This window comes from Actinokineospora enzanensis DSM 44649 (assembly GCF_000374445.1).
GTDB lineage: Bacteria > Actinomycetota > Actinomycetes > Mycobacteriales > Pseudonocardiaceae > Actinokineospora > Actinokineospora enzanensis.
In genome coordinates this window covers 1-115,343 of sequence record NZ_KB894409.1, presented here as the reverse complement: position 1 = coordinate 115,343, position 115,343 = coordinate 1, and the positions used below count along the sequence as shown (strand labels likewise).

Annotated in this window: 103 protein-coding genes (1 of these 103 running past the window's edge); 64 read left to right on the top strand and 39 right to left on the bottom strand. The window is 71.0% G+C overall.

Going from position 1 to position 115,343, the window contains the following annotated elements; all coding sequences use genetic code 11:
* The 6 genes from C503_RS0111465 to C503_RS0111440 form a co-directional block, all read left to right on the top strand.
* On the top strand, window positions 1–482 hold the end of the coding sequence (locus tag C503_RS0111465; protein ID WP_018682347.1) for a phosphomannomutase/phosphoglucomutase. The gene continues 904 nt to the left of window position 1, outside the view; only the last 482 of its 1,386 coding nucleotides appear in the window; its start codon lies off the left edge, out of view; its stop codon occupies window positions 480–482.
* Between the two features lie 52 nt (window positions 483–534).
* Entirely contained in the window at window positions 535–732 is a 198-nt protein-coding gene (locus tag C503_RS0111460; protein WP_018682346.1) for a Trm112 family protein, read from the top strand.
* Window positions 729–1,823, top strand: coding sequence for a hypothetical protein (locus tag C503_RS0111455; protein WP_018682345.1), 1,095 nt, complete (start codon window positions 729–731; stop codon window positions 1,821–1,823). Before C503_RS0111460 ends, C503_RS0111455 begins: the two co-directional genes overlap by 4 nt.
* Window positions 1,824–2,000: 177 nt before the next feature.
* Window positions 2,001–3,224, top strand: coding sequence for a mannose-6-phosphate isomerase, class I (manA, locus tag C503_RS0111450; RefSeq protein ID WP_026316179.1), 1,224 nt, complete (start codon window positions 2,001–2,003; stop codon window positions 3,222–3,224).
* A gap of 68 nt (window positions 3,225–3,292) precedes the next feature.
* Entirely contained in the window at window positions 3,293–4,216 is a 924-nt protein-coding gene (locus C503_RS0111445; RefSeq protein ID WP_018682343.1) for a cation diffusion facilitator family transporter, read from the top strand.
* A 54-nt stretch (window positions 4,217–4,270) separates the two neighbouring features.
* On the top strand, window positions 4,271–4,561 hold the full coding sequence (locus C503_RS0111440; RefSeq protein WP_156893144.1) for a hypothetical protein: 291 nt from the start codon (window positions 4,271–4,273) through the stop codon (window positions 4,559–4,561).
* A 1-nt stretch (window position 4,562) separates the two neighbouring features.
* Here the strand turns inward: C503_RS0111440 and C503_RS0111435 are convergent, their stop codons facing one another.
* The 3 genes from C503_RS0111435 to C503_RS0111425 form a co-directional block, all read right to left on the bottom strand.
* Window positions 4,563–5,816, bottom strand: coding sequence for a glutamate mutase L (locus C503_RS0111435; protein WP_018682341.1), 1,254 nt, complete (start codon window positions 5,814–5,816; stop codon window positions 4,563–4,565).
* 9 nt (window positions 5,817–5,825) lie between these two features.
* Window positions 5,826–7,370, bottom strand: a complete 1,545-nt coding sequence (locus tag C503_RS0111430) for an amino acid permease (RefSeq protein ID WP_018682340.1) — start codon at window positions 7,368–7,370, stop codon at window positions 5,826–5,828.
* 233 nt (window positions 7,371–7,603) lie between these two features.
* Window positions 7,604–9,952 (bottom strand): alpha/beta hydrolase family protein, encoded by a 2,349-nt coding sequence (locus C503_RS0111425; RefSeq protein WP_018682339.1) that lies wholly within the window; start codon window positions 9,950–9,952, stop codon window positions 7,604–7,606.
* A 109-nt stretch (window positions 9,953–10,061) separates the two neighbouring features.
* Between C503_RS0111425 and ahcY the strand changes: the two genes are divergently transcribed.
* Together ahcY and C503_RS0111415 are read left to right on the top strand one after the other, a co-directional pair.
* The gene (ahcY, locus tag C503_RS0111420) at window positions 10,062–11,552 is read left to right on the top strand and encodes an adenosylhomocysteinase (RefSeq protein ID WP_018682338.1); all 1,491 of its coding nucleotides are present in this window, start codon (window positions 10,062–10,064) and stop codon (window positions 11,550–11,552) included.
* 236 nt (window positions 11,553–11,788) lie between these two features.
* On the top strand, window positions 11,789–12,421 hold the full coding sequence (locus tag C503_RS0111415) for a dTMP kinase (RefSeq protein ID WP_018682337.1): 633 nt from the start codon (window positions 11,789–11,791) through the stop codon (window positions 12,419–12,421).
* 49 nt (window positions 12,422–12,470) lie between these two features.
* Here C503_RS0111415 and C503_RS0111410 read toward each other — a convergent pair whose 3' ends face one another.
* Window positions 12,471–12,953, bottom strand: a complete 483-nt coding sequence (locus C503_RS0111410; protein ID WP_018682336.1) for a VOC family protein — start codon at window positions 12,951–12,953, stop codon at window positions 12,471–12,473.
* Between the two features lie 97 nt (window positions 12,954–13,050).
* On the opposite strand from C503_RS0111410, the gene mtrA reads away from it, so the two are divergent.
* The 6 genes from mtrA to secA all read left to right on the top strand — a co-directional run bounded on the left by mtrA (window position 13,051) and on the right by secA (window position 22,469).
* Window positions 13,051–13,728 carry an MtrAB system response regulator MtrA gene (gene mtrA, locus C503_RS0111405; RefSeq protein WP_026316177.1) on the top strand — a complete coding sequence of 226 codons (678 nt, stop codon included), beginning with the start codon at window positions 13,051–13,053 and terminating at the stop codon, window positions 13,726–13,728.
* A 79-nt stretch (window positions 13,729–13,807) separates the two neighbouring features.
* The gene (mtrB, locus tag C503_RS0111400; protein ID WP_084477030.1) at window positions 13,808–15,433 is read left to right on the top strand and encodes an MtrAB system histidine kinase MtrB; all 1,626 of its coding nucleotides are present in this window, start codon (window positions 13,808–13,810) and stop codon (window positions 15,431–15,433) included.
* Window positions 15,430–17,148 carry an LpqB family beta-propeller domain-containing protein gene (locus C503_RS0111395; protein ID WP_018682333.1) on the top strand — a complete coding sequence of 573 codons (1,719 nt, stop codon included), beginning with the start codon at window positions 15,430–15,432 and terminating at the stop codon, window positions 17,146–17,148. Before mtrB ends, C503_RS0111395 begins: the two co-directional genes overlap by 4 nt.
* Before the next feature lie 70 nt (window positions 17,149–17,218).
* Entirely contained in the window at window positions 17,219–17,965 is a 747-nt protein-coding gene (locus tag C503_RS38995; protein WP_018682332.1) for a ComF family protein, read from the top strand.
* A 525-nt stretch (window positions 17,966–18,490) separates the two neighbouring features.
* Window positions 18,491–19,243 carry a ribosome hibernation-promoting factor, HPF/YfiA family gene (hpf, locus tag C503_RS0111385; RefSeq protein ID WP_018682331.1) on the top strand — a complete coding sequence of 251 codons (753 nt, stop codon included), beginning with the start codon at window positions 18,491–18,493 and terminating at the stop codon, window positions 19,241–19,243.
* A gap of 340 nt (window positions 19,244–19,583) precedes the next feature.
* Complete coding sequence (gene secA / locus C503_RS0111380; RefSeq protein WP_018682330.1) at window positions 19,584–22,469, top strand: preprotein translocase subunit SecA; 2,886 nt, start codon at window positions 19,584–19,586, stop codon at window positions 22,467–22,469.
* Between the two features lie 91 nt (window positions 22,470–22,560).
* Here the strand turns inward: secA and C503_RS0111375 are convergent, their stop codons facing one another.
* Window positions 22,561–22,992 (bottom strand): Rv3235 family protein, encoded by a 432-nt coding sequence (locus C503_RS0111375; protein WP_018682329.1) that lies wholly within the window; start codon window positions 22,990–22,992, stop codon window positions 22,561–22,563.
* A 111-nt stretch (window positions 22,993–23,103) separates the two neighbouring features.
* Here C503_RS0111375 and C503_RS0111370 point away from each other — a divergent pair, with 111 nt between their 5' ends.
* Window positions 23,104–23,481 carry an HAD family hydrolase gene (locus tag C503_RS0111370; protein ID WP_018682328.1) on the top strand — a complete coding sequence of 126 codons (378 nt, stop codon included), beginning with the start codon at window positions 23,104–23,106 and terminating at the stop codon, window positions 23,479–23,481.
* Here the strand turns inward: C503_RS0111370 and C503_RS0111365 are convergent, their stop codons facing one another.
* Window positions 23,482–24,264 (bottom strand): TrmH family RNA methyltransferase, encoded by a 783-nt coding sequence (locus tag C503_RS0111365; RefSeq protein WP_018682327.1) that lies wholly within the window; start codon window positions 24,262–24,264, stop codon window positions 23,482–23,484.
* 57 nt (window positions 24,265–24,321) lie between these two features.
* Between C503_RS0111365 and C503_RS0111360 the strand changes: the two genes are divergently transcribed.
* The 3 genes from C503_RS0111360 to pruA all read left to right on the top strand — a co-directional run bounded on the left by C503_RS0111360 (window position 24,322) and on the right by pruA (window position 28,014).
* The gene (locus tag C503_RS0111360) at window positions 24,322–25,737 is read left to right on the top strand and encodes a WS/DGAT/MGAT family O-acyltransferase (protein ID WP_018682326.1); all 1,416 of its coding nucleotides are present in this window, start codon (window positions 24,322–24,324) and stop codon (window positions 25,735–25,737) included.
* A 4-nt stretch (window positions 25,738–25,741) separates the two neighbouring features.
* On the top strand, window positions 25,742–26,245 hold the full coding sequence (locus tag C503_RS0111355; RefSeq protein WP_026316174.1) for a DUF6912 family protein: 504 nt from the start codon (window positions 25,742–25,744) through the stop codon (window positions 26,243–26,245).
* A 140-nt stretch (window positions 26,246–26,385) separates the two neighbouring features.
* Window positions 26,386–28,014 (top strand): L-glutamate gamma-semialdehyde dehydrogenase, encoded by a 1,629-nt coding sequence (gene pruA, locus C503_RS0111350; protein ID WP_018682324.1) that lies wholly within the window; start codon window positions 26,386–26,388, stop codon window positions 28,012–28,014.
* 103 nt (window positions 28,015–28,117) lie between these two features.
* Here pruA and C503_RS38990 read toward each other — a convergent pair whose 3' ends face one another.
* The 3 genes from C503_RS38990 to C503_RS0111335 all read right to left on the bottom strand — a co-directional run bounded on the left by C503_RS38990 (window position 28,118) and on the right by C503_RS0111335 (window position 30,467).
* Complete coding sequence (locus C503_RS38990; protein WP_018682323.1) at window positions 28,118–28,951, bottom strand: SCO4651 family lipoprotein; 834 nt, start codon at window positions 28,949–28,951, stop codon at window positions 28,118–28,120.
* 122 nt (window positions 28,952–29,073) lie between these two features.
* Window positions 29,074–29,694 (bottom strand): alpha/beta hydrolase family protein, encoded by a 621-nt coding sequence (locus C503_RS0111340; protein ID WP_018682322.1) that lies wholly within the window; start codon window positions 29,692–29,694, stop codon window positions 29,074–29,076.
* A gap of 2 nt (window positions 29,695–29,696) precedes the next feature.
* Window positions 29,697–30,467: an SOS response-associated peptidase gene (locus tag C503_RS0111335; RefSeq protein WP_018682321.1), complete on the bottom strand. Its 771-nt coding sequence runs from the start codon at window positions 30,465–30,467 to the stop codon at window positions 29,697–29,699.
* Window positions 30,468–30,580: 113 nt separating this feature from the next.
* Here C503_RS0111335 and aroA point away from each other — a divergent pair, with 113 nt between their 5' ends.
* The 7 genes from aroA (at window position 30,581) to C503_RS0111295 (ending at window position 37,195) form a co-directional block, all read left to right on the top strand.
* Window positions 30,581–31,849: a 3-phosphoshikimate 1-carboxyvinyltransferase gene (gene aroA / locus C503_RS0111330; RefSeq protein ID WP_018682320.1), complete on the top strand. Its 1,269-nt coding sequence runs from the start codon at window positions 30,581–30,583 to the stop codon at window positions 31,847–31,849.
* 1 nt (window position 31,850) lies between these two features.
* Window positions 31,851–32,858 (top strand): ribosome small subunit-dependent GTPase A, encoded by a 1,008-nt coding sequence (gene rsgA / locus C503_RS0111325; protein WP_018682319.1) that lies wholly within the window; start codon window positions 31,851–31,853, stop codon window positions 32,856–32,858.
* Window positions 32,851–33,702, top strand: a complete 852-nt coding sequence (locus C503_RS0111320) for a PhzF family phenazine biosynthesis protein (protein WP_018682318.1) — start codon at window positions 32,851–32,853, stop codon at window positions 33,700–33,702. The genes rsgA and C503_RS0111320 overlap by 8 nt, the downstream gene beginning before the upstream one ends.
* Window positions 33,703–33,840: 138 nt before the next feature.
* The gene (locus C503_RS38985) at window positions 33,841–34,362 is read left to right on the top strand and encodes a YbaB/EbfC family nucleoid-associated protein (protein WP_018682317.1); all 522 of its coding nucleotides are present in this window, start codon (window positions 33,841–33,843) and stop codon (window positions 34,360–34,362) included.
* Entirely contained in the window at window positions 34,363–34,692 is a 330-nt protein-coding gene (locus tag C503_RS0111310; RefSeq protein ID WP_018682316.1) for a hypothetical protein, read from the top strand. It abuts the gene before it with no gap.
* The gene (locus C503_RS43210; RefSeq protein WP_051114797.1) at window positions 34,689–35,981 is read left to right on the top strand and encodes a hypothetical protein; all 1,293 of its coding nucleotides are present in this window, start codon (window positions 34,689–34,691) and stop codon (window positions 35,979–35,981) included. The genes C503_RS0111310 and C503_RS43210 overlap by 4 nt, the downstream gene beginning before the upstream one ends.
* Entirely contained in the window at window positions 35,972–37,195 is a 1,224-nt protein-coding gene (locus C503_RS0111295) for a hypothetical protein (RefSeq protein ID WP_018682315.1), read from the top strand. Before C503_RS43210 ends, C503_RS0111295 begins: the two co-directional genes overlap by 10 nt.
* Window positions 37,196–37,244: 49 nt before the next feature.
* On the opposite strand, the gene C503_RS0111290 is transcribed toward C503_RS0111295, so the two are convergent.
* The 4 genes from C503_RS0111290 to C503_RS0111275 are packed head-to-tail and all read right to left on the bottom strand — an operon-like array spanning window position 37,245 to window position 40,681.
* Window positions 37,245–38,180, bottom strand: coding sequence for an ABC transporter substrate-binding protein (locus C503_RS0111290; protein ID WP_018682314.1), 936 nt, complete (start codon window positions 38,178–38,180; stop codon window positions 37,245–37,247).
* A gap of 34 nt (window positions 38,181–38,214) precedes the next feature.
* The gene (locus tag C503_RS0111285) at window positions 38,215–38,916 is read right to left on the bottom strand and encodes an ABC transporter permease (protein ID WP_018682313.1); all 702 of its coding nucleotides are present in this window, start codon (window positions 38,914–38,916) and stop codon (window positions 38,215–38,217) included.
* Window positions 38,913–39,554 carry an ABC transporter permease gene (locus C503_RS0111280; RefSeq protein ID WP_018682312.1) on the bottom strand — a complete coding sequence of 214 codons (642 nt, stop codon included), beginning with the start codon at window positions 39,552–39,554 and terminating at the stop codon, window positions 38,913–38,915. The genes C503_RS0111285 and C503_RS0111280 overlap by 4 nt, the downstream gene beginning before the upstream one ends.
* Window positions 39,551–40,681: an ABC transporter ATP-binding protein gene (locus tag C503_RS0111275; RefSeq protein WP_018682311.1), complete on the bottom strand. Its 1,131-nt coding sequence runs from the start codon at window positions 40,679–40,681 to the stop codon at window positions 39,551–39,553. The genes C503_RS0111280 and C503_RS0111275 overlap by 4 nt, the downstream gene beginning before the upstream one ends.
* A 170-nt stretch (window positions 40,682–40,851) precedes the next feature.
* On the opposite strand from C503_RS0111275, the gene C503_RS0111270 reads away from it, so the two are divergent.
* Both C503_RS0111270 and C503_RS0111265 read left to right on the top strand, forming a co-directional pair.
* Complete coding sequence (locus C503_RS0111270) at window positions 40,852–42,351, top strand: bis-aminopropyl spermidine synthase family protein (protein ID WP_018682310.1); 1,500 nt, start codon at window positions 40,852–40,854, stop codon at window positions 42,349–42,351.
* A gap of 54 nt (window positions 42,352–42,405) precedes the next feature.
* Window positions 42,406–43,155, top strand: a complete 750-nt coding sequence (locus C503_RS0111265; RefSeq protein ID WP_026316171.1) for a class I SAM-dependent methyltransferase — start codon at window positions 42,406–42,408, stop codon at window positions 43,153–43,155.
* On the opposite strand, the gene C503_RS0111260 is transcribed toward C503_RS0111265, so the two are convergent.
* Both C503_RS0111260 and C503_RS0111255 read right to left on the bottom strand, forming a co-directional pair.
* Entirely contained in the window at window positions 43,123–45,681 is a 2,559-nt protein-coding gene (locus tag C503_RS0111260) for a sensor domain-containing protein (protein WP_018682308.1), read from the bottom strand. The two genes, C503_RS0111265 and C503_RS0111260, sit on opposite strands and share 33 nt — an antisense overlap.
* 66 nt (window positions 45,682–45,747) lie before the next feature.
* Window positions 45,748–46,941 (bottom strand): NAD(P)-dependent malic enzyme, encoded by a 1,194-nt coding sequence (locus C503_RS0111255; protein ID WP_018682307.1) that lies wholly within the window; start codon window positions 46,939–46,941, stop codon window positions 45,748–45,750.
* Between the two features lie 451 nt (window positions 46,942–47,392).
* Between C503_RS0111255 and C503_RS0111250 the strand changes: the two genes are divergently transcribed.
* On the top strand, window positions 47,393–47,995 hold the full coding sequence (locus C503_RS0111250; RefSeq protein WP_018682306.1) for a dTDP-4-dehydrorhamnose 3,5-epimerase family protein: 603 nt from the start codon (window positions 47,393–47,395) through the stop codon (window positions 47,993–47,995).
* Here the strand turns inward: C503_RS0111250 and C503_RS0111245 are convergent, their stop codons facing one another.
* Window positions 47,996–48,307 (bottom strand): S26 family signal peptidase, encoded by a 312-nt coding sequence (locus tag C503_RS0111245; protein ID WP_018682305.1) that lies wholly within the window; start codon window positions 48,305–48,307, stop codon window positions 47,996–47,998.
* 83 nt (window positions 48,308–48,390) lie between these two features.
* Between C503_RS0111245 and sodN the strand changes: the two genes are divergently transcribed.
* Window positions 48,391–48,798: a superoxide dismutase, Ni gene (sodN, locus tag C503_RS0111240; protein ID WP_018682304.1), complete on the top strand. Its 408-nt coding sequence runs from the start codon at window positions 48,391–48,393 to the stop codon at window positions 48,796–48,798.
* A gap of 46 nt (window positions 48,799–48,844) precedes the next feature.
* Here sodN and C503_RS0111235 read toward each other — a convergent pair whose 3' ends face one another.
* Window positions 48,845–49,285 carry a GNAT family N-acetyltransferase gene (locus C503_RS0111235; protein ID WP_018682303.1) on the bottom strand — a complete coding sequence of 147 codons (441 nt, stop codon included), beginning with the start codon at window positions 49,283–49,285 and terminating at the stop codon, window positions 48,845–48,847.
* Between the two features lie 143 nt (window positions 49,286–49,428).
* On the opposite strand from C503_RS0111235, the gene C503_RS0111230 reads away from it, so the two are divergent.
* The 6 genes from C503_RS0111230 to C503_RS0111205 all read left to right on the top strand — a co-directional run bounded on the left by C503_RS0111230 (window position 49,429) and on the right by C503_RS0111205 (window position 54,134).
* The gene (locus tag C503_RS0111230) at window positions 49,429–49,731 is read left to right on the top strand and encodes a putative quinol monooxygenase (RefSeq protein ID WP_018682302.1); all 303 of its coding nucleotides are present in this window, start codon (window positions 49,429–49,431) and stop codon (window positions 49,729–49,731) included.
* On the top strand, window positions 49,731–50,939 hold the full coding sequence (locus C503_RS0111225; protein ID WP_018682301.1) for a helix-turn-helix domain-containing protein: 1,209 nt from the start codon (window positions 49,731–49,733) through the stop codon (window positions 50,937–50,939). The genes C503_RS0111230 and C503_RS0111225 overlap by 1 nt, the downstream gene beginning before the upstream one ends.
* 368 nt (window positions 50,940–51,307) lie before the next feature.
* Entirely contained in the window at window positions 51,308–51,841 is a 534-nt protein-coding gene (locus tag C503_RS0111220) for an RNA polymerase sigma factor (RefSeq protein WP_018682300.1), read from the top strand.
* The gene (locus C503_RS0111215) at window positions 51,838–53,076 is read left to right on the top strand and encodes a hypothetical protein (RefSeq protein ID WP_018682299.1); all 1,239 of its coding nucleotides are present in this window, start codon (window positions 51,838–51,840) and stop codon (window positions 53,074–53,076) included. Before C503_RS0111220 ends, C503_RS0111215 begins: the two co-directional genes overlap by 4 nt.
* A 9-nt stretch (window positions 53,077–53,085) precedes the next feature.
* Window positions 53,086–53,643, top strand: coding sequence for a histidine phosphatase family protein (locus tag C503_RS0111210; protein WP_018682298.1), 558 nt, complete (start codon window positions 53,086–53,088; stop codon window positions 53,641–53,643).
* 11 nt (window positions 53,644–53,654) lie between these two features.
* Window positions 53,655–54,134: a GNAT family N-acetyltransferase gene (locus C503_RS0111205; protein ID WP_026316168.1), complete on the top strand. Its 480-nt coding sequence runs from the start codon at window positions 53,655–53,657 to the stop codon at window positions 54,132–54,134.
* On the opposite strand, the gene C503_RS0111200 is transcribed toward C503_RS0111205, so the two are convergent.
* Window positions 54,115–54,594 (bottom strand): GNAT family N-acetyltransferase, encoded by a 480-nt coding sequence (locus C503_RS0111200; RefSeq protein ID WP_018682296.1) that lies wholly within the window; start codon window positions 54,592–54,594, stop codon window positions 54,115–54,117. The two genes, C503_RS0111205 and C503_RS0111200, sit on opposite strands and share 20 nt — an antisense overlap.
* The gene (locus C503_RS0111195) at window positions 54,591–54,998 is read right to left on the bottom strand and encodes a hypothetical protein (RefSeq protein WP_018682295.1); all 408 of its coding nucleotides are present in this window, start codon (window positions 54,996–54,998) and stop codon (window positions 54,591–54,593) included. The genes C503_RS0111200 and C503_RS0111195 overlap by 4 nt, the downstream gene beginning before the upstream one ends.
* 306 nt (window positions 54,999–55,304) lie before the next feature.
* Between C503_RS0111195 and C503_RS0111190 the strand changes: the two genes are divergently transcribed.
* The gene (locus C503_RS0111190; protein ID WP_018682294.1) at window positions 55,305–56,249 is read left to right on the top strand and encodes a diacylglycerol/lipid kinase family protein; all 945 of its coding nucleotides are present in this window, start codon (window positions 55,305–55,307) and stop codon (window positions 56,247–56,249) included.
* Between the two features lie 410 nt (window positions 56,250–56,659).
* Window positions 56,660–56,914 carry a WhiB family transcriptional regulator gene (locus C503_RS0111185; RefSeq protein ID WP_018682293.1) on the top strand — a complete coding sequence of 85 codons (255 nt, stop codon included), beginning with the start codon at window positions 56,660–56,662 and terminating at the stop codon, window positions 56,912–56,914.
* Window positions 56,915–57,084: 170 nt separating this feature from the next.
* On the opposite strand, the gene C503_RS0111180 is transcribed toward C503_RS0111185, so the two are convergent.
* The gene (locus tag C503_RS0111180) at window positions 57,085–58,599 is read right to left on the bottom strand and encodes a sensor histidine kinase (RefSeq protein WP_018682292.1); all 1,515 of its coding nucleotides are present in this window, start codon (window positions 58,597–58,599) and stop codon (window positions 57,085–57,087) included.
* 141 nt (window positions 58,600–58,740) lie between these two features.
* Here C503_RS0111180 and C503_RS48845 point away from each other — a divergent pair, with 141 nt between their 5' ends.
* A complete protein-coding gene (locus tag C503_RS48845) occupies window positions 58,741–58,815 on the top strand; it encodes a 50S ribosomal protein bL37 (RefSeq protein ID WP_096498094.1) in 75 nt (24 codons plus the stop codon).
* 86 nt (window positions 58,816–58,901) lie between these two features.
* Here the strand turns inward: C503_RS48845 and rsrA are convergent, their stop codons facing one another.
* Both rsrA and C503_RS0111170 read right to left on the bottom strand, forming a co-directional pair.
* Entirely contained in the window at window positions 58,902–59,261 is a 360-nt protein-coding gene (rsrA, locus tag C503_RS0111175) for a mycothiol system anti-sigma-R factor (RefSeq protein ID WP_018682291.1), read from the bottom strand.
* The gene (locus C503_RS0111170; RefSeq protein ID WP_018682290.1) at window positions 59,258–59,866 is read right to left on the bottom strand and encodes a sigma-70 family RNA polymerase sigma factor; all 609 of its coding nucleotides are present in this window, start codon (window positions 59,864–59,866) and stop codon (window positions 59,258–59,260) included. The genes rsrA and C503_RS0111170 overlap by 4 nt, the downstream gene beginning before the upstream one ends.
* Before the next feature lie 163 nt (window positions 59,867–60,029).
* Here C503_RS0111170 and ybaK point away from each other — a divergent pair, with 163 nt between their 5' ends.
* Window positions 60,030–60,506, top strand: a complete 477-nt coding sequence (gene ybaK / locus C503_RS0111165; RefSeq protein ID WP_018682289.1) for a Cys-tRNA(Pro) deacylase — start codon at window positions 60,030–60,032, stop codon at window positions 60,504–60,506.
* A gap of 190 nt (window positions 60,507–60,696) precedes the next feature.
* On the opposite strand, the gene C503_RS0111160 is transcribed toward ybaK, so the two are convergent.
* Window positions 60,697–61,479: an IclR family transcriptional regulator gene (locus C503_RS0111160; protein ID WP_018682288.1), complete on the bottom strand. Its 783-nt coding sequence runs from the start codon at window positions 61,477–61,479 to the stop codon at window positions 60,697–60,699.
* A gap of 146 nt (window positions 61,480–61,625) precedes the next feature.
* On the opposite strand from C503_RS0111160, the gene C503_RS0111155 reads away from it, so the two are divergent.
* The 9 genes from C503_RS0111155 to hutI all read left to right on the top strand — a co-directional run bounded on the left by C503_RS0111155 (window position 61,626) and on the right by hutI (window position 71,881).
* Window positions 61,626–62,147 (top strand): SigE family RNA polymerase sigma factor, encoded by a 522-nt coding sequence (locus C503_RS0111155; protein WP_018682287.1) that lies wholly within the window; start codon window positions 61,626–61,628, stop codon window positions 62,145–62,147.
* Window positions 62,144–63,220 carry a hypothetical protein gene (locus tag C503_RS0111150; RefSeq protein ID WP_018682286.1) on the top strand — a complete coding sequence of 359 codons (1,077 nt, stop codon included), beginning with the start codon at window positions 62,144–62,146 and terminating at the stop codon, window positions 63,218–63,220. The genes C503_RS0111155 and C503_RS0111150 overlap by 4 nt, the downstream gene beginning before the upstream one ends.
* A 57-nt stretch (window positions 63,221–63,277) precedes the next feature.
* Entirely contained in the window at window positions 63,278–63,787 is a 510-nt protein-coding gene (locus C503_RS0111145; protein ID WP_018682285.1) for a SigE family RNA polymerase sigma factor, read from the top strand.
* On the top strand, window positions 63,784–64,911 hold the full coding sequence (locus C503_RS0111140) for a hypothetical protein (protein ID WP_018682284.1): 1,128 nt from the start codon (window positions 63,784–63,786) through the stop codon (window positions 64,909–64,911). Before C503_RS0111145 ends, C503_RS0111140 begins: the two co-directional genes overlap by 4 nt.
* 132 nt (window positions 64,912–65,043) lie before the next feature.
* Window positions 65,044–66,570: a histidine ammonia-lyase gene (gene hutH / locus C503_RS0111135; RefSeq protein ID WP_018682283.1), complete on the top strand. Its 1,527-nt coding sequence runs from the start codon at window positions 65,044–65,046 to the stop codon at window positions 66,568–66,570.
* Window positions 66,567–68,222, top strand: a complete 1,656-nt coding sequence (gene hutU / locus C503_RS0111130) for a urocanate hydratase (RefSeq protein WP_018682282.1) — start codon at window positions 66,567–66,569, stop codon at window positions 68,220–68,222. Before hutH ends, hutU begins: the two co-directional genes overlap by 4 nt.
* 25 nt (window positions 68,223–68,247) lie before the next feature.
* The gene (locus tag C503_RS0111125; protein WP_018682281.1) at window positions 68,248–69,438 is read left to right on the top strand and encodes an allantoate amidohydrolase; all 1,191 of its coding nucleotides are present in this window, start codon (window positions 68,248–68,250) and stop codon (window positions 69,436–69,438) included.
* A complete protein-coding gene (locus C503_RS0111120; RefSeq protein WP_018682280.1) occupies window positions 69,435–70,733 on the top strand; it encodes a formimidoylglutamate deiminase in 1,299 nt (432 codons plus the stop codon). The genes C503_RS0111125 and C503_RS0111120 overlap by 4 nt, the downstream gene beginning before the upstream one ends.
* Entirely contained in the window at window positions 70,730–71,881 is a 1,152-nt protein-coding gene (gene hutI / locus C503_RS0111115; RefSeq protein ID WP_018682279.1) for an imidazolonepropionase, read from the top strand. Before C503_RS0111120 ends, hutI begins: the two co-directional genes overlap by 4 nt.
* 4 nt (window positions 71,882–71,885) lie before the next feature.
* Here hutI and C503_RS43205 read toward each other — a convergent pair whose 3' ends face one another.
* Window positions 71,886–74,525 (bottom strand): NACHT domain-containing protein, encoded by a 2,640-nt coding sequence (locus tag C503_RS43205; RefSeq protein ID WP_018682278.1) that lies wholly within the window; start codon window positions 74,523–74,525, stop codon window positions 71,886–71,888.
* 73 nt (window positions 74,526–74,598) lie between these two features.
* Here C503_RS43205 and C503_RS0111105 point away from each other — a divergent pair, with 73 nt between their 5' ends.
* From C503_RS0111105 to C503_RS0111080, 6 genes are all read left to right on the top strand, one after another.
* Complete coding sequence (locus C503_RS0111105) at window positions 74,599–75,591, top strand: aldo/keto reductase (protein ID WP_018682277.1); 993 nt, start codon at window positions 74,599–74,601, stop codon at window positions 75,589–75,591.
* Window positions 75,592–75,816: 225 nt separating this feature from the next.
* Window positions 75,817–76,125: a hypothetical protein gene (locus C503_RS0111100; RefSeq protein ID WP_018682276.1), complete on the top strand. Its 309-nt coding sequence runs from the start codon at window positions 75,817–75,819 to the stop codon at window positions 76,123–76,125.
* 74 nt (window positions 76,126–76,199) lie between these two features.
* On the top strand, window positions 76,200–77,813 hold the full coding sequence (locus tag C503_RS0111095; RefSeq protein WP_018682275.1) for a SulP family inorganic anion transporter: 1,614 nt from the start codon (window positions 76,200–76,202) through the stop codon (window positions 77,811–77,813).
* Window positions 77,810–77,962 carry a hypothetical protein gene (locus tag C503_RS45840; RefSeq protein ID WP_156893142.1) on the top strand — a complete coding sequence of 51 codons (153 nt, stop codon included), beginning with the start codon at window positions 77,810–77,812 and terminating at the stop codon, window positions 77,960–77,962. The genes C503_RS0111095 and C503_RS45840 overlap by 4 nt, the downstream gene beginning before the upstream one ends.
* A 14-nt stretch (window positions 77,963–77,976) precedes the next feature.
* Window positions 77,977–79,176 carry a proton-conducting transporter transmembrane domain-containing protein gene (locus C503_RS0111085; protein ID WP_018682273.1) on the top strand — a complete coding sequence of 400 codons (1,200 nt, stop codon included), beginning with the start codon at window positions 77,977–77,979 and terminating at the stop codon, window positions 79,174–79,176.
* Window positions 79,173–80,327: a hypothetical protein gene (locus C503_RS0111080; RefSeq protein ID WP_018682272.1), complete on the top strand. Its 1,155-nt coding sequence runs from the start codon at window positions 79,173–79,175 to the stop codon at window positions 80,325–80,327. The genes C503_RS0111085 and C503_RS0111080 overlap by 4 nt, the downstream gene beginning before the upstream one ends.
* Here the strand turns inward: C503_RS0111080 and C503_RS0111075 are convergent.
* The 10 genes from C503_RS0111075 to C503_RS44475 all read right to left on the bottom strand — a co-directional run bounded on the left by C503_RS0111075 (window position 80,324) and on the right by C503_RS44475 (window position 96,706).
* Window positions 80,324–80,503, bottom strand: coding sequence for a DUF6104 family protein (locus C503_RS0111075; protein WP_018682271.1), 180 nt, complete (start codon window positions 80,501–80,503; stop codon window positions 80,324–80,326). The genes C503_RS0111080 and C503_RS0111075 overlap by 4 nt on opposite strands.
* Window positions 80,504–80,569: 66 nt before the next feature.
* Window positions 80,570–84,313, bottom strand: a complete 3,744-nt coding sequence (locus tag C503_RS0111070; protein WP_051114800.1) for a multifunctional oxoglutarate decarboxylase/oxoglutarate dehydrogenase thiamine pyrophosphate-binding subunit/dihydrolipoyllysine-residue succinyltransferase subunit — start codon at window positions 84,311–84,313, stop codon at window positions 80,570–80,572.
* 650 nt (window positions 84,314–84,963) lie between these two features.
* Window positions 84,964–88,749, bottom strand: coding sequence for an ABC transporter ATP-binding protein (locus tag C503_RS0111065; RefSeq protein WP_018682269.1), 3,786 nt, complete (start codon window positions 88,747–88,749; stop codon window positions 84,964–84,966).
* 114 nt (window positions 88,750–88,863) lie between these two features.
* Window positions 88,864–89,778: an ABC-2 transporter permease gene (locus C503_RS0111060; RefSeq protein WP_018682268.1), complete on the bottom strand. Its 915-nt coding sequence runs from the start codon at window positions 89,776–89,778 to the stop codon at window positions 88,864–88,866.
* Entirely contained in the window at window positions 89,778–91,235 is a 1,458-nt protein-coding gene (locus tag C503_RS48840; RefSeq protein ID WP_026316166.1) for an ABC transporter ATP-binding protein, read from the bottom strand. The genes C503_RS0111060 and C503_RS48840 overlap by 1 nt, the downstream gene beginning before the upstream one ends.
* A 129-nt stretch (window positions 91,236–91,364) precedes the next feature.
* A complete protein-coding gene (locus C503_RS0111050) occupies window positions 91,365–91,745 on the bottom strand; it encodes a hypothetical protein (protein WP_211222379.1) in 381 nt (126 codons plus the stop codon).
* A 5-nt stretch (window positions 91,746–91,750) separates the two neighbouring features.
* Window positions 91,751–91,954: a hypothetical protein gene (locus C503_RS38970; protein WP_156893141.1), complete on the bottom strand. Its 204-nt coding sequence runs from the start codon at window positions 91,952–91,954 to the stop codon at window positions 91,751–91,753.
* Window positions 91,955–92,540: 586 nt separating this feature from the next.
* Window positions 92,541–93,656: an alanine dehydrogenase gene (gene ald / locus C503_RS0111040; protein ID WP_018682264.1), complete on the bottom strand. Its 1,116-nt coding sequence runs from the start codon at window positions 93,654–93,656 to the stop codon at window positions 92,541–92,543.
* 196 nt (window positions 93,657–93,852) lie between these two features.
* Entirely contained in the window at window positions 93,853–95,418 is a 1,566-nt protein-coding gene (locus C503_RS0111035; protein WP_026316165.1) for a PucR family transcriptional regulator, read from the bottom strand.
* 403 nt (window positions 95,419–95,821) lie between these two features.
* The gene (locus C503_RS44475) at window positions 95,822–96,706 is read right to left on the bottom strand and encodes an SGNH/GDSL hydrolase family protein (RefSeq protein ID WP_084477008.1); all 885 of its coding nucleotides are present in this window, start codon (window positions 96,704–96,706) and stop codon (window positions 95,822–95,824) included.
* Between the two features lie 166 nt (window positions 96,707–96,872).
* Between C503_RS44475 and C503_RS0111030 the strand changes: the two genes are divergently transcribed.
* Both C503_RS0111030 and metX read left to right on the top strand, forming a co-directional pair.
* Window positions 96,873–98,177, top strand: a complete 1,305-nt coding sequence (locus C503_RS0111030; RefSeq protein ID WP_018682262.1) for a bifunctional o-acetylhomoserine/o-acetylserine sulfhydrylase — start codon at window positions 96,873–96,875, stop codon at window positions 98,175–98,177.
* Window positions 98,174–99,256, top strand: a complete 1,083-nt coding sequence (gene metX / locus C503_RS0111025; protein ID WP_018682261.1) for a homoserine O-acetyltransferase MetX — start codon at window positions 98,174–98,176, stop codon at window positions 99,254–99,256. Before C503_RS0111030 ends, metX begins: the two co-directional genes overlap by 4 nt.
* Before the next feature lie 45 nt (window positions 99,257–99,301).
* Here the strand turns inward: metX and C503_RS0111020 are convergent, their stop codons facing one another.
* The 4 genes from C503_RS0111020 to C503_RS0111005 all read right to left on the bottom strand — a co-directional run bounded on the left by C503_RS0111020 (window position 99,302) and on the right by C503_RS0111005 (window position 103,553).
* Complete coding sequence (locus tag C503_RS0111020) at window positions 99,302–99,844, bottom strand: hypothetical protein (protein WP_018682260.1); 543 nt, start codon at window positions 99,842–99,844, stop codon at window positions 99,302–99,304.
* Between the two features lie 15 nt (window positions 99,845–99,859).
* On the bottom strand, window positions 99,860–101,956 hold the full coding sequence (locus tag C503_RS38965) for a GGDEF domain-containing protein (RefSeq protein WP_018682259.1): 2,097 nt from the start codon (window positions 101,954–101,956) through the stop codon (window positions 99,860–99,862).
* A 7-nt stretch (window positions 101,957–101,963) separates the two neighbouring features.
* On the bottom strand, window positions 101,964–102,791 hold the full coding sequence (locus tag C503_RS0111010; protein ID WP_018682258.1) for an SAM-dependent methyltransferase: 828 nt from the start codon (window positions 102,789–102,791) through the stop codon (window positions 101,964–101,966).
* 168 nt (window positions 102,792–102,959) lie between these two features.
* Window positions 102,960–103,553, bottom strand: a complete 594-nt coding sequence (locus C503_RS0111005) for an SACE_7040 family transcriptional regulator (protein WP_018682257.1) — start codon at window positions 103,551–103,553, stop codon at window positions 102,960–102,962.
* A gap of 146 nt (window positions 103,554–103,699) precedes the next feature.
* Between C503_RS0111005 and C503_RS0111000 the strand changes: the two genes are divergently transcribed.
* The 5 genes from C503_RS0111000 to C503_RS0110980 all read left to right on the top strand — a co-directional run bounded on the left by C503_RS0111000 (window position 103,700) and on the right by C503_RS0110980 (window position 110,180).
* Window positions 103,700–104,488, top strand: coding sequence for an SGNH/GDSL hydrolase family protein (locus C503_RS0111000; RefSeq protein WP_018682256.1), 789 nt, complete (start codon window positions 103,700–103,702; stop codon window positions 104,486–104,488).
* Between the two features lie 209 nt (window positions 104,489–104,697).
* A complete protein-coding gene (locus tag C503_RS0110995) occupies window positions 104,698–106,311 on the top strand; it encodes a carboxyl transferase domain-containing protein (RefSeq protein ID WP_018682255.1) in 1,614 nt (537 codons plus the stop codon).
* Between the two features lie 2 nt (window positions 106,312–106,313).
* A complete protein-coding gene (locus tag C503_RS0110990; RefSeq protein ID WP_026316162.1) occupies window positions 106,314–108,293 on the top strand; it encodes an ATP-binding protein in 1,980 nt (659 codons plus the stop codon).
* A gap of 1 nt (window position 108,294) precedes the next feature.
* Entirely contained in the window at window positions 108,295–109,449 is a 1,155-nt protein-coding gene (locus tag C503_RS0110985) for an acyl-CoA dehydrogenase family protein (RefSeq protein WP_018682253.1), read from the top strand.
* A 116-nt stretch (window positions 109,450–109,565) separates the two neighbouring features.
* A complete protein-coding gene (locus tag C503_RS0110980) occupies window positions 109,566–110,180 on the top strand; it encodes a class I SAM-dependent DNA methyltransferase (RefSeq protein WP_033400502.1) in 615 nt (204 codons plus the stop codon).
* Window positions 110,181–110,280: 100 nt separating this feature from the next.
* Here the strand turns inward: C503_RS0110980 and shbA are convergent, their stop codons facing one another.
* Window positions 110,281–110,940, bottom strand: a complete 660-nt coding sequence (gene shbA, locus C503_RS0110975; RefSeq protein ID WP_018682251.1) for an RNA polymerase sigma factor ShbA — start codon at window positions 110,938–110,940, stop codon at window positions 110,281–110,283.
* Between the two features lie 677 nt (window positions 110,941–111,617).
* Here shbA and C503_RS0110970 point away from each other — a divergent pair.
* The 3 genes from C503_RS0110970 to C503_RS0110960 all read left to right on the top strand — a co-directional run bounded on the left by C503_RS0110970 (window position 111,618) and on the right by C503_RS0110960 (window position 115,185).
* On the top strand, window positions 111,618–112,583 hold the full coding sequence (locus C503_RS0110970; protein WP_018682250.1) for a D-2-hydroxyacid dehydrogenase: 966 nt from the start codon (window positions 111,618–111,620) through the stop codon (window positions 112,581–112,583).
* Window positions 112,584–112,681: 98 nt separating this feature from the next.
* Window positions 112,682–113,977 carry an acyl-CoA dehydrogenase family protein gene (locus tag C503_RS0110965; RefSeq protein ID WP_026316160.1) on the top strand — a complete coding sequence of 432 codons (1,296 nt, stop codon included), beginning with the start codon at window positions 112,682–112,684 and terminating at the stop codon, window positions 113,975–113,977.
* A gap of 11 nt (window positions 113,978–113,988) precedes the next feature.
* Complete coding sequence (locus tag C503_RS0110960; RefSeq protein ID WP_018682248.1) at window positions 113,989–115,185, top strand: acyl-CoA dehydrogenase family protein; 1,197 nt, start codon at window positions 113,989–113,991, stop codon at window positions 115,183–115,185.
* Window positions 115,186–115,343: the final 158 nt, after the last annotated feature.

Below are 115,343 nucleotides of genomic sequence, written 5' to 3'. Positions count from 1 at the left end.
TCGCCGAGCACGGCGGCAACCCGGTGCGCACCAGGGTGGGGCACTCGTTCATCAAGCAGGAGATGGCCCGCACCGGCGCGATCTTCGGCGGCGAGCACTCCGCGCACTACTACTTCCGCGACTTCTGGCGGGCCGACACCGGCATGCTCGCCGCCCTGCACGTGCTGGCCGCGCTGGGCGGACAGGCCGGGCCGCTGTCCGAGCTGACCCGCGAGTACAACCGCTACGCCGCCTCCGGGGAGATCAACTCCACGGTGGCCGACCAGGCCGGGCGGCTGGCCGCGATCAAGGCCGAGTTCAGCGCGCAGCCCGGGGTGACCCTGGACGAGCTGGACGGGCTGACCGTGCAGCTGCCCGACGGCGGCTGGTTCAACCTGCGCGCCTCCAACACCGAGCCGCTGCTGCGGCTCAACGTGGAGGCGGCCGACGACGCCGCCGTGGCCGCGATCCGCGACCGAGTGCTGGCGATCGTGCGCGCCTGAACTGCGATTACCCACCCAATCCTGGGACACTGGACCACGAGGAGGACCGACCATGGCAGTGACACTCGACCGGCAGCTGTTGGACATCCTCGCGTGCCCGTCGGACGACCACGCCCCGCTGGTCACCGGCACCCCGGACGACCCGGCCGCGGACGCGCTGACCTGCACCGAGTGCGGCAGGCAGTTCCCCGTCACGGACGGCATCCCGGTGTTGCTGCTGGACGAGGCCGTCGAACCGGACCGACCGTGACCAGCGCGGCCGACGACAGCCTGCTGGACGACCTCACCCGGCTGGGCGAGGCCGACCAGGAGGGGCTGCTGCGCGCCGCGGCCATGGCGGGCGCGCAGGTCCGCGCCACCGCCGAGGCCGCTCGGGAAGCGGGCCTCGACCGGCTGGCCGGGCACCGGCCGCGGGCCATCGTGCTGATCACCCGGCCCGGCCTCGGCCCGGCGGTGTCCCGGCTGCTGGCCGAGCTGCTGCTGCCCTCGTGCGGGGTGCCGCTGGTGGTCACCGACCAGGTGCCGCCGTGGGTCGGCGCGCTGGACGTGGTCATCGGGCACACCGACGACCCGGGCGACCCGGCGCTCGCCGAGGGCGTGGACCGGGCGGGCAGGCGCGGCGCGGGCGTGGTGCTCACCGCGCCCGCCGAGGGACCGGTCGCGGCGGCGGCCGCGGGCGGCGGCGTGCTGATCACGCCGCGGCTGGCGGTGCGGCCCGGCTTCGGCTTCCCCAAGGCGTACACCGCGGGCCTGCTCGCGCTGGACGCCCTTGGCCTGCTCCGGCTGGACGTCGACCTGCTGGCCGACGAGCTGGACCGGGAGGCCGAGCGCAGCCACCCGCAGCACGAGTCGTTCGTCAACCCGGCCAAGACACTGGCGCTGCGGCTGGCCGAGCACGCGCCGCTGCTGTGGGGCCTGGACCACGTGGCCACCGCGGTCGGCAGGCACGCCGTGCAGGTACTCGGCACGCACACCGACCTGGTCTGCGATGTCGCAGGCTACCTGCAGGCGGGCAGCAGGCTGGCACTGCACCGCTCGGCCGTGCGGGCCACCGCGGGCCGCGACATCTTCGCCGACCCGGACGACGTGGACGGCTCCGTCGGCGCGCCGCCCCGGGTCCTGCTGCTGGCCGTGCGCGCCCGACCGGGCGACCCTGTGCGCAGGCAGGCCACCGAGACGCTGCCGGGCGCGGACGTGCTCGCCCCGGCCGAGGAGATCACCGCGGACGAACCGACCTGCGCCGCCGTGCTCGCGCTCCGCTTCGAGCTGGCCGCGCTGTACCTCGGGTTGGCGGCGGGCACCACCGGCGGGTCCGGGCGGTACGCGCCCGCCACGGCGTGAGGCGGCGCCGGACCAGGACGTGAGCGAAGGCGGCACCGGGCGGGTGCGCGAACGGGCGAGCGGGCCCGCACGCGCGTGGTCCGCACCGGGCGAGAGGACGAGCCGACCCGGGACGGGGGCGGCGACGACGTGCCGGGCGCGGCGGGCGCGGGCACGCACGAGGGAGTGAGTAGTCAGGTGGAGCTGCTGCGCAATGCGGTGCGCCCGTATGCGTGGGGGTCGCGTACGACCATCGCGGAGCTGCTCGGCAGACCGGTGCCCACCCCGCACCCGGAGGCGGAGCTGTGGATGGGCGCGCACCCCGGCGACCCCTCGCACGTGGTCGACAGCGCGGGCACGTCCTACTCGCTGCTGGCCAGGATCGAGGCCGACCCGACGGGCCAGCTGGGCGCCGCGACCGCCGCGCGCTGGGGCAACCGGCTGCCGTTCCTGCTCAAGGTGCTGGCGGTGGAGGAGCCGCTGAGCATCCAGGCCCACCCGTCGGCGGCCCAGGCCGCGTCCGGGTACGCGGTCGAGGAGGCGGCGGGCATCCACCGGGACGCGGCCAACCGCAACTACCCCGACCCGACGGCCAAGCCGGAACTGGTCTGCGCGCTCACCGAGTTCCACGCGCTGGCGGGCTTCCGCGACCCGCACCGCACGATCGAACTGCTGGAGTCGCTGCGCACGCCCGGCCTGTCCCCGCACATCGACCTGCTGGTCGGCCAGCCCAACCCGGACGGCCTGCGCGCGCTGTTCACCACATGGATCACGCTGCCGCAGCCAGCCCTGGACCGGTTGCTGCCGGACCTGCTGGACGCCTGCGTCGCACACGTGAAGGCCCGCGGCGCGTTCACCCGTGAGTGCCGCACGGTGCTGGAACTCGGTGAGAGCTACCCGGGCGACGCGGGCGTACTGGCCGCGCTGCTGCTCAACCGGCTCGTGCTCCAGCCCGGCGAGGCCATCTACCTGCCCGCGGGCAACCTGCACGCGTACCTGCACGGCACCGGCGTGGAGATCCTGGCCAACTCGGACAACATCCTGCGCGGCGGCCTCACCCCCAAGCACGTGGACGTGCCGGAACTGCTGCGCGTGCTGGACTTCGGCTGCGGCGACATGCCGGTCTCGACCGGCGACCAGACCGGCAGGCTGCGCACGTACCGCACGGAGGCACCGGAGTTCGAACTGTCCCGGATCGAGTGGGCGGACGGCGAGTCCGACGAGGTACCCCTACCGAGGGCCCGCCCGCTGATCCTGGTGTGCACCGAAGGCTCGGTCACCGTCGACGGCGTGCCGTTGCGCCGCGGCCAGTCGGTGTGGGTCCCGGCGAGCGACCCGGACCTGTCCGTCCACGCGGACGGCCGGGCACAGGTGTTCGTGGCAACCGTGGGTGCCGAGGCGCCCGCGCACGACACGCTCTAGGCTCCGTCCCGACCAGCAGGTTCGATCCGCAGTCCGTTCCGACTCCGTCCGACTCCAGGGAGACGCCAGTGTCCGCAGGGGGCAGCACCCGGGCCATCCTCGCCGCGTTGGCCGCCAACGCCGGGATCGCGGCCGCCAAGTTCGTCGGCTTCCTGATCACCGGATCGTCCTCGATGCTGGCCGAGTCGGTGCACTCGCTGGCGGACACCTCCAACCAGGGCCTGCTCCTGCTCGGCCAGAAGACCTCCCAGCGCCGCGCCACCTCCGACCACCCGTTCGGCTACGGGCGGGACCGGTACTTCTACTCGTTCGTGGTCGCGCTGATGCTGTTCACGCTGGGTTCGGTCTTCGCGCTCTACGAGGGTATCCACAAGGTCGGCCACCCGGAACCGCTGGAGTCCCCGTGGATCGCCATCGGCATCCTGATCGTGGCGGTCGGGCTGGAGGGGTACTCGTTCTTCACGGCCATCCAGGAGTCCCGCAAGATCAAGGGGGATGTGTCGTGGTGGGGGTTCATCCGCCAGTCACGCTCGCCCGAGCTGCCGGTGGTGCTGCTTGAGGACGCGGGTGCGTTGCTCGGACTGGTCCTGGCGTTGCTGGGGGTGAGCCTGACGGTGGCCACCGGTGACCCGGTGTGGGACGGGGTCGGCACGCTGTGCATCGGGGTGCTGCTGGGGGTCATCGCGATCATCCTGATCATCGAGATGAAGTCGCTGTTGATCGGTGAGGGGGCCACGCCCGCGGAGCTGGCCAAGATCGAGGATGAGCTGGCCACCGGGAAGGTGGAGCGGATCATCCACCTGCGGACGCAGTACCTGGGGCCGGAGGAGCTGTTGGTCGCGGCCAAGATCGCGCTCCGGGCTGGGTTGCCGATGGAGGACGTCGCCCAGGCGATCGATGACGCGGAGGCCCGGGTGCGCGCGGCGGTACCGGCGGCGCGGCTGATCTATCTGGAGCCGGACCTTTACCGCGAGTCGGTTCGCACCAACTGACCTGTCGGCAGAGCGGTGAAGGGCTACCGCCGCGTTCCTGCGATCGTCGGGGCCATGTCGGTCGGCCTGGGCGTCGTGCTCGGTGTGCTGGGGGCGCAGGTCAGTCAGCGGCTGGTGCGGCAACGGGGCGGCACCTGTGACGGCATGTTGCCGATGCCCACCTCGGCCTACCTCCTCGCCTGGGCGGCTGTCGCCCTATGCCTGCTGGGCGGTTTCCTGGTGCTGAGGGCGAAGCGAACCCCCGCGCTCACGATCCTGCTGATCATCGCGCTGGCGTTCACCGCGTTCGTCGTCTACAGCGTCTACTCCGATGCCCCCACCCACCGCTTTCTCTGCTCCGGCTGAACTACAGCCGCCGCAGGAGGTTGTCGGCGGCGGCATGGTGACCGGCGTCGGCGAGTAGGCCCGCCGGGGCCAGGACGTAGTCGCGGTCGACGGTCACTGTGGCTGTGCGGAGGATGGGGCGCAGGATCGGGTCGGCGCGGAGGGTGGACTCCACTTCGGTCAGTGCGTCGGCGGTGGCGTGGCGGAAGAACCCGCCGGACAGGATCAGCAGTCCGGCCCCGCGCGGGCCCAGGTTGCCGTCGATGTGGCGCAGGTGGCGGCGGATGGCGAGCACGGTCGCCAGGGTGGCCAGTTCGCGGTCCACGGCGGCCTCTTCCGGTGTCCCCGGTACGAAGTCCACGGACATGCCTCGCGCCGGGCCCATCAACCGATCATCCGTGATCAGCCGTTCGGTCAACGCCTCCGTCACGATTCCCGGTGCCGACCAACGCATGCCGATGTCGCCCTCGACCGTCCGCCGATCCGCGGGCAGACCCACCGCGGACACCCCGGGTTCCGCATCGGATACGGCCGAGTAGACGTCCGTAGTGGCCCCGCCGACATCGACCACCAGCACCGCGCCACTATCCGCGTGTGCAAGCCGGGACACTCCCGCGAGTACCGCGTCAGGGGTCACAGTCCGCACCAGGGAACGGAAACGCGGGCTTCGCGACAGCCCCTTCCCGCCGATCACATGCCGCAGGAACACATCCCGGATCGCCGCCCGCGCGGGCCCGGGATTCAACTCGCCCACATCCGGCAGCACATTGGCGGTCGGTACGACTGTGCACCCGGCCAACAAGCCGACAGCCGCCTCCTGCACCGCGACATTCCCCGCCAGCACGATCGGCACTCGCACCCGGTTCGTAGCCAGCTTGCGGGCGTTGTGCAGCAACACCCGCTCGTCTCCGCCATCGGTGCCGCCGACCAGCAGCACGACATCCGGCCGCGACTCCCGCAGCGCCCGCACGTTGCTCAGCGGTCCCGCCGAAACGTGCACGACCTTCGCTCCCGCCGACAGTGCGACCCGGTAGCCCGCCTCCGCGCTGACCAGCCGTTCCTGGCCCACGACAGCCAACCGCAGACCACCGCCCGCCGACGAGCACACCAGGACCTCGGCGCCTGCGACACCCAGCGCCGAGGCCACGGCGGTCACACCGTCGAGTACCTCCGGCGGCGTGGTGGCGTGCTGGGCCGTGCCCGACAGCTCACCGGCCGCCGAGATCAGCGCGCCCTTCGTCCACGTCGATCCGACATCCACACACAGGAAAGGCACACGCGGATGCTAAACGGATTCGGTTTCCCGCTCGCGCTTGCCGACCAACGAATGCCCGCGGCTGTAGGCGAAGTACACGACCACGCCCACCACCATCCACACGATGAACCGCAGCCAGGTCAGCACGGTCAGGTTCAGCATCAGCCAGACGCAGGCGATGATCGCCAGGATCGGGATCAGCGGCACCCAGCGCACCCGGAACGCGCGTTTCAGGTCCGGCCGCGTCCGCCGCAGCACGATCACGCCCGCGGACACCAGCACGAACGCGAACAGCGTGCCGACGTTGACCATCTCCTCCAGCTTGCCCGCCTCGAAGAAGGTGGCCGCGATGCCGACCAGGACGGCGACCGCGAGGGTGCCGCGGACCGGGGTGCCGCGGCTGCCGGTGTTGGCCAGGCCGCGCGGGAGCAGGCCGTCGCGGGACATCGCGTAGACGATCCGGACCTGGCCCAGCATCAGCACCATCACCACGGTGGTCAGGCCCGCCAGCGCGCCGATGGAGATGATCTGGGCCGCCCAGTCGACGCCGTTCAGCGAGAACGCGGTGGCCAGGGTCTTGTGGTCCTCGGTGCCGTCGGCCTTCACCGAGGTGGCCAGCTGCTGGTAGCTGACCATGCCGACGAGCACCAGCGACACCGCCACGTACAGCACGGTCACGATGGACAGCGAGCCGAAGATGCCGCGCGGCACCGAGCGCTGCGGGTCGCGGGTCTCCTCCGCGGTGGTGGCCACGATGTCGAAGCCGATGAACGCGAAGAACACCAGCGAGGCGCCCGCGAGCAGGCCGAACGCGCCGAACGAGCTGCCCTGGCCGCCCGCGATCAGGGAGAACAGCGACTGCTCCACGCCGGTGTGGCCCGCGCCGCCCGGCTGCGACGGCGGGACGAACGGGGTGTAGTTCGCGGCCTTCACGTAGAACAGCCCGAAGATGATCACGAACAGCACGATCGCGACCTTGATGCCGGTGATCACCATGCTCACCCGGGAGGACAGCTTGGTGCCCACCACCAGCAACGAGGCCAGGATGACCACCAGCAGCAGCGCGCCCCAGTCCATGCTGACGCCCGCGACGTCCACGATGGTCACGGTGCGCGCGCCCGGGTCGAAGTCGAACAGGTAGCCGAGCACCGTGTTCAGGTACACCGACCAGCCTTTGGACACCGCGGCCGAGCCGACGGCCATCTCCAGGATCAGGTCCCAGCCGATGATCCAGGCCACGAACTCGCCGAACGAGGCGTACGAGAAGGTGTAGGCGCTGCCCGCGACCGGCACCGTGGAGGCGAACTCCGCGTAGCACAGACCCGCCAGACCGCAGGCGACCGCGGCGATCACGAACGCCACCGACACCGAGGGTCCGGCCAGGTCACCGGCGGTGCGCGCGGTGAGCGTGAAGATGCCCGCGCCGATCACCACGGCCACACCGAAGACGACCAGGTCCCAGGTGGACAGGTTGCGCCGGAGCTTGGTGTCCGGATCGTCGGTGTCGGCGATCGACTGCTCCACGGACTTGGTCCGTAACAGTCCGCCGCGCCGCGCCTGGTCGGTACCGGTCACGGGAGCCTCCTCGTAACTTCGTGGGTGTGAATCGGCCACGAGAGGCTAACGCTCCTGGTGGACTTTCGCCGTGTCGACGCCGTTTTGTGGGTCCTTTGGCGGTTCACATCCCACTGTCCGAACCTGGGAACCACACCCCGCCGAGCCACTCGCACAAGCTCGCGCTCGAAGGCGGGTTCCGGGGGTTCGCCCCGCCTAGTTGATCTTCGTGGTCCGACTGTGCAATGATCTTGTCAGCCCCGCTGACCGCGTGGTGGCGGCCAGGACAGTGTGGACTTCGGGTCCTCCGGGTCCAGTCCGGCCGCCAGTGCGATCGCCCGGTCCCATTCCGGGTCGGCGAGGTAGTCGCTGTGCCCCAGCACGCCCGCCGACCAGCGTCTGCCGGGGAACGGGCCGCGCATGGGGTCGGGCAGCCAATGGTCGCCGCCCAGCACCAGGCCGCCGGTCGGCGTTGGTGTCGCCGCTGGCAACGGGCCGACCGTGCCGTCCGGGCGGAAACCGGTGCCCAGCAGCTGGCCATCGCACACCTGACGCCCCCAGGTCGTGACCGCGCCGCCCAGTGGGTCGGTGCCCCGGCACAGCGAACGCCACCGGGTGCCCAGTCGTCCGGCCAGTTCGGCGAGTGACGCGTGCGGTACCGCGGCCGGGAACGCTCTCGGATAGGCCCATTGCAGCTGCGAGCCGAACGTGACGAGCCCTACCCGTTGTCGTTCCGGTTCGTTGAGCGACTCCATCAGCCGTGCCGCGGTGACCGCCACCAGCAGGCTGCCCTGGCTGTGCCCGGCCAGCACGACCCGCACGTTCGGGTCCTTCAGGTGCTCCACCGCGCGCGCCGCCAGTTCCGGTGCCACCTTCAGCGCGTAGCTCGGCGGCACGGTCGGGTGCGCCTCGCGCGGCCAGAACGACGCCAGGTCGGCGATCACGCCCAACCGCTTGCCCGCCTTGGGTTCCTGTGCCGCCGTGTAGACCGCGCGCAGCAGGGCGCCCGCCATGACGCCGAGGGTCAGGATTCCCAACGTGGACAACGGGTCCATCCACTGCGGCGGCTCGATCCCGGCGACCCGCATGGACACCGCCACCCCGGTGCCCGCCGTCAGCACCCCGGCCAGCGCCAGGATCACCCGGTGCCCGTTGCGCCGTTGCCATCCGGCCATCCGCCAGTGCCGCAACGCCGTGATCTGTTCGGCGAGCCTGCCCGCGTGCAGCAGGCCCACCTCGGGATAACCGGCCGGTGCCAGCAGCATCCGGGCCGCCGCGATCGTGCCCAGCGGTATCGCGAGTGCCACCCCGATCGCCGCCGCAGCGCCCCACAGCAGTGTGACCTGTTCGTACCCGTGCGGTAGCGCGGTGTTCGCGGAGCCGATCAGCTTGCGCAGCGAGATCGCCAGCCCGGCGCCGAACCCGCCGCCCAGCAGCGCGGCGATCGCCAGCACCGGCGCGGCCATCCAGCCGCCCGCCCACGGTCGCAGGCACTTCGGCTGGTCGACCCAGGTGCGGCGGGCGATCAGCGCGGCCGGGACCAGCAGCAGCCCCAGCAGCACCACCACCCCGATCAACGTCGCCGCGATCGCCTCCACGGTCGGCCCGGTGCCGATCAGGTCGACCGGCAGCGGGTCGGCGACCGCGCCGGAGGTCAACGCCAGGCCCCCGCCCAGAAACAGCAGCATCGTGCGTGGCACTCGGCCCAGCGCGGCCCGCAGCCCGCGCCCGCCCGCCGTCGGCTCGGCGCCGCGCGGGTCGTCCAGCAGCAGCACGCACAGCAGGCAGACCCCGGCCAGCACCATCGCCAGGAACCACAACCACCAGGTCAGCGGCTGTTTCGGCGGTGCGAACGGGCCGCCGAGGGGCAGCAGCGCGACGGTGGCCAGGGCCATCGTGAGGTGCAGCGCGCGCAACGCGGGCGTGTCCGGGTCGGAGACCAGGTTCCGGCCGGGCAGCCGCACCTTCAGGTTCGGCTGCGCGTCCGGCGGGTTCGGCGCGGCGGGCGTCTCCCAGGCGATGCACGAGATCCGGTACAGCACGTAGATCGCGAACAGCACCGGCAGCACGCCGACGACCTGCCGGAACGGCCAGGTGGCGCGCAGCCAGTCGGGCACCCAGGCGAGGCAGGCGGTGCCCGGGGCCAGGCACTGCGCGGCCACCAGGTCCATGCTCACCACGGCCGCCTGCGTCACCAGCAGCGCGGTCAGCAGCAGCGCCGCCAACCGCAGCAGTGACCGGTTCACCACGGCCAGCAGCCGCGCGGGCCGGTGGCCGCTCGGCGCTGGTGGCAGCATCCAGTGCGCCATGTTGGTCAGCGAGAACGGGAACAGCAGCGCCCACGTGGCCTTCGCCACCCCGCCCGAGGTCATCGCGCCCCACACGTAGCCCTCGACCACGCGCGGCACCGACCGCCCCTCGGCCCGCAGCACCGGGCCGGGCGCGGGCCGCAGCAGCCGGTCGGCCGGGCGCACGATTCGCCCGATACCGTCGCCCGCGACATCCACCGCCGCGACCGAGCCGACCAGGCTCTCCGCGGAGGTGCCCATGATGCCGTGCACGCGCAGTTCGACCACCCGGGTTTCCGAGCCGGTAAGCAACATGTCCCTCCCCGGTCACGCTCCGACGCCGGAACACTCCTTTCGGGCGCCCCGGGACACCGGCCACGCCGGTAGTGTTCAGCAGGAACCAGAAGTCTGGAGGATCTTTTCGATGACCGCAGAAGACACGCGGAGCGCTACCGGGGCGAGCTTCGCGCAGACCCGCAACGGTGTCGACTTCGCCGTGGCGGATCTGTCCCTGGCCGAGTTCGGGCGCAAAGAGATCCGCCTGGCCGAGCACGAGATGCCCGGCCTGATGGCGTTGCGCCGGGAGTACGCCGAGGTCTACCCGCTCAAGGGGGCGCGGATCTCCGGCTCGCTGCACATGACGGTGCAGACCGCCGTGCTGATCGAGACCCTGGTGGCCCTGGGGGCCGAGGTCCGCTGGTGCTCGTGCAACATCTTCTCCACCCAGGACCACGCGGCCGCCGCGGTCGTGGTCGGCCCGCACGGCACCGAGGAGGAGCCCAAGGGCGTCCCGGTGTTCGCCTGGAAGGGCGAGACGCTGCCGGAGTACTGGTGGGCCACCGAGCGCATGCTGTCCTGGCCGGACGGCGCCGGGCCCAACATGATCCTGGACGACGGCGGCGACGCGACGCTGCTGGTGCACAAGGGTGTCCAGTACGAGAAGTCCGGGATCATCCCGGCCACCACGGAGGACGACTCCGAGGAGTGGGCCGTGGTGCTGGAGACCCTGCGCACCACCATCGCCGCCGACGCGGGCCGGTGGACCAGGGTGGCCGAGGCCATCCGCGGCGTCACCGAGGAGACCACCACCGGCGTGCTGCGGCTCTACCAGCTCGCCGCGGCCGGTGAGCTGCTCTTCCCGGCGATCAACGTCAACGACTCGGTGACCAAGTCGAAGTTCGACAACCGCTACGGCATCCGGCACTCGCTGGTCGACGGCATCAACCGGGGCACCGACGTGCTCATCGGCGGCAAGGTCGCGGTCGTCTGCGGCTACGGCGACGTCGGCAAGGGCTCGGCGGAGAGCCTGCGCGCCCAGGGCGGCCGGGTCATCGTCACCGAGATCGACCCGATCTGCGCGCTGCAGGCGGCCATGGACGGCTTCGAGGTGCGCACCCTGGAGGAGGCCGTCGAGCGCGCCGACATCGTGATCACCACGACCGGCAACAAGGACGTGGTCACCGCCGAGCACATGGCGCGGATGAAGCACCAGACCATCCTGGGCAACGTCGGCCACTTCGACAACGAGCTGGACATGGCGGGCCTGGCCCGCACCCCCGGCATCCGGCGGATCAACATCAAGCCGCAGGTCGACGAGTGGGTGTTCCCGGACGGCCACTCGATCATCGTGCTGTCCGAGGGCCGCCTGCTGAACCTGGGCAACGCCACCGGCCACCCGAGCTTCGTGATGTCCAACAGCTTCTCCAACCAGGTCATCGCCCAGGTGGAGCTGTTCACCAAGCGCGAGGAGTACGACAAGGAGGTGTACCGGCTGCCCAAGAAGCTGGACGAGAAGGTCGCCCGCATCCACCTGGAGGCGCTCGGCGGCTCGCTCACCAAGCTCAGCAAGGAGCAGGCCGAGTACATCGACGTCGACGTCGAGGGCCCGTTCAAGCCGGAGCACTACCGCTACTGATCGGTAGGGATTTCTCCCCGGGCCCCGGCACGCAACCAGCGTGCCGGGGCCCGCGTCTTTGTCCCCGAAAGGTGTAACAAACCGACCCGGTCGAGCGATCTTGTGTAGTTCTGGCCTGCGCAGGGGGCATGCCAGAACCGGTGGAGCCGCCCCGGGGGGTGGAGAGGCACCGTGGGCGGCGTGGTCCGGAGGGGAGCCGGGTCGCGCCGCCCACGGGTGTCTTATGTTGTGGCCTTGTGGGACGACTGATCGTCATCGAGGGCCTGGACGGCGCGGGCAAGCGCACCCTGGCCGACAAGCTCACCGCCGCCTTCGCCGAACACGGGGCCCGGGTCGGTACCCGGGCGTTCCCCCGGTACGGCGAGTCCGTCACGGCGGACCTGGTCCACGACGGCCTGCACGGCCGTCTGGGCGGGCTGGGCGAGTCGGTCTACGGGATGGCCGTGCTGTACGCGCTGGACCGTCAAGGCGCGGATCTCCGGGCTGATCTCGCGGCCTACGACGTGCTGCTGCTGGACCGGTACGTGGCCTCCAACGCGGCTTACGGCGCGGCCCGGCTGCATGAGTCCGCTGACGGCGAGTTTGTTCGTTGGGTCAAGTCCATCGAGATCGACCGGTTCGAGCTTCCTGTTCCTCACGCCCAACTGTTGTTGCGAGTCTCGGCGACGTTGGCGGCCGAGCGGTCTGCCCATCGTGAGCACGTGGACGCCCGCGCTCGGGACAGGTGGGAGTCCGACACGGAGCTACAGATCCGCGTCGGCGACGTCTACGACGGTCTGGCCGCTGCCAACTGGCTGTCCCCTTGGCACGTCGTCGACGGCAGCACCGCCGTTGACGTTTCCTCGCTATCGGCAGCACTCCTGGCCTGAGATGACTTCCGACAATGCTCGCTCGGATTCCTCTGGGGTTGTCGCACCACTAGAGGGCGCCGACGAGCTCCGTGCCCCAGTGGGCGATCTCGGCGTCGATGTCCAGGGGGCGGGGCGCGCCCGACTCCTCCATCTCGCGGGTGACCCGGTCGCGGGGGACGAACCAGGACACCTCGAACTCCACCCCGTCCGGGTCCTTCGCGTACAGCGACTTCGACACCCCGTGGTCCGAGGCCCCCACCAGCGCTCCCGCCTCCGTCAGCACCCGCTTGAACTCGGCCAGTTCCGGCAGCGTGTGCACCGACCAGGCCAGGTGGTACAGCCCCACCCCGCCCTCCGGCTGGCCGGGGGCGTGTCCGCCGACCTGGAAGAGGCCGAGGTCGTGGTCGTTGTCGGAGTCGGCGGCGCGCAGGAAGGCGGCGCCGGGCATACGGGTGACCGGGCGGAAGCCGAGGACGTCGCGGTAGAACGTGATGCTGCGGTCGACGTCGCGGACGTACAGGACGGCGTGGTTGAGCCTGCGGATGCCCATGGCAGCTCCCTCGGATTCGTTCAAGGTTCAACGTACTCGATGGGGGGACGGGGCGGCCGGTGGTCGCACACACTGTGAACAGTGCGACTATGTGGCCATGAAGGCACGAGTGCTGGTTGTGGACGACGACCCGGCTCTCGCCGAGATGCTCACTATCGTGCTGCGCGGCGAGGGTTTCGACACGGCCGTGGTGGCCGATGGCTCCCGGGCGTTGCCCGCGCTGCGTGAGCTGAAACCCGACCTCGTGCTGCTCGACCTCATGCTGCCCGGCATGAACGGCATCGACGTGTGCAAGGCGATCCGCGGCGAGTCCGGGGTGCCGATCGTCATGCTCACCGCCAAGAGCGACACCGTGGACATCGTGCTCGGGCTGGAGTCCGGCGCGGACGACTACGTGGTCAAGCCGTTCAAGCCCAAGGAACTGGTGGCCAGGGTGCGGGCCCGGCTGCGGCGCACCGAGTCCGAGCCTGCCGAGATGCTCACCATCGGCGACCTGACCATCGACGTGCCCGGCCACGAGGTGATCCGCGAGGGCAAGTCCATCCAGCTCACCCCGCTGGAGTTCGACCTGCTGGTCGCGCTGGCCCGCAAGCCGCGTCAGGTGTTCACCCGCGAGGTGCTGCTGGAGCAGGTCTGGGGCTACCGGCACGCGGCCGACACCCGGCTGGTCAACGTGCACGTGCAGCGGCTGCGGTCCAAGGTGGAGCGCGACCCGGAGCACCCCGAGGTCGTGCTGACCGTGCGCGGCGTCGGCTACAAGGCGGGCCCTCCGTGAGCCAGAGGTGACCGAGACGTCCGAACCCCCGACCCGGCGCGCCGACCCGCTGCGCCGGGTCGTGGCGTCCGCGCGTGCCATGGTGGCCGCGGGCAGACGTCGGTCGAGCGCGTTCAGCGACCTGTGGCGGCGCTCGTTGCAGCTGCGGGTCGCGGTCAGCACCCTGGCGCTCGGCTCCGCGGTGACGTTCGTGCTGGGCATGGTCCTGCAGAACCAGATCACCGAGCGGCTGGTGAACACCAAGGAGGCCGCGGCGATCGCGCAGACCAGGGCCGCGGTGCAGATCGCCGAGCGGGAGCTGGTCGGCATCCGCGACTCGGACAACATCGGCGAGCGGCTCAACAGCGCGATCAACAAGCTCACCAGCTCCTCGCCGGACCAGTCCGGGGCGGGCTCGGCTGGCGCGTTCGAGCCGGTGCTGGCCACCGACGCCTCGCACATCGCGCCAGAGGACGTCAGCTCGGCGGGCCCGTACGACAAGGTGCCGCAGTCGCTGCGCGACTTCGTGCTGAGCACGCCCAACCGCACGGTCACGCAGATCTACACCGTGGAACGCAACAACGAGCGGGTCACCTACCTGATGGTGGGTGTGCCGGTCTCCACCAGCACACCGCCGTTGCAGCTCTACATGCTCTATCCGCTGGCAGCCGAGCAGCGCACGATCGACGTCGTGCAGAGCACCCTGGTCGTGGGTGGTCTTGTGCTGCTGCTGCTCCTCGCGGGCATCACCAACCTCGTCACGCGGCAGGTAGTGCTACCGGTGCGCCGGGCCGCGCGCGCCGCCGAGCGGTTCGCCGACGGTGAGCTGGACGAGCGCATGGTGGTCGCAGGCGAGGACGACGTGGCCCGGCTGGCGCAGTCCTACAACGAGATGGCTGAGAGCATCGCCAGACAGATCCGCCAGCTGGAGGAGTTCGGGCACGTGCAGCGCCGGTTCACATCCGACGTCTCGCACGAGCTACGCACCCCGCTCACCACCGTCCGGATGGCCGCGGACGTCCTGCACGCCTCACGCGCCCAGTTCCCCGCGGGCCTGGCCCGCTCCACCGAGCTGCTGGTCGACGAGCTGGACCGGTTCGAGACGCTGCTTGCCGATCTGCTGGAGATCTCCCGGCTGGACGCGGGCGTCGAGGAGCTGATCGCCGAGTACGTCGACCTGCGCGCGATCGCCCGCCGCGCGGTCGAGTCGGTGCGCGTGATCGCGCACAACGCCGGTTCGGAGATCGTGCTGGACCTGCCGGAGGAGGAGGTCGTCGCCGAGGTCGAGTCCCGGCGGGTGGAGCGCATCATGCGCAACCTGCTGGCCAACGCCATCGACCACGGCGAGGGCAACCCGGTGGAGCTGCGCATGGTCGGCGACGCCGACTCGATCGCGGTGACCGTGCGGGACCACGGTGTCGGGCTGCGGACCGGGGAGGCCGAGCTGGTCTTCAACCGGTTCTGGCGGGCCGACCCCTCCCGCAACCGGCACACCGGCGGCACCGGCCTGGGCCTGGCGATCAGCCTGGAGGACGCCCGCCTGCACGGCGGCGGCCTGGACGCCTGGGGCGAACCCGGCGAGGGCGCCTGCTTCCGGCTCACCCTGCCCCGCGAACAGGGCGTCGACTACGGCGACAGCCCGCTGCCGTTACCCCCGGCCGACGCGCGCCCGATCACCCAGGCCGCGCCGCCGCCGCTGTCCGTGCCCGAGGAGGTGTACCCGTGAACCGGACGCTGAGCAGGCTCGGCGGGATCCTGTTGTGCGTGCTCGGTCTGGCCGGGTGCGCGAACATCCCCGACCGCACGCTGCCGCGGGTCATCGTGAACACCACCGAGGAACAGCCCCGCCAGATCGGCAAACCCGCACCCGGACTGGACCCGTTCAGCCTGGTGCAGCAGTTCGTGTTCGCCGCGGGCAACTCCGACGTCGCGCGCACCTACCTCACCGACGCCGCCGCCCAGAGCTGGAAGGGCGCGGCGCCGCCCACCATCATCAAGGACCAGTTCAAGACCCTCCCGCAGTCGGTCCAGGACCGCGGCGACTCCGCCGACCACGTCATCGTCGTGCTCAGCGGCGACACCACCGGCAACCTCACCGCGGAGAGCGTCTACGCGACCAGCGTGAGCGAGTTCTCCTACCGGGTCGTGGTCAGCCGCGAGGACGGACAGTGGCGCATCTCCGAGCCGCCGCCGGTCGTGCTGATCACCGAGTCCGACTTCCAGACCAGCTACCGCCGGGTCAACCTGGAGTTCTTCGACAACGAGCAGCGCGTGCTGGTGCCGGACCCGCGCTATGTGGAGATCGAGCCCCGCCGCTACCTCTACGGCCGAGTGGTGACGTTGCTGCTGCTCGGCCCGTCGATGTCCCTGCGCGGCGCGGTCCGCAGCCAGTTGGACGGGGTGGAGCTGAGCACCAACGTGGTGGAGGAGTCGACCGGCGAGATCCTGGTCAACCTGGCCAAGGTCGACAAGTCTGCCGAGGACAAACAGCGGATAGCCGCCCAGCTGGTGTACTCGCTGCGCGAGGTGACCACCAGCCCGCTGCGGCTGCGCAGCCAGGGCGCCCCGCTCATCCCCGGCCAGGAGGACTGGACGGTCAGCGACGTCGGCAGCTACGACGCGCTGACCGCGCTCAAGCCGGACCTGCTCGGCCTGGTCGTGTCCAACAACCGGCTGAAGTCCCTGCGCGACGGCAAGGACCTCGACGGCCCGGCGGGCAACGGCGCGTACGACATCGCCAGCGCCGCCCAGTCCCTGGACGGCAGCCACCTCGCCGTCGTCCAACGCGTGCCGAACGGCGTCCGGCTGCGGGTCGGCCGCACCAACGAGGAGCTCCCCGAGATCAGCCTCCCCGAGGCCCACACCCTGACCCGCCCCACCTGGCTGTTCTCCGCGGGCGCCGAGTCCGGCCCGAGCGAGGTCTGGACGGTCCAGGACGGCACCGTGGTGGTCCGCGTCGTGCGCACTGCGGCGGGCAGTTGGAAGACCTCGCCGGTGGACGCCTCCGAGCTGACCGCCAACGAGGGCACGATCACGCAGCTCCGGCTGTCCCGCGACGGCGCGCGGGTGGCCGCGGTGGTCAACGGGGAAGTGCGGGTGGCCTCGGTGGTGCGCAACAACGAGGCGGTGTCGCTGCGGGTCACGCGGACGCTGCAGGGGAACGCGGTCAAGGACGTGATCGGCCTCGACTGGCTCGACCGCCTCACGGTGATCGCGGCGACGTCCCGGCAGGTGGTGAGCCTGCCGATCGACGGGTACGGCTACAACCCTTACAACAACACCAACCTGACGAACCCGATCACGGCGATCACCGCAGCGCCGGGGCGGGCGGTGATCGTCACGGACAACTTCGGGATGTGGTCGACGCAGGAGCCGGGCAAGCTCTGGCAGACGTACCAGTACAACCAGCCCCCTGGCTCGACCCCGTTCTACCCGGGCTGATCGCTGGGCTTGGCAAAGGCCCTGTGGACAACTTTGTGCGTCGGAATTCCATCAACGCCAGGCTGTCGGCATGCGAAACGGAACCCTGGCCCAGCTGATCGACCTCATCGTCCCCCGCCGCTGCGCGGGCTGCGCCCACCCCGGCACGCACTGGTGCCGAACCTGCGACACTACACTCACCGGACTGTTCGCCGTCGAACGCTCAGCCACCTATCGTTCCCCGCCGGTCTACGCGCTCACCACGTACTCGGGCCCGGCGCGCAAGGCGGTCATCGCCTACAAGGAGCGGGGCCGACGTGCCCTGGCCGTCCCCTTGGGCAACGCCCTCACCCGTGCCCTGCCCGCGTTGGCCGCACGAGCGCCTGCCCTGGCCAGGGTCTTCTGGGTCCCAACGGTCGATTCTTCATCGACGGCGGACGTACCCCCGCACGCCGCCAACAAACCACCCGGGCTGTGGTTGGTGCCCGCGCCATCGAGCAAGGCGGCCGCGCGGCGACGCGGTGGGCACCACATGGCACGGGTCGCGGCCGTGGTCGCGGACAACCTGACCGGGTCGGGATTGGTCGCGGGCACCACGCAGGCGCTCGGGTTCGCTAGCCGGGCAAAGGATTCCGTCGGTCTCGGCCCGGCCGAGCGCGCGGCCAACCTGGCCCGCCACCTGGTCGTCGCCCCGACCGGTCTGCCGCCACCGGGCACCCCGCTGCTGGTCCTGGACGACGTCGTCACCACCGGTGCCACGGCGGCGGCGTGTGCGCGCGCCCTCGGCACCGCCGGTTACCCCGTGCTCGCCGTGCTCGTCTGCGCGGCAACCGTGTGATCCCGGATTCCGGGACGCCGATCGGTACCCCCGAACGGGTGAAGAAATCCGGGAACCCTGGGCCGTTCGGGCTCGTTGGCCAGGTATGCGGTGGAGCACGAAAAGGGACTCCGGCCTCTTGGCGGAGCGCACGGCGCCGGTCGACGCAGCCCTGGGTACGGCTGCTCGGTCGGGTGCGGTCGGCCGAGCGGGTGATTCGCGGCGCGTACGTTCGGCCGTCGCGACCACGGCGTGGCCGTGCGTGACCGTCGGGTTGTCGCTTGGTGTCACTCTGGGTCGCGAACGGATGTCGCCCGCCTCGGGGGCTGTTGCGGAACCGAAACCCGGGCTAACGTGCTGCGCTATCACCATTCCCGGTCGGCAGGGAGGAGGCGAGGAGCCCATGACCCTGGTGCCGGTGGACCACTGACCTCCCGGGGCATCGCCCCAGGTCAGGTCCTGTCCTGGAGTTGGAATCCAGACCAGCCCGGCGCCAATCCCGATTTTGTGCAACGCAGTACTCGCCGACAGCGAGGGAGGTCGTGTATGGACATCGTGGTTAAGGGCCGCAACGTCGAGATCCCGGAGCACTACCGGATCCACGTCGAGGAAAAGCTCAGCAGGCTGGAGCGCTACGACCGCAAGGTCATCCGCTTCGACGTGGAGCTGTTCCACGAGCCCAACCGCAGGCAGTCCAAGAACTGCCAGCGGGTCGAGATCACCGGCAAGGGCCGTGGCCCGGCCGTGCGTGCCGAGGCCTGTTCGGGCGACTTCTACGCCGCCCTGGACCTGGCGGTGAGCAAACTCGAAAACCGGCTCCGCCGCCTGCACGACCGCAGGCGCGTCCACCACGGGCGCCGGACCCCGGTCTCCGTGGCCGAGGCCGTCGGCATCGCCGCGATGAACGGCGCGGATGGCGGCCGTTCGCGGACCACGGTGCTGGAGGCTCCCGAGGACGACTACGCCGACGCCTACGACGGCCATGTGAACGGCAGCCAGGTCGACCAGGTGAACGGCGTCTACGGCAGCGTGATGCTGCCCGAGCAGCGCTGGTCCGAGGACGAGGCGGGTCCCGGCATCACCGACAGCGCCGACGGTGCCGAGGGCGCGGAGTACCTGCCCGGCCGCGTGGTCCGGGAGAAGGAGCACCCGGCCAAGCCGATGACCGTCGACCAGGCCCTGTACGAGATGGAGCTCGTGGGCCACGACTTCTTCCTCTTCTCCGACGCCGACACCGGCGTCCCCAGCGTCGTCTACCGGCGCCGCGCGTACGACTACGGCGTCATCAAGCTCGTCTGACCCTCCTCCTGTCGAACCGAACACGTCCGGTGTCCACCGGACCTGTGAACGACCCTCCAGACCGGCCGTGCCCCGGGTGCCAGCCAGCCCCGGGGCACGGTCGTGCCCGGACCCGGAATTCGCCCCTGACCACTCGACCGGGCGTTAACGGTTCCCAATCGGACACGGGTCCGGAACCTCCGGCGGTGCCGAACCGTTGGGCCTGTGGTGGTGGTCACCGGGCAGCCCCCACGCCGCCGGGCACGGACGTCGGTGCACGGCGCGCGCGGGGTTGCCTACGATGACCTATAGGAGCGCCCGTGCCGGGTGCACGACTATCAGCTAGCGAGGTCGACTCAGGATGGTGCTGTCCCGGATCCTGCGCGCGGGCGAGGGCAAGATGCTCAAGCGGCTGCGCAACATCGCAGCGCACATCAACTCGCTGGAGGATGATGTCGTCGGGCTCTCCGACGAGGAGCTGCGCGCCAAGACCGCCGAGTTCAAGCAGCGCTACGTCGACGGGGAGTCCCTCGACGAGCTGCTGCCGGAGGCGTTCGCGGTGGCCAGGGAGGGCGCCAAGCGGGTGCTCGGCCAGCGCCACTTCGACGTCCAGCTGATGGGCGGTGCCGCGCTGCACCTCGGGCAGGTCGCCGAGATGCGCACCGGTGAGGGCAAGACCCTGACCGGCGTGCTGGCGGCGTACCTCAACGCCCTGTCCGGTGACGGCGTGCACGTCATCACCACCAACGACTACCTGGCCAAGCGGGACGCGGAGTGGATGGGCCGCATCCACCGCTTCCTCGGCCTGACCGTCGGCGTGATCCTGTCCGAGATGACCCCGGCGCAGCGCCGCGAGGCATACAACTGCGACATCACGCACGGCACGAACAACGAGTTCGGCTTCGACTACCTGCGCGACAACATGTCCTGGTCGCTCGACGACATGGTGCAGCGTGGCCACAACTTCGCCGTCGTCGACGAGGTCGACTCCATCCTGATCGACGAGGCGCGCACCCCGCTGATCATCTCCGGTCCGGCCGACCAGTCCTCGCGCTGGTACCAGGAGTTCGCCCGGATGTCCCCGATGCTGCGCAAGGACGTGCACTACGAGCTGGACGAGCGCAAGCGCACGGTGGGTGTCACCGAGAAGGGCGTGGCGTTCATCGAGGACCAGCTGGGCATCGAGAACCTGTACGAGGCGTCGAACACGCCGTTGGTCGGCTACCTGAACAACGCGCTCAAGGCCAAGGAGCTCTACAAGCGCGACAAGGACTACATCGTCCGCAACGGCGAGGTTCTCATCGTCGACGAGTTCACCGGCCGCGTGCTGGCGGGCCGCCGCTACAACGAGGGCATGCACCAGGCCATCGAGGCCAAGGAGGGTGTGGAGATCAAGGCCGAGAACCAGACCCTGGCCACGATCACCCTGCAGAACTACTTCCGGCTCTACACCAAGCTCTCGGGCATGACCGGTACCGCCGAGACCGAGGCGGCCGAGTTCTACAACACCTACAAGCTGGGCGTGGTGCCGATCCCGACCAACCGGCCGATGGTGCGGATGGACCAGGCCGACCTGATCTACAAGACCGAGGAGGCGAAGTTCCTCGCGGTCGCCGAGGACATCGCCGAGCGGCACGAGAAGGGCCAGCCGGTGCTGGTCGGCACCACCAGCGTGGAACGGTCGGAGTACCTGTCGAAGCTGCTGGTCAAGGCCGGCGTCCCGCACAACGTGCTGAACGCCAAGCACCACGAGAAGGAAGCCGGGATCATCGCGGGCGCCGGGCACAAGGGCGCGGTCACGGTCGCCACCAACATGGCCGGTCGCGGTACCGACATCGTGCTGGGCGGCAACCCGGAGCACATCGCCGAGGAGGAGCTGCGCGCGCGCGGCCTGGACCCGGTGGAGACCCCGGACGAGTGGCGCGCCGCGCTGCCCGCCGCCCAGGAGAAGGCCGACGAGGCCGTCAAGGCCGAGAAGGTCGAGGTGCGCGACGCGGGCGGGCTGTACGTGCTGGGCACCGAGCGGCACGAGTCCCGGCGCATCGACAACCAGCTGCGCGGCCGGTCCGGTCGTCAGGGCGACCCGGGCGAGTCCCGGTTCTACCTGTCGCTCGGCGACGAGCTGATGCGCCGGTTCAACGCGGGCATGGTCGAGCGGGTCATGACCATGATGAACGTGCCGGAGGACCAGCCGATCGAGGCCAAGATGGTCACCCGCGCGATCAAGAGCGCGCAGACCCAGGTCGAGCAGCAGAACTACGAGATCCGCAAGAACGTCCTCAAGTACGACGAGGTCATGAACAAGCAGCGCAAGGTGATCTACGCCGAGCGGCTGCGGGTGCTGCAGGGCGAGGACCTCAGCGAGCAGGTCGACCACATGATCACCGACGTGGTCGCGGCCTACGTCACCGGCGCCACCGCCGACGGCTACGCCGAGGACTGGGACCACGCCAAGCTGTGGACCGCGCTCAAGACCCTGTACCCGATCTCGCTGGACTGGGAGGCCCTGGTCGACCAGGCCGAGGCCGACGGCCACGACATGGACCACGAGTACCTGCTCAAGGCCATCACCGACGACGCGCACGCGGCCTACGCGGCGCGCGAGGCGGAGATCGACGCCAAGGTGGGCACCGAGGGCGCGATGCGGCAGGTGGAACGGCAGGTCATGCTGTCGGTCCTGGACCGCAAGTGGCGCGAGCACCTCTACGAGATGGACTACCTCAAGGAGGGCATCGGCCTGCGCGCCATGGCCCAGCGCGACCCGCTGATCGAGTACCAGAAGGAAGGCTTCGACATGTTCGGCGCGATGCTCGACGCGCTGAAGGAGGAGACGGTCGGCTTCCTGTTCAACGTCCCGGTCGAGCCGGTCGAGCCGGAACCCGCCCCGGTCCAGCTGGCCCCCCAGCCGACCCCGCTGCCCCAGGTCACCGACCCGGCCGAGCAGGCCCGCCAGGCCGAGCTGCGCGCCCGCCAGGAACGCGCCCAGGCCGCCCAGCAGCGCGCCCAGGCCGAGCAGGCGGCCGCCGCCACCGCGACGGAGAAGCTCCCGCCCGCGTTGCGCAGCAAGGGTTTCGAGCCCCCGACCCAGCGCCTGAGCTACAGCGGCCCGGCCGAGGACGGCGGCGTCGAGTCACACTCGGAGTCCGCGGACAACGGCGACGGCGCAGGCGCGAGCGGCACCCGCCGCGAGCGTCGGCAGCAGGCCCGCGACCAGGCCAAGAAGGGCCGCAAGGGTCCCCGCCGCTGAGGCGTGACGACTAGGAGCACGGCCCGCCGGGACTTTCCCGGCGGGCCGTGCTGCTTTTCGGCTCAGCGCTGGACGAACAGTCCGTGTCGGGTCAGAAGCCGACTGGGCGGAGGTAGGTGCACAGCCACCGCCCTTCCCGTTCCTCCAACCGCCCCGCGAACGCTCGGGCCACCCAGCGCCCCGGCATGTGTGCAGGCATGAAGCGGGTGGTGGCGGCGAACTCCACGATGTCCGCGCGCACCTGGCACAGCCGCATGGTGACCAGTCGGAACCGGCCTCGGGTTGGCGCCCTGGTGCGGGTCAGCATCGCCTCCCAGACCGGTCCGGAGAGGACTCCGTGCAGCTGGGGCAGGGTGCGTTCGCCGGAGAGGGCTTCCAGGCAGAGGGTCATCAGGCGCCAGGCGATGTCCCGGGCGGGGCCGTGGACGGTCCAGGTGGGCGGCCTGCTGGGTGGGGTGGACCAGCGTTCCTCGTCCGCCTCGGCCAGTGGGGGCTCGTACTCGGGCAGTGCCTCGATCCGCATGCGCGTTCCCTTCGTTCGGTGGCGGGAAGGGAGAGCGCGACCGAGTGGTGGAACGCGACCGGGGTCAGCTCATGTGGTGATGGTGGGCCGCCTGCGGGGAGAATCGGGCTCGTGGAGTACGCGGCGCTGATCGTCGACTATGCGGGTGTGTTCACCGAGGCGGGTGTTCCGGAGCTGGTTGCCCGGGTGCGCTCGACCGGGGTGCGCACGGCCCTGTTGTCCAACGCGGACCGGGCCCCGCGCGGCCTGCCCGATGTTTTCGACGCCGTGGTGGTGTCCGGGGAGGTCGGGGTGGCCAAGCCGGACCCGGAGATCTTCCGGCAGGCGGCGGCGCTGCTGGGTGTCCCGCAGGAGCGGTGCGTGTTCGTCGACGACGTGGCCGACTACGTGCGGGGCGCGGTCAGAGCGGGCATGACCGGGGTGCACCACATGACCACAGAGTCCACTGTGGAGGAAGTGGACATCCTCTTCGGACTGTCCGGGAACTGATCAGCCGCGGCGGGCCAGCTCGAAGCACAGCACGGCGGCAGCCGCGGCCACGTTCAGCGACTCCACGCCGCCGCTCATCGGGATCGACAGCCACCGGTTGACGTGCGGGCGGACCCCGTCGGTGATCCCCGCGGTCTCGCTGCCCAGCACGAACGCGGCCGGGCGGGGCAGTTCGGCGTCGAACACCGTGCGGCGGGCGCCCGCGTCCAGGGCATACAGCGGATAGCCCGCGGCACGCAGGTCGGCGGCCGCCTCCTCGGCGCTCGCGCAGCGCAGTACCGGGGCGGTGAACGCGACCCCGGCGGACGCCTTGACCACCAGCGGGTCGATGCCCGCGACGCCGCGCCGGGGGACCACGATGCCGCCGATGCCCGCCGCCGTGGCGGTGCGCAGGATCATGCCGACGTTCGCGGGTGTGGTGATCCCGTCCAGCAGCAGCACGGTCGCGGGTCGCTTCGCGGCGGACAGCGCGTCGGTCAGCCTGCGCATGCGCGGCGCGACCACGTCGGCGAGCACGCCCTGGTCCTGTTTCCCATTGCCCGCCAACACCTTCACGCGGTGCGGGGTGGCGCGCTGCACCGGCACGCCGCGTTCGCGGGCCGCGTCCAGGATCTCCCGCGCCGCCGGGCCGTGCGCGTTGTCGGCCAGCACCACCTTGTCGACCGACAGCCGTTGGTCGGCCAGCGCCTCCAGCACCGGTTTGCGGCCGTAGACGGTGACGAACCGGTCCTTCGGCGAGTCGGCGCGGGCGGCGGTGGGGTCGTATGGCACGCCGGGCAGCATCGCACGGCCGGTCGCGCGCGGTCCGCCCGCCCGGCCGGGGTGTGCCAGGATCGGGCCATGCCCGACCGCCTGTCCGCCCTCGACGCGTCGTTCCTGTACCTGGAGGAGGAGACGACGCCGATGCATGTCGGCGGGCTGGCGGTCTTCCGCAGGCCGCGCTCCGGGTTCGACTACGACGGCCTGGTCGCGTTGATCGCGCGGCGGCTGCCGCTGGTGCCGCGCTACCGGCAGCGGGTCGCCGAGGTGCCCGGCCACCTGGCCCGGCCGGTCTGGGTGGACGACCCGGCCTTCGACGTCGCCTACCACGTGCGCCGCTCCGCGCTGCCCCGGCCGGGCAGCGACGAGCAGCTGCACGATCTGGTCGCCCGGCTGATGGCCCGCCCGCTGGACCCGGCCCGGCCGCTGTGGGAGGCCTACCTGGTGGAGGGCCTGGCTGGCGGGCACGTGGCCTTGATCACCAAAACCCACCTTGCCCTGGTCGACGGCATCCGGACGATCGACTTCGGCCAGGTCATCCTGGAGACGGCGCCCGGCAGGACGGCCCGGGAGGACGACGAGCCGTGGGCGCCGCGCAGGCTTCCCGGGCCGACCCGGCTGCTGCTGGACGCGGTCACCGAGACCGTGCACCGGCCCGCCGAGCTGGTGGAGAACGCCCGCGCCGCGTTCGGCGACGCGGTGGCCACCACCCGCCGGGTGGTCGACGTGCTTGGCTCGCTGGTGTCCTCGGCGGTCGGCATCGCGACCCGGCCCGCCGCGGCCGGTCCGCTGTCCGCGCGGGTCGGCAAGGCCCGCCGGTACGCGGTGGCCCAGGCCCGCCTGGACGACCTGCGCGCGGTCCGTGCCCGGCACGGCGGCACGGTCAACGACGTGGTGCTCGCCGTGGTCACGGGCGGCCTGCGCGCCTGGCTGCTCTCCCGCGGCGAGCAGCCGACCGCGGGCAGCATCGTCCGCGCATTGGTGCCGCTGGCCGTGCGCGACGGCGAGCAGGACGCGGGCACGGTGCCCGGCATGCTCGGCAACCGGGTCACCGCGCAGCTGGTCGACCTGCCGGTGGGCGAGCCCAACCCGTTCGTGCGGCTGCAGCACGTCAGCCATGCCTTACGCCCGCACCGCGACTCCGGGCACTCGGTGGCCGCGTCCGCGCTGCTGCGGGTCGGCGGGTTCGCCCCGCCGACGCTGCACTCGCTGGGCGCGCGGGCCGCCGCCTCGTTCGCCGGGCGGATCTTCGACCTGGTGGTCACCAACGTGCCCGGCCCGCAGGTCCCGCTGTACGCGGGCACCGCGCGGATGACCCGGATGGTCGCGGCGATGCCGTTGACCAGGAACCAGCCCTTGGCCGTCGGGGTCACCTCCTACGACGGCGGGGTGTACTTCGGGCTCACCGGCGACCGCACCGCCATGTCCGACGTGGACGTGCTGGCGCGGATGCTGGAAGAGTCCATCGAGGAACTGTCCACGAGCGTGAGAGCGTGATGAGTTGAGGGTGTACATACCGGCGACGGTCGCCATGCTGCGCGGGCTGAGCTCCGACGGGGAGTTGACCGCGATCGGCGGCACCGCGTTCGCGCTGACCCCCGCCCTGCGCGAGTCCTACGCCAGCGGCGGTGACGAGGAACTGGAGTACGCGGCGATGCTGGACGCCGCACGGGCGTCGCTGCGGCTGCTGCACGCGGAGCTGGAGGCCGACCCGGACACGATCGTGCGCCGGGCCGTGGTGTCCGCCGACGTGGACGGGGCCGCGCTGCGGCCGGACCTGGACTACGCGGTGGTGAAGCTGGCCGGGCCGGTGCCGCTGAAGGTGGTGGCCGCGATCCACCTGGACACCGCGGAGGCGCAGGACGCCGTGCGGGCCGCGGTGGCCGTGGTGGACGCCGCCGACCTTGGCGACCCGGACGCGGAGTTCACCCTCGGCGACGCCGAGGACCACGAGCTGGCGTGGTACGCCCCGCAGGAACTGCCGTTCGTGCTGGAGCTGTTGTAGCGGTAGAGCCACTTCATCCCATGACAGGATGTCGGCGTGGTGGGTCCGCGAGCGGCCACGAGCCCGCTCGCGGCACCCGGCCGCGCCGCGCTAGATGATCAGCACCCGATCCACGAGAGTCCAGGGAGGCGAGCCACACGATGGACGCCGTTTCGTCCGTGCCCGACCCGACCAACGAGCCGATCAACTCCTACGCGCCGGGCACTCCCGCCCGCGAGTCGCTGGTCCGCCGCATCGCTGAGCTGGAGGGCGAGCAGGCGGAGCTCACCATGACCATCGGCGGGGTGCGGCGGATGGCGGGCGGTGACCGCGTCGACGTGGTCCAGCCGCACGACCACCGGCACGTGCTCGGGGTCACCGCGCAGGCCACCGCCGCCGACGTGGCGGACGCCGTGGCCGCGGCCAAGCAGGCCGCCCCGGCCTGGCGGGCGCTGCCCTTCGACGAGCGCGCGGCGATCCTGCTGCGCGCCGCCGACCTGCTCGCGGGCCCCTGGCGGGACACCCTGAACGCGGCCACCGTGCTCGGCCAGTCCAAGTCGGTGCAGCAGGCCGAGATCGACAGCGCCTGCGAGCTGATCGACTTCTGGCGGTACAACGTGTCCTTCGCGCGGCGCCTGCTGGAAGAGCAGCCCGCGTCCGCGCCGGGCATCTGGAACCGGTTCGACCACCGGCCGCTGGACGGGTTCGTCACCGCGATCACCCCGTTCAACTTCACCGCCATCGCGGGCAACCTGCCCACCGCGCCCGCGCTGATGGGCAACACCGTGGTGTGGAAGCCCTCGCCGACCCAGCAGCTTGCCGCGCACCACACCATGCGGCTGCTGGAGGCCGCTGGCCTGCCCCCGGGCGTGATCAACATGGTGACCGGCGACGGGCAGGCGCTGTCCGAGGTGGCGCTGGCCGACCCGGACTTCGCGGGCCTGCACTTCACCGGCTCCACCAGGACGTTCAAGCACCTCTGGCGGCTCATCGGGGAGAACCTGGACACCTACCGGTCCTACCCGCGGATCGTGGGCGAGACCGGCGGCAAGGACTTCGTGGTCGCGCACGCCTCGGCCGACCCGGCGGCGGTCGCGGTGGGCTTGGTCCGCGGTGCGTTCGAGTACCAGGGCCAGAAGTGCTCGGCCGCCTCGCGCGCCTACGTGTCCCGCTCGCTGTGGGAGGGCGGCCTGCGTGAGCGGCTGGTCGACCTGACCGACTCGATCTCCTACGGTGACGTCACCGACCTGGACAACTTCGGCGGCGCGGTCATCGACGCGCGCGCGTTCGCCAAGCACAAGGAGGCGCTGGCGGCCGCCGCGGCGAACTCCTCGATCGAGGTGCTCGCGGGCGGCACCGCGGACGACTCGGTCGGCTACTTCGTGCAGCCGACCATCCTGCTGGGCAGCGACCCGTTGCAGGAGGTGTTCACCACCGAGTACTTCGGACCGATCCTGGCCGTGCACGTGTTCGACGACGCCGAGTACGGCAAGGTGCTGGAGCTGGTCGACACCTCCTCGCCGTATGCGTTGACCGGCGCGGTTTTCGCGACCGACCGGTCCGCTGTGGAGCAGGCGCACCAGGCGCTGCGCTTCGCGGCAGGCAACTTCTACGTCAACGACAAGCCCACCGGCGCCGTGGTCGGCCAGCAGCCCTTCGGCGGCAGCCGCGCCTCCGGCACCAACGACAAGGCGGGCTCGATCTACAACCTGCAGCGCTGGGTGAGCCCGCGCTCGATCAAGGAGACCTTCGTGCCGCCGGTCGACCACCGGTACCCGCACATGGGCTGACCTGCCAAAACGCCGAGCGGCGCCGCTTCCGATCGATCGGGAGCGGCGCCGCTCGGCGTGGTGTGTGCTACCGGGTCACTGCCCTGACCCGAGCGCTACCGGGTCACGGGGCCTCGGTGGTCTGCGACGCGGGCGGGGCCTCGATGGTGACGGACTTGCCCCAGTCGGTGTACTTGACGTCGGTCTTGACCTTCTGGCCCTGCACCGGGATGTCCGCGGTGTAGCGGATCGGCAGGTTGTCCTCGTTGATCCAGACGTTGGCGGTGAAGTCCTTGATGCCCGCCTGCTGCACGGTGGCGAGGGCCTCCTCGCTCATGCCGAGCGCCTTGTCCTTGAGCTTGGCGACCTCGACCTTGATGGTGTAGCGGGTGGCCTTCTGGCCGTCCACGGTGTCCTCGGCGTGGCCGGTGATCTCGCCCGCGTCCGCCAGCTGCTCCAGCGTCTTGGTCGGGTCGCTCTGCTCGGCCTGGTCGAGCATGCCGCTCATCTGCTTGGCCATCTGGCTGGTGCCGTCCAGGTCGACCTTCATCCACGGCTTGGCCGGGTTCGGCGCCAGGTTGGCGGGCATCTTGACGTAGAGGATGCGCTCGACCAGCCGCATCTCCATGTCGCCGACGGTCGGCACGGTCATGGTCATCTGCATCGAGGTCTTCGAGCCGAAGGTGACGTCGCCCTCGGCGTCGATCTCGGTCGGACCGGCCGTGATGTTCATGACCATGTGCGTGGACGACTTGGTGGAGCTCTTCTGCTTGACCGCGTCGGTCAGGCCCTTGAGCGAGTCGAACGCGCTGCCCTTCGCGTCGGCGCTGGCCGCGGGGGCGCCGGTGGCGGCGCCCGGCGTGGTGGCCGTGCCCTTCTCGGTGCCGCCGCACGCCGTCAGCGTCAGCGCCGCCGCCGTGACGGCGACGAGCAGGCGCGATTTACCGGTGAAAGCCATGGAACGTGGTTCCCCTCAGGATGGGTTCGCTGCCGATTCGCCCACTAGGACGCTCCGGCTGATCGTCTGGTTCTGTCGGGTTTCCGACCGATCCCATCCCCATGGGTTCCGGAGGGTCTTCGTCAGTCCAGATTGTCGAGTGGACGAAGGATACGGCCTAGCCACTCCTGTACCGAACGGGATATGACGGGCAACTCACCCTTCAGCGAGTGGTCGCCCGCCACCCCGACGATCTCCCGCAGGTGGCCGGGGTCGGGCTGGCCGAACGGGTCGGTCCGGCCCTGGACGACCAGGGTGGGCACGCGCACCTCGTCCAGCTCGGGCTGGCGGGTCTTGTCCGGCTTGCCCGGCGGGTGCACCGGGAACGCCAGGCACAGCACGCCGACGGCCTCGCCCGCGTCGGCGGTGCGGCAGGCCACCCTGGCGCCGGACGACCGTCCGCCGAACAGCAGCGGCAGCCCGTCGAACCAGGCCGAGGACAGCTCCCGGACCACCGCCAGCCAGGCCGCGTCCAGCTGCCGGGCGGGGGCGGGCGCGCGTCTGCCCGCGACCCGGTAGGGCTGCTCTACCAGGGCCACGTGCACGCCTGCCGCGGTCGCGCCGCGGGTGGCCGCCACCAGGTCGGGGGCCTCGACGCCGCCGCCCGCCCCGTGCCCGAGCAGCAGGCCGGCGCGGCCTTCGGGCGCGCAGTGCAGCTCGACCCTGGCGGGGCCGTGCGGGGTGTCGATCTCGGCGCGGTTCACGCTCAGGTCCGGCGGTCGAACAGGTCGGGTTCGGCCGCGTCCAGGTCCACCGCGGGGGTGACCGCGTCCAGCAGCCCGGGGCCGTTGTTGCGGACGCTGTTGACCGACTGCGACACCGGGCGGATCTCCAGCGCGTCCACCACGGCCAGGGCGGGCGGCGCGAGCAGCTCGGCGACATCGGACGAGTCCGGGTCGAGCCAGGAGGTCCAGGCGTCCCGGCCCAGCAGCAGCGGCATCCGGTCGTGGATGTCGGCCAGCGGGCCGATCGCGTCCGTGGTCAGCACCGCGCAGGTGATCAGCACCGGGGCGGCCGGGTCGGCCTTGTCCCGCCAGGTCGTCCACAGGCCCGCCATGGCCAGGCTGCTGCCGTCCCGGGTGGTCGTGTAGAACGGCTGCTTGGCGGTCTTGTCCCGGCGCCACTCGAACCAGCCGTCGGCAGGCAGGATGCACCGGCGCTCGGCCAGCGACTTCTTGAACGCGGGCTTCTCCGCCGCGCTCTCCGACCGGGCGTTGATCATCTTGGCGCCGCCGGAGGCGGTCTTGGCCCAGCTCGGCACCAGACCCCACCGCATCACCCGCAGGGTGCGCTCCGTGCTGCCGCGGTCCACCGTGCCGTCCTCGGCCCGCGGGTGCCGCTGCACCACCGCGACCACGCTCTTCGTCGGCGCGACGTTGTAGTCCAGGTCGGGGGCCCCGTCGCCCATCACGTCCAGCGCGTCGAACTCCGCGGCCAGCGTCGCCGGGTCCTTGGCCGCCGCGTACCTACCGCACAAAGCGGTCCACCTCCCCGGTTCCGCGCCGACGGTCGTGGGCGCATCGTGACATGACAGCCTGACAGAGGCGAGCCGGTAACCCGAGTGGGCGTGTGGTGCGGGAGGATTGCCGCATGCCGCAGCCCTGGTCAGCCCCCGTCGCCCCGGCCCCGGTGCACGCCACCGTGGCCATCCCCGGATCCAAGTCCATCACCAACCGCGCGCTGGTCCTGGCCGCGCTCGCGGACGGCCCGAGCACGCTCACCGGGGCGCTGCGCGGCCGCGACGCCGACCTGATGTTCGCCGCCCTGCGCGCGCTGGGCGTGCCGGTCGACGTAGACGGGGAGACCGTGCGGGTGGGGGCGACCGACGGGCTGCGCGGCGGCGGCGCGGTGGACTGCGGGCTGGCGGGCACCGTGATGCGGTTCGTGCCGCCCGCGGCCGTGCTGGCCGACGGCGAGGTGCGCTTCGACGGCGACCCGCGCGCGCGGGAACGGCCGATGGGCACCGTGCTGAACGCCCTGCGCGGGCTGGGCGCGGTCGTCGAGGGCGACGCGCTGCCGTTCACCGTGGTGGGGGCCGGGGGTATCGCCGGGGGGACCGTGACCATCGACGCGTCGGCCTCCTCGCAGTTCGTGTCCGGGTTGCTGCTGTCCGGGGCCCGGTACGACAAGGGGTTGACCGTGCACCACGCCGGGAAACCCGTCCCGTCCATGCCGCACATCGACATGACCGTGGACATGGTGCGCGCCGCGGGCGTCGCCGTGGACGACAGCGAGCCGAACACCTGGCGGATCGCGCCCGGCCCGGTCCGCGCGGTGGACTGGGTGATCGAACCGGACCTGTCCAACGCGACCCCGTTCCTGGCCGCTGCCGCGGTGACCGGCGGTGTGGTCACGGTGACCGGCTGGCCCGCGCGCACGACCCAGCCGGGGGACGCCATCCGGGACATCCTGGCCCGGATGGGCGCCGAGGTGACCATGGCGGACGGCGCGCTGACCGTCCGCGGACCGGCCCGTCTGTCCGGTGTGGACATCGACCTGCACGACGTCGGCGAGCTGACCCCGACCGTCGCGGCGCTCGCCGTGTGCGCGGACGGGCCGTCCCGGCTGCGCGGCGTCGCGCACCTGCGCGGCCACGAGACCGACCGGCTGGCCGCGCTCGCCGCCGAGATCACCACGCTGGGCGGGGCGGCGGAGGAGACCGAGGACGGCCTGGCCATCAGCCCGGTCGAGCTGCACGGCGGCCCGTGGCGCGCGTACGCCGACCATCGGATGGCCACCGCGGGCGCGATCGTCGGCCTGGTCGTGCCCGGGGTCGAGGTGGACGACATCGGCACCACGGCCAAGACACTGCCCGACTTCCCCGAGATGTGGTCCCGGATGCTCACCGGGGCGAACTGACATGGCCACCCGGCGCGGCGACTGGAGCAGGCTGGACGAGACCGATGTCCGGGTGCGCCCCGGCAAAGGCAGCAGGCCCCGCAGCAAGCGCCGCCCGGAACACGCCGACGCGGTCAGCGGCATGGTCGTCGGGAAGGACCGCGGCCGCTGGACCTGCGCGGTCGACCGCGACCCCGGTCACCTGATCGTCGCCATGCGGGCCAGGGAGCTGGGGCGGACCCCGGTCGTCATCGGTGACCAGGTCGACCTGGTCGGCGACACCAGCGGCGCCCCGGACACCCTGGCCCGCATCGTCCGCGTCGGCGAGCGGGCCAGCGTCCTGCGGCGCACCGCCGACGACACGGACACGTTCGAACGGGTCGTGGTCGCCAACGCCGAGCAGCTGCTGATCGTCTGCGCGCTGGCCGACCCGCCGCCGCGCACCGGCTTCATCGACCGCTGCCTGGTGGCCGCCTTCGCGGGCGGCCTGGAACCGGTGCTCTGCCTGACCAAGGCCGACCTGGCCGACCCGGCCGACCTGCTCGCCTCGTACGCCGAGCTCGACCTGCCCGCCGTGGTGACCCGCTCGGACATGGACCCCGGGGAGCTGCGCGCGCGCCTGAACGACCGGGTCTCCGCCCTGGTCGGCCACTCCGGCGTCGGCAAGTCCACTTTGGTCAACCGGCTGGTCCCGGACGCCGACCGCGCCATCGGCCGGGTCAGCGGCGTCGGCAAGGGCAGGCACACGTCCACCTCGGCCGTCGCCCTGCCGCTGCCGGACGGCGGCTGGGTCGTGGACACCCCCGGCATCCGCTCGTTCGGCCTGGCGCACATCAAGCCGGACGACATCGTGGCCGCCTTCGAGGAGTTCGTCGCCCCGGCGGAGGAGTGCCCGTCCGGCTGCGGCCACCTCGGCCCCCCCGAGGACCCCGACTGCTACCTCGACACCACCGTCGAGGAGGGCGCCGCGACTCCCGGCCGCCTGACGTCCTTGCGCCGCTTGCTGGCATCGCGCGGCACTGATGACTGACATGATTGGCCCCGTGCAGATCCTGAGGTACACAGCCTTCACCGACGACCCCTGCGGCGGAAACCAGGCGGGGGTGGTCCTCGACGCGGCAGGTGCGTCGGACGAGGAGATGCAGGCCGTGGCCACCGAGCTTGGCTACTCGGAGACGGCCTTCATGGTCACCCGGACCGACGGTGACATGGACATCCGCTACTTCAGCCCGTTGGCCGAGGTCCCCTTCTGCGGCCACGCGACCGTCGCGGCAGCCGTGGCACACGCGGGCGAGAACGGCCCGGGACCACTTCGGCTGCACACCCGCGCCGGTTTGGTGGAGGTGGCCACCACCGAGACCCGCCCGGACGTGTTCTCGGCGACGCTGGTGAGCGTGGCGCCCCGGGTTCGGGATCTCCCTGACCCCGGGCCGCTGCTTGCCGCTTTGCGGTGGTCGGCCGCCGATCTTGATCCCGGGTTGCCGGTGCGGGTCGCCTATGCGGGAGCGTGGCATCCGATCGTGGGGGTGCGCACCCGGGAACGGTTGGCGGATCTCGCGTACGACTTCGGGGCGTTGGGGGAGCTGATGGCCTCGGAGGAATGGACGACGGTGCAGTTGGTGTATCGGGAGAATGATGTGGTGTTCCATTCGCGGAATCCTTTCCCGCCTGGGGGAGTCGTGGAGGATGCGGCTACTGGGGCGGCTGCCGCTGCTTTGGGCGGGTATTTGCGGGAGCTGGGGTTGATCTCGTTGCCGGGGGCGTTGACCATTCGACAGGGGGAGGACATGGGGCGGCCATCGGTGTTGACGGTCGCTATCCCTTCGGATCCCGCTTCGGGGATTCATGTGACGGGCTCGGCAGTTCGTATCTAGCACATTTCGCCGGAATCGGACGCGTTCTCTTTTGCTGACTTCGCCGGGATCGCCTGGCGGCGCCGCGGGTATGCGTATTCCCCGTCCCTTGGCATGGCGTGGCTGCTACTTTCGCTCCGTCCAAGCGGGGGGAGTGTTGTGATCGTTCCTGATCCGAAGCAGGTCGTTGCCGACTACGAGCGGCGGACCGCCGCGCTGTTGGAGCGCGCGGAGGAGGCCAAGGCGAAGATCAAGGCGTTGAGCGGCACGGCGACGAGCCAGGATGGGGCTGTCACCGTGACTGTCAACGCCGCCGGGGCGCTGATGGGCCTGTCGTTCGGCCGGGAGGCCGAGGAGATGCCGCGCGAGCGGTTGGCCGCGCTCGTGCTGGCGACGGCCAAGCGGGCGCAGGCCGGGGCCGTTGGGCGGATCGCCGAGATCATGGAGCCGGTGGTCGGGGGGAACAGCGCCGCCATGCGGTTCGTCCGAGAGCAGGTCCCGGACGTCGAGGTGCCGGACGAGCCGCCGCCCGCGGCGGGGCCGTTGCGCGGGTTGAACGAGGTCGAGCGGGAAGAGGCCGTGACGCCTCCGCCGGTGCGACCACCGGTGGCGCGTGGGCCGCGCCTTGACGACGAGTCGGACTATGACCAGCAGGACCCGCTGATGAGGGGGGACGGGTAGATGCCGGACGGTGGCTTCGAGGTGGACCTCAAGGTCCTGGAGGCGCACGAGCGCGAGCTGCGGGCCCTGATCGCCGCCATGCCCGACGCGGCGGCGGCCGGTGACTCGCTGTGGAACCCGCAGGCGTTCGGCGTCATCGGGATGTTCCTGGCCCAGACACTCAACATCTGGACCGACGACGCCGTCGAGTACGTCGACAAGGCGAAGGCAGCGGGCGACGACATGGCGGACCGCTTCGCCGCGATGCGCGAGGGCTACGCCAACGGCGACAAGGACGCGGCCGCGATGTTCGACGCGATCCGCGCCCGGTTCGACCAGGCGAAGCCGTGAACGCGCCGCTCGACGCAACCGGGGGCAGTCCCGACTCGTTCCCCAACTTCGATAGTCCCACGCAGGCGTGGGACGCGTCCGGGCTGTTCGGCAGTGCCGCGAACATCGTCTACGACGGCATCGAGGGAGACTGGGGCGCGCTCGCGGGCGACGCCGTCGCGGGCGGGCTCGATCTGCTCGGCTTCGCCATGGACCCGCTGGGCAGCGTCCTCTCCGGCGTCATCGGCTGGCTGATCGAGCACATCGGCTTCCTCAAGGAACCTCTCGACCTGCTCGCGGGCGACGCCGACGCGGTCACCGCCATGGCCACCACCTGGACGAACATCGCCACCCGCCTGCACGAGACGGCGGACAAGTACAACGGGTCGCTCGATGCGCTCGCGGGCTGCCAGGGCGCGGCCGTCGAGGGTTATCGGGCCGCCGTCAAGAACTTTGCCGCTGTGGCGTCCGGCGGGGCGAGCCACGCGGAGAACGCCGCGAGCGCCATGACCGTCGCGGCATGCGTCGTCGGCGTCGTGCGCGGAGTCATCCGCGACGCGGTCTCCCAGTTCGCGGCCGACGCGATCATCAAGTTCGCCGCGGCCAGCGCCCTCGCACCGGTCACGTTCGGTGCGTCGGAGGCGGCGTTCATCGCCGACGAGGTGGCCGAGGGCGCCGTCCTGGCGGGCAAGAACGCCAAGAAGGTGGCGCAGGCCGTCAAGAAGCTGGAGAAGGTCGCCGCCGACGCCAAGAAATCGCGCGACGCCCTCAACGGCACCATCAAAGGGCTCGACAAGAGCGTCGGCAAGTACAACCGGGCCGCGGCGCGGCACGCGAACAAGGCCGCGCACGACGCCAAGGTCGCGCTCAACGGCAAGGGCGACCTCGACAAGCTCGCCGAGCTAGGCAAGAAGGGCGACGAACTCAAGGGTGCCCGCAATGACGCCGCAAACGCCCTTGCCAAGTCTCGCAAGCAGGCCGCCCGCGACAGGTTCGGTCATAACGATCCCAGGCTCGACAGCATCGGCAGGCGGCTGGAGTACGAAGGCAGCTTCGATGGCTTCGACACCAGCCTGCCGAAGCCTCCCAAGATCATCGCCAATGCTTTCGTCCAGGGCGCCAGCGACCAGACCCACCGCGAAGCCGATGGCGGCGTCAAACAGGACGAGGAGAACCAGCGGTGGCGGGACCACTGGGAATCGGAGCGCCGCGAGGCCGCGGCCTCGCAGCCCGCACCGATGTACGGCCCACACGCCGAGCCCGCCCGTCAGGAAGCCCCATGGCACGCCGAAGGGGACCTATGGCACTAGAGGTGGTGGCCCGCCGCTGCGCGGGCCTCACGCTCATCGCGCTCAACGTGCTGTTCGCGGTCGCGGCTGCGGCGACCTCGGCGGCCGTCGCGACCTTGTCGAACTTCGACAAGCTCGGTGGGCCGCTGTCCGCCGCGCTGGCTTCCGCGCCGGAGTACCTCATGGGCGGTCTCGTGTACTGGCTGGTCGGCGTGGTGGCGCTCGCCTTCCACTGGAACCACGTGACGACGTGGTCGCGCGTCGCGTACTGGCTGACCGTTCCCAGCCTGTTCGTCACCGTGGTGAGCGCGGTCAAGGTCGCGTTCGACCCTGTCCCGTTCGCGCGCAAGACTTGGGTGATCGGCGCGGTAGCCGGTGCCCTCGCCGTGATTTGGGGCTCACGGCGGCTCGCCACGCTCGTACTCACCAGGCCGTTGACCCGGGCGTTGATCGACTCCTCGCTGGAGATCCCGTTCCCCACCCGTGGTTTGACGGCGCGGCTGTGCGTGCAGAACGATCGGCTTGTCCTCGACGGCCTGACCTCGGCCAAGAGCATGGCCGCGGGCAGGACCGCGATCCCGTTGCACACCTTGCGTTCGGTGACCGTCGGCGACATGACCGCGGACGGGTTGGGCTACGTCCTGGTGCACTCCGGCCGGTCTGACGCGGACGCGTTCGAGTACGACGTGTGGGCAGGCCCGGCACTGTGGATCGCGGGCACCCAGCGCCAGTGGCTGGTGCCCGTGACGGATGAGGTCGCCCGGGTCGCCGCCGACGCCATCATGGCGCGCGCCGCCGACCCCGTGCGGCGCGCGTGCTCGACGAAGCTGAACGGTGATGCCGGACCCGACCGCTGGCGTTCCGCCGAAAACGCCAGGCGTAACGCGGCGACATTCCTGGAGGTGAAGTTCGGGCGGTACCGGCGAACCAACTACCGCCCGTGGCACATCGCCGTGGTGATCGGGTTTCTGGCGATGCCGCTGATATATCTGGCCATGGTGTTGCTCGACACCGTCCACCCGTTCATGAAGATCGAGAAGGGCTCGGGCACGGTGGTGGGTTTCGCGGTGCTGGCTGTCCTGTTCGCCCCTCTCGCCAGGTATCCCATCCGCGCGCTCAACGGGTTCGTTCGCGGCCAACGCTTTGTGGAGGCGTACCCGGAACCGGAACCGGCAACCGACGTGCCTGCCAAACCGTCCGTCGAGGGCTGGGTCCCGAGGCCGACGGTGCAATGAAAGAAGAGCCCGCACCCAGTACAGGTGCGGGCTCTTCAGGTCGCCGGGGTCAGATGCCCGCGGTCGCCAGCCAGTCCTTCGCGACCTTCGCCGCGTCCGGCTTGTCCGGTGCCGAGAGCTTCCCGTTCAGCTCGATCAGCGTGGCCGTGGTCAGCTTGCCCGCGATGGCGTTCAGGACCTGCTTGACATTGTCGTCGGCCTTGCTCTTGTTCACCAGCGCCACCACGTTCTGCGCCGCGAAGTTCGACTTCGGGTCCTGGAGCACCACGAAGTCGTTGGCGGTGATGGCCGGGTCCGTGGTGAACAGGTCGGCGGCCTGCACGGCCCCCGTCTTGAGCGCGTCGACCGTCAGCGGGCCGCCCACGTCCAGCGGCTTGAACTCCTTGATCTCCAGGTTGTAGGTGTCCTTCAACCCGGGCAGGCCATCCGCCCGCTTCTGGAACTCCGGCGGACCGCCGAAGGTGACCGGGCCGGACTTGGCCAGGTCCTCGATCGACTTCAGGTTCAGCTTGGTGGCGGTCTCCTTGCTCACCACCACGGCGTCCTTGTCCTCGGCCGCCGACTTGTCCAGCACGGTCAGCTCGGCGGGCAGCGCCTTCTGCAGCGCCGTGTACACCTCGTCCGGCTCGGTGGCCTTGGCCTGCTTGTCGATGTAGGTCAGCAGGGTTCCCGTGTACTCGGGGATCAGGTCGATCGAGCCGTCCTGCAGGCCGAGGTAGTACGTCTCCCGGCTGCCGATGTTCAGCTTGCGGCTGACCTTGATCCCCTTCGACTCCAGCGCGCCCGCGTAGATCTCCGCGATGAGGGTGCTCTCCGGGAAGTTGGCCGAGCCGACGACGATGGTGCCCGCGGCGGCCGGGGTGGTGGTGCCGGTGGCGCCGCCGCCGGTGGTGGGAGTGGTGAGCGGGTCGGACGAGCCCCCGCACGCCGTAAGGGTCAGGGCGGCGGCCAGGGTGGTCGCCACGCCCGCGAGTACGCGTTTCATCGGAGGTGTCTCCTCATCATCTGTCGAACTTCTTTCACCGGACGCCGGAGCGCGTCCGCGGTTTCCGCAGGCCTGGTGAGACCAGGAGCCATTGGACGGCGGAGAGCAGCAGTTCCACCACGATCGCGAGCGCGGCGATGAGCACCGCGCCGCCCGCCATCTGTTGGTACTCGCGGAAGGCGAAGCCGTCCACCACGAACCGGCCGAGGCCGCCGAGTGCGACGGCGGCGGCGATGCTGGCGGTGGCGATCACCTGGAGGGCGGCGGCGCGGACCGAGCCCAGGATCAGCGGGAGCGCGTTGGGGAGTTCCACCTTGACCAGGATCTCCCACTCGCGCATGCCCATGCCCCGGGCCGCGTCCACCACCGCGCGGTCGACGTTGCGGACGCCCGCGTAGGTGCCCGCGAGCAGCGTCGGCAGGGCGACTGCGACCAAGACGATGGTGAGTGCCTCGGTGGCCAGCAGCAGGCCCATGGACAGCACCAGCAGCACCAGCAGGCCCAGCTCCGGGAGCGCGCGGAACACGTTGACCAGGCTGACGACGACCGTGCCGCCGCGGCCGGTGTGTCCGATGAGCGCGCCGAGCGGGATCGCCAGCAGGATCCCGATCAGCAGCGGCGGCCAGCTGTAGTCCAGGTGCTCGCCGAGCCGCTGCGGGATGCCGATGATGCCCAGCGTGGTCTTCCAGTTGTCGCCGTTGGTCAGCCAGTCCCAGACGGCCTCGAACACGTTCATCGGCGGGACCCCCTGGTCCATGGAGTGAGCGCCCAGCCGAGGATGGCCAGCAGCCGGTCGACCAGCAGCGCCAGCACCACGATCGCCACGATGCCCGCGATGATCGAGGCGTAGTTGCTGCGCTGCACGCCGTCGATCAGGAAGATGCCCAGGCCGCCGACGCCGATCAGCTGGCCGACGGCCACCAGGCTCATGTTCATCACCGCCGCCACCCGCAGCCCGGCGACCAGCACCGGCACCGCGAGCGGCAGTTGCACCGCGAAGAACCGGCCTGCCTGCCGGTAGCCCATCGCGGACGCGGCGGCGAGCACCGACTCCGGTACCGCGTCGAGCGTGTCGGCGATCGCGCGGACCAGCAGCGAGACGGTGTAAATGGTCAGCACGGCCTGCACGTTGACCGGGTCCAGGATCTGCGTGCCGAGCACCAGCGGCATGATCACGAACAGCGCCAGCGACGGGATCGCGTACAGGATGCCGGTGACCGGCACCAGGATCCGCCGGGCGAGCCGCCACCGGCTGGCCAGCCAGCCGAGCGGCAGCGAGATCAGCAGCCCCACGCTGACCGGCACCATCGCCAGCCCCAGGTGGTCCAGGCTGACCTCGGCCAGCCGCTGGAAGTTGTCCGCGAGCCAGCTCACGACGGCACCTCGCCCGCCTTGCGGGCGTCCGCGAGCGCGGCCAGCACGGCCTCGGCGGACACCGAGCCGACCACCGCGCCCGCGCTGTCGACCGCGACGCCGAGCGCGGCTGGGGAGCTGAGCGCGGCGTCCAGCGCGGCGCGCAGCGACCCGGTCCGGCCGCCGGTGTCGGCCACGTACAGCGAGCCGCCGGAGACCAGGTCCGCCGCCTGCACCGATCCCTCCATAGTGGACAGACCGGCCGCGGACACCCAGCCGAGCGGCTTGCCTGCCTCATCGACCACCGCCGCCCAGCCGCTGTCCAGCTTCGCGCGCGCCGCCTCCACCGGGCTGCCGAGCGCGACCGTGGCCAGCGGCGCCACCTCGACGCCGTGCGCGGACAGGAAACCGAGCGCGCGGTAGCCGCGGTCGCGGCCGACGAACGCGGCCACGAAGTCGTCGACCGGGTTGGCCAGCAGCGCGGCTGGCGTGTCGTACTGGGCCAGCCGACCGCCCACGCGCATCACCGCGACCTTGTCGCCGATCTTGATGGCCTCGTCGATGTCGTGCGTGACGAACACGATGGTCTTGCCCAGCTCGGACTGCAGCCGCAGCAGCTCGTCCTGCAGGTCGTCGCGGACCACCGGGTCGACCGCGCTGAACGGCTCGTCCATCAGCAGCACCGGCGGGTCGGCGGCCAGCGCGCGGGCAACCCCGACCCGTTGCTGCTGCCCGCCGGACAGCTGCGCCGGATACCGCTTCGCCAGCTCCGCGGGCAGCCCCACGGTGGCCAGCAGCTCGGTGGCGCGCTCGCGCGCGGCCGCCTTCTTGGCGCCCAGCAGCATCGGCACGGTGGCCACGTTGTCCAGCACGGTGCGGTGCGGGAACAGCCCGGCGTTCTGGATCACGTAACCGATGCCGCGGCGGAGCGTGGCCGGACGCTGCGCGTGCACGTCCTGGCCGTCGAGCAGGATGGTCCCGGAGGTCGCCTCGACCATCCGGTTGATCATCCGCAGCGAGGTCGTCTTACCGCAGCCGGACGGCCCCACCAGCACGGTGATGCCCCCGTCCGCGATGGTCAGGTCGAGGTTGTCCACCGCCACCGTGCCGTCGTCGTAGCGCTTGGTCACGGCCTGGAACTCGATCACTCGGGCCCCTCGGTTCGAGACGGCTCTGGTCAGCCGTTGATCGGCCGACCCTAACCCGAATGGCTGACAGTGGCAGCGTGTTCCAGCATGTGACCGGAAAGTGCCTGTTCGCGCCCGGTCACCCGGGCAGTTCCGGCCGACACGGAGCGTTCTCCTAGGCTAATCGGCTTGTGGCCGCCTCCGTGACCGAACTGCTGACCGCCGCGGGCGTGCACGCCCGCCCACTGCGCACCGCGCTCGACCTGCTGTGCGCCGCCCCGCGGTCGCTGGACGAGCTGGTCAGGGCCACCGCGCTGCCCCGCCGCACGGTCGAGGAACTGATCTCCGCGCTGGGCCGGGACGCCGAACCCGAGTCCGGCTCATGGCGGCTGCCGGTGTCCACCGTGGACACCTACCGCGCGCTGGCGGCGAGCCCACCGGACATCTCGGACGGTGTGCTGCGCCCGGTTTTCGAGGCGTATCTCACGGACGTGCCCACCCCGCTGCGTGCGCTGGACCACGTCCAGGCCGACGTCGACACCATGCTGCGCCGCGCCCGCTGGCTGGACGAGACCTACCACCTGCCCGGCGCCCGCCTGCTCTGCGTCGGCGACCACGACCTGACCGCGCTGGCCGCGTGCACCCGGCGGCCCGAGCTGTCCGCCACGGTCGTGGACGTGGACGACCGGCTGCTGGACTACGTCGACCGGGTCGCCCGCGCCCGCGGCCTGGACATCCAGTGCCTGCACGCCGACTTCCGGGTCGCCCTGCCCCCGGCCGCGGTGGGCTGCGCCGACCTCGTCTTCACCGACCCGCCCTACACCCCCGAGGGCATCCGCCTGTTCCTCGCCCGCGCGGTCGAGTCCCTGCGCGACCCGGAAGGCCGCGTCGTGGTGGCCTACGGGTACAGCCCGCGCACGCCCGCGCTCGGCTGGAAGGTGCAACAGGAGATCCTCCGCCTTGGCCTGGTCTTCGAGGCCGTGCTGCCGAACTTCAACCGCTACCACGGCGCCCAGGCCGTCGGCAGCGCCAGCGACCTGTACGTGCTGCAACAGACGGCCCGCTCGTCCCGCCTCGCCGAGTCGGCGGTGCGCGAGGTGGTCTCCGGCATCTACACACACGGCCCGCAGTCGGTCGAGTCGGTCGGCACCGCACCCGACGCCACCGCCGAACTCCTCCGGCTCACCGGCGCCCCCGCCGCATCCGCCCCCGCCTGGACCGAACCGGCACGCACGTCCGGACCGGTGGCGTACGACCTGATGGCCGATCCGGGCTCGTGGCTGGCCCGGGTCCTGTTGGCGGGCCCCATGACCGGTCCCGTCGGCGCGTTGGTGCCCAACAACCACGCGGACATCAGCGACCAGCGCGGCCAGACCGCCCTGCGCGAACTGGTCGCCGACAAGTACTCCCTGACCTTCCACCGCAGCATCGCCGACGGTCGTCACGCTGTGGTCCTCGCCGAACCCACCCCCACCGGAAATGTCCGCACTGCCCTGCTCACCCGCGTCCACGGCAAACTCGCCAACGTCTGGCGCGAAGCCCTGATCGCGGCCGCGGGCGGCACCCTGACCAAACGCGAGGCCCGCTCACAGGTGGCCGAACTGGCCCCCGCGGCCGATCTGGACCAACGCCTGATCGACCTCCCGATGAGCCGGATCCGCGCCATCCTGCAGGCGGCGCAGACTTCCTGAACATCACGCGGAAATCCGGTGGCCGGTCGCCGTGGCCGTGGCTACGGTCGAGGGGTGCCCGACATGGTCATCACCGATCCCCGGCTGGCCCGGATCTACGACGCGTTCGACGGCGAGCGCCACGACCTCCCGGCCTACCTCGGCATCATCGAGGAGCTGGGTGCGCGGCGGGTGCTCGACATCGGTTGCGGCACCGGCTGTCTGGCGGTCCGGTTGGCCGAGCGCGGGATCGAGGTCGTCGGCGTCGACCCGTCCGGCGCGTCGGTGGCGGTCGCGCGGACCAAGGAGCACGCCGGGAAGATCACCTGGGTGGTCGGCGGTGTCGACGCCGCCCCGGACATGGCCGCCGATCTGGCCGTGATGACCGGGAACGTCGCGCAGGTCTTCGGGTCCGACGAGTCCTGGCACCACACCCTCGACGCCATCCACGCCCGCCTCCGACCGGGCGGCCATCTCGTGTTCGAGACCCGACGCCCCGCACGGAAAGCCTGGGTGGACTGGGCGAAGTCCGAACCGGTGACCCTGGACATCCCAGGGATCGGCGCGGTGCGGGAGATCCTGGACGTCACCGAGGTCGCCCTCCCGTTCGTGTCCTTCCGACACACCTACCACTTCCCCGACGGCGAAACCCGCACCGAGGACTCCCGGCTCCGGTTCCGCGACGAGGACGAGCTGCGCGCGAGCCTGACCGCGCGCGGCTACCGGGTGGTCGATGTGCGCGAGGCGCCGGACCGGCCGGGCAGGGAGTTCGTGTTCATCGCCGAGCGGATCTCAAGCCCCACTGGGGATATGCACCGGCCCTAGCCTCAGGATCTCCCGAAACTCACGCGCGGGCACCGGTTTCGACATCAGCCACCCCTGGTACGCGTCCACACCCACCCCGCGCAGAACGTGGAACTGGGTCGCGTTCTCCACGCCCTCGGCCACACAGCTGCGGCCCATCGCGCGCGCCATGTCGACCAACGCGCGGGCCACCGCGAAGTCCGAGGCGTCGGTGGCCACACCGGACACGAACCGGCGGTCGATCTTGATGATCTGCGCGGGCAGCTCCTTCAGCCGCGCCAGCGACGAGTAGCCGGTGCCGAAGTCGTCGACCGCGAACCGCACGCCTCGCTCGACCAGCTCGCCCATGGCCTCGCGGCTGCGCGAGGGCAGGTCGATCAGGCTGGTCTCCACCAGTTCCAGCACCACCCGGTCCCAGGCGATCCCGGTCGCGGCCACCGAGGCGGACACCACGTCCACGAACTCCGGGTCGCCGGGCACCAGGCCGGACAGGTTCACCGCGATGCCGACCCCGCCGCCCAGGATGCCGCCGCACAGCTGCGGCCACTCGGCGGCCTCGGTGAACGCCGTGCGCAGCACCCAGCGGTCCAGTTCGGCCAGCATGTCGCCCTGCTCGGCGACCGGCAGGAACTCGCCGGGGTAGAGCAGGCCGCGTTCCGGGTGCGGCCAGCGCACCAGCGCCTCCGCCGAGAGCACCGTGCCGTCCGGGCCGACCACCGGCTGGTAGTGCAGCACCAGCTGGTCGTGCGCGATCGCCTCGCGCAGCTGGCCCTCCAGCAGCATCTGGCTGTTGGCCGAGGCGATCAGCTTGTCGCTGGCCAGCGACACCCGCCCGGTGCCGCGTTCCTTGGCCGCGAACATCGCCGCGTCCGCGTAGCGCAGCAGGTCGGCGCCGGTGGTCTCCGGGCCGCTCGGCACCGCCGCGCCGATGCAGGCCGACACCCGCAACAGCTGGTCGCGCACCGGTACCGCCGTGCGCAGCAGACCGGCGACCTGGTTGGCCAGCGCCTCCACGCCGCCCGCCTCCTCGACGTCCGAGCAGATGATCACGTACTCGTCGCCGGACATCCGGGCCACGGTGCAGCTCGGCGGCAGTCCGCGCTCCAGCCTCCTGGCCAGCGCCTGGATCAGCTCGTCGCCGACATCGTGGCCGAGCGAGTCGTTGACCCGCTTGAAGTTGTCCACATCGCAGAACAGCAGCGCGATCCGGGCGTAGTCGCGGCCGCCGAGCAGCTCGCCCAACAGCTCCTTCACCGCCGCGCGGCCGGGCAGTCCGGTCAGCTCGTCGTGCGTGGCCTGGTAGCGCAGGCGTTCGGCGGCGCGCCTGCGGTCGGTCACGTCCGCGAACACCACCAGCCAGAACCGCTGCCCGTCGTCGGCGACCGACACCGTGGCGTTGAGCTCGCAGTAGACCGGTTTGCCGGACGCGGTCGCCAACACCCGCTGACCGTTGTGGAACGGGTGCCCGTCGCGGCCGCGCCTGCTGTCCCGGTCGTCCGGGTGGGTCAGCTGGTCGGCGGTCCTGCCGCGCAGCCGCTCCAGCTCCATGCCCAGCAGCGAGCACAGCGCGTCGTTCGCGTCGACCAGGCGCTCGTGGTCGTCGAACAGCGCGATGCCGACCGGGGTGATCGCCACCAGGTCGGTGAACCGCTTGCTGGAGCGCTGCATCCTGGTCTCGGTGGACCGCTGCTCGGTGACGTCCTGCGCGGTCCCGATCATCACGTGCCGGTCGCCCTCCGGCCCGGCCACCTCGCCGCGCACCCGGAACACCCGGCGCTTGCCGTCCGGGCGGATCACCCGGTGCTCGCACTCCACCGGCCTGCGCGTGCTCGCCAGCTCCTGCCAGCGCTGGTCCACCCACACCCGGTCGTCCGGGTGCACCAGCTGCAGGTAGTCCGGGTAGGTGATGTGCGCGCCCTGCTCCAGGCCGCACAGCTCGTAGAGCATGGACGACCACAGGCATGCGCCGGTGATCGTGTTCCACTCCCAGGTGCCCAGCCGGGCCACCCGCTGAGCCTCGCGGAACAGCCTGCCGTCCTGGCTGAGCTGGCGCTCCAGCGCGCGGAACCGGGTGAAGTCCTGGACCGTGCCGTGCACCCGCACGACCGTGCCGCCCGCGTCGAACTCGGGCCGGGCGCGCACCAGGTAGGCGCGTTCACCGGTGTCGTCGCGCACCTCCAGCTCCAGCGGCTGGGTGGAGCGCTGGGCACGCAGGCGCAGCTGGAAGTCGTCGAGCACCGGCAGGTCGTCCGGGTGGACCAGGGCGAGCAGGTCCGACAGGGCGCTGCGCGCGGGCAGCCCGCACAGGCCGCGCAGGCCGTCGGAGAGGTAGGCCTTGCCGGTGCGTACGTCCAGCGTCCAGCTGCCCATCCGGGCGATCCGCTGGGCCTCCAGCAGCAGGGCGCGCTCCGCCGCCGGGTCGTCGTCCGCGTGGACGATCTCCGGTCCGACCGGGTCCGGCGTCAACACCCGGCCTGCGTCGACCTCGAACCCGCCGGGCGGCAGCCCGACCCGGGGTAGTCCGGCGCGCACGACATGCTCGGCCACGGCGCGTTCCCTCCACCCGAAAGTAGGCGGGTGGGGCCGCTGCCGCCGCCGAGCATCCCGCCGGTCTCAGGCTACCCCGTCCTCCGTCGCCACCCGTGCAACCGCCGCCGCGACCTCGGGCGCGACCCGCGGGTCCAGCGCGCTCGGCACGATCTTGTCCGGGCCCAGGTCGTCCTCGGCCACCGCGACGATCGCGTCGGCCGCGGCCAGCTTCATCCGCTCGGTGATCCGGCGCGCGCCCGCGTCCAGCGCGCCGCGGAACACGCCGGGGAAGGCCAGCACGTTGTTGATCTGGTTGGGGAAGTCGCTGCGGCCGGTGGCCACGATCGCCGCGTGCCGGGCCGCCACGTCCGGGTGGATCTCCGGGTCGGGGTTCGACAGCGCGAACACGATCGACCCGTCGGCCATCGACGCCACCAGTTCCTCCGGCACCGTGCCAGCCGACAGCCCGACGAACACGTCCGCGCCGCGCAGCGCCTCGGCCGGTCCGCCGCGCAGGCCCGCGGTGTTGGTGACCTCGGCCAGCTCGGCCTTCACCGGGTTCAGGTGGTCGCGGCCGGGGTGGATGATGCCGCGCGAGTCCAGCAGGGTCACGTCCCCGACGCCCGCGGCCAGCAGGATCTTCGCGCAGGCCACGCCGGCCGCGCCCGCCCCCGCGATCACCACGCGCTGGTCGGCGATGTCCTTGGCGAGCACCTTGTTGGCACCACGCAGCGCGGCCAGCAGCACGATCGCGGTGCCGTGCTGGTCGTCGTGCATGACCGGGCAGTCCAGCGCCTCGATCAGCCGCGCCTCCAGCTCGAAGCAGCGCGGCGCGGAAACGTCCTCCAGGTTCACCGCGCCGAAGCTGGGTCGCAGCCGTACCAGGGTCTCCACGATCTCGTCCACGTCCGTGGTGTCCAGCACCAGCGGGATGGAGTCGAGCCCACCGAAGGTCTTGAACAGCGCCGCCTTGCCCTCCATCACCGGCAGCGACGCGGCCGCGCCGATATCGCCGAGGCCGAGCACGGCGGTGCCGTCGGAGACCACCGCGACCAGCCGGGACGCCCAGGTGTAGCGGTCGGCCAGCGCCGCGTCGGCGGCGATCGCGCGGCTGACCTTGGCCACCCCAGGGGTGTAGGCGATGGCGAGCGCGCGCGGGTCGGCCAGCGGTCGGGTGACGCCGATGCCGAGCTTGCCGCCCTCGTGCGCGGCGAAGATCTCGTCGTCGGTGACGGGACCGACGCGGTCCGTGGTCGAATGCTCGTTCAGGGCGGTCACTTAGCGGTCCTCCTGGTCCTGGTACCCGTTCCCAGGGCGCGCTCGGGCGCCGCACGGGGTCGGGTGGGGGCGCGGCGGCACGGGCGCGCGACACCCGTGGCTCGGGTGCGCGGCCGGGACGTGCGACGTCCGCGTGCGTCGGCGGGCCGTCCGGCGCCGCCGCTGTCGATCATCGGGGCCACCGCTCCCGGGTTGCTGGAGTGTGGCTTGGGTTACTCCGGTGGGTCACAGTCTGCCGGCTGCGGACTTCGAGTGTCTGCGGTGGGGATCACATCGTCCACCCCTTTTTCCGCAGGTCAGAGCCGGTTTCCCAAGACGTCCGTCCGGTTTGCTGGCGGCCGTGCTAGCGCCGGCTAACATTTCCGCAGCGTGACCGACAAAACGAGCCTGGCTCAGTTGTGCGCCGGTCCGAACCCCGCCGACCGGGAACCGGGCCCCTACCCTTACCGGCATGCAGGCCAGAGAGCTCAAGGTCCCCGATGTCTTCGAGTTCACCCCGCGGGTCTTCCCGGACTCCCGCGGCGTGTTCGCCTCCCCGTTCCAGGGCGAGGTGTTCGCCAAGGCGGTCGGCCACCCGCTGACCGTGGCGCAGACCAACCACAGCCGCTCCCGACGCGGCTCCATCCGCGGTCTGCACTTCGCCGACACGCCGCCCGGCCAGGCGAAGTACGTCTACTGCCCGCAGGGGGCGCTGCTCGACTTCGTGGTCGACATCCGGGTCGGCTCGCCCACCTTCGGCACCTGGGACGTGGTCCGCCTGGACCCGGTCGACTTCCGCGCGGTCTACGTGCCGGAGGGCGTCGGCCACGGCTTCGTCGCGCTGGCGGAGGACACGGTGATCTCCTACCTGTGCTCCACCGGCTACAACCCGTCCGCCGAGCACGGCATCAACCCGCTGGACCCGACCCTGGCGCTGCCCTGGGCCCCCGACCTGGAGCCGTTGATGTCCGAAAAGGACACGTCGGCCCCGTCGCTGGCCGAGGCGGAGGCCGCGGGCCTGCTCCCGAGCTACGCCGACTGCCAGGCCTGGTACGAGAAGCTCCGGTCGAGCTGACTATCGGATACGCCTCGGGCGCGGCCGTAGCCGCCACCTGATCACCGCGTGCACCCGGGCGGGCCCCAGCTCCCGTGAGTCGGTCGACCAGCCCGGGTTGTCCCCCTCCACGTGCCACCCCCCGCCGTTCACTCGAACCGCCCGTTTCACCGACAGCTGCCCCGGCCGCGCATCCCACGTGACCAGCACGACGTCCCCGACGACGGGCCTTCGCCGTACGGCGACCACGTCGTCCCCCTCGGTCAACGTCGGTGCCATCGACACCCCCCGCACCCGCACCCGCCGCACCGGCCACCAGCCAAGGGCGTTCATTCCCGATCACCTCCGCCTGCCCCTCCAGCATGCCCGGAGTAGGGTCGATTTCGTCGGAGCATCCCGCTTGCCATGGAGGAACAATGCGGCTGTTGTCGCGCTTCTTCACCCCGCGCCTGGAGGCCACCGCGCACTGCGACCTTCCGTGCGGTGTGTACGACCCCGCCCAGGCGCGCATCGAGGCCGAGTCGGTCAAGGCCGTCCAGCAGAAGTACCAGGACAATGAGGACCCCGAGTTCCGCACCCGGGCCATCCTGATCGCCGAACAGCGCAGCGAACTGGTCAAGCACCACCTGTGGGTGCTCTGGACCGACTACTTCAAGGCGCCGCACTTCGAGAAGTACCCCCAGCTGCACGACCTGTTCAACCGCGCCACCAAGGCCGCGGGTGCCAGCGGTACGAAGGGCTCGATGGACCCGGCCACCGGCCAGGCCCTGCTCGACCTGATCGCCGAGATCGACACGATCTTCTGGGAGACGAAGAAGGCCTGACCTTCTCCTGAACGGCGCGTATCCCCTGGGATGCGCGCCGTTCTCTTTATGCACCCAGCTCGCGCACGAACCGCGCCTTTCGATCGCACCAGTCCTGGTAGCCCAGCGCCCGGTAGAAGGCGTGCGCCTCGGTCCGATGCCTCGAACTGGTGACCTCCATGGCCGAGCACCCCATCTCCCGCGCCGCTGCTTCAGCCGCGGCGACCAGCCCCCGCCCGATCCCCGCCCCGCGCAGGCTGCCGTCCACCACCAACGCCACGATCCGGCCGATACTGCCTTCCTGCTCGAACCGCAGCACCGCTGTCACCGCGACAACACCGACGACATCACCCGCCGACTCGGCGACCAACACGGCGGAGCCTGCGGCCTGCGACCACAGCTCTAGTCGGCGGTGCACGCTTGCCGCGGTGTTGTCGGGATAGCCGAGCGTGACGAGCAACTCGGCCACCGCATCGGCATCGGCGCAACGGGCCTGCCGGATCTCCACGAGTTCTCCTGACTACTCGGGTAAGCGGTAGCCATCCAGTGTAGGGAGCCTGTCGGGCGATCCGGCGCCTGCCGCACCCGGGTTACCGGCACGTACTATTGGTGCTACCTCGACCTATTGGTGCTACCTCGATGGGAGACGCGATGTGGGCTCTGGTGGTGCGGTTCGACTTGCGGGATGAGCAGGCCGCGCGGGGGTTCGACGCACTCGTGGCCGAGACGCTGCCCGAGATCGTCGCCGATGAACCCGGGACGCTGGTGTACACGGTGCACGACGTCGCCGATGCCCCGCTGTCGCGGGTGTTCTACGAGGTGTATGCGGACAAGGCGGCGTTCGAGGAGCACGAGCGGCAGCCGCACACCAAGCGGTTCCTGGCCGAGCGGGAGCAGTACCTGAGCGACTTCCGGGTGGAGTTCCTGGAGTCCTTGTCCGGCAAGGGGGTTTGATGTCCGCCCTCGGCGACGAGCGGGCGCTCGGTCGGCGCATCGCCTTCCACCGCGGCAAGCGTGGGCTCACCCAGGGGCAGTTGGGAAAGATCATCGACCGGTCCGAGAGCTGGGTCAGTCAGGTCGAGCGGGGCGCTCGCCGGATCGACCGGATGTCGGTGCTGGAAACGGTCGCGACGGCGCTGGAGATCGACCTCGCCGAGTTGGCGCCGGAGGCGAACGTGGTGGCGGCCGTGCACCGGCCGAAGGCCGCGACGTCGTTGAGCTTGACCTTGTGTGCGAGCGACGCGCTGCACGCGGTGCTGTCGGATGTGTCGTCTGTGGACGTCGAGCGGTTGAGCCAGAGCGCTGAACAGGCTTGGGATCACGCGCATGGATCTCGGTACGAGGACCTGAGCGAACTCCTCGACACGTTGATCCCGGAACTTGAGCACGCGACCCGGAAGACATCCGGCGCGGTCCGGCGTCGACTATCGGTCGCCAAGGCGAAGGTGTACCAGTCGGCCGCGGCTGTCCTGTCGAAACTCGGCGAGACCGGTGCGGCGTGGGTGGCGGCGGACCGGGCCATCTCCGCCGCAGCGGACGCGGGCGATCCACTCCTCATGGCGGCGGGCGCTTTCCGACTGGCCATCGCGTTCCAGGGCGCCCGCAGGTTCGACCAGGCCAAGCGCACCGCGACAACCACGATCGACGCCCTCACCGGCCTGGCCGCGTCGGGCTCGGAACCCGCGATCGCGCTGACCGGCGCGCTGTACCTGCAACTCGCCGTCGCCTCCGCGCGGGGCAACGAGGACGAGGACGCGTACCGGTATCTCGACCACGCGGCGGAGTCGGCCCGCGGCCTCGAAGCCGACCGCAACGACTACAACACCGAGTTCGGGCCGACCAACGTACTGCTCCACGACGTCCACATCGCGGTGGAACTCGGCGACGCGGGCCGGGCCCTCCGCGTGGCAGCCAAGGCCGACACGTCCGCTCTCTCCCCGGAACGACGAGCCCGACTGCTGATCGACCTCGCCCGAGCCCATAACCAGCGCCGCTCCCCGGACGCGGTGGCCGCCGCTCTGCGGGAGGCGCTGCGGATCGCACCGGAGCAGGTTCGGAACCACCCGGCGGTCCACGAGGTTCTTGCCGACGCGCTGCGCGTCGACCCGGTGCACGCCGACCTGGCAGAACTCGCGCGGTCGATCAACCAGGAAAGCAACTGACACTTTTTGTGCGATACCCACACTCGAAGTGTTGACAAATACTTCGCGTGTGGGTAGCTTGTTCTGCGTGGGGAACTCTCCCCGGTTACCACCGACAGGATCGGTGGCCGGGTACTGCACTGGCTCCGCTGGCAAGCAGCAGAGGTCGGGTGATCGACAGGGCATCACCCTGAACGACGCTGTTGCCCACCGGGGCGGCAAGAGTCGGCGATCGGCTGCATTGGCTCGGTTTTCAGCCGGTCGATGTCGTGTGGCGCCGAGTCCCGGAATCACGGGTGCAGCGGCTTGATCGGTGCCGGCCATAGTGGGGTGTGGCTGCGAAACCGGAAGTGGTCAGGCGTCGCGGGGATCCGCGGGGGTTGTCGGATGTGGAGTTGTGGGAGCGGGTGGGGGTGGGGGATCAGGGGGCGTTCGGCGAGTTGTTCCAGCGGCATCTGGGGGCCGTGTGGAATCACGGGTTTCGGCTGACCGGGTCGTGGGAGGTGGCCGAGGATCTGGCGTCCGCGGCGTTTCTCGTGGCGTGGCGGCGGCGCGGGGATGTTGTGTTGGCGGGGGATTCGTTGGTGCCGTGGCTGTTGACGGTGGTCGGCAACCTGGTGCGCGAGGAGCGCCGGGGTGCGTGGCGGCGGTGGCGGTTGGGGCGGCGGGTGGCGTACCAGGTGGCGCCGGTCGGCGATCACGCGGAGGACGTGGTCGAGAGGTTGGCCGCCGGGGCGCGCGGGGTGTTCGAGGCGATTGCCGCGTTGCCTCGGGCGCAGCGGCGGGTGGCCGAGTTGTGTCTGGTGGGTGAGGTCGATACGGCTCAGGCGGCGCGGGTGTTGGGGGTCGGGGAGGCGACCGTGCGGGCGAATCTGTCCCGGGCGCGGGCGCGGTTGCGGTCGATGATCGGAGAGCGGGGATGACCATGGACGAGTTCGTGCTGCCCGCGAAGCGGGACGTGCCCGCGCAGGTGCGGGAACGGGTGTGGGCCCGGGTGACGGCCGGGATCGATGGTGGGGATGAGCGGCACCACGTTGGAGACCGTTCGCCGGGGAGGCAGTTCGCGCGTTGGGGGCGGGTCGTGGTGCCGGTGGCGGTCGCGGTCGGGGTTGTCGCGGTGGCGGTGGGTGGTCTGGGGGCTGGGGGTTCCGGGAAGACGCTCGATGGTGCCGTGGGAATGGGCGGGCTGGCGACCGGGCCGGTGGTGGTGGCCGGGGTGTCCGCGCCGTTGGACAAGGACAGCGTTGCCGAGCAGTTGGAGCGCTGCTGGGACACGGTGCGGCAGAGCGGTTCCGTGGCCAGGTTCCCCGCACGTGATCAGTGGCAGGCATCGTTCCAGGTCAGTTCGCCGCTGGTCACCGTCACGGCGGTCAAGGCCGGGGGCAAGCCGTTCTTCTGCGAGACCACCCGCGCCACCGTCCACGTCACCGCCCCCGACCAGCCACCCGCCACCATCCCCGGCACGGCGACCGGCGCACTGCTGGCCTCGTCCAACGGCCCCCTGGCGGGCGTGCTGGACCCGGCCTGGCCTGCCGTGCGGGTCGCGGTGGACGCACCGAGTAGGGATGGGGAAGAGGGGGACGCGATCGTCAAGGACGGGATGTTCGTGTTTCTCCCGGGCCTCACGGGCAAAGTCCGCGTGCAGGCGCCGGACGGCACGTTCCTCCCCCTGCCGAAACCCGCCGACCCGGCGGTGTCCACGAGAACCCTCCCCGATGCCGATGAAGGCAAGTTGCGGGACTGCATCCGCGCCGCCCGGGACTTTACCGTGATCGTCGATGAGGGGACTTGGTCGCCGGGGGCCGCAGTCGAGGCGGATGGGCAGCGGATCGTGTTCGCGGTCAACGACGCAGGTGTCAGTGTGTGCGTGAACCAGAAGGTACGGGCAGGCTTCGGTAGTTATCTGACCACAGCGCCCGTCACCAAACCCGCCCTCCTCGGGATCATGCCGTCGCTCGCGGGTCGGCCCGTGATGGCCGGAGTCGTCCCGCCGAACGCCGCCAGGACCGAGCTGATCATGCCCGACGGCGAGACCGTCCAAGCCGACACGGCGCGGGGAACCTTCGTCGCGTTGTTGCCGGAGGAGTCGGACGGCAAGGTCCGCTGCAAGGTGTACGACGCGGCCGACAACCTGCTCTACGACGGGCCGTTCGCCTAATATCGGGGTATGACCGTCTACCTGCTGCGGCACGGGACAACCGAATGGTCGGAGAGCGGTCGGCACACCGGGCGCACGGACATCCCCTTGACACCGGAGGGTGAACGCAAGGCGTACCAGGCGGGTGACACGCTCACCCGCCTGGTCGCTGGCACGCCGCGGGTGTGGTCCAGTCCGCGCGTCCGGGCACTTCGGACCGCCGAACTGGCCGGGCTCGTCGTCGACGAGGTCACCGACGATCTCGCCGAGTGGGACTACGGCGCCTACGAGGGTCTGACCACGCCCCAGATCCGCGAGCAGGTGCCCGACTGGACAGTGTGGACGCACCCGTGCCCGGGCGGGGAGTCCGCGCACGAGGTCACCGTGCGGGCCCGTAACCTGATCGACAAGATCGGCGACCTGGACGTCATCCTGGTCGGGCATGGTCACTTCAGCCGGGTGCTCGCCGCCGCCTGGATCGGCCGGACCGCCGACTTCGGCGTCCACTTCGGACTCGACCCAGGTGGCATCGGGGTACTCGGGTGCGAGCGAGACGCTCGGCAGATCGTTCGTCTCAACGTGGTGTGAAGGAGAAACCCTTGCCCGACCCCCGTGTGCGCCGCGCCGAAGAGTCCGATGTGGACGCCATAGTCGCGCTCGTCTACGACCTTGCCGAGTACGAGCGCGCGCGGCACGAGTGCCACATCACGGCCGAGCAGCTGCGGTCCGCCCTGTTCGGACCGAGTCCCGCGCTGTTCGGGCACGTCGCCGAGGTCGACGGCCGGGTGGTCGGCTGCGCGCTGTGGTTCCTCAGCTACTCCACCTGGCGCGGCACGCACGGCATCTACCTCGAAGACCTGTTCGTGCACCCCGACCAGCGCGGCTCCGGGCTCGGCAAGGCGCTGCTGACCGCGCTCGCCGAGGAGTGCGTGCGGCAGGGCTACCAGCGGCTGGAGTGGTCCGTGCTGGACTGGAACGAGCCCGCGATCGGCTTCTACCGCGCGCTCGGCGCGCTGCCGCAGGACGAGTGGACCGTCTACCGGCTCACCGACGACGCGCTCAAAGCCGCTGGTACATGATGTGGATCGGCACCCGGCCGCGGGTCGGGTGCCGGAACGCCGCCGGGATCGTCGCCACGATCTCGAAGCCAAGCGACCGCCACAGCTTCACCGCGCCGGTGTTCGTCGAGATGACCGCGTTGAACTGCATCGCCAGGTAGCCCGCGGCCCGCGCGTGCGCGAGCACCGTCTCGGCCAGCGCCCGGCCGATGCCGCGCCCGGCGTGGTCCGGGTCGACCATGAAACCCGCGTTGGCGATGTGGTCGCCCAGGCCGGGCTGGTTCGGCTTCAGCAGGGCGGTGGCGACGACCTGACCGTCGATCTCCACGACGAACACCTCGCCCGCCATCCAGAGCCGTTCAGCGGTGTCGCGGTCCGTGTCCGGAGACCACATGTAGGTCTCGCCCGCCGACACGACCCGCTGCCACAGCGGCCAGATCCGGGGCCAGTCGGCCGAACCGGCCAGGCGGGTCGAGGTCATTCGGCGTCGTCCTCGTCGCGGCCGTGCGCCCACTCGGTGGTGCGGCCGTTCAGCAACAACACCAACACCGCCAGGCACAGCACGCCCACCGGGATCCCGTATTCGGGCCTGCCCGATGGGCCGATCGCGTACCAGGCAACGCCCAGGAGGAGTAGCTGCAAGGCGATCGACGGGCCGCGCGCCCAGTGCTTGCCGAGCACCAACCCGATCGAGCAGGCGAGCACACCCGCCGTCAGCACCGCGAAGTAGGCGGCCTCGCCGAACACGTTGGTGCCCAGCTCCGACTGTCCGAACAGGCCGCGGACCAGCAGCAACACCATGAACGTCAACGCGGCCAGGCCCTGCAGGCCGACCAGGGCGCCCGCGGTCAGCACGGTGCGGGGGGTGGTGGAGGGGAGTCGCACAGTGACCTTTCCGGGTCGGCGGCTAGCGCACGATGACCGTGCGTGCACACCGCCGATCGTATGCCACCCGGACGGCCGGTCGTGTCCGGCGACCGGGCAGGGCAGTATCGGCGGTATCAGTTCCTCGCGGAGCGATGAGACAGACGGTCGTCTGGGTGCACTCGTCGTACCGCGGCCGGTGCGACGAAGGGAGCCGGACCAGCCCCCCGACCAGGCCTCGGCCTGTGGCCACTGTCACGACCGGCCGGGCACCGATCGCGCGTTCGGTGGTCGGGAGCACCGCTCGGGCCGGCTTACCCTCGGGTGATGCGCGCTGTCCTCGTGGTGAACCCGCAGGCGACCGCCACCACCCCCGCCGGGCGGGACGTGCTGGCGCACGCCCTGGCCAGCCAGGTCAAGCTCGACGTGGTGGAGACCGACTACCGCGGTCACGCCCTGATCGCGGCCGCGGCCGCCGCGGAGGAGGGCGCCGACCTGGTGGTCGCGCACGGCGGCGACGGCACGGTCAACGAGGTGGTCAACGGCCTGCTGGCGGCGGGCCCGTCCGCGGTGACGCCGATGCTGGGCGTGGTGCCGGGTGGTTCGGCCAATGTGTTCGCGCGGGCGCTCGGCCTGCCGCGCAACCCGGTCGAGGCCACGCACGTGCTGCTGCGCGCGATCGAGGAGGGGCGCGGCCGTCGGGTCGGCCTTGGCCGGGTCGACTTCGGAGCGTCCACGAGCGACGACGCGGCGCATCGTTGGTTCACCTTCAACGCGGGCATGGGCTGGGACGCCGATGTGGTCGCGGACGTGGATCGCAGGCGCGGCAAGCGAACCGGGCCGGGCCTGTACGCGCGGTCGGCGTTGGCGCGGTACCTGCGACCGGGCCGTCACCGTCCGGATATGACAGTCCAGCTGCCCGGTGCGGAGCCGATCACCGGGCTGCGCTTGGCGTTCGTGTCCAACACGGACCCGTGGACCTATCTGGGTGCCCGCCCGATCCACCTCAATCCCGACTGCGGCTTCGACACCGGCCTGGGCCTGTTCGGCCTGCGCACGATGCGCTCGACCACGGTGCTCCGTTACATCCGGCAGGCGCTCAGCGAGCAGGGCGTGCGCGGCGGCAAGCACCTCGTGCGGCACGACGACGTGGCGAAGATCCTGGTCACGGCCCCGGAGCCGGTCCGCCTGCAGTGCGACGGCGACCTCATCGGCGAGCGCACCCGGGTCGAGTTCACGGCGGTTCCGGGAGCTCTCACCGTCGCGGTCTAGACCATTCGCCCCCGGTCGGTGGACCTCGCTCGAACCGCCCATGCCGGTTTGCCCATACCGGGTGCCGGGCACCCCGTTCCCGGCGCCCGGTACGGATCTTGTTGTCGATCAAGGGTGATCGACTGGAAGATCGACAGCCGTAGTCGATCTCCACGGACCGCTCACGGGCCCGCCGACCGGGTGAGGACACCGCGCTCGGCGGGGCGACATCGACCCGGGACGGCCGTGATCAAATCGTTGCGCTCCGCACTCGCAGGCCGCTGACCTGTCACTTTCGGGTGAGTTCACTCACCGGGTGGAGAAGAACCCTTGACATCTCCCCAGTTCGTGAAAGCATTCACAAGCACCCCGACGACCGGACTGACGACTAGTGGCGCGCCTACCCGCGCCCGAGCGAGGAGCAAGTAGAAATGGACTGGCGCCACCGCGCGGCCTGCCGTGACGAGGACCCGGAGCTGTTCTTCCCCGTGGGAACGAGTGGTCCGGCGATCCTGCAGGTCTCCGAGGCGAAGGCCGTTTGCCACCGTTGCCCCGTCGCTGCCAACTGCCTGTCATGGGCGCTCGAAAGCGGCCAGGACGCTGGCGTTTGGGGCGGTATGAGTGAGGACGAGCGCCGCGCGCTGAAGCGCCGCAACGCTCGCACCAGGGCCCGTAGCAACGCCTAAAGCCCGCAAGACCCGGACAGCCCCCGCTTGCACAATGTGTGAGCGGGGGCTGTTCTTTCTGTGACGGATGTCGATCCGAATCGATTTCACTCGAAACTCACAGTTAGTCCCGTACCTCGACGGCAAAGGAATTGCCAAGAGGTTCCGGCACGATTGGCGAATTCCGGCAATCAGCGCCGGTGCGAAAGCGGTACCCGTAGGACGGCCTCGGTACCGTTCTGTTCCCGGCGGCGCAGCGACAGCGTGCCGCGCAGTTCCGACTCCACCAGGGTGCGCACGATCTGCAGTCCCAACCCATTGGTCCGTTCGAGTGAGAACCCGGGCGGCAGGCCGCGCCCGTCGTCGGCCACCACCACGTCCAGCCAGCGGGCCGAGCGGGTCGCCGACACCACCACCTCGCCCGAGCTGCCCGGCGGGAAGGCGTGCTCGACCGCGTTCTGGATCAGCTCGGTGAGCACCATGACCAACGGCGTGGCGGTCTCCGCGGCCACCACCCCGAACTGCCCGCTCTTGCGCACCTTCACGTGGCTCTCCGCGACCGCGACATCACCGACCACCGGGATCACCTTGTCCACCAAGGCATCCAGGTCGACCCGTTCGTCCACAGAGGTCGACAGCGTCTCGTGCACCATGGCGATCGCGGCCACCCGGCGCACCGACTCGGCCAGCGCCTCCTTGGCCTCCGGGCTGCTGGTGCGCCGGGATTGCAGGCGCAGCAACGCCGCCACGGTCTGCAGGTTGTTCTTGACCCGGTGGTGGATCTCCCGGATCGTCGCGTCCTTGGACAGCAGCGCCCGGTCCCGGCGGCGCACCTCGGTGACGTCCCGGCACAGCACCAGCGCCCCCGCCGCCTTGCCGCCCGGCCGCAGCGGCAGCGCGCGGAACAGCACCGCCGCCCCGCGTCGCGACTCGGCCTCGGTGCGCATCCCCGGCTGGCCGTCGAGCGCGGCCACGATCCGCTGCGCCACCTCGGTCGCGTCGAACGGGTCCGCGATCAGCGACCGGGTCAGCGGCGCCAGCCGCACCCCCACCAGATCGGACGCGTGCCCCATCCGGTGGTAGGCGGACAGCGCGTTCGGGCTGGCGAACACGACCGCGCCCGCGGTGTCCAACCGGATCAGCCCGTCGCCGACGCGCGGGCTGGTGTGCACGTCCGGGGACGGCTCGGTGGTGGGGAACGTCCCGTCGGCCACCATCTGGCACAGGTCGCCCGCGATCCCCAGGTACGCGATCTCCAGCGCGCTGGGCACCCGCGGCACGGCCAGGTTCGTCTCCCGGGACAGCACCGCCACGATCTCCCCGCCGAAGCTGACCGGGATCGCCTCCCGCCGCACCGGCACTCCGAGGTACCAGCGCGGGTCCTCCTCCCGGCAGATCCGCCGCTCGCCGATCGCCCGGCGCAGCTGCGGGTGCTCGGCGGCGGTGGTGTGGCTGGCCACCACGTCCTCCGGGTGCGCGGTCGGCCCGGTGGTCGGCCGGGCCTGGGCCACGCAGATGTAGCGCCGCTCGGCCCCGGCGGGCAGCGGCGCGCCATCCACCCCGGTGGTCTCCGGCACCCACAGCAGGAAGTCGGCGAAGGACAGGTCGGACAGCAGCTGCCACTCGGCGACCACGGTCTGCAGGTGGTCGACGGCGCCGCCGGACAGGCCGGTGTGCTCGGCGAGCAGGTCAGAGAGCGTGGACACGCGACTCCACTGGGATGCGGTGGTTACTCCGCGCTCACTCTACGACGGCCCCGCGCACTCCGGCGGCCCTGGCGGGGCAGGGCAGCCGGACGTGGCAGAATCGTCCACTCAAGCGCTCACACGTTCACTAGGGAGGCACCGATGTCGAAGCGCGCCCGCAAGCGCCGCGACCGCAAGAAGGGCGGCGCGAACCACGGCAAGCGCCCCAACGCCTGAGCGCAGGCTCCGTGCGTGCGAAGGCCCCGACACCAGGATGGTGCCGGGGCCTTCTCGTGCCGGAGCGGTCGGCGCCGCGAGCGGGCTCAGTCCTCGCGTCGCTCGACCGCGGTCCGGGTGATCTCGACCCTGGCGTTCTCGCCGCGGGCCGTGACCTCGGTCTGGGTGATGTCCAGCTCCCCGCCCGCGTGCTGGATGACGGTCCGCCGGATGGTGGCGCGCAGCCGGTCACGCAGCTCGTCCGGGGCCAGGTCGCCGCCGCACTTGCGGGCCAGCAGCACCTTCAGGTGCTCCTCCAGCCCGTACTGCTCCAGACAGGGACTGCACTCGTCGAGGTGCCGCTGCAGGGTCTCCCGGCGCACCACGTCGCATTCCCGGTCGAGGAACATCCACACCTCGGCCAGTACGTCGGAGCAGTCCGTCTCGTGTCCGTCCTCGCAGGTCACGACTCGCTCACCGCCCGCACGAAACCGCGCTCGCGGGCGACGTCGGCGAGTAGCTCGCGCAGCTGGCGCCTGCCCCGGTGCAGGCGGGACATCACGGTGCCGATCGGCGTGCCCATGATCTCGGCGATCTCCTTGTAGGCGAAACCCTCGACATCGGCGAGGTACACCGCGAGCCGGAACTCCTCCGGCAGCTGCTGCAGCGCGTGCTTGACGTCGTCGTCCGGCAGCAGGTCCATGGCGTCCGCCTCGGCCGAGCGCAGCCCGGTGGAGGTGTGGCTCTCCGCCTTCGCCAGCTGCCAGTCGGTGATCTCGTCGGTCGGCGCCTGCACCGGCTGCCGCTGCCGCTTGCGGTACCCGTTGATGTAGGTGTTGGTCAGGATGCGGTACAGCCAGGCCTTGAGGTTCGTCCCGGCGGAGAACGACGCGAACGCGGCGAACGCCTTCAGGTACGTCTCCTGGACCAGGTCCTCGGCATCGGCCGGGTTGCGCGTCATCCGCAACGCCGCCGAGTACAGCTGGTCGAGCATCGGCATGGCATCGCGCTCGAACCGGGCCGCGCGCGAGGCGGCCGACTCGTTGGGCGCCTCGGTCTCGGTGCGGGGCACCGCACTCCCTTCGGGTGCTGGCGCACCCTGGGTCGGGCGCGCATACGGCGCCACCGAGCTTACGCGGGCACCACGACGAAGGCCCCGCGGCGGAAGTGTCTGCTGGACGAGCACACCCCGGTCAACACGGGAGACCCCGACCGCATTCCCCTACGCTGACCGCGTGGCAGGACAGGGCACACCGGCGACCGCGCTGCTGGTCAAGCGCAAGATCGACCACAAGGTGCACACGTACTCGCACGACCCGCGCGCGGCCTACGGCCTGGAGGCCGCCGAGGCGTTGGGGGTGCCTGCCGCGCGGGTGTTCAAAACACTGTTGGCCGAGGTCGACGGGGTGTTGACGGTCGGAGTGGTGCCGGTGGACGCGCAACTGGACCTGAAGGCGCTGGCGGCGGCGGTGGGCGGGAAACGGGCGAAGATGGCGGAGGTGTCGGTCGCCGAGCGGACTACCGGGTATGTGGCCGGGGGGATCTCGCCGCTGGGGCAGCGGAAGCGGCTGCGGACTGTGATCGACGCCTCGGCGGGGGAGCTGCCGACGATGTTCTGCTCGGGTGGGCGGCGCGGGTTGGAGATCGAACTGGCGGCGGCCGACTTGATCACACTGACCGGGGCGGTGACTGCCGCGATCGCTTCGCGGTAGGTGGGGTGTTGGTCTGGCGAGTTGTCCACAGGTCTGTTGACCTGTCCACAGCTCACGGTCGGGGGATATTGACATCCTTCATGATCGCCTAGGGTTCCTCGTATTGGGCGGGTTGCCCCCGGGTGGGTGGGGGCGTCGTTTGGGGGCCTGGGGGCGGGCGAGCAAGCGGCCAGCGGGGTGTTTGGGCTGGTCAGGGGGTCGCGCGAGGGCCGATTCGGGCGGTTAGCTCGGTGGCGGCGTGGCGGGTTTCCTCGGCCAGGCCAGGCCATTGTTCGCCGCATTCGTCCTCGCACGCGTGGCGGAAGGTCGTGCTGATGGCGGCGACCGGATGTCCCGAGTGATCCACCACCACCGCCGCCACGGACGCGAAGCCGGGCGTCACATACCCGTCCTCCACCGCCCACCCGCGCCGTTTCTCCTCGGTCAACAGCCGGCGGAGCGCAGGTAGGTGAGTCGGACCGCGGCCGGTTCGGTCGACGAACGAGTCTCGGTTCGGGAACAGGGCGCGGACCTGCGCCGCGGGCAGCCGGGCCAGCATTGCGCGGCCGGAGGCGGGTAGGTGGGCGGGTAGGCGGACACCCACGTCCGTCACCACCGTGTGGGCGTGCGCGGGGTGTTCTCGCAGTAGGTACAGCGCCTCGCGGCCGTGCAGCACGCCCAGATGTGCCGTATGTCCGGTTCGTTGGATCAGGCGCGCCAGGATCGGGCGGGCCAGGCGTTCCAGGGGGTCGTGCCGGAGGTAGGCCGAGCCGAGTTCGAACGCGGCGACGCCCAGGGCGTAGCGCCGGTCCTCGGGGAGGTGGGTCACGAAACCGGCCTCGGCCAGTTCGGACAGCAGGTGGTACACCGTCGACCTGGGCAGGGACAGTTCGCGGGCGATCGCGGCGGCGGCGACCGGGCCTGCCTTGCTCGCGAGGAGGCGCAGGACCGACAGGCCGCGGCGGAGCGCGGGGATGTCGCTGCTGTCACCCATATGTCGCAGCGTAGGGACTCAACAAACCGTGGGTGTCATCGCGTTGATGGGGTGACGCGTCGGGTCTCTGGGGGTCTCGACGCTCGGGTCGTCGGCGGGTGGCTCTGGGGGCACCCGCCTGCGACGCGCGGATCGGGTGGACAGGGGTGGCCTTGACGTTCGACGAGTTCCTGTCCGACCGGCTGGACGCGCTGCTGCGCTACGCCACCACGCTGACCTGCGATCCGCACCAGGCGGAGGACATCGTGCAGGAGGTGCTGCTGCGCGCCCAGCAGCGGTGGTCGCGGATCGGCGGGCTCGACCTGCCGGGCGCGTACGTGAAGCGGATGGTGACCAACGAGTTCCTGTCCTGGCGGCGGCGCCGGTCGTCGCGGGACGTGTCGGTGGCGCACGGGGACCTGGTCGAGCTGGCCGCGCCGGGGCCGGACGAGACCGAGTGGGTGGACGACCGGGCGGTGCTGCTGGCCGGGATCGCCCGATTACCGCGCAAGCAACGGGCTGCCGTGGTGCTTCGCTACTACGACGACAGATCCGACGCGGAGATCGCCGACGAGCTGGGATGCGCGGAAGGCACGGTGCGCAGCCACATCTCGCGCGCGGTGGACCGGCTGCGCCTGGAACTGGAAGCGGAACGGAGTCGAGCGGGATGTCGAGGGGAGGCGCGGTGAGCACCGACGAGTTCGAGGACCTCCTCCGGGACGCGCTCCGGCAAGCGGCGGACCGGGCGCCCGGTCAGGCGCGGGTGCGGGCGGCGTTGGCGCGGCCGCGGAAGCGGTGGCGCTGGCCGCCGATCGCCCTGATGGCCGCGATCGCGACGACGGCCGCGGTGGTGGTGGTCGAGTGCCTGCCCAACGGCACGCCCAGCGGCACGGTCGGCCCGGCCGTGCCGGTGGCGACGTCCACCCCGCTGCTGACCGTGCTGCCCCCGGCCCCGGTGCGGACGCCGGTGACCAACTTCGCCCCGACCTGGGGTGATCCCGGCTGGCTGCCGTCCGGGATGGTGGAGACCGAGCGCTACGCGGCCGTCGACGGGTCGCTCACCCGCGTGTGGTCGATGCCCAAGGGGCCCACCCGGGTCACCTTCGCGGTGCGGCAGTCCGACTACCTCGACCGCCCCGACGCGGAGCGGAAGTCCGACCCGCCCGCGTTTCAGGAGGGCGGCCAGTACGACCTCGTGGGCGGTTCCCGGGTCTGGTTCGCCACCGATCTCAACGGGCAGCTGACCCGGATGCGTTGGCGCGGTGCGAGCAACTACCCGGTGTACGAGGTCACCGCGCAGTTCCTGCCCGATACCCGGACCAACATGCTCCGAGTGGCCCGATCGATCCAGTTCCGCGATACCCGGCCTGATGACGTGGAGGTGTTCGCCGCGGTCGGGCTGCCGACGGAACTGTCCCCGACCGGCGAGGTGTCCATCTTCCGGGACACGCACGCCAAGCCCTACCTGACCGTGACGGCCAGCCTCGACGGGGTGGGCTCCGAGCGCGTGTTCGTGGGGTACCAGGTGGACCAGCCCGCGGACCTGGTCCCCGGCTGGCAGCAGATCGGCTACTTCCACTACCGCGTGACGAACGACGGCCCGAACAGCCGGGAGGAGGTCGCGTGGCCGGTGTCCGGGCGCTGGCTGGTACTGCAGCACGCCACATTCGAGACGACCCTCGTCGGCTCGCCCCGGCTGATCGGCATCGCGGGCCGGATGCTCGCGCGGCCGCTGCCTGACCTGCCGTGGTTGAGCGGCTGAGGGGTCGCTGCCACAACCCGTGCCCCCACCGCGTTATCTGTGCGGAAAGGGGGACCGATGCCGGAGAGCTTCGAGGACTTCGTGCGCGCCCGCACGGGGGTGCTGCTGCGTTACGCCACCGCGTTGACCTGTGATCCGTACCAGGCGCAGGACATCGTGCAGGACGTCTTGCTGCGCGCGCAGCAGAGGTGGTCGCGGATCTCGGGGATGGACTCGCCCGAGGGCTACGTCAACCGGATGGTCACCAACGAGTTCCTGTCCTGGAACCGGCGGCGGGCCCGCACCGACGTGCTGGCCTCGCACGAGCGCATGGCCGCGTACAGCCCGCCGGTGGCCGACCCGACCGAGGCGGTGGACGAGCGGGACGCGGTGTTCGCGGGCATCGCCCGGCTGCCGCGCAAGCAGCGGGCCGCCGTCGTGCTGCGCTTTTACGCCTCCCGCTCGTTCGCCGAGATCGCGGACGAGCTGGGCTGCGCCGAGGCGACCGCGCGCAGCCATCTCTCCCGCGCGATGGCCACGCTCCGCGACGACGCCCGCATGGGCCGCACCGCCAAGGAGGCGCTGTGAACGACGACCTGGAACTGCTCGTCCGCGACGCCGTCGCCCGGCACGCCGCGGCCGCGCCCGACCCGGCGCACACGGTGGCCGTCGTGCTGGGCGCGGGCCCGCGCGTGCTCGCCGAGGACGTCCTGGAGATCGCGGACGGTGCCGTGGTGCACGACCTTTCCGCCGTCCAGCCTGCTCGGCGCGGGCCCACCCGCAGGCGGTCGCTGATCGCCGTGGTGGCCGCGGCGCTGGTGCTGGGCGCGTTGGCGAGTGTGATCGTGCTGCGCCGGACGGCCGACCCGGACACCACTCCGGCCGGGCCGCCGCTGTTCGCGCCGCCGCCCGCCGTGGTGGTGCCGATCGCGTTCGGCCCGTCCTGGCTGCCCACGGGCTTCCGCGAGGCCCAGCGGTGGGCCACGGTGACCGGGCAGACCGTCAGCCGGACGTGGTCCGCGACGGGTATGCCGGACACCAAGCCCATGATCAGCCTGACCGTGTTCGGCACCGACGGCGACACAACCTCCTACCGCAACCTCGGCACCCTCCCGGACAACCGGGCGGTCACCATCGCCGGGCAGGCAGGCACCCTGACGGTGGCGCATGACCCGGAGAACACCGTGCAGGCCGTCTGGTCCGCCGGGTCCGCCAGGTTCCAGGTGACCGCGCAGCAGCTGACCAGCGATGTCGACCGGACCGTCGAGCAGGTCGTGCGGTTCGCCGACTCGGTGGCGCCGGTCCAGGGCGAGACCCTCGCGGTGGCCGCCGAGCTCGATCCGGGCAGCGGGTTCCGGCCAAGGACGCACGGGGTGCGGGCGGCCGTGGCAGGCGCCGACTACTTCGTCACCGGCGACACCGACGGCTACGGGTTCGTGCAGGTGACCTTGTCCGGCAAGGGGCCGAACCAGGAGGACCGGGCGCGGGGCCGCGAGGAGTCCGTGCTCGGCAGGCAGGCGATCTACATCCCGGTGCAGCCCGGCGGCCGGGACGACAACCTGTGGCTGTGGAGCGAACAGGGCTGGCTCGACGTGGCGCTCTCGACCGACGGCGACAGCGGCACCCAGGAGGAGCGGCTGGCTCGGATCACCCGGGTGCTCGCGTCGGTCCGGATCGGCGCGACCCCGGTGCCCTGGGCGACCGGCCCCTGAGTCCGGGACACCACCGGTCGGGGGCGGCCTGGGTCCGGGTGGCCTGCGTCCAGGGTGCCCGAGTCTGGGATACCAGACACTCTCCGCCGATCCCGGGTCGTGCCCGGCCCTGGATCGGGTTGAGATGGGGGCATGGAACCAGTACCCCTCGACGGCGGCCCGCTGACCAGGGCCGGGGTGGTCGCGGTCGCCCGCGGCGGCGCCCCGGTCGTGGTCACCGCCGAGGCCCTGCGCGGCGTGGCGGCGACCCGGGCGCACATCGACAAGCTGGCCGAGGCGGTCGAGCCGACCTACGGCGTGTCCACCGGGTTCGGCGCGCTGGCCGTGCGGCACATCCCACCGGACCGGCGCACGGCGTTGCAGCGCTCGCTGATCCGCTCGCACGCGGCCGGGTCGGGGCGCGAGGTGGAGCCGGAGGTGGTGCGCGCGCTGATGCTGCTGCGGCTGCGCACCCTGGCCACCGGGCACACCGGCGTCCGTCAGTCCACTGTGGAGGCGATGGCCGGGATGCTGAACGCGGGCATCCTGCCGGTGGTGCACGAGTACGGTTCGCTGGGCTGTTCCGGCGACCTGGCCCCGCTCTCCGCCGTCGCGCTTGCCCTGATGGGCGAGGGCGAGGTGCACGTCGACGGGGTGCGCGGGCCCGCGGCCGATGCGTTGGCCGCGGCCGGGATCGAGCCGGTGGTGCTGGCCGAGAAGGAAGGTCTCGCGCTGATCAACGGGACCGACGGCATGCTCGGCATGCTCGTGCTGGCCCTGCGCGACCTGCGGCACCTGCTCGACGTCGCGGACCTGACCGCCGCGATGAGCGTCGAGGCGCTGCTGGGCACCGACCGCGTGTTCGCCGCCGACCTCCAGGCGCTGCGCCCGCACCCCGGACAGGCCGAGTCGGCCGCGCGGATCGCCGGGTTCCTGGCGGACTCCCCGATCGTCGCCAGCCACCGCGGCCCGGACTGCACCCGGGTGCAGGACGCGTACTCGCTGCGGTGCGCGCCCCAGGTGCACGGCGCCGCGCGGGACACGCTCACGCACGCGGAGACCGTCGCCGACCGGGAGCTCGCCGCCGCCGTGGACAACCCGGTCGTGCTGGCCGACGGCCGGGTCGAGTCCAACGGCAACTTCCACGGCGCGCCCATCGCCTACGTGCTGGACTTCCTGGCGATCCCGGTCGCCGACGTGGCGAGCATGGCCGAGCGGCGCACCGACCGGATGCTGGACGTGGCCCGCTCGCACGGGCTGCCGCCGTTCCTCGCGCACGACCCGGGCGTGGACTCCGGGCACATGATCGCCCAGTACACCCAGGCCGCCGTGGTGGCCGAGCTGAAGCGGCTGGCCGTGCCCGCCTCGGTGGACTCCATTCCCAGCTCGGCCATGCAGGAGGATCATGTCTCGCTGGGCTGGTCGGCCGCGCGCAAGCTGCGCACCGCGGTCGACGGGCTTACCACCGTGCTGGCGGTCGAGCTGCTGACCGCCGCCCGCGCGCTGGACCTGCGAGCACCGCTGGAACCCGGACCGGCGACGGGGGCCGCGGTGGCCGCGCTGCGCGCGCACGTGCCCGGTCCAGGACCGGACCGGCACCTCGCGCCGGAGATCGCCGCCGCCGAAGAACTCATCCGTTCCGGCGCCCTGCTGGGTGCCGTCAAGGGAGGCAACTCGTGAGCAACCCCCGACTGGTGCGGGCCGCCCGCGGCACCACGCTGACCGCGCGGAACTGGCAGACCGAGGCCGCGCTGCGGATGTTCCACAACAACCTGGACGCCGAGGTCGCCGAGCGGCCGGACGATCTGGTGGTCTACGGCGGCACCGGCAAGGCCGCCCGCAACTGGGCCAGCTTCGACGCGATCACCCGCGAGCTGACCACGCTGGGCGAGGATGAGACCTTGCTGGTGCAGTCCGGCAAGCCCGTCGGGGTCCTGCGCACGCACGAGTGGGCGCCCCGGGTGCTGATCGCCAACTCCAACCTGGTCGGGGACTGGGCCACCTGGCCGGAGTTTCGGCGGCTGGAGGCGGCCGGGCTGACCATGTACGGGCAGATGACCGCCGGGTCGTGGATCTACATCGGCACCCAGGGCATCCTCCAGGGCACCTACGAGACGTTCGCGGCGGTGGCGGCCAAGCGGTTCGGTGGCTCGCTGCGCGGCACGCTCACGCTGACCGCGGGGCTGGGCGGCATGGGCGGCGCGCAACCGCTTGCGGTGACGATGAACGACGGCGTGGCGCTGTGCGTGGAGGTCGACCCGGTGCGCGCGCGCCGCCGCGTGGAGACCCGCTACCTGGACGAGCTCGCGGACGACCTGGACGACGCGGTGGCGCGGGTGGAGGCGGCGAAGCGGGAGCGGCGGCCGCTGTCGGTGGGCGTGATCGGGAACGCCGCCGAGGTGCTGCCGGAGCTGCTGCGCCGGGGCGTCGAGGTGGACGTGGTCACCGACCAGACCTCCGCGCACGACCCGCTGGCGTACCTGCCGCGCGGCGTGGACCTGGGCGACTGGGGCGACTACGCGGCCAAGAAGCCGGACGAGTTCACCGACCGCTCGCGGGACTCGATGGCCGAGCACGTGGACGCCATGGTCGGCTTCCTGGACGCGGGCGCCGAGGTGTTCGACTACGGCAACTCGATCCGGGGCGAGGCGAAGCTGGGCGGCTGCGAGCGGGCGTTCGACTTCCCGGGGTTCGTGCCCGCGTACATCCGGCCGTTGTTCTGCGAGGGCAAGGGACCGTTCCGGTGGGCGGCCCTGTCCGGCGACCCGGCGGACATCGCGGCGACGGACCGGGCGATCCTGGATCTGTTCCCGGAGAACGACTCCCTCGCTCGGTGGATCAAGATGGCCGGGGAACGGGTCGCGTTCCAAGGGCTTCCGGCGCGGATCTGCTGGCTGGGGTACGGGGAGCGGCACCTGGCGGGGTTGCGGTTCAACGAGATGGTGGCCTCGGGCGAGCTGTCGGCCCCGGTCGTGATCGGCCGTGACCACCTGGACTGCGGCTCGGTCGCCTCGCCTTATCGGGAGACCGAGTCGATGGCCGACGGGTCCGACGCGATCGCGGACTGGCCGTTGCTGAACGCCTTGGTGAACACGGCTTCCGGCGCGAGCTGGGTGTCCATTCACCACGGTGGCGGTGTCGGGATCGGACGGTCGATCCACGCCGGGCAGGTCACCGTCGCGGACGGGACCCCGCTGGCGGCGCAGAAGATCGAGCGGGTGCTGACCAACGACCCGGGGATGGGCGTGCTGCGGCACGTGGACGCGGGGTACGAGCGCGCGGACGAGGTCGCGGCGGAGCGCGGGGTCACGATCCCGATGACCCGCTCGTGACCCGGATCGAGTGGGAGGTTCGCTCATGACCGACCTGGCCGACATCGCGGACATCGGGGCCGACGCGCGGCGCGGCGGCTTCTCCCGGCACGGGTACGACCGCGCCGAGCTGGAGCTGCGCGAGTGGTTCACGGCCGAGGCGCGGGCGCGCGGGCTGGACGTGGAGTGCGACCGCAACGGGAACCTGTGGGCGTGGTGGGGGCCGCCGGGGGACGGGGCGGTGGTCACCGGGAGCCATCTGGATTCAGTGCCCGGCGGGGGTGCGTTCGATGGGCCACTTGGTGTGGTATCAGCGTTGGCGGCCGTGGACTTGTTGCGGGGCAAGGGATTTCGGCCGGGTAAGCCGTTTGCCGTGGTTGTTTTCGCGGAGGAGGAGGGGGGTCGGTTCGGGGTCGCGTGTCTGGGGTCGCGGTTGCTCGCCGGGGCGATCGCGCCGGACGCCGCGCTGCGCTTGTCCGATGTGGATGGTGTGACGCTGGCGGACGCGATGCGCTCGGCCGGTCTCGACCCGACGCGGGTGGGGGCTGATGCCGAGGCGTTGCGGCGGATCGGCACGTTCGTGGAACTGCATGTCGAGCAGGGACGTGGGTTGGTCGACCTGGGTGCGCCGGTGGGTGTGGCGCGGTCGATCCTGGCGCACGGCCGGTGGCGGATCAGCGTGTCCGGCGAGGGCAACCACGCCGGTGCCACGCTGATGGTGGACCGCCGCGATCCGATGGTGGCCGCTGCCCAGGTCGTGCTCGCCGCCCGTCGCTCCGCCGCGGCGGTGGACGGCGCCCGCGCCACGGTCGGCAGGCTGATCCCGAACCCGGGCGGTACCAACGTGATCCCGTCCAGCGTCGACCTGTGGCTCGATGCCCGTGCCGACGATGACACCCGCACTCGGGCCGTCGTCGCCGAGATCACCGCGCTCGCCGAGGCGGCCGCGGCCGAGGAGGGCTGCACGGTCACGGTCACCGAGGAGTCCTACGGCGACACGGTCATCTTCGACCCGACCCTGCGCGACTCGTTGTCGGAGGCCCTGGGCGGTGTCCCGGCGCTGCCGACCGGGGCAGGCCACGACGCGGGCATCCTCGCCGCGCACGTGCCAACGGCGATGTTGTTCGTGCGCAACCCCACCGGCATCAGCCACGCCCCGGCCGAGTTCGCCGAGCCGACCGACTGCGCCGAGGGCGTCACCGCCCTGGCCCGGACCCTGGAAACCCTCGCCCGATGACCGACTACTGGTGTCCTTCGGCGTGGTTGCCGGACGGTCTGGTCTCGGGTGTCCGCGTGCGGGTCGAGAACGGTGTGTTCACCGAGGTGAGCGCCGGGTCCGAGCCCGGCGACGCGACAAGGCTGCCGGGTGTCGTGTTTCCCGGTTTCGCCAACGCGCACTCGCATGCCTTTCACCGGGGGTTGCGGGGGCGTACCCACGGTGATGGCGGGACGTTCTGGACTTGGCGTACCCGGATGTACGACCTGGCAGGCCGCCTGGATCCGGACAACTACCTGCTCCTCGCCCGAGCCGTCTACGCGGAGATGGCGCTGGCCGGGATCACCTGTGTCGGCGAGTTCCACTACGTCCACCACGCCCCCGACGGCACGCGCTACCGGGATCCCAACGCGATGGGGCACGCGCTCGCGCAGGCCGCGCGGGAGGCGGGGATTCGGTTGACCTTGCTCGACACCTGTTACCTGGCCGGAGGCATCGGTCAGGAGATCTCCGAGGAGCAGCGTCGGTTCTCCGACGGAGACGTGCACGTGTGGGCCGAGCGTGTCGCCCGGCTTGCACCGACCCCGGATCTCCGAATCGGCGCCGCCATCCACTCGGTCCGGGCCGTCCCGAGGGCGGCGCTGGCCACGGTCGCCGCCTTCGACGGTCCGATCCACGTCCACCTCTCGGAGCAACCGGCCGAGAACGACGCCTGCCTGACCGCCTATGGCCGCACCCCCACCCAGCTCCTCGCCGACGCGGGTGCGCTCGGCCCGCGCACCACCGCCGTGCACGCGACCCACCTGACCTCGCACGACATCGCCCTGCTCGGCGAGTCGCACACCGGCGCCTGCCTGTGCCCCACGACCGAGGCCGACCTGGCCGACGGGATCGGCCCGGCCCGCGAGCTCGCCGACGCCGGTTCGCCGATCTCGCTCGGCAGCGACCAGCACGCCGTGGTCGACATGCTCCTCGAAGCCCGAGCACTCGAACATGGCGAACGACTACGCACCGGTCAACGCGGTCGGTTCAGTCCGGCCGAGTTGGTCGGGGCAATGACCGCGCACGCGTCCCTGGGCTGGCCCGAGGCGGGTCGGATCGCCGTCGGAGCACCCGCGGACCTGGTCGCCGTGCGACTGGACAGCCCGCGTACGGCAGGGTGTACACCGGAGCAGGTATTGCTCGCCGCGACGGCTACCGATATTGACACGGTGGTGGTGGGCGGCCGGGAGGTCGTCCGCGCGGGTGTGCACATCCTGGGCGACGTCGGCCGGTTGCTCGGGGCGGCGATGGCGGTCGTGGAGGCGGCGCGGTGAGCGTGTTGGTGACGAACCTGGGCGAGTTGACGACCAACGACGAGGAGCTGGGCGTCCTGACCGACGCCGCGGTCATCCTCGACGGCGACCGGATCGGCTGGGTGGGCGCGTCCATGCTGGCCCCGGCCGCCGACACCCGGGTCAACGCGGGCGGCCGGGCAGGCCTGCCCGGCTGGGTCGACAGCCACACCCACCTGGTCTTCGCGGGCGACCGCACCGCCGAGTTCGGCGCGCGCATGGCGGGCAAGCCGTACACGGCGGGCGGCATCGCCGTCACGGTCGAGGCGACCCGCGCCGCCACCGACGCCGAACTCCGCGCGGTCCTGCGCAAGCACGTCGAGGAGGCGGTGTCGCAGGGCACCACCTGTCTGGAGACCAAGACCGGCTACGGCCTGACCGTCGCCGACGAGGTCCGCTCCGCCCGCATCGCCGCCGAGCTCGCCGACGAGGTCACCTACCTGGGCGCCCACCTCGTCCCCCCCGGCGCCGACCCGGACGAGTACGTGGAGCTGGCCGCGGGCCCCATGCTCGACGCCGTCGCCCCCCTGGTCCGCTGGGCCGACGTCTTCTGCGAGACCGGCGCGTTCGACGAGGACCAGTCCCGCCGGATCCTCAAGGCCGCCGCCAAACACGGCCTCGGCCTCCGCGTCCACGGCAACCAACTCGGCCCCGGCCCCGGCGTGCGCCTCGCGGTCGAACTCGACGCCGCCAGCGTCGACCACTGCACCTATCTGACGGAGTCCGATGTGGACGCCCTGGCCAACTCGGACACGGTCGCCACCCTGCTCCCCGCCTGCGACCTCTCCACCCGCCAGCCACTGCCGGACGCCCGCGCACTCCTTGACGCGGGTGCTCGGATCGCCCTGGCCACCAACTGCAACCCGGGTTCGTCGTACACGTCGTCGATGGCGTTCTGCGTGGCCACGGCCGTGCTCCAGATGCGCTTGTCCATCGAGGAAGCCATCCGAGCCGCCACCCGAGGGGGTGCGGAAGCCCTTCGCCGTGAGGACGTGGGTGTGCTGCGGGTGGGCGCCCGCGCGGATCTCCAGATCCTGGACGCCCCCTCGGTCACCCACCTCGCCTACCGCCCCGGCGTCCCGCTGACCTGGGCAGTCTGGCGGTCAGGAATCCCGGTCCGCCTCCCTTGAGGGCTTACTGTGTCACCGCGAGTACGATCGTTTCCCGTGGCGGAAGTTGGCCCGCCCAGCGTCGCTCCAACAGGGTGATTCCAGTGGCAAAATACAGTAGGCGTTGCCGCTGTAGTAGGTTCCGCACAATGGGCTCGCTAGCGAGTGTGACTGATAGCAGTCGCACCTTGGCTGCGGTTTCCGCATCGACCAGGCCGCCTGTGAATGGACCCGTGGCCAGTTGTCGTAGTCGAGCAGCCATGACCTGGTACCAAGTCCACGATCCGCTATTCTCGTCCAGAAATGTGCAGAGCCGGTCCAGCATGCCGGGTAGTTCTCCTACTTCGACCGGCTCTACATGGAGATCGGCCACTCCGGTCACAACGAGAAAGCGGCGCGCCGCAGTCGAGACGAAATCCTCTTTTAGATCGCGGACGATATGGTCAGCGAAGACCTCAGAGACAGCCATGCCCCATTGATTGCGGAACGTCCACCGCTCGCCTGCGTTGCGTGGCAGGCTCAATACGCTGCCCACGGATCCTTGGGCCAGTGCCGAACTGGTGGGCCTGCGGTGAAAGAGGACAAGATCGGTATGGCTTGAAACAGGTGTAGATGACCAGTCATGATCTGTGTCAGGCCAGATCGGCGGGACCCGGATCCCGCGTCGGCGTTCGACGATCTGGAGGGTCCTGTTGTAAGTTTGCCAGCCCTCGACATAGGGGAATAGTTGGGCGACGAAGTCGTTGGTGATCTGTCTTTGCAAGTCTACATCGGTGATCGGTTCTGCTGGCTTCTCTAATGCCCAGAGATCGCCACTGGATGTCCACAACGCAAGTCCGTCTAACTTGGGGCGCCCCTGTTGGGCCTCGGTCTCCGTTGGCAACCGGAAGCGTTTTCGGGCACCGCTGATCTTCGTGAGCCACCTTGAGAACTCATGTGCATTGATGAAGCTGGCGCCTGCTACGGGTTCGTTGCCGCGGCCGGCAGTTAATTCGGTTTGTCCAGTGTCGGTGAGGTACAGGCGGTATAGGTTCGCTGGTACTGGCCCACATAGCATGGAGACATCGTTGGCTGTAGGAACAGTGTCGCGCAGTAATCGGGTAGCCAAGACACGAGCGATCACCGGCCTGCGTTCGGCTCCTAACGAATCGTCTACAACGGACTCCAGTAGTCGCTCCAGGTCCAGTCGGAGGTCTTCGGCCATCTCCACGCCTTCAGTCAGGCAATCCAGGGCGAGCGCGAGGGCCGGGGCAGTGCCTGAGGCTAGGCACGCGATCATGATCGGGTCAGCGTCCGCGTTCGCGGTGTACAGGAGTGTCGTCTCGCGCCACCACAGGTCGTCCACCGCGTAGACGAGGGTATCGACCAAGCCCCGATCCTGGATGTGCGTGGCGGCCAGGTATTCCTGGAAGGTCATGTGGGCGAAGCCGAACTCGTCCTTCTCCCATTCGACCAACAGTCCGTCCGACATCGTCTCACGCAGGTAGTCCTCCGCGTTCAATGGCGTCGACAGCCGCCGCAGCAACTTGGTAAACTGTTCCAGCACCTCCAGGCGCGGCAACTGTCGGACACCGCGTGACATCATCTCGAAGGCCGCTGCTCGCAACAGTGTCAGCTTGTAGCGGCTGCGTTGCCCGACCGGTAGGTTCTTCGCCTTCTGGCGTTGCCACAGCATGACCTCGCAAATCTCCCGGTACAGCTCCGCCCGCGACCCCGGCAGCGCCCCACGAAACCGATGAACGGTCGCGATCATGGTCAGCAACAGCGGGTTTACGGTCAGATCGCCCAGCGCGGGCGCAGCGTCCAGCCGGGTCAGCAGGTCGTCCGCGTCCTGACGTGCGAGATCCCGAGCCGCCTCAGCCGACTCGCCCGTTCCGGGTTGGATCAACGCCCGGTACCAGCCGTGTACGAAAGTCCGCACCTGTCCGGTGGTGAACGGCCGCACCTGGAGCACTGTGGCGCCCTCGATCGGCCCATCGTGGTAGCCCTGGGGGCGGGAGGTCACCACGAAGTCGTTGGTTGGGTACTGCCGCACCTGCTCGTCCACCCAGGCCGACACCCGCGCACGGTCATCGGCGGCGGCGACCTCGTCCAAGCCGTCGAGCATGACCACGCAGCGCCCATCCGCGAGCTGCCGGTCGAACCACCCGGTGGGCTCGTGCTGCGCGAGCAGCCCGAGCTTTGCCCGCATCAGGGCAGGTAGCGGCGCTCCCTCGGTGATCGCGGGGATGTGGTCGCGCAGGTAGAGCAGCATCGGTACGGACCTGCGCCAAGAGGATTGGCAGATCTCCCGGGCGGTCTTCCGCAACAGGGTTGTCTTGCCGCTGCCCGGCCCGCCGAGCACGACCAACAGGCTCGGTTGATCCCGGTCGAGAGTCCGTTCGATGCGGAACCGCTCCCGCGTGTCGTGAGGGATCTCAGGGAGCAGGTGTGTGCCTACCTCGTGCGGCGCGCGTTGAACCAGGCTCAGCTCGATGTACACGGCGTCGAAGGCCAGGCCGGTGTGACTGAGGGTCTGGAGGCCCTTGAGGTCGATGAAGTGCAGCGTCCGCAGAATGAACGCCTGGTACCGGCGGTCGAACGACGGACGGCGATGCCGGTCCACGACCAGTGCCAGCGGGATAGCGGCCACCACCAACACCGCCCACATCCAGGTTTCGCCCATGCCTGCCCCGTCGGGTGATCACCGGCGATCGTTTCACCCGGAGCTGGAGTTGGTCCGGGGTTAGGTTGGCCGCATGGAGTACACCAACCTCGGCCGCAGTGGCCTGTCGGTTTCCCGGCTGGTCCTCGGCACCATGAACTTCGGCCCGCAGACCACCGAGGCCGACAGCCAGGTGATCATGGACCGGGCGCACGAGCACGGCATCAACTTCTTCGACACCGCCAACGTCTACGGCTGGCAGCAGGGCGAGGGGATCACCGAGAACATCATCGGCCGGTGGTTCGCGCAGGGTGGCGGCAGGCGCGAGAAGACCGTGCTGGCCACCAAGCTCTACGGCGGCATGGGTGACTGGCCGAACCAGAACCGGCTGTCCGCGCTGCACATCCGCCAGGCCGCGGACGAGTCGCTGCGCCGGTTGCAGACCGATTACATCGACCTCTACCAGATGCACCACATCGACCGGACCACGCCGTGGGACGAGATCTGGGAGGCGTTCGGCGTCCTGCGGCAGCAGGGCAAGGTGCTCTACTTCGGTTCGTCGAACTTCGCGGGCTGGCACCTGGCGCAGGCGCAGGAGGCGGCGCGGGAGCGGCACTTCCTGGGGCTGGTGTCCGAGCAGTCCATCTACAACCTGCTCACCCGCTGGGTCGAGCTGGAGGTGCTGCCCGCGGCCCGGCACTACGGCCTCGGCGTGATCCCGTGGTCGCCGCTGCACGGCGGCCTGCTCGGCGGGGTGCTGCGCAAGCAGCGCGAGGGCGGCGCGGCGCGCGGCCTGAGCGGCCGGTCGGGGGAGGCGTTGGAGCAGCACCGCGAGGTGATCGACGCGTTCGAGAAGTTCTGTGCCGACCTGGGCGAGGATCCGGCGCACGTCGGCCTGGCCTGGCTGCTGGCCCAGGACGGGGTCACCGGCCCGATCATCGGCCCGCGCACCCTGGAACAGCTGGACGGCTCGCTGCGCGCGTTGGAGATCAAGCTGGACGCGGACGCGCTGGCCAAGCTGGACGAGCTGTTCCCGGCGCCCGCGCCGGGTGGCGCCAAGCCCGCGCCGGAGGCGTACGCCTGGTGACCGGCGCGCGACCCCCGGGCAGGCCGTGCCGGGGGTCGCGCGGTTCGGTGAAAAGGACATAGCGGCCGGAAATCTCGCCGCGTGTGAAAACGCGAATACTTTCCTCTTGCGCTTGTTCCGCGCGCCCTAGATCATCGGTAGGGCCCTGGTTGCCGTCGTCGGCGCCATTCTGGGAATGGTGGGCGACCATTCCGGAACCGAATTCCCGGCAGGGGGAGGTCCGCCATGCGCTCGGTCGCGCTGTTCCTGGTGGCCCTGCTGGCCGCGGCCGGACTCGCGACGACCCCGTGCGCGGCCGGGGTGGGGCACCGCTGCACCCCGGCCGAACAGATCAGGACCGATGCCGACCCGGTTTCCCGGGGAGCGGCCGTCTCGATCTCCATTCCGGTAAACGGCCAGGTAGCGGCGTTGCTGGGGACCGAATCGGTGCTCCGTGCGACCTGGTACGCGGTGGTCGACTCCGGTGCCACGCCCATTCCCGCGGAATCCGGTGGCGCGGTCTTGGCGGCCCGCGGCCCGCCGGTGGGACGCTGACGATTTCTTCGCAAACCTCGTCGGAAAGTGACGGCGCAGGTTCCCCGTCGCGTCCTGAAAAAGGAAGCCTCACGATGTCCGAACAGATCGCGAGGTCGGTCCCGGCCGCCCTCGAACCGCGTCGCCGCCTTCCCGTCGGTGATCTCCGGTCCGGATTCCTGGTCTCGCTCATCGCCCTGCCACTGTCCCTGGGAATCGCGTTGGCCAGTGGGTTCCCGCCGGTCGCAGGCGTGCTCACGGCCATTGTCGGCGGCATCCTGGGCGGCCTGCTCGGCGGCGCCCCGCTGACCATCAAGGGCCCGGCGGCCGGGCTCATCGTCATCGCCGTCGGCGCCGTGCACGACCTGGGCGCGGGCGACGCGGTCGCGGGCTACCGGCGCGCGCTGGCCGCCGGGGCCGTCGCCGCGCTGGTGCAGATCGTGTTCGCCCTGGTCCGCGCGGCCGGGATCGGCGTGGCCATGTCGCCGTCGGTGGTGCACGGCATGCTCGCCGCGATCGGCGTGATCATCATCGCCAAGCAGGCGCACGTGGTGCTCGGCGTGAAACCGAGCGCGGAGACCCCGCTCGGCCTGCTCGCCGAGATCCCGCACAGCGTCGCGCACGCCAACCCGCTGATCCTGGTCATCGGCGCGGCCGCGCTGGTCATCCTGTTCGGGATGCCGTTCATCCGGGCCCGGTGGCGCACGGTCGTGCCCGCGCCGCTGGTCGTACTGCTGGTCGCGGTGCCGATCGGGCTGTGGCTGCACCTGGACCGCCCGCACGACTACCACTTCGCGGCGGCCGACTTCCACCTCGGCCCGGAGTTCCTGGTCCGATTGCCCGGATCATTGCTGGACGCGGTGACCCTGCCGGATTTCGCGCAGGTCTTCAGCGGCACCTCGGTGCAATACATCGCGATGTTCGCGCTCATCGGCACCATCGAGTCCACCCTCACCGTGCTCGCGGTCGACTCGATGAACCCCGGCGGCAGGCCCGCCGACCTCAACCGCGACCTGTTCGCCATCGGCGCGGGCAACCTGGCCGTCGCGCTGGTCGGCGGCCTGCCGATGATCTCCGAGATCGTCCGCAGCAAGGCCAACCTGGACGCCGGGGCCCGGTCCCGCTGGTCCAACGTGTGCCACGGCGCGATCCTGCTGCTCTGTGTGGCGCTGGTCCCGGGACTGGTGCAGACCATCCCGCTGGCCGCGCTGGCCGCCATGCTCGTCTACACCGGCTTCCGGCTCGCCGCGCCGCGCGAGTTCGCGCACGTCGGCCGGATCGGCTGGGACCAGCTCGCGCTGTTCCTCACCACGCTGGTCGTCACGCTGGCCACGGACCTGCTCATCGGCGTCGCGGCCGGGCTGGCGCTGAAGATCGTGCTGCACCTGCTGCGCGGCGTGCCGGTCCCCGCGTTCGTGCCCCGGCTGCGAGTACTCCGAGATGGCGACGTGCTCCGTGTCCGGATCCCGGGTGCCGCAGTGTTCCCCGCGTTATTGCCATTGCGCCGAGCTATCGCCCGCGCGGGCTCCGGGGTGCGCGAGGTCGTGGTGGACGTCCGTGAGGTGGCGGTGGTCGACCACACCTTCCTCGCCCGGCTGGACCAGCTCGGCAAGGAGCTCCCCGGTGCGGACCTGCGCGTCGAGGGGCTCGACGGGCTCGACCCGGTGTCCGCGCACCCGCACTCGCTGCGCCGCAGGCGGCGGCCATGAGCGTGCCGGTCGGCTACCTCGTCGAACAGGCCCTGGTGCTGCTGCCGGAACCGGTGCGGTTGCTGCTGATCGTCGAGGCTTCCCCGGAACGCCTGTCCGCGATCGTCACCGCGAACCCGAACCTGAACCGTCTCGCGGAGGCCCGATGAATGCGTTATTGCTCATGACGGTCGGGTTGCCGCTGCTGGCCTTCTTCGTTCTCGGGCTCGCTCTGTGGTTGCGGCGCGGGCGGTCCGAGGAAACCGTGTCGGTGTTGGTCGTCGCGGCCCTCGCAGGCGCGTTGCTGTCGGCGATCGGGCTGGCGATCGTGTGCTTCGTGCACGGCCCGATGACGGTGTCATTAGGCGAGTGGTTTCCCGGCTTCCCGTCGAGCCTGACCGCCGACTGGGTGGCCGTGCCCGTTGCCGTGCTCGCCGCGTTCCTCGGCTGTCTGATTGCTGTGTTCTCGCAGCGCTACTTGCGCCGAGATCCCGGCTACCGGCGGTTCTACCTCTTGCTCGCATTGTTCGTGGCCGCCGTTGAACTGATCGTGCTCGCAGGCTCGCTGGACCTGCTCGTGGTCGGCTGGGAGCTCGCAGGCTTGGCATCGGCGCTGCTCATCGCCTACTTCCAGCACCGGCCGGGCCCGGTCGCCCACGGGCTGTGGGCGTTCGTCACCTACCGGGTCAGCGACCTCGGCCTCATCGGCGCCGTCGTCACCCTCCACCGAGGCGGGCCGGAGTGGCTGGTCGGCCTGTTGCTGCTGTGGGCGGCGATGGGCAAGTCCGCCCAGTTCCCGCTCGGCGGTTGGCTTCCGCGCGCGATGGAGGGCCCGACCCCGTCGAGCGCCATCTGCTACGGCGCCATCTCGGTCAGCCTCGGCCCGTACCTGCTGCTACGCCACGGTGTCACCGGCCCGGCCGTCGTGCTCGTCGGCGCGGTGACCGCCATCTACGCGACGCTGGTCGGGCGGGTGCAGACGGACATCAAGAGCGCTCTCGCCTATGCGTCGATGACCCAGGTGGCGCTGGTGCTCGTGGAGGTCGGGCTCGGCTTGGACATGCTCGCCCTCGTCCACCTGAGCGGGCACGCCCTCCTGCGCAGCGGCCAGATCCTGCGCTCCCCGAGCCTCCTGCACGACCACCACCACCTCGAACAGGCCATCGGCGGCCCCCTCCCGCCCACCGGCAGGCACTGGGAACGCCTGGTCCCCGCGCCCATCCGCGCGTGGCTGTACCGGTTCGCCCTGGAACGCGGCTACGTCGACGCCCTCCTGATCGACCGCCTCCTCGCCGACCTGCTCCGCACTGCCCGCCGCATCGCCGACACCGACGACCGGGTGGCGCGGCGGATCAGCATCACTTCCTGGAAGTCGCCGTTATGATCGCCCCCACCATCGCCGCCATCGCCTGGCAGGCCACCGCCTTCGCCGCGAGCCGAGCCCCCGACACCCGCATGGCCCGCCGCAGCACAACCCGCTGGGCCACCGGAATCGTCGCCGTGGCCCTATCCAGCCTGGCCATCCCCGGCGAACCAGCCGTCCCGTTGATCGCCGTATGCCTGTCCGGACTGCTCATCACAGCCCTGACCCCGGCCGCCCACTCCCCGACAATCCTGTCCCGCGCCTTACGAATCGTGGCCGTGTCGTGCGCTCTTCTGGCCATCCGCATTCCCGGCGTCGATGTCGGCCTCTGGCTGATCTCGATCGTCCTGGTGTGGTCGATGCTGCGCGACCGCCCGGATGGGTTGGACCGGCTGTTCGTCCTCTACCAGATTCCCGCTGTTGTCTTCTTGGGACTGGGCGAGATCTTCCCCGGCCCGGTCGGCGACGTATTCCTCCTGCTGGCTGTCGCCGCCCGACTGGCCGTCTTTCCCCTGCACAGCTGGTTTCCGCGCTTCGTCGCCCGCGCTCCCTTGAGCGTCGTGGTCGCATACCTGAGCGCGCCGATGCCCCTACCGTCCACAGTGGCCGCTCCCGGGCTGGGCGCCGTCACCGCCCTGCTCGCCGCATGGGTCGCCGTTGCCTTGGTCGATGCCCGTCGCTCACTGGCATACCTGCTGATCAGCGCCCACGGGCTGGTGTTGGCAGGCGCCGACCAGTCGGTAGCCCTGGTCGCCACCGCAGGCCTGACCATGACCGTCGCCATCCTCGCCGCCCGCCGCGAGCCGCTCACCCTGGGTGCCCCCGGCGGAGACCTGTCCGCCACCCCGCGAATGGCCTTCGCCTATCTGATCTTCGCGATGGCCCTGGCAGGCTTTCCCCTGTTACCAACGTTTGCCGACGAACATCGGGTGCTGGCCTCGGCTTCCCCATTCATCGCCGTCGCGGTGATAGGCGCCCAGACCTTGGCCGGAATCACCGCCATGCGCGGCTTCCTCGGCCTCTTCACCCACGCCAAGTATCCCACCGGCGAACGGGACCTGACCCCGTTGGAGAACTACGCCCTCGCCGCGACCCTGGCCGCCCTGCTCGTCACCGGCCTGGCCCCGAGCCTGCTGCCGCCCCCGAACCAGCAGGTCACGGCGAACCGCTAGTCCTCGAAGTCATCGTCGTCGCGGGCGAGGAAGGTGGCCAGGCGTTCGACAGCGGTCTCGAACTCGGGATTGTTGTCGACGAAGGCGCGCATGCGGTCGGCCAGCCAGGCCAGGGTCACCTCGTCGGTGCCGCGTCGTTCTTCCAGTTCTTCGATGCCGCGGTCGGTGAAGTACACCGGCGATCCTCCAAGGAAACAGGGCCGCCGGAGCAAGAAACTCCGACGGCCCCGTAGCGGGAACTCCTACTCGAATGCCTTCTCGATCAGCGACCGCTGTTCCAGCTCGTGCACCTTGCTCGACCCGGCCGACGGTGCCGACATCGGGCGGCGCGACACCCTGGTGATGCGGTGCAGTCGGTCCGCGAACAGCTCCGGCAGGGCCAAGCCGTAGAACGGCCACGCCCCCTGGTTCGCCGGTTCCTCCTGCACCCACCGGACGTCCGAGGCGTTCGGGTAGCGGTCGAAGATGGCGCCGATCTTGCGCTGCGGCACCGGGTACAGCTGCTCGATCCGCACGACGGCCGTGTCCTTCAGGCCACGCTTGTCCCGCTCCGCCGCCAGCTCGTAGTACAGCTTGCCCGACACGAACAGCAGGCGCTTCACCGACGAGGCGTCCGGGTTCGTCGGGTCGTCGATGACGGACTCGAAGCGGGTGTCGGTGAGGAAGTCCTCGACCGGGGACACCGCAGCCTTGTTGCGGAGCATGGACTTCGGGGTGAACACCACCAGCGGGCGCTGCACGCCGTCGAGCGCGTGCCTGCGCAGGAGGTGGAAGTAGTTCGCCGGGGTGGACGGGACCGCGACCGTCATCGAACCCTCGGCGCACAGCTGCAGCCAGCGTTCGATGCGGCCCGAGGTGTGGTCCGGGCCCTGGCCCTCGTGGCCGTGCGGCAGCAGGACGACCACATCGGACACCTGGCCCCACTTGGCCTCGCTGGACGAGATGTACTCGTCGATGACCGACTGGGCGCCGTTGACGAAGTCGCCGAACTGGGCCTCCCACAGGACCAGGGCGTCCGGGTTGGCGACCGAGTAGCCGTACTCGAAGCCCAGCGCCGCGTACTCCGACAGAGCCGAGTCGTAGACCATGAACTTGCCCTGGTCCTCCGACAGGTTCTGCAGCGGCAGGTACTCGCGGCCGGTCTTGCGGTCGATGACGGCCGCGTGCCGCTGGGTGAAGGTGCCGCGGCGCGAGTCCTGGCCCGCCAGGCGGACCATGCGGCCCTCCAGGTTCAGCGAGCCGAACGCCAGCAGCTCGCCGAACGCCCAGTCGATGCCGCCCTCGCGGGCCATCTTCTCCCGGCGCTCCAGCACCGGCTTGACGCGCGGGTGCACGGTGAACGCGTCCGGCAGGCCGGTGTGCGCGTCGGCGATGCGCTCCAGCACCGAGCGGTCGACGCCGGTGGCGAGCTTGACCGGGACCTGCTGCTCGGACTCGACCGACGGGCTCGGCGAGATCGGGTGCTTCTCCAGCTCCCGCACCTCGTTGAACACGTGCTCCAGCTGGCTGGAGAAGTCGCGCAGCGCCTTCTCCGCCTCCTCGACCGAGATGTCGCCGCGGCCGATGAGCGCCTCGGTGTAGCCCTTACGCACACTGCGCTTGGTGTCGATGATGTCGTACATGCCCGGCTGGGTCATGGACGGGTCGTCGCCCTCGTTGTGGCCGCGGCGGCGGTAGCAGACCAGGTCGATCACGACGTCCTTGTTGAACGTCTGCCGGTAGTCCATGGCCAGCCGCGCCACCCAGTAGCAGGCCTCCGGGTCGTCGCCGTTCACGTGGAAGACCGGCACCTGGATCATCTTCGCCACGTCCGTCGCGTACTGCGAGGACCGCGAGTGCTCCGGCGCGGTGGTGAACCCGACCTGGTTGTTGATGACCACGTGCACGGTGCCGCCGGTGCGGTAGCCGCGCAGCAGCGACAGGTTCAGCGTCTCGGCGACCACGCCCTGGCCCGCGAACGCGGCGTCGCCGTGCAGCGCGACCGGCAGCACCGAGAAGCCGACGCCGGTCGCGTCGCCCTTGTTCAGCAGGTCCTGCTTCGCCCGGACGATGCCCTCCAGCACCGGGTCCACGGTCTCCAGGTGCGACGGGTTCGCGGTCAGCGACACCTTGGTCTCGCCGTCGCCGAACATCCGGAAGTACTTGCCCTCGGCGCCGAGGTGGTACTTCACGTCGCCGGAGCCGTGCGCCTGGCCCGGGTCCAGGTTGCCCTCGAACTCCTGGAAGATCTGCGAGATCGGCTTGCCCACGATGTTGGCCAGCACGTTCAGCCGACCGCGGTGCGGCATGCCGATGACGACCTCGTCCAGCTCGTACTCGGCGGCCTTGTCCAGCAGCGTGTCCAGCAGCGGGATGACCGACTCGCCGCCCTCCAGCGAGAACCGCTTCTGCCCGACGTACTTGGTCTGCAGGAACGTCTCGAACGCCTCGGCCGCGTTCAGCTTGGACAGGACGTACTTCTGCACCGCGGACGCGGGCTTCTCGTGCACGACCTCGACCCGGTCCTGGATCCAGCGGCGCTCCGCCGGGTCGAGGATGTAGGTGTACTCCACGCCGACCGTGCGGCAGTAGGAGTCGCGCAGCACGCCGAGCACGTCGCGCAGCTTCATCCGCTCGCGGCCCGCGAAGCCGCCCACCGGGAACTCGCGGTCGAGGTCCCACAGCGTCAGGCCGTGCGAGAGGACGTCGAGGTCCTCGTGCTTGCGCTGGCGGTAGTTCAGCGGGTCCGTGTCGGCCATCAGGTGGCCGCGGGTGCGGTAGGCGTCGATCAGGCCGATGACCCGGGCTGTCTTGTCGACCGGGCCCTCGGCGAAGTCCTCCATCCAGCGGATCGGCTCGTACGGGATCCGCAGCGAGGTGAAGATGTCGTCGTAGAAGCCGTCCTCGCCGAGCAGCAGGCGGTGGATCTCGCGCAGGAACTCGCCGGACTCGGCGCCCTGGATGATCCGGTGGTCGTAGGTGGACGTCAGCGTGATGATCTTGCTGATGCCCATCTCGATCAGCGTCTTCTCGCTCGCGCCCTGGAACGGCGCGGGGAACTCCATGGCGCCGACGCCCAGGATGGTGCCCTGGTTGGGCTGCAGCCTCGGCACCGAGTGGTTGGTGCCGATACCGCCCGGGTTGGTCAGCGAGATGGTGGTGCCCGCGAAGTCGTCCGCGGTCAGCGCGCCGCCGCGGGCCTTGCGGATCAGGTCCTCGTAGGCCTGCCAGAACTGCTGGAAGGACATCCCCTCGCAGCCCTTGATGGAGGCCACCACCAGGGTGCGGCTGCCGTCCTTGCCGGGCAGGTCGATGGCCAGGCCCAGGTTCACGTGCTCCGGGGTGACCGCGTTCGGCTTGCCGTCGATGTCGGCGTAGTGCCGGTTCATGTTCGGGTACGCCTCAAGCGCCCGGAGCATGGCGTAGCCGATGAGGTGGGTGAACGAGACCTTGCCGCCGCGGGTCCGCTTCAGGTGGTTGTTGATCACGATGCGGTTGTCCGCGAGCAGCTTCGCCGGGACCGCGCGCACGCTGGTCGCGGTCGGCAGCGCCAGCGAGGCGTTCATGTTCTTGGCGATCGCGGCGGCCGCGCCGCGCAGCGGCTTGGCCTCCTCGCCACCGGGGCCGGACGGCTGCGCGGGCTTGGCGGGCGCGGCGTTGTTCGCGGGCCGGACCGGCTCGGCGGACTTCGCGGGCGCGGCGGCCTTGGTCGCGGCCGTGGTGCTCGGCTTGCTCACCGGCGCGGGCGCCTTGCCGTTGGGGGAGGCGGGCGGCTTGGTGGCCGTTCCCCCCGACGACGCGGAAGCCACGGACGACGCGGAAGCCACAGACTTCACCGACTGCGTCGAGTTGACCGCGGTGGCCTTGGCGGCGTCACCCGCGGTCGCGGTGGTCTTCGCCTGCGCCGCACCCTGGGTCGCGGCCCGGGGTGTTGGCTTGTAGTCCGCGAAGAAGTCGTGCCACGCGGGGTCTACCGACGACGGGTCCGCGAGGAATTGCTCGTACATCTCCTCGACGAGCCACTCGTTGGCACCGAACTGGGACGCAGGACTACTGGACACGGCTGGCTCTCGCCTCTATCCATCTCGATCTCGTTCTGAACTCGCTCCCCGTCAGGTTAGTCCCCCGGTCAGGACGTTGGTGACTCAACCAACCTGCCGTGTTCGAGGTCATGTGTGCCGCTGGTTACTGGATCGATTGAGGAACCGATCAGGTGCGCTAAGCACCAGGGCGGAACGGGGTGCGTTCGCCCCGGGGACACCGTTCGCCCGCCGAGAATTCACCCCGCGGGGTGATCGCCGAACGGTCGCCGAATGGTCGTCTCCCGTACGCCTGACCTCGCGGAGCGGACGCCGAACGGTCGGGCCCGACCATGGGGTACCCGGGTGTCCGCCGGGCATGCCCGGCGGCCGCGCCCGCTTGATCATCGAGGGGTCACCGGGGCAAACGGTTTATTGCGCACCGGGTCGGTGCGTGATCCACCCGGCACCCGGGAAACCCCGGCCGCCCGGGGGTGATCGCCCGCGCGGTCCGTTGCGGCTGGTCGGGATGCCTGTCGATATCCCGACCGGCAAAGGTGTCGAATTGTTCGCCCGCCGAAATAGCCGCCATTTCGCTAATTCGCCGCAGTGGGTTATTTCCGGCCAGCGCTGGGGATTCAGTGCGCGGGCGCCGGTTCCGGGGGCACCTCCTCGCCGGGGTCCATGGTGCCCAGCCGCCACAGCCGGGCGTAGTGGGCGTCGGCGGCGAGCAGCTCGGCGTGCGTGCCCTCCTCGACGATCCGGCCGCCGTCGAGCACCACGATCCGGTCGGCGCGGGCCGCGGTGGCCAGCCGGTGCGCCACCACGAACGTGGTGCGCTGCCCGGCCAGGTGCTCGCTCGCGCGCAGCACCACCGCCTCGGTGGCCGGGTCGAGCGCCGCGGTGGCCTCGTCCAGCAGCAGGATGTCCGGGTCGACCAGCTCGGCCCGCGCCAGCGCGACGAGCTGGCGCTGCCCGGCGGACAGGCCCTGCCCGCGCTCGCCGACCGGGTGGCGGAACCCGCCGGTGAGCCCGGCGACCGTGGGCAGCGCGCCCACCGCCCGCACCGCGGTCTCCACCCGGGCCGGTGGCGCCTCCGGCTCGCCGTAGGCGACGTTGCGGGCCACGTCGCCGGTGAACAGGTGCGCCTCCTGCGGCACCACGCCCAGCCTGCCCCGGTACGCCGACGGGTCGAAGGTCCGCAGGTCGACGCCGTCGACCAGCACGGCGCCCGCGGTCGGGTCGTAGAACCGGGCGATCAGCTTGACCACCGTGGACTTGCCCGCCCCGGTCGCGCCCACCAGCGCCACCGTCTCCCCGGACCGCACCCGCAGCGACAGCCCGGACACCGCGGGCCGGTCCGTGCCCGGGTAGGTGAAGTCGACATCGCGCAGCTCCACCTCGCCGGACAGGTGCGCGGGCACCGGCACCGGCCGCTCCGGCGGCCGCACCGAGGTGGGCGTGCGCAGCAGCTCGCCGATCCGCTTCAGGCCCACCCGCGCCTGCTGGTAGCCGTCGAACACACCGGACAGCTGCTGCACCGGCGCGAAGAACAGGCCCAGGTAGAGCAGGAACGCCAGCAGCACACCCGGGCTCAGGTCGCCCTCGGCCACCCGGTTCGCGCCGACCACCAGCACCGCTGCCTGTCCCAGCCCGGACAACATGGCCACGAACGGGAAGTAGGTGGCGATGTAGCGCTGCGCGCGCAGCCGGGTGCGCCGGTAGAGGTCGCTGCGCTCGGCGAAGCGCCGGGCTGAGACGTCCTCGCGGGTGTAGGCCTGCGCCACCCGCAGCCCGGACACGTTCTCCTGCATGTCCGCGTTGACCGCGCTGACCTGCTCGCGCGCCTCCGCGTACGCCACCGTGGACAGTCGCTGGAAGATCACCGTGGCGACGATCAGCACCGGCAGCACGGCCAGCGCCACCAGACCCAGCGACACATCGGTGACCAGCAGCGCGACCGTCACCGCCAGCACGGTGAGCACGCTGGCGACCGCCGTGGTGAGCCCGGTCTGCAGGAACGTCGACAGCGCGTCCACGTCCGTGGTCATCCGGGTCATGATCCGCCCGGCCAGCTCGCGCTCGTAGTAGTCCAGCCCCAGCCGTTGCAGGTGGGCGTAGCTGCGCACGCGCAGCAGGTAGAGCAGCCGCTCGCCGACCCGCGCGGTCAACACCGTGGTGATGGCCGTGTTCAGCCACATCACCACGACGATCACCGCCGCGATCACCGTCGCCACCACCAGCGCCGTATGCGACCCGGTCAGCACGCCGTCGTCGACGCCCTGTCGGAACAGCGCGGGCAGCGCCACCGAGGTGACCGAGTCCAGGATCACCAGCCCCAGCACGACCGCCATCGCCCACCGGGCAGGCCGCAGCAGCCCGCGCAGCCGGAACCCCGGATCGGGCGCGGTCGGGTCCTCGCCGCGCAGATCGGGCACCTCCCGCGCGGGCGGCAGCGCGGCAACGTCGGCCAACAGCTCCTCGGTGGGCGGCAACGCACCCAGCGCGTCGGGACCGCCACCCATCCGGCCACCACGCCCGGCACCCGGACCCATCGCCCCCTGCGCGACCCGGGCCGCCTGGCCGGACCCGCCGACCTGCTCGGGTTCCGCCGCGGGCCACAGCGCGGCCGTCACGCCGTCCTGGCCCGCCACCAGGTCGTCGCCCGCCAGGCTGGTCGGGTCCTCGATCGCGTCGCCCGGCCCGGCCAGCAGCGACCGGTACAGCGCGCACCGCATGGTCAGCTCCACGTCCGTGCCGACGTCGACCAGCCGTCCGCCATCCAGCACGGCGATCCGGTCGGCCAGCGCCAGCGTGGAGCGCCGGTGCGCGATCAGCAGCGTGGTGCGCGCGGCGGTGACCTCGCGCAGCGTGTCGTGGATGGCCGACTCGGTGGCCGTGTCCACCGCCGAGGTCGCGTCGTCGAGCACCAGCACCCGCGGGTCCGACAGCAGCGCGCGCGCCAGCGCCACGCGTTGCCGCTGCCCGCCGGACAACGTCAGCCCGCGCTCGCCGACCACGGTGTCGTAGCCCTGTGGCAGGGCGGTGATGAACTCGTGCGCCTGGGCCGCCCGCGCCGCCGCCTCCACGTCCGCCGCGGTGGCCTCGGGTCTGCCGTAGGCGATGTTGGCGCGCACGGTGTCGGAGAACAGGAACGCCTCCTCGAACACCACCCCGACCGCGCCGCGCAGTGAGGCGAGCCGGAGGTCGCGGATGTCCACCCCGCCCACCCGGATCGCGCCGGTCTGCACGTCGTAGAAGCGCGGCAGCAGCAACGACACCGTGGACTTGCCCGAGCCCGCGGTGCCGACCAGCGCCAGCGTCTCGCCCGGCGACACCCGCAGGCTCACCCCGTCCAGCACCGGCTCGCTGCGCGTGTAGCCGAACCCGACCGCGTCCAGCTCCACCGCCACCGGGCCCGCGGGCACGTCGACCGCGTCCGGCTTGTCGGTCACGTCCGGCTGGGAGTCGATCAGCTCGTAGACCCGCTCCACGCCCGCCCGCGCCAGCTGCGCGTTGACCAGCAGGCCCGCCAGCAGCCGGGTCGGCCCGACCAGGTTGGCCACGTACCCCGCGAACGCCAGGAACGTGCCCAGCGTGACCTGCCCGTTCATCGCCAGGAACCCGCCGAGCGCGAGCACCCCCACCTGGCCGAGCGCGGGCATCGCCACCAGCGTCGCGGCGGGCTTGGCGGTCAGGTGGGCCGAGCGCATCCGTTCCGCGAACAGCTTGCGCGCCGCCTTCTCCAGCCGGGTGACCTCGCGTACCTCCTGGCCGAAGCCCTTCACCACGCGCACCCCGGTGACGGTCTCCTCGACCCGCTGCGCCACATCGGCCGCGCTCTGCTGCGCCGACCAGGTGGCCGGGAACAGCCGCTTCCGGCTCTTGCCCGCCACCACCGCCACCGCGGGCACGACCACCAGTGACACCAGCGTCAGCAGCGGCGACAGCCAGAGCATCGCGGTCAGCGCCATGACCGCGAACACGACCGTGCCCACCGACAGCGGAACCATCATCAACAGGCCCTGCACCAGCTGCAGGTCGGTGATCGAACGGGACACCACCTGCCCGGTGCGCAGCGCGTCCTGCTTGCCGCCGTCCAGCCGCTGCACCGCGCCGAACACGGCTTGGCGGAGGTCGTGCTGCACGTCCAGGGCCAGCCTGCCGCCAACGTAGCGGCGCAGGAAGGCACCCGCGAAGGTCAGCAGCTCCAGCCCGGCCAGCGCCGCGACCAGCCAGCCGAGCCGGTTCGTGCGGCCTGCCACCGCGTCGTCGACCACGAACTTGGTCAGCAGCGGGCCGACGGCCTGGAAGCCGACGCCCACCACCGATGCCACCAGCGACAGCAGCACCAGCGCACGGTGCTGCCAACACGCGGTGGCGAGTCTGCGGATCCAGCCGGGAGAGGAGTTCACGCCGCCCACACTAAGCAGGAGCCGCCCACCACGGGGGTGGGCGGCTCCTGCCTGTGGACAACTCCACGGACAAGTGCGACGGCTGTGGACAAACTTCTCAGCGACCGCTCAGGTACCGAGACCTCACGTGATATCGCGGCGGGCGTTGCGCCAGAAGCCGAGGCCGTAGAACAGAGCAGTCCACCCGGCGAAGATCAGGCCGCAGATCCAGGCCGAGTACGCGCCCGCCGCGCCGGTGGCCACCCGCACCACCGCGTCCGCGACCTCGCGGTACGCGTCCGCGAACAGCGCCTGGTCCTCCGAATCGACCAACAGCACGTTGATCTGGTCCATCAGCACCGTCGTGGTGGTGGAGCCGGTGATCCCGTTGGCCGAGCCGTTGGGCATGAAGCCGCCGACGTGGCCGCCCCGGCTGGTGGTGTACAGCAGCAGCTCGCCGAGCGGGCCGACCACCAACGAGTAGATGAGCAGCAGCACCAGCGCGCCGATCGAGGACCCGATCAACGCGCCGACGCCCAGCCCGAGCAGGGTCCACAGCACGCACATGAGCACGCCGGAGCCCAGGATCAGCAGCCACGGGCCCGCGTCGGGCAGGTTGTCGCCGCCGGAGCCGATCAGCGTGCCGAGGCTGACCGACAGCGCGATCACCACGCCGAAGATCGCGCCCCAGAGCGCGTAGGCGACGCCCTTGGCGGCCAGCACCATGCCGCGCGGCGCCCCGGTCAGGAACGTGGTGGTGATGGTGCGGTGGTGCAGCTCGTTGGTGATGGCCAGGGTGCCGAACACCATGGGCAGCACCGCGGCCATGTTCAGCGCGCGCGGCAGCGCCAGCACCGACCACGAGATCTCGCCCTGGAACGGGCGCAGGTCCAGGCCGCGGTCGCGGAACCCGGTGGCGACGCCCGACCCGAAGTCGGCCGCGCCCGCCGCCCAGAGCAGGGCGACCAGCAGTCCGACCGCGACGGCCGGGATCATCAGCGCCCACCACAGCCGAGTGGTGAGGATCTTGCGGAACTCCGCCTTGACCAGCGCGCCCATCAGGCCTTGCCCTCCTGTCCGGTCGAGTCCTGGCCCGATGCCTCCGGGGGCGGTGGCGCCGCCGGGAGATCCACCGGCGCCGGGGCGGCCGCCGGGTCCGCGGTCTTCTGGGATTCCGGTGCGACCGGCTCGGGCGCGGACTGAACCGGGAACGGCTGCTGGACAGGCTCCGGCTGGTGGACCAGGGGCTGAACCGGCTCTGGCTGCAGTACCGGCTGCTGAGGCGGCGTGGTGACTGCCGGCGGCTGGTAGGGGGAGGCCGCGTTGGGGTCCGCTACCGGCTGCGGCTGGTATGCCTGCTGTTGGTACTGCGGCTGCTGATACGTCTGCTGGTAAGGAGAAGCAGGCTGCTGGTACGGCTGAACCGGCACGGCCTGACCCTGATAGGTCTGCTGGAACCCCTGCACCGGCTGCTGCTGGTAGTGCGGTGCGGCACCAGGCTGCTGGTACGGCGGCACACCACCGGGCTGCTGCTGGTAGGGCGGGTAACCCGCAGGCTGCGCGTAGCCACCGCCGTAACCGGGCGCCGGGTAGCCGGACTGCGGCTGACCGGTCCACTGGCCGCTGGTCAGCGCGAAGAACAGCTGCTCCAGGTCGGCCCGCTCCTCCTGCACCCCGTACAGCGCGATGCCTGCCTTGGCCGCCACGTCGCCGACCTGCTGCACGGTCGAGTCGAGCACCGCGAGCCTGCCGTCCGGCAGCTGCTCCACGGTGGCCATCCCGGCCTCCCGCAGCGCGGTGACCAGCGCGGCCGGGTCGGCGGGCTGCACCAGCACCCGGGTCCGCTGGCTCCGCCGCAGCTCCTCAAGGCCGCCGTTGTAGACGGTCTGGCCGCGGCTGACGATCACCAGGTGGTCGATGGTCTGCTCGACCTCGGCCAGCAGGTGGCTGGAGATCAGCACGGTGCGTCCGGCCGCCGCGTACGCCTTGAGGAAGGTGCGCAGCCAGGCGATGCCCTCCGGGTCCAGGCCGTTGGCGGGCTCGTCCAGCACCAGCACCTGCGGGTCGCCGAGCAGCGCGGTGGCCAGCGCCAGCCGCTGCTTCATGCCAAGCGAGAACCCGCCCGCGCCGCGCTTGGCCGCCGCGCCCAGGCCGACCAGCTGCAGTACCTCGAACGCGCGGTGGTCGGGCACGCCCATGGCGGACGCGTACACCTTGAGATGGTCGATCGCGGAGCGGCGTGGGTGGAAGCCCTGGGCCTCCAGCACCGCCCCGACGACCCGCGCGGGGCTGCCCAGCCGCTCGAACGGCGCGCCGTTGATGGTCGCCTCGCCCGCCGTCGGCCGCACCAGGCCGAGCAGCATGCGCAGGGTGGTCGTCTTCCCGGCGCCGTTGGGCCCGAGGAAGCCGGTGACCGTACCCGGCTCGACCTGGAAACTCAGGTTCTGCACCGCGACGACCGGACCGAAATGCTTGGTCAGGTTCCGTACCACGATGCGGCCACTACCGTCTTGCAAGGCCCCTCCAGCTAGTGCCCGCGGACTGTGGCGGACATCTTGCCCCATGAGGGCGACGCGCTGTGCGGAGCCAGGACACCAATTGGCCACGAATGCCGGAAATCTTGCACCCGACAGGCGGTTGTCTGGTTACCGAGAGTCAAATCCGCGCCGCGGTTCCCCCGGCGCCTGCCGGGGCGGCACCAACCGGGCCTGCCGCGCGAACGGGTTGCGCAGCGGCCGCTTCCGCTCCCGGTGCGGCACGCCCTCGCCGATCAGGTGCTCGTGCGCCATCCGCCACACCTGGCACGGCCACCGGCGCCGCCGCGAGGCGCGGAAACCGCCCGAGGGACAGGCCGCGCACCGGCCATCCTCATCCGGCTGGTGCACCGTCAACAGCAACCGCCAGCCGTCGGCCAGCCTGCTGATCTCGGCCCGCGCCAACGGCAACAACGTGGACGCGTCCGCCGAACCCGCCGCCTCGTCCAACGACGCCAGCCTGCGCAACACCGCGGCCCGCAACGGATCCACCGGCCTCACCCGGCCTCGACAGCGCGCGCCCGCCCCGCCGCCTGGTCCAACACCACCTCTAGCGACCGTGTCTGCCGCGCCGACAACACCGCCGACGCGCCCGGCGGCGGCACCAGCACCACCCGGCCCTCGTCCTCCACCAGCACGGTCAACGCGCGATCTCTGCCGAACGGGTCGTGGCAACCCACACACCACCGAGGCTCAGTCACCGATCAAACATCGACCCAACCCCGCCCGCACCCAAGCGCACGCCTGCGGATTCACCCCAACGCCAGGTTTCTCACCCGATGGGGGTGACAGTCGGTGGAGAAGTAATCACGACTTCGAGGCCCCCAGTGCAGCGCGCTCGATCGAATGTGCCTAAACTAAAGAGGGCGGCCCGCTCCCAGTGACCCCCAGGCTGGTTGAGCGGGCCGCCCCTCATCCCGATCCCTGCTCGCGCTTCGCGCTCGCCGGGGTCGGGTCCGATTTTCTCTGGGGGCCGAGCCCCCAGACCCCCACGGTGCGAGTTCCTGTGCGTTGGTGGGCGCTGGGCGCGTTTTGGCTGGACCAACACGGTTCTGTGGGCGTGTTTTGGCTGGACCAACACGTTCTGCAGGCGTGTTTGGCTGGGTCGACGTGGCTGTGGGCGTGTTTGGCTGGGGCCGACGCGGGTTTGTGGTTGCGGGGGGCTGTCTTCCTTTGCTGTCAAGGGTTTCGGACATAGGGCGGCGTGCCGACTCCCTGATCCCTGCTGCAGGAAGTCGGCACGCCTGGGGGCCGCCGCAGTGTGACTGGGTCGGCAGGTGTGTGGGGTTAAGCGAGCACGGACTCCAAGGGGGTGGCGGGGAGGTTGTGGGCCTCGGCCACCGGGGCGTTGGTCAGGCTGCCCTGGTGGGTGTTCAGGCCGAGGGCGAGCGACTGGTTGGCGGTCAGCGCCGTGTGCCAGCCGTGGTCGGCCAGTGCGATGGCGTGCGGCAGGGTGACGTTGGTGAGCGCGTAGGTGGAGGTCCGCGGCACCGCGCCGGGCATGTTGGCCACGCAGTAGAAGATGGAGTTGTGGACCTGGTAGGTCGGGTCGGCGTGCGTGGTCGCGTGCGAGTCCTCGAAGCAGCCGCCCTGGTCGATGGCGATGTCCACCAGCACCGAGCCCGGGTTCATCCGGGAGACGAGCTCGTTCGAGATCAGCTTGGGCGCCTTGGCACCCGGCACCAGCACGGCGCCGATGACCAGGTCCGCGCTCGTCGCCGCCTCCTCCACCGCGAGCCGGTTGGACGCGACGGTGCGGATGCGGCCGTTGAACTGGGCGTCGACCTGGCGCAGGCGGTCCACGTTGGTGTCCAGCACCTGGACGTCGGCACCCATGCCGAGCGCGATGGTGGCCGCGTTGATGCCCGCCACGCCGCCGCCGATCACGACCACCCTGGCCGGGAGCACGCCGGGCACGCCGCCGGGCAGCACGCCGCGGCCGCCGGAGGGCTTCATCAGGGCGAACGCGCCGACCTGCGGGGCGAGGCGGCCCGCGACCTCGGACATCGGGGCGAGCAGCGGCAGTGCGCCGTTCGCGGTCTGCACGGTCTCGTAGGCGATCGCGGTGGTGCCCGCGGCCAGCAGCGCGCGGGTCAGCGGCTCGTCCGCGGCCAGGTGCAGGTAGGTGAACAGGGTCTGGCCAGCGCGCAGGTACGCGTACTCGGCCGCGATCGGCTCCTTGACCTTGAGCACCAGGTCGCCCTCGGCCCACACGTCGTCCGCGGTGGCCAGCAGCTTCGCGCCAGCGGCCGCGTACTCCTCGTCGGTGATGGCCGACCCCAGGCCCGCGCCCGCCTCGACGAACACGTCGTGGCCACGCGAGGTGAGCTCGTGCGCCCCCGCTGGGGTGAGGGCCACCCGGTACTCGTGGTTCTTGATCTCACGGGGAACGGCGATCTTCACCGGGGTCGTCCTCTCGGAATGTCGGCCTAGGCGCTGTCCTGCAAGTCTGGTGCGCGGGCGCGGATAGCGCGTGCCGGACTTGCAGGACAGTGACTAGGCCTTTCGGGTGTTCTCCACCACGGTCGTACAGCGCATAGCGACTGTCATCGTGCCTGCGGAACCAGAAGAGCCGGGTTGTATAGTGCCGACAGCACAATCAGTCCCAGCGCAGCGCCACCAACTGGGTCAACAGCGCGAGTCGGGTATCCGGATCCGTGAGGTCCGCGTCCAGCGCCTCGGCCACCCGGGACATCCGGTACCGGAGGGTGTTCGGGTGGATGGTCAGCGCCGCGGCCGCGGCCCTCGGGTCACCGGGGTGGCGCAGCCACTCGTAGAGCGTGTCGAGGTACCAGGAAGCGTCCTCCCGGTCCCGGAGCCCGGCAAGTGGACCGATGTGCGCGACCCCCGCCCCGGTCGCGGCGACCGCGGCGCGGTGCAGCACCAGCACCGCCCACACCTCGTCGTGCACCGCCAGCGGCCCGTCGACCAGCCCCACGCGCAGCAGGCTCAACGCTTCGTCCGCCTCGCCCCTGGACCGCGCCAGATCGGCCACCCGCACCGCCGTTCCCGCCGCGACCAGCGTGCCGGACAACCCGGCCAGCGCGGGCCGCAGCGCCTGCCAGCCACCGGGTCCGGGCAGGTTCGGCACGATCGCGTAGAGCACACCGTGCAGGTCGGCCACGGCCGGTCGCCGACCGACGCCCTCGGTCAGCTTTTCCACCAGCGCCAGCCGCACCCCCTCGGCATGGCCTGCCTCGGCCTGCGTATCGATCGCGACCACCCGGTGCGCGTCGCCCTCCAGGTCCAGTTCGGCGGCCACCAGCCGAGCGCTGCCGGTGCCCTCCAGCACCGTGCGCACGAGTTCGGCCGAGCGCCTCCGGTCGCTGTCCTCCCGCGCGCGACGGCGCAGCAGGTGCAGCGCCACCACCGGCGCGGCGTCGGCGAAGGCGGCGGCCCGTTCCTCGGACACCGGCCCGGCCACCACCGCCCACATCGAGCCGAGCAGCTCCCCGCCCATCCGCACCGGCACGATCAACCGGGGCAGCGTGCCGTCCTTCTGCGCGGGCACGAAGATCGCCGTGCGCCCCCGGCTGAGCTCGCGGAACACACCCCGGGACCGGAACCGGGCGAGCACGTCGTCCGGCACCCGACGCCCCATGATCGTGGACACCCGCGCCGGATCGGTCCGATCCTGCCGAGCCGAGTAGGCCAGCACCCGCGAGTTCGCGTCCTCGATGGTCACCGGCGCATCAACCACCGCCGCCGCCGCGTCGGCCAGCCGAAACAGATCACCAAACGGCCCAGCCCCCACATTCAGCGCGTTAGCCGCCTCATCCGCCGCGGCATCCAGCACCGACCGCAACAACCACACCAACTGCGCCCACGCCGTCGCCGCATGCACCTCCACCACCGCGACCCCAACCCGCTGCGCCGCCACCTTCACCGCATTCCGAGTCGCATACGGCGCCTTGACCAACACCGCCGCCGCCCCCTGCGCCCCACACTGCGCAACCAACTCCACCGCCTCAGCCGTGCTCTGCACAGCCACCCCCAACACAAGCTCCCCAGCCCCCGCCTGAGCCCGCCTCCCCGCCTCCGCAATAACCACATCAGTAACCTGCGGCGCCCCCTCGACCACACCCCCATCCGAATGCGCGACCGCCTGCACCAACCGCAACAGCGTGGGCCCCATCCGGTCCACCACCCCCTGCACGGTGATCATCGCTCTCCCAACCACCCACACGCACACACACAACAAGTCCACCCACGCTAACCGCGCCCACCCACCCCCACCCCAAAGGGACCACACGCCCCGGCGGCCTGGAAGCCGACGCGATCTCACCAGGCAAAGAGATCCAGATGGATCAAGTGGAGCGAGCGAGCTGCTGCAGTTCTACTAGAAGGGAAGGGAGGAGCCGGTGTGACCTTGAGTGCAAGAGAGCCGGCCCCCAAACTCAGCCACCCTCAACTTGGCCACCCCCAACTCGCCCCCGTGCGGGATCGCGCCGGTCTCTTCCCACCCGATCCCAGGAGGCCCCCAGGGCCGAGTGGGATCGGGTGGGAAGAGACCGGCTAAAGGCGATCCCGCCGCGAGGCGAAGCCGAGCCAACAAACACAGCAGGCAACTACTTCCCTAACCCAAACCAAACCAACCCAGCCACAGCCCGCATCCCAACCCCATTAGGGTGCACCGGCGCCGACGGACTAGCAGGCAACAACGGCTCCACCCACCGCCGCCCCGGCGCCTGACACGCATCATGACCAACCGAATACGGATACGGGTTAACAAACCAATCTCGCGCCCCCCGAGTAACATTCCCCAGACTGGCATTCAACAACCGCTCAGTACCATCAAAGTAAGCAGTATCCCCAGCAGCAAACGGCATCTGCGGCCAACACCCACCCCCCTCCGGAAGAATCCGCAAATACCCAACAACCACAACGGTAGCCCGCGGAGCCCGCTCCCGAATCCCCGCAAGAATCTCGGCCAACTTCCCCGCAGCCACCCCCACCCGATCGGCAAGCACATCCCCACCCCCCGACGTGTAATGATCACGACAAGGCGCCCCACCAGGATCAGATCCCCCCAACCGACCGCACGTCGAAACAATCTCACCAAATCCGATATCATTCCCCCCAACCGTCAATGTAACCAGGTCGGTATCCAAAGTAAGCGCATCGAACTGAGGCGGATTAACCCCACCCTGCACCACCTGCGGCGCAGTCATATGCACAGTCGTAGCACCACTACACGACACGTCCGTGAACACGGGCACACGCAACCACCGAGCAAGCACCCCCGCATAGTTGTGATCGGAGCGAGCGCACCCAGGCGGCGTGCCGTTCTGCTGCGGGATACCCGGCCCAGCGGCATACGAGTCGCCAAGCGCGACGTAGTGACGGAAGCGAGGATGTGAACCGGTCTCAGAATCTGGGCCGGTCGCGGCAGCCGCCGACGGCGCGGCGGCGAGGACGGTGAGCAGGCTCAACAGCAGGGCGGGAGCACGCATGCACTGATCGTCACCCGACCGGGTGGGATCCGGCAACCGGCCGGGTGTCCCAGATCGTGGACGACCTGCCGTCCGGCGGTGCGGCGCGGCTAGCTTGCCAGTGGCGGGCCCGTATGTTCCCGTCCGCGCGCACGTGCAGATGCCCGAGAAGTCCAGAGGAGATCCCATGACCGACTCCGCCGCCTGGTCGTTCGAGACCAAGCAGGTCCACGCGGGCGCCGCGCCCGACCCGACCACGGGTGCTCGGGCGACCCCGATCTATCAGACCACCTCCTACGTCTTCCGGGACTCCCAGCACGGCGCGGACCTGTTCAGCCTCGCGGAGCCGGGCAACATCTACACGCGGATCATGAACCCGACCCAGGACGTGCTGGAGCAGCGCGTCGCGGCGCTGGAGGGCGGCGTGGCGGCGCTGGCCTTCGCGTCCGGCTCGGCGGCCACCACGGCGGCGATCCTGAACCTGGCCGAGGCGGGCGACCACATCGTGTCCAGCCCGGCGCTCTACGGCGGCACCTACAACCTGTTCCACTACACGCTGCCCAAGCTCGGCATCGAGGTCAGCTTCGTCGACGACCAGGACGACCTGGACGCCTGGCGCGCCGCCGCCCGCCAGAACACCAAGGCGTTCTTCGGCGAGAGCCTGGCCAACCCGGGCGGCAACGTGTTCGACATCCGCGCGGTCGCGGACGTGGCGCACGAGGTCGGCGTCCCGCTGATCATCGACAACACGGTGCCCAGCCCGTACCTGCTGCGCCCGATCGAGCACGGCGCGGACGTGGTCGTGCACTCGGCGACCAAGTACCTGGGCGGCCACGGCACCACCATCGCGGGCATCCTGGTCGACGGCGGCACCTTCGACTTCGGCGCGCACCCCGACCGCTTCCCGAACTTCAACCAGCCCGACCCCAGCTACCACGGCCTGAAGTACTGGGAGGCCCTCGGCCCCGGCGCCTACGCGGCCAAGGCCCGCATCCAGGGCCTGCGCGACACCGGCGCGGCCCTCTCGCCGTTCAACGCGTTCCTGATCATCCAGGGCATCGAGACGCTCAGCCTGCGCATCGAACGCCACGTCGCCAACGCCCAGGCCCTGGCCGAGTGGCTGGAGCAGCGCGACGAGGTCGAGAAGGTCTACTACGCGGGCCTCCCGTCCAGCCCGTTCTACCAGGCAGGCCAGAAGTACCTCCCGCGCGGCGCGGGCGCCATCGTCTCCTTCGACCTGCGCGGCGGCGTCCTCGCGGGCCGCAAGTTCGTGGACGGCACCTCGCTGTTCAGCCAGCTGGTCAACATCGGTGACGTGCGCAGCCTCATCGTGCACCCGGCCAGCACCACGCACAGCCAGCTCGCCGAGCAGGAGCAGCTGTCCAGCGGCGTGACCCCCGGCCTGGTCCGCCTGTCGGTGGGCATCGAGAACATCGAGGACCTGAAGGCCGACCTGGAGGCCGGTTTCCGGGCAGCCAAGGCCGAACTGTGACACCCAACCCCCCTCCCGTCACCGGCGCGTGGCGGGAGGGGGACCGGCCCGGCCGCCGCCGGTGGCTTCCCCTCCCGGGCCCGGTCCCCGGCGCCCGCATCGCGTACGAGACCTGGGGCACCCTCAACGCGGACCGCTCCAACGCCGTCCTCGTCGAGCACGCCCTCACCGGCGACAGCCACGCGGCGGGCCCACCCGAGCCCGGCCACCCCACGACCGGTTGGTGGGACGGTGTCATCGGTCCCGGCCGTGCCGTCGACACCTCCCGCTACTTCGTCATCTGCCCCAACGTCCTGGGCGGTTGCCAGGGCACCACCGGCCCGTCGACCATCGCCCCCGACGGCCGGGCCTGGGGCAGCCGCTTCCCCAAGGTGGGCATCCGGGAGCAGGTAGCCGCCGAAGTCGCGTTGGCCGACGCCCTGGGCATCACCCGCTGGGCAGCCGTCCTTGGCGGCTCCATGGGCGGCATGCGCGCCCTGGAATGGGCTGTCGACCTGCCCGACCGCGTCGCCACACTGCTCCTGCTGGCCTGCCCGGCCGCCGCGTCGGCAGAACAGATCGCCTGGGCCTCCCCTCAGCTCCATGCCATCCGCGCAGACCCCGACTGGCATGACGGCGACTACTACGACAAACCACACGGCCCATTGCTCGGCCTGGGCGTCGCCCGCCGAATCGCCCACGTCACCTACCGCTCTGAACCCGAACTGGCGGACCGCTTCGGCCGGGACCACCAGGAAGACGGCCGGTACGCCGTCGAGTCCTATTTGGACCACCACGCCGACAAGCTGTTCCACCGCTTCGACGCGGGCAGCTACGTCCTGCTCACCGAAGCCATGAACAACCACGACATCGGCGTCGACCGGGGCGGGATCGAAGCGGCCCTGGCCCGCGTCACGGCCAGGACCGTGGTGGCCGGAGTGGACAGTGACCGCCTTTATCCCCTGTACCAACAGGAACGCCTGGCGGCCGGTATCCCCACCGCCGAAGGCGACCTGCGCGTGATCACCTCCTCGGCGGGCCACGACGGCTTCCTCACCGAGACGGCACAACTCGCCGCCCTGCTGAAGGAACTCCTCTAACCCGGGCGAACAAAGCAACCAGCTCCGAAAACAGGAACAGCAGCCCTACGAAGGTTCCCGAATCCACGACGGAACCGGCAACCCCCGATTCACACACTCATCCGACAATCGCAACGTCCACCGCAAAGCCTGCACCATCAACAAAGCCATCTCCCCGGGCGCCGCGTTCTCCAACGCGATCTCGATCTGCGCCTTCGCGGCATCCGTATCCCCGTGCACCTCGGCCAACAACGTCCGAACAGCAGTCCGCACAGGAGGGTCCGCCTCGTCGATGGGCACCTCATGCCCATCATCGTCATAGACCTGCATCTTCACCGGCGCCGTCCCCCCGGCCCCCAACGCCGCCACCATCGCACTGCACTCGTGGAACAACAGCAACATCAACTCAAGCGCGTCCACATGACTGTCCGGCGCCGAGTGCACCGCCGCGGCCACCCGATCCAACGCGCCGTCATCCTCTCCGGCGCGCATGGCGGCCAGCGCGCCCGCGGCGGCCTCGGTCAGCCTGCGCCTGCGATTCGGATCGGACTCGTCGGGTGCGTCCACGTCCTCATCCTGCAACAGGGGGCCACCGCGCGGGGAGATCACCCCGCCGCGATTCGCTCAGTTGGCGGTGGGGCGGGTCCCGGCGAGGATGTCGTCGGCGTCGCCCGGTCCGCCGAACGCGGGGCCCTCGGCGGTGCGCACGCCCAGGTCGGCCCACCAGCCCGCCTCGGCGTGGTCGCGGACGCCGAGCACGCCGACCGAGGCACCGACGGTCTCCAGGCATTCCAGCGTGGTCAGCATGGCGCGCACGGGTGCGGACTCGCGCGGCAGCCAGTCCGGGCGCCAGCCCTCGAACGGGTCGGCCAGCAGCACGGTGTGCACGCCGAACCGTTCGGCGAGGGCGATCTCGCGGGGGCCGCCCGCGAAGCCGTGCAGTGCGGTGACGACGCCGATGTCGCTGAGGGTGCGCAGGTTGTCCCGGGCGTCGCCGTGGCCGGTGAGCACGGTGGCGGTGTCCAGGGCGATCTCCAGCAGCCCGGCGGGGATGCCCGCGTCCTGCACGGCGCAGGTGATGGTGTGCGACAGGTCGGCGTCCGCGCTCTGCAGCGGTGACAGCAGGACCCGGTGCACGGCCTCGTCCGGGTCCGCGGTGTTCGCGAAGAGCGCGCGCCAGACCGGCACCTGCTCGGTCGACTTCGCCAGCAGCCACGGCCCGAGCGCGGCGGACAAACCGGTCAGTTCGGCCAACTCCGTCGTCTTGTCCACCCCGGCGCCGTCCAGCGCGTCGGCGGCCGGGTCGTGCGCCAGCGCCCGGACCCGCACGACCGCGCGGTCGGACAGCCGCACCACCGGCAGGTACCGCACGGCCAGCTCGCCCATCTCCCAGGCGGCGGGCAGCGCCGTGGCGGTCTGGCCGACCACCCGCGCGGCCCGGTCGACCCCGGCGTCGAACTCGGCCCACTGCCGCCCGCCGGTCTGGCGGGCCTGGCGCAGCGCCGCGTCGGCCGCGCGGAACATCTCCCGGCTGGACATCTCCGCCGGGTGGCAGCGCACCGCGCCCACGGTCGCGCTGACCGCCAGCCCGATCCGTCCGTCGTAGCTCGGCTCGGCCAGCTCGGCGTGCACCGCGTCGATGATCGTGCTCAGCGCGGGCGGCTCGTCGTCGTGCCGGACCAGGATGGCGAACTCGTCGCCGCCGATCCTGGCCACCACCGCCTCCTGCTCGCCTGCCACCACCGCGGTCAGCCGGTTGGCCACCTCCTTGAGCAGCCGGTCGCCCGCCGCGTGCCCGTGCGTGGTGTTGACCATGGAGAACGCGTCCAGGTCCAGGCACAGCAGGGTCAGCGGCCGCTCCAGCGGCGCCTGCCCGTGCACCGCCTCCAGCCGGGACTCGAAGTGCAGCCGGTTGGACACCCCGGTCAGCGCGTCGTGCAGGTTCTGGTGGCTGAGCTGGTTGCCCAGCAGCATCAACTCGCTCAGGTCCTGCACCATGGTCACCCGGTAGCGCGGGTGGCCGCCGTCGTCGCGCAGCACCGAGGTGGTCAGGAACACCCACACCGCGTCCCCGTTGGGCCGCACCAGCTGCCTGCGGTCGGCCTCGCCGAGCGGCAGCTCACCGGCCTCGTCGTCGGCCAGGAACTCGGCCAGCGCCCGGTGCCGCAGCTCCTCCTGGGTGTGCCCGAGGATCGCCGCCAGCGCCGGGTTCGTCTCCACGAACCGGCCGTCCAGGTCGGTGATCGCGATGCCGACCGCGGAGGCGGTGAACACCTCGCGGAACCGGGTCTCGGTGGCCCGCCGGTCCCGCTCCGCGCGCTGCTTGGCGGTCAGCAGCGCCAGCTTCATGTTCTCCTGCTGGGCCAGCGTGCGCTTGCGCAGCGCGGCCGCGTACCCGGCGGACACCGCCGCCAGCAGCCGGGCCACCGCGCGGCCGGGGTACCCGGCGTCGGCCAGGCCGTCGGCGAGCACGCTCAGCGAGCGCTCCAGGGTGCTCTCCCCGGTCAGCGCGCCCTCGACCATCAGCTCGCCCACCCGGGCGCCCGCCGCGGCGTCGAACGGCTCGGCGGCCAGCGCGTCGGTGAGCCTGCGCAGCATCGACCGCAGCAGCTCCTCGACCTCGCCTGTCGAACGCGGCACGTACGCGGTCGCGGCGACCACCCGCAGCCAGGACCGGACCAGCCCGGCAGGCCCTTGCGGCGGGTCGGCTGCCTCGCTCACGGGGTCCTCAACGCTTGCGCCCCACGCCCGCGTAGATGCCCGCGCGGTTCGGGTCGTCGCCGTCGACCAGGTCGTCGAGGGCGTCCAGGCCGCCGTCCGGGTGCCACAGCGCGGTGGGCACGACGCCCGGCTCCTCGATGTCGAACCCGGCGAACAGTGCGGTGATCTCCGCGTGCGTGCGCGGGTACATCGGGTCCCGGCTGGACTTCATGACCTCGACGACCCGGTCCATCTCGGCGGGCATCAGGTCCCGGGTGAACTGGGAGAGGGCCAGGTGGCTGCCCGGCGGCACGGCGTCCCGGTAGGTGGCCACGATGCGGGCCGGGTCCTTGGCGGGCGGCACGAAGTGGAACACCCCGGCCATCAGCAGCCCGACCGGGGCGGTGAGGTCGAGCAGGCCGCGGGTCTCCGGGGCGTCCAGGATGTCCAGCGGCCGGGTCAGGTCGGCCTGCACGATGGTGGCCAGCGGGTTGCTCGCCAGCATCAGCGTGCTGTGCGCGTAGGCCACCTCCTCGTAGTCGACGTAGACGACCCGGGCGGTCGGGTCGGCGGCCTGCGCGATCTCGTGCACGTTGCCGACCGTGGGGATGCCCGAGCCGAGGTCGAGGAACTGCCGCACCCCGCGCTCGATCATGAACAGCACCGCGCGGCGCAGGAACGACCGGTTGTGCCGGGCGATCTCGCGCGCGTTCGGCTGCGCCTTGATGAACCGCTCGGCCAGCTCGCGGTCGTGCGCGAAGTTGTGCGCTCCCCCCAACAGGTAGTCGTACAGCCGCGCCGCGCTCGGCCGTTCCAGGTCGATCCCGTCGGGTACCCAGGCGCTCGTCTCGGTCACCGCCCCACCTCCCGCGTCCTCCCGCGTCGCAGTGTGATCGCGACGTTACTCACCCGACAGGGTAGCGGGCAGGCTATCGGCGGTCTGCGCGCGACCATGGCGACCGCGGCCGGGAATTCCCTGCCGCGACAGGGGTTTCGCCATCCGGGCAGGGGGTGCGGGATCCGGTCAGGACGTCCGGCGCAGCGCGGCCAGCGCCATCCCGGTGAGCAGGTCGGCCATCTGCGCGCGGTCCAGGTGCCTGCTGTGCGGGGTGGAGTTGATCAGACCGAACACCGCGTGCGCGGCGGCCCGCGCGGTCGGCTCGGGGGTGTCCGGCAGCGCGGCCAGCACCGCCTCGACCCAGATCTCCACGTACCGCCGCTGCAACGCGCGCACCTTGCGCCGGTCGGGGTCGGTCAGGTTGCCCAGGTTGCGTTCCTGCACGGTGATCAGCGCCGGGTTGTCCAGCGCGAAGTCCACGTGGAAGCGCACCAGGTCGCTCAGCGTGTCGGCCGGGCCGAGCCCGCGGCCGAGCCTGCGCTGGCCGCCGTCGAGCAGTACTTCGCTGATCGAGGTGAGCATCTCGCCGAGCATCGCGTCCTTGGACCGGAAGTGCCGGTAGAGCGCGGGGCCGGAGATGCCAACGGCGGAGCCGATGTCGTCGATGCCCACACCGTGGAAGCCGTGCCGGGCGAACAGTTCGGCGGCCGCGGCGAGGATCTGCTCCCGCCGGGTCGGCTTGCCCTGGACTGGTTCCGCTGCTGGTGACACGCCGTCCATCGTATGGCAGGCCGGTTAGCGGCCACTAACCGTCCACCCGTTGTGCGATTGGCAACCGGTAACAAGTTACCGGCCGGTTCCGTATCGGTGTCGTTGCTGGTAGTGATGGTATTTGTCGGGAATCCCTCCTCCCTGCGGAGGCTGCAATGCGTGTCCACCGTTCCCTCCTGATCGCCGCCCTCACCGCGTTATCCCTGCTCGGACTGTCTCTCACCGCCGCTGCGGCGGTCGGCAAGTACGTCGCCCTCGGTGACTCCTATTCGTCGGGTCTCGGCGCGGGCTCCTACGGCAGCAGCGGCGCCTGTAAGCGCAGCGCCAACGCCTACGCGCAGCTCTGGGCGAAGTCGCACGCCCCCAGCGCGTTCGCCTTCGTCGCCTGCTCCGGCGCGACGACCACGGACGTGCTCAACAGCCAGGTCGGCTCGCTCACCGCGGACACCGCGCTGGTCACCATCTCCGTGGGCGGCAACGACGCCGGGTTCTCCAGCGTCATGACCGACTGCAACCTCAACTCCGACTCGGCCTGCGTCAGCCGCAACCAGACCGCGCAGAACTACGCGCGCACGACGTTGCCGGGCAAACTGGACAGCGTCTACAACCAGATCCGCGCGAAGGCGCCGTCCGCGCGCGTGGTCGTCCTGGGCTACCCGCACATCTACAAGGTCAACGGGTCCTGCATCGTCGGGCTGAGCGACACCAAGCGGTCGGCCATCAACCAGTCCTCGGACGTGCTGGCGTCGGTCATCTCCCAGCGGGCAGGCGCGCACGGGTTCACCTTCGTGGACGGCCGGACGGCGTTCTCCGGGCACGAGATCTGCGCGTCCGGCGCGCGCTGGTTGAACAGCGTCACCCTGCCCATCGACGAGTCCTACCACCCCAACGTCGCAGGTCAGAACAGCGGTTACTACGCCGCCCTGCGCGCCGTCACCGGCTGATCCAGCGCGTTCCCGAAGTGGCCGTCGCCCGCTCGGGCGGCGGCCACTCGCGCGTCGGGCGGCTGACGGACACGCCGATTGGTCGGGTTTTAGCTGATCGGGTAGGAGCAGTTGATACGGGTGGACGCTGCCGTTAGCGAGCGCTAACATGATCTGGCAAGTTAACGGCTGCTAACCCCGCTGGTCGGGGCCCCAGTGCGAGGAGCGAGATGGACGCGCCCGTTCTGCGCAGCGCCGCGGACCCGACCGGCGAGGCCTGCCGCGGCAACGCCAAAGGCCACCGCGAACTCGTCGACGACCTGCGCGAACGCCTCGACCGCGCGGCCATGGGCGGGCCCGAGAAGGCACGCGCCCGGCACGTCGCGCGGGGCAAGCTGCTGCCCCGCGACCGGGTCGACTCGCTGCTCGACCCCGGCTCGCCGTTCCTGGAACTCTCCCCGCTGGCCGCCACCGGCCTCTACGACGACGACGCGCCCGCCGCCGGGATCATCACCGGCGTCGGCCGGGTGTCCGGGCGCGAGGTGGTGGTGGTCGCCAACGACGCCACCGTCAAGGGCGGCACGTACTACCCGATGACGGTCAAGAAGCACCTGCGCGCGCAGGAAGTGGCGCTGCAGAACAACCTGCCGTGCGTGTACCTGGTGGACTCCGGCGGTGCTTTCCTGCCCCGGCAGGACGACGTGTTCCCGGACCGTGACCACTTCGGACGCATCTTCTACAACCAGGCCACCATGTCCGCCCAGGGCATCCCGCAGATCGCGGCCGTGCTCGGCTCGTGCACCGCGGGCGGCGCGTACGTGCCCGCGATGAGCGACGAGGCGGTCATCGTCCGGCAGCAGGGCACGATCTTCCTCGGCGGCCCGCCGCTGGTGAAGGCCGCCACCGGCGAGGTCGTCAGCGCCGAAGACCTGGGCGGCGGGGACGTGCACGCGCGCGTCTCCGGGGTCACCGACCACCTGGCCGACGACGACGCGCACGCACTGCGCATCGTGCGCTCGATCGTGAGCACCCTCGGCCCGCGCGTCACCCGTCCGTGGGAGGTCCGGCCCACCGAGGAGCCCGCGGTCGACCCGGCCACCCTCTACGGCGTCGTGCCAACCGACCCGCGCACCCCCTACGACGTGCGCGAGGTGATCGCGCGGGTGGTCGACGGCAGCCGGTTCCGCGAGTTCAAGAAGGAGTACGGCACCACGCTGGTCACCGGGTTCGCCCGGGTCCACGGCCACCCGGTCGGCATCGTGGCCAACAACGGCGTGCTGTTCTCCGAGTCCGCGATGAAGGGCGCGCACTTCATCGAGCTGTGCGACCAGCGCTCGATCCCGCTGCTGTACCTGCAGAACATCACCGGCTTCATGGTCGGCCGCGACTACGAGGCGGGCGGCATCGCCAAGCACGGCGCCAAGATGGTCACCGCCACCGCGTGCGCCAGGGTGCCGAAGTTCACCGTGGTCATCGGCGGCTCGTTCGGCGCTGGCAACTACTCGATGTGCGGCCGGGCGTACTCGCCGCGCTTCCTGTGGATGTGGCCGAACGCGCGGATCAGCGTGATGGGCGGCGAACAGGCCGCCTCGGTGCTGTCCACGGTCCGCCGCGACCAGGTCGAGGGTGGCGGCGGCGAGTGGTCGGTCGAGGACGAGGAGGCCTTCAAGGCCCCGATCCGCGACCAGTACGAGGCCCAGGGCAACCCGTACTACTCCACCGCGCGGCTGTGGGACGACGGCGTGATCGACCCGGCCGACACCCGCCAGGTGCTCGGCCTCGCGCTGTCGGCCGCGGCCAACGCGCCCCTGGAACCTGTCCGCTACGGCGTCTTCCGGATGTGAGCATGTTCTCCAGCGTCCTCATCGCCAACCGGGGCGAGATCGCCGTCCGGGTCATCGCCACGCTGCGCCGCCTCGGCGTCCGCTCGGTCGCGGTCTACAGCGACGCCGACGCGGACGCCCGGCACGTGCGCGCGGCCGACGAGGCGGTCCGGCTCGGCCCGGCCGCCGCCAGGGACAGCTACCTGGCCATCGACAAGGTCGTCGCCGCGGCGCTGGCCACCGGCGCGCAGGCGGTGCACCCGGGGTACGGGTTCCTCGCCGAGAACGTGGCGTTCGCGCGGGCCTGCGCGGATGCGGGGTTGGTGTTCATCGGCCCGCCGGTCGGCGCCATCGACGCGATGGGCGACAAGATCCGGGCCAAGCTGACCGTGAGCGCGGCCGGGGTGCCGGTCGTGCCGGGCCGCACCGAGCCGGGCATGTCGGACGACGACCTGGTGGCCGCGGCCGCGGAGATCGGCTTCCCGGTGCTGCTCAAGCCGTCGGCGGGCGGTGGCGGCAAGGGCATGCGGCTGGTCACCGAGACCGCGGGCCTGCGCCCGGCGATCGAGTCGGCCCGGCGCGAGGCGAGCGGCTCGTTCGGCGACGACACACTGCTGATCGAGCGGTTCGTCAGCCGCCCCCGGCACATCGAGATCCAGGTCATGGCCGACGCGCACGGGCACGCGGTGCACCTCGGCGAGCGCGAGTGCAGCCTGCAACGCAGGCACCAGAAGATCATCGAGGAGGCGCCGTCCCCGCTGCTGGACGCTGCCACCCGGGCCAGGATGGGCGCGGCCGCGGTGGAGGCGGCCAAGGCGGTCGACTACACCGGCGCGGGCACCGTGGAGTTCATCGTCTCCGCGGACCGGCCGGACGAGTTCTTCTTCATGGAGATGAACACCCGGCTGCAGGTCGAGCACCCGGTCACCGAGGAGGTCACCGGCCTGGACCTGGTCGAGCTGCAACTGCGGGTCGCGGCGGGGGAGCGGTTGCCGCTCAGCCAGGACGACGTGCGGTTCACCGGCCACGCCGTCGAGGCCCGCGTCTACGCCGAGGACCCGACCACCGGCTTCCTGCCCACCGGCGGCCGCGTGCTCGACCTGCGCGAGTCCACGGCGGACTGGGCGCGCACGGACTCCGGGCTGCTGCCCGGTTCGGTCGTCGGCTCCGACTACGACCCCATGCTGGCCAAGGTGATCGCCCACGGCGCCGACCGCGCGGAGGCGATCGACCGCCTCTCCGCCGCCCTCGCCGACACCGTCGTACTGGGCGTGGGCACCAACATCACGTTCCTGCGCGCCCTGCTGGCCGACGCCGACGTGCGCGCGGGCAGGCTCGACACGCAGCTGGTCGAACGCCGGTTGGACGAGCTGACCGCGGCCGCATCGGTGCCCGACGAGGTGTTCGCGGCCGCCGCTCTCGACGAGCTGCTTTCCCGACAACCGACGGGCTCGGTCGTGGACCCGTGGGAGGTTCCGTCCGGCTGGCGCCTCGGCCGCCCGGCCGCCGTTCGACTGCGGCTCGCCTGCGCGGGCCGGGACGTCCTGGTGCGCGTGTCCGGCACGCCCGCCGCCGCCTCGGTCGCGGTGGACGACGGCCCGGCGGTACCCGCCTCGGCGTCGCGTGTGGACGGTTCACTGCGGGTCGATGTCGACGGGCGCACCGTCCGCTACGCCCGCGCGCGGGTCGACGACACGCTCTGGCTGTCCACGGCCGGTCGCACCTGGACGGTCGCCGAACACTCGGTGCTGGAGGGCGGCGGCTCGGCGGCGGGCGCGGGCGGTCCCATCACCAGCCCGATGCCGGGCACCGTCCTGGTGGTCAAGGTCTCGGCGGGCGACGCGGTGTCGGCGGGCACCCCACTGCTGGTGGTCGAGGCGATGAAGATGGAGCACACGATCACCGCGCCGGTCGACGGAGTGGTCGCGGAGCTGCCGGTGCGCGCGGGCCAACAGGTCGCGCTGAGCCAAACCCTCGCCGTGGTAACCCCTTCGGAGGCCTGACGTGATCGACCTGACCCTGCCCGAGGAGCACGAGGCGCTGCGCAAGACCGTCCAGGAGTTCGCCCGCGAGGAGGTCGCGCCGGTCATCGGCGAGTTCTACGAGCGCGAGGAGTTCCCGTACCGGATCGTGGCCAAGATGGGCGAGATGGGCCTGTTCGGCCTGCCCATCGGCGAGGAGTACGGCGGCATGGGCGGGGACTACTTCGCCCTCTGCCTGGCCCTGGAGGAGCTGGCCAGGGTCGACTCGTCGGTGGCCATCACGCTGGAGGCAGGCGTCTCGCTGGGAGCCATGCCGCTCTACCGGTTCGGCACGGACGAGCAGAAGGCCCGCTGGCTGCCCGCGATGGCCGCGGGCGAACGCCTCGGCGCCTTCGGCCTGACCGAGCCCGGCGGCGGTTCGGACGCCAGCGCCACCAGGACGACGGCGAAGCTCGACGGCGACGAGTGGGTCGTCAACGGCTCGAAGGCGTTCATCACCAACTCCGGCACGGACATCACGTCGCTGGTGACGGTGACCGCGGTGACCGGCGTACGCGACGACGGCCGCAAGGAGATCTCCGCCATCATCATCCCGGCGGGCACGCCCGGTTTCACGGTGGCCCGTAAGTACTCCAAGGTCGGCTGGAACGCCTCGGACACCCACGAACTGGCCTTCGCCGACGTCCGCGTCCCGCGCGAGAACGTGCTGGGCACGGTCGGCCGCGGCTACGCCCAGTTCCTGTCCACTTTGGACGAAGGCCGGGTGGCCATCGCCGCCCTGTCGGTCGGCCTTGCCCAGGGCTGCGTCGACGAGTCGGTCAGATACGTCGGCGAACGCGAGGCCTTCGGCCGCAAGATCGGCGAGTACCAGGCCATCCAGTTCAAGATCGCCGACATGGAGGCCAGGGTGCACACCGCCCGCCTCGCCTACTACGCCGCCGCCGCCAAGATGCTCCGCGGCGAGACCTTCAAGCGCGAGGCGGCCATCGCCAAACTGGTCTCCTCCAACGCCGCCATGGACAACGCCCGCGACGCCACCCAGATCTTCGGCGGCTACGGCTTCATGAACGAGTTCCCGGTCGGCCGCTTCTACCGCGACGCCAAGATCCTGGAAATCGGCGAAGGCACCAGCGAGGTCCAACGCATGCTCATCGCCCGCGAACTGGGCCTCACCTGACCCCCGCCCGAAACGCCCCCCGATCAGGCGACCGGGCTCGTCTGTTGGGTGGATGAAGATCGCCCACCCCGGTCCCGGCACTGGACCGGCCGCTCCCTCGACGGCATGCTGTGCGCGTGGCTACCCAGAATCCCGTCCCCGCCTTCGACCTCATCGGCAGGCGCTATGACGAGTCGTTCGTGGAGCGCGATGTCCAGATCGCGGAGACCGCCTGGCTGATCGAGCGGCTGCCCGCCGGGGCGCGGGTGCTCGACCTTGGCTGCGGCAGCGGGATGCCGACGGCCAAGCAGTTGGTCGACGCGGGTCTCGCGGTGGTCGGCGTGGACGAGTCGCCGGTGATGCTGGACCTGGCGCGGGAGCAGGCGCCGGGACCGGACTACCGGCTGGCGGATCTGCGCGCGGTGTCGGAATGGGGCGAGTTCGACGCGGCGGTGGCGTTCTTCTCGTTGTTGATGCTGCCGAAGTCCGCGATCGAGCAGACGCTGCGCGCGGTCCGGGATTCGCTGCGCGGGCCGCGGCTGCTGCTGCTCAGCATGGTGCAGGGGGATTTCGACACATTCCCGGTGAACTTCCTGGGCGCGCCCACCACCGTCTCCGCCTACCCGCCCGACGAGCTCAAGCGCGTGGTCACCGAGGCCGGTTTCGGCGACGTCGAGCTGCGCGAGTTCGAAGCCGAGGCCGAGCCGGGACGCATCGAGGTCCAGCTGTACCTGCGCGCGGTCGGGACCTGACCCCGGACGCCCGGCGACCGCTGGGCCGCCTGCACACAACGGCGACCCAGCGGTCTGGGGAACGAAGTCTTCGGTGGCCTACTGCCGGTCGCGCTTGTGGTTACAGCCAGTCGCCTGCGGACAGCGAGCCGCGCAGGCGGGTCAGTGCCCGGTGCTGGGCGACGCGTACGGCGGTGGCGGTGAGGCCGATGGCCATCGCGGTCTCCTGCGCGGAGAGGCCGACGACCAGGCGCAGCACGAGGATCTCGCGCTGGCGCGGGGCGAGGGTGTCGAGCAGCTTGACCAGCCGGGTGCGCATCTCCGCGCGCAGGGTGATCTGCTCAGGGCCGAGGCCGTGGTCGACGGTGTCGGGCACGTCGGCGACGGGGTCCGAGCGGTCGCGGCCGGAGCGGCGGTAGTAGTCGGCGACCTTGTGCGAGGCGATGCCGTAGACGAACGGCAGGAACGACTCGCGGTCGTCGGAGTAGCGCGGCAGCGCGCCCAGGACGGCCAACAGGATCTCCTGGGCCACGTCGTCGGCCGAGGAGAACGCCGAACCGGTGCGGCCGATGCGCGCGCGGCAGTACCGCACGATGGCCGGGTTGATCCAGGTGAACAACGTGCCGATCGCGTCCTGGTCACCCGCCAGCGAGGCGGCGACCAGCTCGTGGAAGGCCGAGCTCTTGAGCCGCGCGAAGACCGCGTCGGTTCCCTGACTCCGGCCTGCGGGCTGGGTTTCCTCGATCGTCTCCGCCGACGGCGAGGAAGTTGTCGAACTCACATGAGCCCCCAGATATTGCGGCGCACCGATAGGGGAGGTACGCCGTCGAGGTCCGGAACGGCGCGTGTCCTGGCTCATCGTCCCGCCCGACCCTGCGATGGTCGGAAGCGATGGTGGCCCTGACGGAGAGTGATGTTAGCCCGCTCTGAGGCTGTGCACCAGGGGTATCGCTGCTGCATACGAGCGATGTTTTCGTATTCAACCTCACAGCGGTAAGGGTCCAACGACCCTATGCGCCGGTAGGCGTGCGGGAAGCCGCCGGACGGCCGTCATTGGCAAGAGGTTTCGGAGTGACCTGCATCACCGCCGAGCAACCTATGCGTCCCGCGAGAAAACCCCAGGTGAAATGCACTGTAGCCGGGGTGGGGAGGTTTGGGAACCACTATCTGTGGGCCGGTTCTCCGCACCGGTGCGGAGCGGCGGGATGATCCGTTCGGCGGCATGACCGGCGGTCATGGGCCCGACTACTCCATTCGTGTAGTCATTCTCACGAATGGAGTACGACACAATCTACGCAGACGAGTACCTGATCGACCACATTCACTAGATCGAGCCCCGATACCCCGTCTGGCCTGGGAAAACGAGTGGCCGCCCGGCACGGTTTGACACCACTGGGGGCGCTTCCTAGCGTTGCCTGGGTCCGGCCAGGCACCGGGAGCAAGGACAGCATTCTCGCGATGGACACCAGCCCGCGGCCGACCGTCGTCGTCCTGCACGGCGCCGACCGCCCCCCGCCCACCACCCCGATCGAGTCCCGGGCGACCGTTCGCTACACCCGGGCCGACCGGCTCGGCGGCGCTCTCGAAGGCGCCGACGTGCTGTTCCTCTGGGACGCCCGCTCCACCGCGCTGACCCGCGTCTGGCCTGCCGCGGACGCGCTGCGCTGGGTGCACGTCGCCGGTCCCGGCGTGGCGCACCTGCTGTTCCCCGGCCTGCGCGAGAGCCGGGTCCTGCTCACCAACTCGCCCGGCGTGTTCGACGAGCCGATGGCCGAGTACGTGCTCGGGCTGGTGCTCGCGTTCGCCAAGGACCTGCCCGCGACCCTGCGGGACCAGCAGCGGCGCCGCTGGCACCACCGGGAGACCGAGCGGCTGGCGGGCTCGGGCGCGCTGATCGTGGGCACCGGGCCGATCGCGCGGGCCATCGGGCGGAAGCTGACGGCCGTCGGCGTGCGCGTGTCGGCGGTCGGTCCCACGGCCCGGCAGGGCGACCCCGACCTGGGCGATGTGGTGCCGCTCGCCGAGCTGCGCGCGGCCGCGTCCGGGGCGGACTGGATCGTGCTGGCGCTGACGTTCACCGAGCAGACCAAGGGGCTGGTCGACGCCGACCTGCTGCGGGCGCTGCGGCCGACCGCGCGGCTGATCAACATCGGCCGGTCCGGGCTGGTCGTGCAGGCCGCCCTGGTCGACGCGCTGGACAAGGGGATGCTGTCCGGGGCGGCGTTCGACGTGTTCGCCGACGAGCCGCTGGCGCCGTCGTCGCCGCTGTGGGGCATGCCGAACGTGCTGATCTCGCCGCACATGTCCGGGGACGTGGCGGGCTGGCGGGAGGAGCTGGTGCGGCGGTTCGTGGACAACCTGGACCGGTACCGCGCGGGCTTACCGCTGATCAGCGTGGTGGACAAGGAACGCTTCCCACGCTGACGTTCCCTCCTTGCGCCCCGCTCATTACTACTCCAGAGTAGGTCGGGACGAGCGAGAGAGGTGGCGCCATGACCGAGCGGGGCGGCAAGCGGGACGCCATGGGCCGGGCGCTGGCGCTGCTGAACCGGCTGGCGAGGTTGTCCGCGCTGGACCGGCTCCGACTGCGCGAGCCCGTGCGACGGGGCGTCTACGGGGCGACCAAGGCCGGTTTCACGGCCGCTGGGGCGGGCGGACGGGCGTTCACGGCGGCGCGGCGGCTGGCGCGGCCCGAGCGGTTGCCGTCGGCGTCTTCGCCGGACCTGTTCGACCTCACGCCGACCGACGAGCAGCGGATGATCCGGGAGACGGTCGCCGAGTTCGCCGCCGAGCGGTTGCGGCCTGCCGCGGCGGACGCCGACACGGCGTGTGCGACGCCCGCTGACCTGCGGTCGACCGTCGCGGAACTCGGCGTGGCGTCGTTGGGGGTGCCCGAGGAGCTGGGGGGCCTGGGGACCGAGCGGTCGGCGGTCACGAACGTGCTGGTCGCGGAAGCCATGGCGCATGGGGACATGGGGCTGGCGGTGGCATGCCTGGCGCCGTCGGCTGTGAGCACCGCTCTGGTGCTGTGGGGTGACGTGACGCAGCAGGCGACGTACCTGCCCGCGTTCGTGGGGTCCGATGTGCCTGTCGCGGCGTTGGCGGTGATGGAGCCGCAGGTGTTGTTCGACCCGTTTTCGTTGCGCGCCAAGGCGTATCGCACGACCGGCGGGTTTATGCTCGACGGGGTGAAATCGATGGTTCCGGGTGCGACGTCGGCCGAGCTGTTCGTGATCGCGGCCGAATTGGATGGTCGCGGTCCGGCTTTGTTCATTGTGGAGTCGGGGACTTCCGGTATTCGCGTGGAACCCGAACCCGCGATGGGACTGCGTGCGGCAGGCATGGGGCGAGTACATCTCGACCGGGTTTGCCTGCCGCTGAACGCATTGATGGGCGAAGGTCAGTCCGATGTGTACGCCGAGTGTGTCCGGTTGTCCCGGATCGCGTGGTGCGCTCTGGCGGTCGGGACGGCGCAGGCGGTGCTGGATTATGTGATCCCGTACGTGAATGGTCGGGTCGCTTTCGGGGAACCGGTGAGCCACCGCCAGGGCGTCGCGTTCAAAGTGGCCGACATCGGGATCGAGCTGGAAGGCATGCGGTTGCTGACCTACCGCGCCGCGGCCCGCGCCGAACGGGGGAAAACGTTCGCCCGCGAGGCGGGATTGGCGCGACGCCTGTGCGCGGAACAGGGCATGCGAATCGGGAATGACGGCGTGCAGCTGTTGGGCGGTCACGGTTTCGTCAAGGAGCACCCGGTGGAGCGCTGGTACCGCGACCTGCGCGTGATCGGGCTGGCCGAGGGCGCGGTCCTCGTCTGAAGGAGCAGGTCATGATCAACCCAGAGGTGCCGCGGAAGTTCGCCCGCCTGGTCGACCAGGCCCACCAGGCGGCCGCCGAGTTCTTCCGCCCGAACTCCCGCAAGTACGACCGGGCCGAACACACCTACCCCAAGGAACTGGACGTCCTTGCCGCCCTCCTGGACGGCCTCTCCGCGTCCGGCGGCGGCGCGGGCGCGTCCGGCGTCCGCCGTGAACGCGTGACGGGCGCGGGCAACCACAACGGCGCCAACATGCGCCTGGTGCTCGGCACCATCGAGATGTGCTGGGGCGATGTCGGCCTGCTGCTCTCGATGCCCCGCCAGGGCCTGGGCAACGCCGCCATCGCCTCCGTCGCCAACGATGAGCAACTGGCCCGCTACCAGGGAAAATGGGCGGCGATGGCGATCACCGAACCGGACACCGGCTCGGACTCGGCCGCCATCCGCACCACCGCCGTCCGTGACGGCGACGAGTACGTCCTCAACGGCGAGAAGATCTTCGTCACCGCGGGCGAGCGCGCCGACTGTGTTGTGGTGTGGGCCACATTGGACCGGAGCAAGGGCAGGGCCGCCATCAAGTCCTTCGTGGTCGACCGCGACACGCCCGGCTTCGAACTCGTCCGCCTGGAACGAAAGCTCGGTATCCGCGCCTCCGACACGGCACACTTCCGCCTCGACAACGTGCGCGTCCCCGCCGCGAACCTGCTGGGTAGCCCCGACATCGACACCGGCTTCGCGGCCGCCATGCAGACATTCGACAACACCCGCCCCCTGGTAGCCGCCATGTCCCTGGGCGTCGCCCGCGCCGCCCTCGACGAGACCCGCCGCCTGCTGACCGAATCCGGCACCCCCGTCGACTACGACCGCCCCGCCCACACCCAACCGGCGGCCGCCGCCGTGTTCCTCCAGCTGGAGGCGGACTGGGAAGCCGCCCGCCTGCTCACCCTGTCGGCGGCCTGGCTGGCCGACAACCGCGAACCCAACTCCCTACAGGCCAGCATGTGCAAGGCGAAGGCAGGCCGAACGGCCTCCGACATCACCCTCCGCTGCGTGGAACTCGCAGGCCCTCTCGGCTACGGAGAGAATTCGCTGCTGGAGAAGTGGGCGCGTGACTCGAAGATCCTGGACATCTTCGAAGGGACACAGCAGATCCAGCAGCTCATCGTGGCCCGGCGGTTGCTGGGGAAGACGTCGACCGAACTGAGGTAACACACGCTCGCCCAACCCCGCCCTCGGCTACGATGTCGCCGTTGCGGGGAGGACAACATGTACGCACCAGAAGCAATGACGGCGATGAACAACAGCCTTACCGGCTTCCTCAACGCCGCCAACACCGGCGAGTTCGCCGTCAACGAGACCGGCGGCCA

Coding starts and splice junctions, on each gene's coding strand:
- C503_RS0111460 (WP_018682346.1), top strand. CDS start 535: ATGGCAGTGACACTCGACCGGCAGCTGTTGGACATCCTCGCGTGCCCG.
- C503_RS0111440 (WP_156893144.1), top strand. CDS start 4,271: ATGTCGGTCGGCCTGGGCGTCGTGCTCGGTGTGCTGGGGGCGCAGGTC.
- C503_RS0111425 (WP_018682339.1), bottom strand. CDS start 9,952: ATGTTGCTTACCGGCTCGGAAACCCGGGTGGTCGAACTGCGCGTGCAC.
- ahcY (WP_018682338.1), top strand. CDS start 10,062: ATGACCGCAGAAGACACGCGGAGCGCTACCGGGGCGAGCTTCGCGCAG.
- C503_RS0111410 (WP_018682336.1), bottom strand. CDS start 12,953: ATGGGCATCCGCAGGCTCAACCACGCCGTCCTGTACGTCCGCGACGTC.
- mtrA (WP_026316177.1), top strand. CDS start 13,051: ATGAAGGCACGAGTGCTGGTTGTGGACGACGACCCGGCTCTCGCCGAG.
- mtrB (WP_084477030.1), top strand. CDS start 13,808: ATGGTGGCCGCGGGCAGACGTCGGTCGAGCGCGTTCAGCGACCTGTGG.
- C503_RS38995 (WP_018682332.1), top strand. CDS start 17,219: ATGCGAAACGGAACCCTGGCCCAGCTGATCGACCTCATCGTCCCCCGC.
- hpf (WP_018682331.1), top strand. CDS start 18,491: ATGGACATCGTGGTTAAGGGCCGCAACGTCGAGATCCCGGAGCACTAC.
- secA (WP_018682330.1), top strand. CDS start 19,584: ATGGTGCTGTCCCGGATCCTGCGCGCGGGCGAGGGCAAGATGCTCAAG.
- C503_RS0111375 (WP_018682329.1), bottom strand. CDS start 22,992: ATGCGGATCGAGGCACTGCCCGAGTACGAGCCCCCACTGGCCGAGGCG.
- C503_RS0111365 (WP_018682327.1), bottom strand. CDS start 24,264: ATGCTGCCCGGCGTGCCATACGACCCCACCGCCGCCCGCGCCGACTCG.
- C503_RS0111360 (WP_018682326.1), top strand. CDS start 24,322: ATGCCCGACCGCCTGTCCGCCCTCGACGCGTCGTTCCTGTACCTGGAG.
- pruA (WP_018682324.1), top strand. CDS start 26,386: ATGGACGCCGTTTCGTCCGTGCCCGACCCGACCAACGAGCCGATCAAC.
- C503_RS38990 (WP_018682323.1), bottom strand. CDS start 28,951: ATGGCTTTCACCGGTAAATCGCGCCTGCTCGTCGCCGTCACGGCGGCG.
- aroA (WP_018682320.1), top strand. CDS start 30,581: ATGCCGCAGCCCTGGTCAGCCCCCGTCGCCCCGGCCCCGGTGCACGCC.
- rsgA (WP_018682319.1), top strand. CDS start 31,851: ATGGCCACCCGGCGCGGCGACTGGAGCAGGCTGGACGAGACCGATGTC.
- C503_RS0111320 (WP_018682318.1), top strand. CDS start 32,851: ATGACTGACATGATTGGCCCCGTGCAGATCCTGAGGTACACAGCCTTC.
- C503_RS0111310 (WP_018682316.1), top strand. CDS start 34,363: ATGCCGGACGGTGGCTTCGAGGTGGACCTCAAGGTCCTGGAGGCGCAC.
- C503_RS0111295 (WP_018682315.1), top strand. CDS start 35,972: ATGGCACTAGAGGTGGTGGCCCGCCGCTGCGCGGGCCTCACGCTCATC.
- C503_RS0111290 (WP_018682314.1), bottom strand. CDS start 38,180: ATGAAACGCGTACTCGCGGGCGTGGCGACCACCCTGGCCGCCGCCCTG.
- C503_RS0111285 (WP_018682313.1), bottom strand. CDS start 38,916: ATGAACGTGTTCGAGGCCGTCTGGGACTGGCTGACCAACGGCGACAAC.
- C503_RS0111250 (WP_018682306.1), top strand. CDS start 47,393: ATGCAGGCCAGAGAGCTCAAGGTCCCCGATGTCTTCGAGTTCACCCCG.
- C503_RS0111245 (WP_018682305.1), bottom strand. CDS start 48,307: ATGAACGCCCTTGGCTGGTGGCCGGTGCGGCGGGTGCGGGTGCGGGGG.
- sodN (WP_018682304.1), top strand. CDS start 48,391: ATGCGGCTGTTGTCGCGCTTCTTCACCCCGCGCCTGGAGGCCACCGCG.
- C503_RS0111230 (WP_018682302.1), top strand. CDS start 49,429: ATGTGGGCTCTGGTGGTGCGGTTCGACTTGCGGGATGAGCAGGCCGCG.
- C503_RS0111225 (WP_018682301.1), top strand. CDS start 49,731: ATGTCCGCCCTCGGCGACGAGCGGGCGCTCGGTCGGCGCATCGCCTTC.
- C503_RS0111215 (WP_018682299.1), top strand. CDS start 51,838: ATGACCATGGACGAGTTCGTGCTGCCCGCGAAGCGGGACGTGCCCGCG.
- C503_RS0111210 (WP_018682298.1), top strand. CDS start 53,086: ATGACCGTCTACCTGCTGCGGCACGGGACAACCGAATGGTCGGAGAGC.
- C503_RS0111200 (WP_018682296.1), bottom strand. CDS start 54,594: ATGACCTCGACCCGCCTGGCCGGTTCGGCCGACTGGCCCCGGATCTGG.
- C503_RS0111190 (WP_018682294.1), top strand. CDS start 55,305: ATGCGCGCTGTCCTCGTGGTGAACCCGCAGGCGACCGCCACCACCCCC.
- C503_RS0111185 (WP_018682293.1), top strand. CDS start 56,660: ATGGACTGGCGCCACCGCGCGGCCTGCCGTGACGAGGACCCGGAGCTG.
- C503_RS0111160 (WP_018682288.1), bottom strand. CDS start 61,479: ATGGGTGACAGCAGCGACATCCCCGCGCTCCGCCGCGGCCTGTCGGTC.
- C503_RS0111145 (WP_018682285.1), top strand. CDS start 63,278: ATGCCGGAGAGCTTCGAGGACTTCGTGCGCGCCCGCACGGGGGTGCTG.
- hutH (WP_018682283.1), top strand. CDS start 65,044: ATGGAACCAGTACCCCTCGACGGCGGCCCGCTGACCAGGGCCGGGGTG.
- C503_RS0111125 (WP_018682281.1), top strand. CDS start 68,248: ATGACCGACCTGGCCGACATCGCGGACATCGGGGCCGACGCGCGGCGC.
- C503_RS0111120 (WP_018682280.1), top strand. CDS start 69,435: ATGACCGACTACTGGTGTCCTTCGGCGTGGTTGCCGGACGGTCTGGTC.
- C503_RS43205 (WP_018682278.1), bottom strand. CDS start 74,525: ATGGGCGAAACCTGGATGTGGGCGGTGTTGGTGGTGGCCGCTATCCCG.
- C503_RS0111105 (WP_018682277.1), top strand. CDS start 74,599: ATGGAGTACACCAACCTCGGCCGCAGTGGCCTGTCGGTTTCCCGGCTG.
- C503_RS0111100 (WP_018682276.1), top strand. CDS start 75,817: ATGCGCTCGGTCGCGCTGTTCCTGGTGGCCCTGCTGGCCGCGGCCGGA.
- C503_RS0111095 (WP_018682275.1), top strand. CDS start 76,200: ATGTCCGAACAGATCGCGAGGTCGGTCCCGGCCGCCCTCGAACCGCGT.
- C503_RS45840 (WP_156893142.1), top strand. CDS start 77,810: ATGAGCGTGCCGGTCGGCTACCTCGTCGAACAGGCCCTGGTGCTGCTG.
- C503_RS0111085 (WP_018682273.1), top strand. CDS start 77,977: ATGACGGTCGGGTTGCCGCTGCTGGCCTTCTTCGTTCTCGGGCTCGCT.
- C503_RS0111080 (WP_018682272.1), top strand. CDS start 79,173: ATGATCGCCCCCACCATCGCCGCCATCGCCTGGCAGGCCACCGCCTTC.
- C503_RS0111070 (WP_051114800.1), bottom strand. CDS start 84,313: ATGTACGAGCAATTCCTCGCGGACCCGTCGTCGGTAGACCCCGCGTGG.
- C503_RS0111060 (WP_018682268.1), bottom strand. CDS start 89,778: ATGGGCGCGCTGGTCAAGGCGGAGTTCCGCAAGATCCTCACCACTCGG.
- C503_RS0111035 (WP_026316165.1), bottom strand. CDS start 95,418: ATGATCACCGTGCAGGGGGTGGTGGACCGGATGGGGCCCACGCTGTTG.
- C503_RS44475 (WP_084477008.1), bottom strand. CDS start 96,706: ATGCGTGCTCCCGCCCTGCTGTTGAGCCTGCTCACCGTCCTCGCCGCC.
- C503_RS0111030 (WP_018682262.1), top strand. CDS start 96,873: ATGACCGACTCCGCCGCCTGGTCGTTCGAGACCAAGCAGGTCCACGCG.
- C503_RS0111005 (WP_018682257.1), bottom strand. CDS start 103,553: ATGGACGGCGTGTCACCAGCAGCGGAACCAGTCCAGGGCAAGCCGACC.
- C503_RS0111000 (WP_018682256.1), top strand. CDS start 103,700: ATGCGTGTCCACCGTTCCCTCCTGATCGCCGCCCTCACCGCGTTATCC.
- C503_RS0110995 (WP_018682255.1), top strand. CDS start 104,698: ATGGACGCGCCCGTTCTGCGCAGCGCCGCGGACCCGACCGGCGAGGCC.
- C503_RS0110990 (WP_026316162.1), top strand. CDS start 106,314: ATGTTCTCCAGCGTCCTCATCGCCAACCGGGGCGAGATCGCCGTCCGG.
- C503_RS0110970 (WP_018682250.1), top strand. CDS start 111,618: ATGGACACCAGCCCGCGGCCGACCGTCGTCGTCCTGCACGGCGCCGAC.
- C503_RS0110965 (WP_026316160.1), top strand. CDS start 112,682: ATGGGCCGGGCGCTGGCGCTGCTGAACCGGCTGGCGAGGTTGTCCGCG.
- C503_RS0110960 (WP_018682248.1), top strand. CDS start 113,989: ATGATCAACCCAGAGGTGCCGCGGAAGTTCGCCCGCCTGGTCGACCAG.